We start from the raw sequence: 115,343 nt of genomic DNA on the forward strand, positions 1-115,343 counted from the left end.
GCGAACTGCTGGTGGTCGACCTCGACGTCGATCGTCGTCAGGGTCGCGTTCGGGGCGCCGGCGAGCAGGTACAGGCCGGAGACCCCGAGGCCGGTGCCGATCTCGATGATGCTCGTGGCTCGCGAGGCTGCGGCGATCACCCCGATCTGCGCACCGATCGCGGGCGAGATCGCTTCGACTCCGAGTTCCAGGGAGTGCTCACGAGCACGGGCGATCGCCTCGGTCTCCGAGACGATGTCCTCGGCGAACTTCCAGTTCGACTCTTTCTCTGACACGCACACTCCGTTCGGGAGACAACTCTAGAGGTGCAACGCAGCAGCACGCGTTAGGCTCGCTCGCGTGGACATCCCGCTCGACAAGATCCTGATCATCGGGGTCATCGGCGTCCTCTTGCTCGGGCCGCAGCGCCTGCCGATGTACGCCCAGAAGCTGGCCGAGTTCGTCAAGGCCGTCCGTCGGTTCGCCGACACCGCGAAGGAGCGGATGCGCGACGAGATGGGCCCCGAGTTCGACGACATCGAGTGGCAGAAACTCGACCCGCGCCAGTACGACCCGCGCCGCATCATCCGCGACGCCCTGCTCGACTCCGGCACGAGTGCCGCAGCCGTCCAGACCGCGCAGGTGACGGCCTCCAAGGTTCGCGCGACGGCTCCCGTCGTGCCCCTGGCCGCCGGTGAACCGGCACCCTTCGACGCCGAGGCGACCTGACGCCCGTCACGTCCCCACCTGACGGACTGGAGGCCCGGTGCCAGCTGGCACCGGGCCTCCCGTCCATCAGGGGGTCGCGTCGCGACCCCCGGTCCTTCCCTACTTGAGGGCCGCCAGGAAGCGGTCGGTCCAGGCGAGGGCCGTGGTGCCGGCCACCGAGCTGCAGGTGGGTGACGCGGTGCTCTGCGCCGTCGGGCAGGGGGTGTCGCGGTCGAGCGACCAGGTGTGCACGCCCGCGAGCCCGTGGGACTTGGCGTACGCGGCGACGGTGTCGGCATCCGCGAGGGTGAAGACCTCGTCAGAGGTGTCGTTGACGCCGATCATCGGGGTGACCTCGATCTTCGACGAGGCGATCCCGTAGGTGTGCTGCAGGTTCGTGACCGCCTGGATCGTGGACTGCCCCATCTGACACGTCGACCCGACGATCACGCAGTTGGCCGTGGTCGCGCGTCCGAAGTCCATCGTCATGAGGTTGATCGTGTAGTTCGTGAGCGCCGAGGCCTTGATCGCCTTGACGGTGGCGTCGCCGGTGCTGTTCAGTCCACCGAACGAGCCGTCGGACGCCGCCAGCGTGGCGAGCGTGAACGAGAAGCGCAGGCCGGGGTACTTCGCCTGCGCCAGGGCCGCTGCGCTCACCAGGTTCTGCACGTCCGCGGCCGATTGCCCGCTCTCGATGTCGAAGTCGACGCCGATCATGTGCGGCGAAGCGTAGCGGGCGATGAAGGACTGCAGCGCGGTGCCGGAACACTTGAACGAGCCTGCGGCGCCACCGGTGCTGACGATGTAGTTCACGCCGGCAGCGTCGAGCTTCGCGATGTTGGCGCTGGCGAACGCGTCGGCGGCCACCCCGCCCCAGTTCTCGCTGCCGCAGGTACCGGTGGCGAAGGCGAGCGTGATGGCCTTGAGGCCGGGCTCCCGCGTCGACACGAGGCTGTTGCTCGACCCGACGACCGGGATCCGCGTGCCGGTGACCGCGGTGTTCATGACGTTCGTGTTCCAGTCGAGGTTCACGGTGATGTCCTTGTACGGGCTGAAGACCAGACCGCTCGCGGTGCCGGTGCTGCCGTTGCCGGGCGTGGTGGTCCCACCGCCGCCAGGGGTGGTGGTCCCGCCGCCGGTGCCGCCACCGGTGCAGGTGCCGGACGACGTCCACGGCTGGCCGCTGCCGGTCGCACCGGAGTGGGTCGCCGGTTCGTCGCCCTGGGTCCACCAGTTCGCGGTGTAGTTCGAACCGTTCTCGCTGACGGTGGCTCCGCCGTTGTAGGCGGTGCCGGCGCTCCAGGCGGTCGCGCAGGTCGTCGCGGCGAGGGCTGGCGCCGCTGTGAGCGAGCCCCCTGCGACGATGACGGCGGCGATGGTGGCCACGAGGCCCGATCGCACGCGGGTGTTCTGGTTCACACGGTTCTCCTGTCCTCGGTCGGACGTCGTCGTCCGGCGGGTGGAGCCCTCACGTCACATTCCGCAAGGGCATTGTGTAATGCCCTTGCATAATGCGCCGGGGTAGAACGCCCTGTCCATGAACGAACGCACAGGATGCGCCGAACGGACCAGGTCAGTCGCGGGTGGCGACGATCGTGAAGGTCGTGGGGATCCGGTCGCGGTCGTGTTCCGGCCAGGCCCACGAGCCGGTGTCGGTCTCGACCATGCGGGAGCTGAAGCGCCACGGCAGGGTCCGGCCCTCGTCGAGTCGTCGGAGCCGCAGCCCGGCACCGAGCAGGGCGTTCACGATCTCGGACAGCGGGTGCGGCCACTCGAAGGTGCGGGCGTTCGCCACCGTGCCGTCGCCGGCGTAGGTGCCGGCGTCGTCCCACTGCTGCGCGGTGCCGTCCGGGAAGTACCGGTACCGGGTGACGAGCTCGTCGGCGTCCTCGTCGAGGGCGTACAGCGCCGGGTGTCCGTCGCGGATGAAGAACACCCCGCCGGGGCGCAGCAGGCCGGCGACCTGCGCAGCCCAGCGGTCGAGGTCGGGGAGCCAGCAGATCGTGCCGATGCTCGTGTACACGACGTCGAAGTCGCCGGTGACGGCGGCCCGGGCATCGAGGACGTCGGTCTCGACCCAGGTGACGTCGAGCCCGAGGCGCGATGCGAGTCCGGCGGCCGAGGCGAGGGCGGCGGGGGAGAAGTCGACGCCGGTCAGTCGGGCACCCTCGCGGGCGAGTGACACCGTGTCGGTGCCGATGTGGCACTGCAGGTGACAGACGCCGAGGCCCGCGAGCGAGCCGTTCGGCAACCAGGGCGTCAGGGCCGGCAGGTCCTCGCGGACGACGTCCGAGCGGTGGCCGGGGTCGGCGAGGGCGTCGATCGCGTAGGCGCCCTCGTGGATCGGCACCCGGTCGTCCCAGTTCGCGCGGTTGATGGCGCGTGCGTGGTCCCAGTCGACATCGACGTGATCGGTGCTCATGCCCCGAGCCTAGGACAGCGACAACCCGAGCTTCCGGCCGGCGAGCCCGCGTCCCATCGTGGTGATCCGGTCGGCGATCGCCGTCAGGGCCACGGCGGACGGGTCCTCCGGGGCACCGAGCACCACGGGCACGCCTGCGTCGCCGCCCTCGCGTAGCGGCACGGACAGCGGCACGGTGCCGAGCACCGGGACGGGGGCGTCCTGCCCGCGGGACAGCCGTGCGGCGGTCTCGGCGCCACCACCCTCGCCGAACAGGTGCAGCACCGAGCCGTCGGGCTGCAGGAGCCCCGCCATGTTCTCGACCACGCCGATGACCCGCTGTCCGGTCTGCCGGGCGACGATCCCGCTGCGCTCGGCGACGTCGGCCGCGGCGGCCTGCGGGGTCGTGACCACCAGGACCTCGGCGTGCGGCAGCAGCTGCCCCACCGAGATCGCGACGTCGCCGGTTCCCGGGGGCAGGTCGAGCAGCAGGACGTCGAGGTCGCCGAAGAACACGTCCGTCAGGAACTGGTTCACGGTGCGGTGCAGCATCGGTCCGCGCCACGACACCGCGGTCGAGACGTCGTCGACGAACATGCCGATCGACACGACCTTCACGTCGTGCGCCACCGGCGGCAGGATCATGCTGTCCACGCGGGTCGGGCGGGGTGCGACCCCGTGCTCGTCGGTCAGACCCATCAGGCCGGGGACGCTGAAGCCGTGCACGTCGACGTCGACGACCCCGACCCGCAGACCCCGGCGGGCTAGCGCGACGGCGAGGTTCACGGTGACGGTGGACTTGCCGACGCCACCCTTGCCGCTCGTGACGGCGATGACGCGCGTGAGCGAGTCCGCGGTGAACTGGATGCCCTTGGGACGGCCGGCTCGCAGCCGCTCGGTCAGCGCGGCACGAGTGGCCGGGTCCATCACGGACACGTCGACCTCGACGGCGGCGACCCCCGGGACGGACCCGGCGGCGACGCGGACGTCGCGCTCGATGGTGTCGGCGGCGGGGCACCCCACGATCGTGAGCTGCAGGTCGACGCGCACCGCGCCTCCTGGCTGCACGTCGACACCACGGATCATGTCGAGCTCCGTGACGGGGCGGCGGATCTCGGGGTCGATGACGCGGCCGAGCGCAGCGAGGACCGCCGTGCCGAGCTGTTCGTCGGTGGGGACGGCGTCAGCCACGGGTGGAGCTGTCGTGTTCGTCCGCGTAGCCGGCCTCGTCGGCGTCGCGGCGGTCGAGCTCCTCGAGCAGGGAGCGGAGCTCGGCGCGGATGAAGTCCTTCGACGCCATGTCCCGCATCGCCAGGCGCAGGGCCACGACCTCGCGGGCCAGGTACTCGGTGTCGGCCAGGTTGCGTTCGGCGCGCTGGCGGTCCTGCTCGAACTGCACGCGGTCACGGTCGTCCTGCCGGTTCTGCGCGAGCAGGATCAGCGGGGCGGCGTACGAGGCCTGCAGCGAGAGCACGAGCGTCAGAGCCGTGAAGCCGATCGCCGCCGAGTCGAACTGCCACGGCTTCGGCGCCAGGGTGTTGTAGCCCATCCAGACCACGCAGAACAGCGTGAGACCGATGAGGAACCACGGCGTGCCCATCCCGCGGGCGATGCCCTCGGTCGCACGACCGAAGGTGTCCCCGCGACCACGGCGGCGGCTGGGGAGCACACGCGTGCGCATGCCCTTCGGGGAGTCGAGCCGGACCTCTTGGCGGTCACGGTCGCGACGGTTGTCATCCGTTCGGGCCACGGGTGGTCCTCCTTCCCGTCGTCACGGGTGTCCTGCGCGGGCGTTGGCGTGGAAGCGGTGAGGGTTCCCCCTCGCCCTGACTTCGCCAGTCGTCCGGCAGGACGTGGTCGAGGACATCGTCGATCGTCACCACCCCGACGAGACGGTGGGCGTCGTCGACCACGGGGACGGACAGCAGGTTGTAGGTCGCCATGATGCGGGTGACCTCGGCGGCGCTCGCGTCGACCCGGACCGGTTCGGTCTGCTGGTCGATGAGCGTGCCGAGCCGCTCGTTCGGCGGGTAGCGGAGCATCCGCTGGAAGTGCACGAGTCCGAGGAACCGACCGGTCGGCGGCTCGTACGGCGGCAGGGTGACGCAGACGGCGGCGCCGAGCACCGGAGCGAGCTCGTGGCGGCGGACCAGCGCCAGGCCCTCGGCCACGGTGGCGTCGGCCGAGACGATCACCGGTTCGGTGGTCATCAGACCACCGGCGGTGTCCGGCTCGTACTCCAGGAGCATGCGGACGTCCTGCGCCTCTTCCGGCTCCATGAGCTGCAGGAGGGCTTCACTCCGCTCGTCGGAGAACTGGGCGAGGACGTCGGCCGCGTCGTCCGGCTGCATCTGGTCGAGGACGTCGGCGGCGCGGGCATCCACCAGCCGGGTGAGGATCTCGATGCGCTCCTGGTCGGGCATCTCCTCGAGCACGTCGGCGAGGCGGTCGTCGGGAAGTTCCTCGGCGACCTCGAACCGGCGCTCAGCGGGCAGGTCGAGCAGCGTCGACGCGAGGTCGGCGGGCAGCAGGTCGGAGTAGGCGGCGATGACGTGCTCGGCGGACTGGGCCTCGCCGGGGAGCTCGTCCTCGGTGACCTCGTTCCACGTCGCGAACGTCGTCGGACCCTTGCCGAACGGTGACGGCGTCGTCTTCGGCTTGCGGAGGAAGAGCTGCGCGACCTCCCAGTCGCCCTGCCCGCGGTCCTCGATCGCGACGTCCTCGATGGTGGCGCGGATCCGCTGGTTCTTGATGAGCACCTTGCGGCCGAGCATCTCGGCGATGACGCGGACCTCGCCGCCACGCTGCTCGAAGCGGCGCATGTTCACGAGGCCGGTCGTGATGACCTGCCCGGCACCGATGGAGGTGATGCGGCCGATGCTCACGAAGATGCGGCGCTTGCCGGGCACCTCGACGATGAGCCCGACGACGTGCGGGGGATCGGCCCGGCGGTAGACGACCAGGACGTCCCGAACTCTGCCGACGCGGTCGCCCGCGGGGTCGAAGACGGAGCACCCGGCGAGGCGGGCGACGAAGACCTTCGTGGCGCTCACCCGACCCAGCGTAGTCGCTCGGGTGTGCGCGTTCGCTCGCGCCGCCGACGGCACCGGTCGACGGCTTGCGATCGGCTGCTTCCCTGAGAGTGCACGTGCGATTGCAAGGTGTGCGGTGAATGATGGCTGTGTGAGCAATCAGAGCCCCTTCGCCGGCAGGACCGCCCAGGCGTTCCCGACGCTGCCCAAGGGCGACGTCCTGGGAACGTACGACAGCTACCCCGACGCGCAGCGCGTGGTGGCGAAGCTGGCCGAGGCCGACTTCCCCGTCAACCAGCTCTCGATCGTCGGCAACGACCTGAAGACGGTCGAGCGGGTCACCGGCAAGATGACCTACGGCCGTGCCGCCATCGCCGGCGCGCTGTCCGGCCTGTGGCTCGGCATCTTCTTCGGCATCGTGCTCACGCTCTTCTCGCCGAGCGCCGGCGGCCTGATCCTGGCTGCTGCGATCATCGGTGCCGCGTTCGGCATGCTCTACGGCATCGTCTCGTTCGCGATCACGAAGCGGCAGCGCGACTTCACGAGCGTGCACCAGGTGCTCGCCACGAACTACCAGATCGTCGTCAACCCGCAGCTGACCGGGCAGGCGCAGCGCATCCTCGGTGAGCACGGGGCGACCCCGTCCACCCACTGGAATGACGCTCCCCAGCAGCAGCAGCAGCAGCAGTGGCGTCCGGGCCCCGGTGGGGTCCCGCCGCAGCAGCAGTCGCCGTACGGCGGGCACGCCACACCGCACCAGCAGCCGGGAGGCCCGCACCACCCCGGTACGTCGGCCCCCGGCGCGCAGACGGGTGCGCCTTCGGGCCCACCGCGCTACGGCACGAACGACGGACCCCGGTACGGGGAGACCCCCGAGACGGCTGCCGCCCCCGCGGCCCCGCCGGTGCCGGAGCGTCGACCCGAGGAGCCGCCGCGCTACGGCGAGCGGGTCGCCGGTGCCACGCCGCCGGAGCCCTCGTCCTCGCCGGACGCCCAGCGCGACGGCGACGGGGACAGCGACCGCCGCTAGCCGGGCTCCGGCCGGCGCGATCGGGCTTCGTCCTCGGGTCGTGCGAGATCGGGTCGCGCGAGATCGGGTCGCGCGAGGTCGGGTCGTGCGAGATCGCTCGACACGCCGTTCGCGTTCGCCGAGGTCGCACGAACTGTCGCCGCCGAGCTGCGCGGGCGGCACTTCGTGCGACCTCGGCGGCGTCCGGGTGGTCCGGGCGGTCGCAACACCCCGCGCGCACGGCCTCGAGCGGTCAGAGATCGTCGTTCGGCGCCGGCCCAGACGACGGTTCGTGACCGCTCGACCTCGGGCAGACGGCACGTCGTGACCGAGAGCCGAGCGGGCTCGGGCGCGCGCGAGCCGGGCTTGCGCGCGGCGCGGTCCGGGCAGGCTCGGGCGGGCTAGAGGACCTTCGAGAAGCAGACCGACAGGGGCGCCCCGACGTAGGGCCCGAAGTTCGCGATCCGCCGGAACCCCTCGCGCTGGTAGAACCCGACGGCGCGCTGCTGCTCCGTGCCCGTCTCGAGGACGAGCGCCGGGGACCCGAGGTCGAGCGCCGCTTCTTCCAGCCGGCGCAGCAACGCAGCCGCGGCGCCGGAGCCGCGGGACTCCGGTCGGACGTACATCCGCTTGATCTCGGCGATGCCGTCGTCGACGATGCGCAGGCCCCCGCACCCGAGTGGAGTCCCGGACTCGTCGCGTGCGACGAAGAACACCGCGATCGACTCGGCGGTCGGCTTCTCACCCGGTTCGGTGTCGCCGCCGTGCGCCCGGTCGATCTCCAGGCGCTGGGCGGCGCGGAGTCGCTGGGCGTCGGGGGAGTCGAAGTGCTCGACCTCGATCGAGATGGTGTTCGGGGAGGCCTCGGGCATGGTCACCCGATCAGGCTAGCGGCCCGAGCGGGCGATCCACCCCTCCACTTCCGAGGGGGTCCGGGGGATGCCGACCGACAGGTTCTCGGCGCCGTCCTCGGTCACCAGGATGTCGTCCTCGATGCGGACACCGATGCCGCGGAACTCCTCCGGCACGGTCAGGTCGTCCTGCTGGAAGTACAGCCCGGGCTCGATCGTGAAGACCATGCCGGCCTGCACGGTGCCGTCGAGGTACATCTCACGACGGGCCTTCGCGCAGTCGTGCACGTCGAGTCCCAGGTGGTGGCTCGTGCCGTGCACCATGTAACGACGGTGGAACTGGTTGTCCGGCTCGAGCGACTCGGCGGCCGAGACCGGCAGGAAGCCCCACTCGGCGGTCTTGCGCGCGATGACCTCCATCGCGGTGGCGTGCACCTGGCGGAACGTGATGCCCGGCTTGACGATCGCGAACGCGGCGTCGGCGGCCTCGAGCACGGCTTCGTAGACCATCCGCTGCACGGGGGAGAACGTGCCGCTCACCGGGAGCGTGCGGGTGATGTCGGCGGTGTAGAACGAGTCGACCTCGACCCCGGCGTCGATGAGGATGAGGTCGCCCGGCTGCACGGCGCCGTCGTTGCGGGTCCAGTGCAGGATGCAGGCGTGGTGGCCGGAGGCGGCGATGGTGTCGTAGCCCACGGTGTTGCCGTCGGCGCGCGCCCGGCGGTTGAACGTGCCCTCGACGATGCGCTCACCGCGCGGGTGCGCGAGCACGGCGTCGAAGTCGCCGATGACGTCGTCGAACCCGTGCTTCGTGGCGTCGACGGCCTTGCGGAGCTCACGGACCTCGTACGCGTCCTTGACCAGTCGCAGCTCGGACAGGTCGCGGGCGAGCAGGTCGTCGGTGGCTGGCGACCCCTCGGTCTCGTCCGCGCCACCGATCGCTGCGCCGATGCGGGCGTCGAGCGAACGGGTCAGGTCGTCGTCGGCTTCACGGACGAGCAGCGCCGACGCGTCGAGTGCGTCGGCGACGGCCGTGAACGCCCCGAGGTCGGCCGTGGCCAGCCCGAGGTCGGCGGCGACGGCGTCGAGCGAGGGGCGCGGACCGACCCAGAACTCCCCGATCTCGGGGTTGGCGTAGAACTCTTCCGAGTCGCGGCCCGCGGTGGCGCGGAAGTACAGCGTGGCGTCGTGGCCGGAGCCGTTCGGCGTCATCACGAGCACGGAGCCGACGACGGTGTCGGTGCCCCAACCGGTCAGGTGCGCGAAGGTGGAGTGCGGGCGGAACGGGTAGTCGCAGTCGTTCGAGCGGACCTTGGCCTGCCCGGCCGGCACCACGATCGTGCGGCCCGGGTGCAGCTCGGAGACGCGCGCGCGACGCTCGGCGGCGAACGCGGCCTGCTCGCGGGGCTCGGGCTGCGCTTCCGAGCGCTCGGCCCACTGCGACCCGATGAAGTCCTTGAAGGTCGAGGACCCGGGGGTCGTGGATCGGTTGCTCGTCGCGCGGGGAGTCGTGTCGGCCATGCGTCCATCATCGCACCGCCGGGCGACACCCGGCCTGTGCGGCCGCTCACCTGTGGATAGCATTGGCCACGTGCCAGACCCGTTCATCGACCTGCACGCGCACTCCAGTGTCTCCGACGGCACCGAGCGGCCAGCGGAGCTCGTCCGAGCGGCCGCGGCCGCCGGACTCGACGCCGTCGCGCTGACCGACCACGACACGACCGCGGGGTGGGCGGACGCCACGGCCACGGCGCACGAGCTGCCCCTGACCCTGCTGCCGGGCCTCGAGCTGAGCACCCGCATCGGCTACCGCAGCGTGCACGTGCTCGGCTACCTGGTGGACCCCGAGCACCCCGGACTGGTCGAGGAGACGACCCGGATCCGCGACGGCCGGCTCTCCCGCGCGCACCGCATGGTCGACCGCATCGCCGAGGACCACCCGATCACCTGGGCGGACGTCCTGGCCCAGTCCAGCCCCGGTGCCACGATCGGCCGCCCGCACATCGCCGACGCCCTGGTCGCCCGCGGGCTCGAGTCCGACCGGTCCGCGGCGTTCCGCGGCATCCTGCACCCGGCGTCCGGCTACTACGAACCCCACGAGGCACCGTCGCCCCTGCGCGGCGTCGAACTCATCCGGCAGGCCGGCGGCGTGCCCGTCATCGCGCACCCCGCGGCGTCCTCGCGCGGGATCGTCATCGACGAGCCGATGCTCCGCGACCTGGTCGACGCCGGGCTCGGCGGGCTCGAGGTCGACCACCGCGAGAACCTGGCACACGGCAAGCGCACCCTGCTCGACTGGGCGACGCGCTACGGCCTGTTCGTCACCGGTTCGAGCGACTACCACGGCACCGGCAAGCCGAACCGGCTGGGGGAACACCGCACCGCACGCGTCTCGTTCGACGCGATCGTGTCCGAGGCGACGGGCAGCGCTCCCGTCGTCGGACCCGGCTCGCGCCTGTCCTGACGCGTCGCGCCGTCCCACCGAAGCGACAGAACTCGGTCGGCGCGGCTTGACCCATCCGCGAAAGCGACAGATCCCCGCCGACAGTTGGCGGCGATCTGTCGCCCTCGCGGGGCAGTCGGCGGGCGGGGACGACGAAGGGCCCGTCGCGTCAGCGACGGGCCCTTCGGTCTGGAGGCGCTACTCGCCGTCCGACGTACCCTGCGGTGCCGAGGCGGTCGCCGAGGCATCGCCGGTGCCGGCTCCGCGACGGCGGCGACGGCGACGACGCTTCGCGGCGCCGTCCGTGGTGGTACCACCTTCGACGGCTGAGCCGTCCTCGGTGCCGGCCGCGGCGGTGGGGGCGACCGACTCGGTGGCCGGAGCCTGCGGGGCGGACTGCTCCGAGCCTCCCGACCGGGTGCGGCTGCGCGACCGCGAACGCGACGCGTCACGCGAACCCGAACCCGAACCCGAGGCCGGGCGGTCGCTGCTGCGCTTCTCGACGGGGGCGCCAGCCGAGGCTGCGTGCGACGACGAGCCGGGCAGACGGCCCTTGGTGCCCTTGGGGATGTCGAGTTCCTCGAACAGGTGGGGCGACGACGAGTAGGTCTCGACGGGCTCGGGGATGCCGAACTCGAGGGCCTTGTCGATCAGCGTCCACTTGTGCAGGTCGTCCCAGTCGACGAACGTGACCGCGATACCGGTCTTGCCGGCGCGGCCCGTGCGGCCGGCGCGGTGCAGGTACGTGTCCGGGTCGTCCGGGATCGTGTGGTTGATCACGTGCGTGACGTCGTCCACGTCGATGCCGCGGGCGGCGACGTCGGTGGCGATGAGCACGTCGCGCTTGCCGGCCTTGAACGCCGCCATCGCGCGCTCGCGCTGCTCCTGGTTGAGGTCGCCGTGCACCGCTGCGGCGTTGAACCCGCGGTCCTTCAGTTCCTCGACGAGCTTCGCCGCGGCACGCTTGGTGCGGGTGAAGATCACGGTCTTGCCGCGGCCCTCGGCCTGGAGGATGCGGGCGATGACCTCGTCCTTGTCCAGGGAGTGCGCACGGTAGATGAGGTGCTTGATGTTGGCCTGCATGAGGCCCTCGTCCGGGTCGGTCGCCCGGATGTGCACCGGACGGCTCATGAACCGGCGGGCGAGGGCGACGATCGGCGCGGGCATCGTCGCCGAGAACAGCATCGTGTGCCGCACCTCGGGGACGGCCTGGAAGATGCGCTCGATGTCCGACAGGAACCCGAGGTCGAGCATGCGGTCGGCCTCGTCGAGCACGACCTCCTGCACGTGGGAGAGGTCGAGCAGACGCTGCCGCTGCAGGTCGATGAGCCGCCCGGGCGTGCCGACGACGATCTGGGCACCGGCCTTGAGCTGCTCCACCTGGCCCTCGTAGGCCTTGCCGCCGTAGATCGAGACGACCGTGGTCGGGCGGTTCGAGGCCGCGAGCTCGAGGTCCTCGGTGACCTGGACCGCGAGTTCACGGGTCGGGACGACGACGAGCGCCTTCACGCCGTGCGCCGGATCGGCGCCGAGTCGCTGGATCAGCGGCAGGCCGAAGCCGAGCGTCTTGCCGGTACCCGTCTTGGCCTGGCCGATGATGTCCTGGCCGGTCAGGCCGAGCGGGATGGTCTGTTCCTGGATCGGGAAGGGCTCGATGATGCCCTTGCCGGCCAGTGCATCGACGATGTCCTGGTCGATGTTGAGGTCTGAGAAAGTCAAAGAATCACCTTAGTTCTGGTGGAAGTCCGGGCCAGTCTACCGACGGGCGAGTGGTCCGGGGTGCTCCGGGGTGCTCCGGGGTGCTCAGGGGTGCGTCGAGGCGTCCGGGCGGGCGACCGGCGGGTGCCACGGGACTCGCCCTCTATGCTGGTCGGGTGGTCTCGTGGTGGAACCGGAAGCGCGCGGCGCAGCTCGCTGCCGCTTGGCTCGCGTCGCGGAACCCGCGCGGAGCCGCGCAGGTCAAGCGCCTCGCGCTCGACGACGTCACCCCGGAGCTCGACGTCTACCTCGGGCAGGCCGCGTACCTGCAGCTCTCCGTCTACGAGACGATGGGACGAGCCGGTGCTTCGGCCCCGACGCTCTCCGGCCGTCTGGTCACCGGGGTCCTCGCGACCACGGCGCTCGAGCGGCACCGCACGATCGTGGCCGAGATCGAGCGCAGCGGTGGCGACCCGGCGGCGCTGATGGCCCCGCACCGCGAGGCGATCGACCTGTTCCTCGAACGGACGAGCGGCGCCGACTGGTACGAGTCGATGCTGACCGGCTACGTGACCGCCGGCATCCTGAACGACCTGTTCGGCAACCTGCTCCGCTCGCTGCCGACGGACGTGCGGCAGCGGCTGCGGTCGGTGTTCGACGCGCGCGAGGAAGCGGCGGTCGTCGAGGAGCTGACGGCTCACATCGAGGACGACCCGCAGATCGGTTCGCGTCTGGCGATGTGGGGACGACGTCTGGTGGGCGACACCCTGCTCGTCGCACGGTCGGCGCTGGCGTCGCACGCCCGCGAGGACCAGGAACGGCTCGAGCCGGTCTGGACCGAGCTCATCGCCGCGCACACCCGACGCATGGACGCGCTCGGGCTGACGGCCTGAGCGGTCGAGCGTCAGGCGCCGCGCGTCTGAGTTGCTCGAGCGTCAGGCGCCGCGCGTCTGAGTTGCTCGAGCGTCAGGCGCCGCGGGTCTTGAGCTGCTCGTAGTACTCGGCGTCGCGCTTGTCGCGCTGCGTGCCGAGGAGCCACTCGACGACGAGGACGACCACGCCGGACCCCACGAGGGCCACGACCCAGATCCAGGTGCCGTCGTACCGCCACCCGGCCCAGGTCAGCGCTTCCCAGAGCACTGCTGCGGCGATGCCGCCGACCGCTGGGCCGACGAGCACGCCACGGTTCGACCGCCACGGCAGGATCACGTGCGCGACCGCACCGATGATGACGCCGCCGAGGACGGCGAAGAGCAGTTCCACGTCGTCAGGCGACGAAGCCGATGCGCCGTGCCTCTTCCGCGCCGACCTCGACGTACGCCAGGGCCGAGACGGGGACGATGAAGCGACGGCCCTTGTCGTCCTGGAGCGACAGGTGCGTCGACTTGGCGGTGAGCGCCTCGGACACGGCCTTCTCGACCTCGTCCGCGGTCTGGGCGGTCTCGAAGGCGATCTCGCGGGGGCTGTTGATGATGCCGATCTTGATGTCCACGAGCACAGCGTATCCGAGCGGTCCCGTGCGGCATCGGGCGTTCGCCGCGGGCGCACTCGACGGCGTGACGACCGGTGCCCCGCGCGTCCGCAGCGGTGCTGTCGGCGGTCCTGGGTACCGTACGAGCGTGCCGCAGACCACGCTGATGCCCGCTCCCGACGACACCGGGTTCGCGCGCGCACTGGTCGACGACCCCTCGCAGGCCGCGGTGCTCGCGTTGCCGGACGGCCGTCACGCCGCGGTGATCGGTGCGCCGGGCAGCGGCAAGACGACCACGCTCGCGCGGCTCGTCGCCGACCGGCTGACCCGACCCGACGCGATCACCCCCGACGGCCACGCGACGGTGCTCGCCCTGACCTCGGCGCGGACGGCCGCGACGGCGCTGCGTGACCGGCTCGCTCGGGCGGTCGACCGGGTCGTGCCGGGTGCACTCGCCCGCACCGTGAACTCGCTGGCGTTCCAGATCGTCACCGACGCGGCGTCGGTGCAGGGGCAGGAACCCCCGACGCTGCTGACCGGTGGGGAGCAGGACCGGATCATCGCCGAGCTGCTCGCCGGCCACGAACTCGACGGAGCCGGACCGACCTGGCCCGACCCGATCACCGCCGTCGTCCGGGAGCGAGCGGGGTTCCGCACCGCCCTGCGCGACGTCATGATGCGTGCGGTGGCGGCCGGCGTCGAGCCCGACGACATGCGGGAACTCGGCGACGAGCTCGGACGGCCCGAGTGGCGGGCCGTCGGGGACTTCGTGGACGACTACCGGGCATCGGTCACCGCGTTCCGGCCGACCGGGCTCGACTCCGGCGAACTCGTGGCGTACGCCACCGCCGCGGTGCTGCGGCACGAGCTCCCCGCGAGCATCGCCGCCCTGCGCCTGGTCGTGGTCGACGACACGCAGGAACTGGTGGAGGGTGAGATCGCGCTGCTCGGGGCACTCGCGCGCTCCGGCGTGCAGGTCGTGGCCTTCGGCGACCCGGACATCGCCGCCTCGGCGTTCCGCGGCGCCGAACCGGACGTGCTCGGTCGGCTGGCCGTGCGCCTCGGGGTGGACCGCGTCGACGAGCTGTTCCTCGGCGCGGTCCACCGGCACCCCGCCCCGATCCGCGCCCTGGTCACCGGCGTCACGGGTCGCATCGGCACCGCGGCGGCCGGCCGGCAGCGCAGCGCCTCGGCGGGCGACCAGGATGCGCGGTCCGACGCCGTCGTGCACCTCGAGGCCGCCAGCCGGTCCGCGCTCGTCGTGGCGATCGCCCGTCGACTGCGCGAACACCGCCTGCTCGACGGTGTGCCGTGGCACCGGATGGCCGTGGTCACCCGCAGCGGTGCTGCCATCCCCGAACTCGTCCGGGCACTCTCCGTGGCCGAGGTCCCGGCGACCGCCGGTGCCGCGCCCGTCCGCCCGCGCGACGACTCCGCGGCGCGGGCGCTGCTCGACGCGGCTGCGGTGGCGCTCGACGTCCTGCCGCTCGACGCCGCCCTGGCCACCGCGTTCGCCACCGGGCCCCTCGGGGGCCTCGACACCCTGGCGATGCGTCGGCTCCGGCTCGCCCTGCGGCGCGAGGAACTCGCGGGCGACGGCAGCCGCACCGCCGACGAACTGCTGGTCGATGCCCTGGGCGCACCGGAGCGCCTGGTGACGGTGGACGCCGGGTTCGCGCGCCGGGCGACCCGGCTGGCCCGGAGCCTGGTGCAGGCGCGTGCCGACGCCCAGGCAGGATCGAGCATCGAGGAGATCCTCTGGGGCCTCTGGGAACGCAGCGGTCTTGCAAAGTCGTGGGGCGCCCAGTCCGCCGCCGGTGGGGTCGGCGCCGGGGAAGCCGACCGGCACCTGGACGCCGTCGTCGGCCTGTTCACCGCCGCCAAGCGCTTCGTCGAGCGCACGCCGGACGCCCCCGCGCGGGTCTTCGTCGACGACCTGCTCGGCGCCGACCTGCCAGAGGACTCGATCGGCCCGGACCGGACCGCCGGCCGGGTGCGGGTCCTGACGCCGTCGGCGACGATCGGGCTCGAGTGCGACGTGGTCGTCGTGCTCGGTCTGCAGGACGGCGTCTGGCCCAACACCCGGGTGCGCGGCAGTCTGCTCGACCCGGACGGCCTGGTCCGCGCTGCCGCCGGGGTCGAGCGTTCGCCCATCGACGACCGTGCCGCCGTGGTCGCCGACGAACTCCGGCTGTTCGCCCGGGCCGTCTCGCGCGCCACCACCCAGGTCGTCATCGGCACGGTCGCGAACGACGACGAGTCGCCGTCACCCTTCGTCCGGCTCGTCCCGGTGCCGCCTGACCGTCAGCCGACCGTCCACCCACTGTCCCTGCGTGGGCTCGCCGGCTCGCTGCGCCGCCGGGTGGTGGGCTCCGGCGACCACGAGGCCGCGTCCGCCCTGGCCCGCCTGGCCGAGGCCGAGGTCCCCGGTGCGGCTCCGGACGAGTGGTACGGGCTCGCCGAACCGACCACGGACGACCCCCTGGTCGACCTCGACGCCGAGCCCGCGCCCGAGGTCGAGGGCGGCGAGCCCGTCTCCCCGGCCGTGTCGGTGTCGCCGTCGCGGATCGGCACCTTCGAGGAGTGCCCGGTGCACTGGTTCGCGCAGACCTTCGGCGGCGGTGCCCCGAGCCCGGCGATGGGCATCGGCACGATCGTCCACGAAGCGATGGAGCACGCCACCGAGATCGACGTCGAGTCGCTGTGGGAGCGGGTCGAGGCGCGGTGGGACGAGCTCACGTTCGAGTCGCCCTGGGTCGCCGACCGCGAACGTGCCCGGACCCGGCGGATGATCGAGGGGCTGAGCGACTACCTCCGCACCTTCGCCAGCGCCGGCCGTCGACTGCTCGGCGCCGAGACCTCGTTCGCGCTCGTGACCGGGCCCGCCCGGATCCGGGGGAGCATCGACCGCATCGAGGTCGACCCCGAGGGGCGGGTGAGCGTCGTCGACCTGAAGACCGGCCGTTCGATGCCCAGCGAGAAGAACGACATGCCGGAACACCCGCAGCTCGGGGCCTACCAACTCGCGGTCGAGGACGGCGCGGTCGAGGGCGTGCCGGCGGGGTCTCCGATGACCGACGCCCGGCTGGTCTTCGTCCAGAACCCCCGCGGCGGACAGGCGTACTCCGAGCGGACCCAGCACGCGTTCGACGCCGAGGCGCGCGAGGCCTACCGCGAGCGGTTGCACGGAGTGGCGCGGGCCATGGCCGGACGCACGTTCGTGGCGAACGTGGACGACCACTGCGAGAAGGCCCGGACCGGGGTCGAGTGCCGGATCCACGTGGTGGCGGAGGTGACCTGGTGAGCGACACGGCGGACACGACCGGCACGGCGGACACGACCGGCACGGCGGACACGACCGGCACGGCTGCTGCTGCTGCTGCGGACGGCACGGTTGCCGCTGCACCGCCCGTCATCCGGCACGGCGCCGACGCCATCGCCGACGCTCTCGGCCGCCCCCGTCCCACCGCCCAGCAGCGCGCCGTCATCGAGTCACCGCTCGTGCCGGCGCTGGTCGTCGCCGGTGCCGGCAGCGGGAAGACCGAGACGATGGCCTCGCGCGTCGTCTGGCTGCTGGCCAACGGACTCGTCCGCCCCGACGAGGTCCTCGGCCTGACCTTCACCCGCAAGGCCGCCGGCGAGCTCTCCGTCCGCATCAACGACCGCATCCGTGCGCTCGAGGACGTGGGCTTGATCACCCCCGGGGACGCCTTCGAGGCACCCACGGTCTCGACGTACAACGCCTTCGCCAACGCGGTCTTCCGCGAGAACGCCCTGCTCGTCGGGCGTGACGGCGAGTCCCAGGTGCTGACCGAACCGTCGGCCTGGCAGCTCGCCCGTCGGGTGGTGGTGGCCGCCCGCGACGACCGGCTCGCCGGACTCGACCGCGACGTCGACACCCTGACCGCAGCCGTGGTCGCGCTCGCCGGTGCCACCTCGGAACACCTCGTCGAGCCAGAGGACCTGCGCCGGTTCGCGATCGAGTTCTCGGAGCTGCTCGAACTCCCCGGCAACCGCGGCAAGCCGTACAAGGCGATCACCGACGCGGTCGCCGCGATCGGCGCCCTCGAACCCCTGGCCGACCTGGTCGCCGAGTTCCGACGACAGAAGGTCGACCGCGGGTTCGTGGAGTTCTCCGACCAGATCGCCCTGGCGCTCGCCGCGGCCGAGTCGGCCCCACGCGTCGTCACGGACCTGCGGAGCCGGTACGGCGTGGTGCTCCTCGACGAGTACCAGGACACCTCGGTCGTGCAGACCCGGTTCCTCGCCCGGCTGTTCCGCGGGCACTCGGTGATGGCGGTCGGCGACCCGCACCAGTCGATCTACGGGTTCCGTGGTGCGAGCGCCGCGAACCTCGCCCGGTTCCCGCACGACTTCGGCGGCGACGAACCCGGCGTGGCCGAACCCGTCACCTTCGCGCTGTCGACCAGCTGGCGGAACCCGGTGGACGTGCTCGCGGGGGCGAACGCGATCGTGTCGCCGCTGTCCGAGGCGTCCGAGGTCGACGTCGAACGGCTCTCGCCCCGGCCGGGTGCGGACGCCGGCACCGTGCGGGTGGTGTTCCCCGAGACCCTGCCGGAAGAGGCCGACGAGGTCGCGGCGTGGTTCCAGGACCACCGCAGGCAGAACCCCGCGGGCTCGATGGCGCTGCTGCTGCGGGCTCGGAAGGACCTCGCGGCGTTCACGGCGGCGCTCGGTTCCCGTGGGGTGCCGTACCACGTGCTCGGCACGGGCGGACTGCTCCAGCGTCCGGAGATCGTCGACCTGGTGGCGTGCCTGCGCGTGCTGCACGACCCGGCGGCCGGCAACGACCTGATCCGGCTGCTCGCGGGTGCACGGTGGCGGGTCGGGGCGGCGGACATCGTCGCCCTGCACCAGCTCGCCCGGTGGCTGTTCCAACGTGATCACACCCAGCAACGCCTCGACGACGACCTGACCGCGGCCTTCCGGGCCTCGGTGGCCGCCGGGGAGCACGGGTCGATCGTCGACGCGCTCGACTTCGTCGCGACCGCACCCGACGAGCACGGCGCGCTCGAGGGCATCACCCCCGCGGGTCGCAGCCGGATGCGTGCGCTCGGCGGGCAGCTCGCGATGCTCCGCTCACGCGCGGGGAGCGACCTGGTCGACTTCGTGACGCTCGTCGTGCAGGAGATGCGACTCGACATCGAGGTCGCCGCGCACGAACAGGGCAGCGGCGCGTACCTCGACGCCTTCATCGACGAGCTCGCCGGTTTCGTGTCGACCGACGACCGCGCCGACCTCGGTTCGTTCCTCGGGTGGATCGACGCCGCAGCCCGACGGGACGACATGGGCCCGCGGTCCGAGGAGCCTGAGGCCGGCACCGTGCAGATCCTGACGATCCACGGGTCCAAGGGGCTCGAGTGGGACGCCGTCGCAGTGCCCCGGATGGTCGAGGGCGGCCTGCCGGCGCGTCCGCAGGAGGGCTCGTCCGGCTGGCTCGGGTTCGGCCGGCTGCCGTACGAGTTCCGCGGGGACGCCGCCGAGCTGCCGCGACTCGCATGGCGCGGGCAGGAGACCCAGAAGGACGTCACCACGGCGATCGACGCCTTCAAGGAACAGGTGAAGGCCCGCAACGAGGACGAGGAACGCCGGCTCACCTACGTCGCCCTGACCCGTGCGAAGCACGACCTGCTGGTGTCCGGCTCGTTCTGGGCCGGCGGGGTCCGACCCACCGAGCCGAGCCGTTACCTGCGCGACCTGGTGGACGCCGGCGTCATCGACGGTGCGGCGATCCCGGAGACGACGGTGCACGACGAGAACCCGATGGGGGAGAGCGGCGCGACCCAGACCTGGCCGCACGTGCCGTTCGGGCAGCGTGCGCCGCGGGTCCTGGCTGCCGCCGAGCGGGTGCGGAACGCGAACCCCGGTGCTGCGGGGCGCTTCGCCGCCGACATCGACCTGCTGCTCGCCGAACGGCACGCCACCCGGAACGCGAAGCACGCGGTCGCCGTCCCGCACCGGGTCCCGGCGTCGGGCTTCAAGGACTACCTGACCGAACCCGACTCCGTGGCCGAGCGGCTCCGCCGGCCGATGCCGGAGCGCCCGTACCGGGCCACACGGCTCGGCACGCTCTTCCACCAGTGGGTGGAACAGCGGGCACGGAGCGGCGGCGCGCTCGAGACGCTCGACGTGTGGGACGGCGAGCTCGACCTCGATGCCGACGACCTCGCCGATTCGTCGCCGGACGCCGTGGTCACCGACGACGATGCCCGTCGCCTCGCGGACTTCCAGGCGACGTTCGCCGGCTCACGGTGGGCCGGGCTGACGCCGATCGAGGTCGAGCGCGAGATCCACATCCCGTTCCTCGGCCACAGCGTCGTCTGCAAGCTCGACGCCGTGTACGAGATCGACGGGCGCGCCGAGGTGGTCGACTGGAAGACGGGCAAGGCGCCGTCGGGGGCGGACGACCTGGCCCGCCGCACCCTGCAGCTCGCGTTGTACCGCGTCGCCTACGCCGAGTTCACCGGGCGGCCGCTCGACCAGGTCGACGCGGTGTTCTACTTCGTCGCCGACGACCTCGAGGTCCGTCCGACCGAGCTGCTCGACCGAGCCGGACTCGAGCGCGCGTGGTCCGAGGCCGTCGGCTGACGTCCTGCGGGCGCGCTGCGGCCGTGTCGCGCTCCGCCCGTGTCGCGCTCCGCCCGTGTCGCGCTCCGCCCTGGAGGCCCGGTGCCGGTCCGCCGGACCCGCGCCGGGCCTCCAGGCGGTCGCGTCCACGACTCCTGCCGCACTTCGTGAGCAGAAATGGTCGGGTGCGCCGCAGCGACCCGACCATTCCTGCTCACGAAGCGTCAGCCGTGGCGGCGTTCGGTGGAGGACAACAGCTGCTCCACCTCGCCGATCTCCATCGTCTCGGGTGACACGGACTGCAGTGGTTCCGCACTCGGGGCGTGCACCGCGTCGACCAGGCGGTGCATCATCGCGACGGCGTCGTCGACGACCTCGGTGCTCTTCGCCTGGACGCCGTGCAGCAGCCAGTGCGCCGTCTCGAGTTCGTGGTGCACGCGTGCACGCTGTGCGAGCTGGCGGTCGCGTCCGCCGCCGTTCGCCTCGTAGGCGCTGAGGACGGTGTCGAAGGCATCGCGGCGGCCGGCGAGCACCCAGGCGAGGTCCTTCGCCGGGTCGCCGAGCCGCAGCTCGCCCCAGTCGAGGATCCCGGTCACCGCGTCGCCGTCGACGAGCAGGGCGCCGGTGCCGAGCGAACCGTGCACGACGGTCGGCGTGAACTGCCAGAGCTGCTGGTCGCGGGCGGCACCCTCCCAGCGTTCGACGAGCGCGGCGGGGACGAGCTTGGTCGCCACGGCGCGGTCCATCACCGAGACGGCGGACCGGAGCACCTCGAACGGCGTGAGCGACGGCAGGCCGGCGTCGGAGACGAAGCTCGTCGGCAGCTGGTGGATCGAGGCGAGGGCACGGCCGACGCTGGTGGCGAGGTCGGGGCGCTCGACGAGCGACGCGAGGGTCGGGTGAGCTCCGGCCAGCCGCGTCGTGACGATGGCGCGCGTCGACCCGATCGGCGCCTGGCCGCGGTACTCGGCGACGCCGAACGGCAGGCGTGTGCGGATGCCGGCGCTCAGCGCGCGGATGGCGACGAGGTCGGCCGACTGCCGCGCCTCGGCGCGCTGGTTCCGGGGGCGGCGGATGACGATCTCGGCGCCGTCGGCGTCGCGGAGGAGCGCCGACTCGTAGTCGCCGGCCGCGGCCGAGCCGAGCGTGCGCGTGCCCGTGACGAGGAGACCTGGAACGGCCGTCGTCGCCAACGCGGCTAGAGTGAACTGGGATCCCGCCATGCCCCTCAGGGTAGGCGCGTGACGCGTGCACGGCTGCACGCCACGCTGTTCGGCGGCCCGCACGCCCACCGCACGTCTCCTGCACGTCCGCACCCGATCCGAGGAGCTCTCCCGCCGTGACCGTCGAGTTCGCCGCCCGGCTCCCGCTCTCCCGCAACGAACTCGACCGCGACGCCGAGTTCCGCACGACCGACGACGTCGAGCGCGTCCTGCGCGAGGACGAGCACACCCGGTACCTGCCGGTGCGTGGTGCCGAGATGCTCCGGAACGCCGACGGCACCCTGCGCTTCGTGACCGCGGCGGAGATCCCGGCCGACACCGTGACCCTGTACCTCGGCCGCGCGGTGTCGGACGCCGTCGATGCTCCGGCGGGTACCCGCTTCGTCGCCGCCCTGATCGACAGCGCGACGGCGACCGCCATCGAACCCGACGACGACGCCTGGCAGAGCCTCCGGATGTTCGGCACCGAGCTCTCGCCGCGCGACCAGGGCCTGGCGGTCGAAGCCGTCGCGATGGCCAACTGGCACGCCGTGCACGGCTTCTCGCCGCGCACCGGCTCACCCACCGCCGTCGTCAGTGGCGGATGGGTCCGCCGCGATCCCGAGGGGCACGACCTCTTCCCGCGCACGGACGCGGCGATCATCGTCGGGGTCGTCGACGCCGACGACCGGATCCTGCTCGGTTCCAACGCCGCGTGGGACGCCGACCGGTACTCGCTGCTGGCCGGGTTCGTCGAGCCGGGGGAGTCGCTCGAGGACGCCGTCCGCCGCGAGGTCTGGGAAGAGTCCGGCGTCCGTGTCGAGGAGCCCGAGTACCTCGGCTCGCAGCCGTGGCCGTTCCCGGCGTCGCTGATGGTGGGCTTCCGTGCCCGCGCAGCCGGCGGTGACCCGACGACCGCCCGCCCCGACGGCGTGGAGATCCTGGACGTCCGGTGGTTCTCGCGCGACGAGATCCGCGAGCGGGCCGGCGACACCCTGCTGCTGCCGGGACGCACCTCGATCGCCCGCGCCATCATCGAGGAGTGGTACGGCGGGCCGCTGGACCTGCCGTGAGCGTCACCGGTCCGCGCGGTGCAACGGGTGCCGGGGCAGTCGAGCCCCGGCCGCCGTCGCCCGACGAACTGCTCGCCGCGCTCGACGCCGAGCAGCGGACGGTCGCCCGCACCCTGCTCGGTCCGGTCGCCGTGCTCGCCGGCGCCGGGACGGGCAAGACCCGCGCGATCACGCACCGGATCGCCTACGGCGTCGCCACCGGGACCTACGCGCCGAACCACGTCCTCGCGCTGACCTTCACGACCCGTGCCGCAGGCGAACTGCGGTCGCGCCTGCGCGCGCTCGGGGCCGGGACGGTCCAGGCGCGCACCTTCCACGCCGCGGCGATGGCGCAGCTCAGCTACTTCTGGCCGGACACCGTCGGCGGGCACGCCCCCAAGATCGTCGAGTCCAAGGGGCGGATGATCGCCCACGCCGCGGACACGGTCGGCATGAACGTCGACACCCCGGTGCTCCGCGACCTGGCCGCCGAGGTCGAGTGGCGCAAGGTGCAGATGCTCTCGCTCGACGAGTACGAGGCCGCCGCCGCCGACCGGGTGATGCCGCGCGACACCACGCCGCGCCGGGTCATCGACCTGATGAAGGCGTACGAGCGACTGAAGGACGACCGGCGGCAGTTGGACTTCGAGGACGTCCTGCTGGCGACCCTCGGCATGGTCGAGTCCGAGCCCCGCGTGGCGTCGTACGTGCGGCAGCAGTACCGGTTCTTCGTCGTCGACGAGTACCAGGACGTCTCGCCCGTGCAGCACGACCTGCTGCGGGCCTGGCTGGGCGGCCGTGACGACCTGTGCGTCGTCGGCGACGCCAGTCAGACCATCTACTCGTTCGCCGGCGCCTCGAGCGACTACCTGCTCGGGTTCGGGTCGGAGTTCCCGCGCGGGTCGGTCTTGCGCCTCGAGCGGAACTACCGCTCCACCCGCGAGGTCGTGTCCGCGGCCAACACGCTGATGCGCGGCCAGCCCGGCGCGCTCGACCTGGTGGCCCAGAGCCAGGAACCGGGCCCGGAACCGGTGGTGCTGGCCTGCGTCCACGACGGTGACGAGGCACAGACCATCGCCCGGCGCATCGCCGAGCTCGTCGGGGCCGGAGCGTCCTACGGGGACTGCGCCGTGCTCTTCCGCGTCGGAGCGCAGTCCGCTGCGCTCGAGTCCGCGCTCGGCCGGAACGGCATCCCCTACCGCGTGCAGGGCGGGACCCGGTTCTTCAACCGCCCGGAGGTCAAGCTCGCCGTCCACCACATGCGCGGCGAGGCGATCCGGCAGACCGACGACGAGTTGACCCGACGGGTCCGGCTGGTGCTGCAGGTCAGCGGCTGGACGGAGACGCCGCCGGAGGGCACCGGCGCAGTCCGTGAGCAGTGGGAAGCGCTGCAGGCGATCATGGGCCTGGCCGAGGACGCCCCCGCCGGCACGACGATGCAGCAGTTCACCCAGGACCTGGTGGACCGTGCGGCGACGCACCACGAGCCCGAGGTCGATGCTGTCACGCTCGCGACGCTGCACTCGTCGAAGGGTCTGGAGTGGCCGCACGTGGTCATCGCCGGCGCCGCCGAGGGGCTCCTGCCGATCTCGCACGCGTCGACCGACACCGAGGTGGACGAGGAACGACGCCTGTTCTACGTCGGGCTGACGCGCGCCCGCCGTTCGGTCACGATCACGTGGTCGCAACAGGGCTCCACGCGTGGGGGAGCCCGGGCTCCGAGTCGGTTCCTGGCAGCGCTCGGCACGCGCACCGCGGATGGGGCCGGACCGGCGAACGGCTGACCGACAGGTCGTCGCGCTCGAAGACGAGCTGGTCGGGCTCGGCTCGTTGCGTCCGGAGCGGGAGCCGTTCCAGCAGCATCCGCGTCGTGGCGGCGGCCACCGCCGCCGCCCGCCACGGTGACAGCGGTGCCGGGTGCCGCCCCCACACCTGAGCGGCGATGGCCGGCCAGGCCGGGTCGTCGTCGACGCGTGCGTACTCAGCGCACTGGAGGCACGGCCCGGCCCCCGGCACGACGAACGGACCGAGACGGACGCGTCCGTCGCCGACGACGACCGCCAGGTGCGGCACGCCCCGGCGGGTCCACGCGGCGCGGAGCGCCGGGTCGACGACGTGGTCGGCCACCACCACGGCGAGGCGCGGTTCGGGCTCGGGCAGTACGATCGGGCCCCCGGCGGGCGCGGTGGTGCGGCTGACCGTCACGCCCTCGCCGGACAGGAACGTCGCCACGGTGTCGGCGAGGACACCGGCGCCGTGCACCTCGATGCGTTCGAGCGGCTCGGGCAGGACCTCGACCACCGCGGGCGACGCGGCACCGAGCACACCGGCAGCACGTTCCGGCGAGCACCCCGACGCGGCCGCCAGGCCTGCCAGCACGTCGTGGCCGGTCTCGCGTCGCAGACCGTTGAGGAACCGTTCTTCCCCCGTGGTGGGCACCGCGACGACGGCGCGTGGAGGATCGACCCCGAGCTGGACCGTGGCGGGGTCACGCCAGACGAACTCGAGCGTCGGATCGATGCGGATGCCCATGACCCCACGGTGCCGGAGTACGCGGCACGCGTGGGGTCACCAGGGGGATCTGTGGAGAACTCAGCGGGGCTGATCGCCCGTGTCGTTCCCGGGCTCGTCGCCCGCTCCACCCTCGGGGTCGTCGGCCACGCGGCCGGACTCGTCCTCGTGCGGACGCGCACCGGTCGAGTCGTTCAGCAGGTCCTCGAGGGCCTTGTCGAACGCGTCGTCCTCGTCGGTCTGGGACGGGTTCCGCAGCCGTGCGACGAGGGCGTCGGGTGCGTCGACGTCGTCCGAGGTCGGCACCAGGTCGAAGTGCGACCAGAGGGCGTCACGCTCTTCGGCGCCGAGCTCGTCGGTCACCCGCTGCCACATCGCGGCGGCTTCACGTAGACGACGCGGACGCAGCTCGAGGCCGACGAGTGTCGCGAACGCCGACTCGGCCGGGCCGCCGGCCGCACGGCGACGGCGCACCATCTCGGCGATCGCTCCGGCCTTGGGGAGACGGACGGTGGCCGCGGCGGTGACCGTGTCCACCCAGCCCTCGACCAGGGCGAGCATCGTCTCGAGCCGGGCGAGCGCGGCGTCCTGCTCGGCGGTCCGCGGCGGGATGAGGGCACCCGAGGCGAGTGCGTCGCGCAGCTGCTCCTGGTTGGTCGGGTCGATGTCGGCCGCGAGTTCCTCGACGCGGTCGAAGGGGATGTGGATGCCCCGCGCGTAGTCCGTGATGGACGAGATGATGTGCAGCCGGAGCCACCGTGCCGACCGGAAGAGCCGGGCGTGGGCGAGTTCGCGGACCGCGAGGTAGATGCGGACCTCGTCCTCGGAGACGTCGAGGCCCTCGGCGAACTCGGCGACGTTCTGGGGCAGGAGTGCTGCGACCTGCTCGTCGAGGAGCGGTACGCCGACGTCACCGCCGGAGACGACCTCCTTCGACAGCTGCCCGACGACCTGGCCGAGCTGGATCGCGAACAGCGCCCCGCCGATGCCGCGCATCGCCTTCGAGACGTCGCCGAGCATCGCCTTGAGCTGCTCGGGAGCACGCTGGTCGATCGCCTCGGTCAGGGCATCGGCGATGCTGAAGGCCACCGGCTCGGCGATCTGCGTCCACACCGGGACGGTCGCCTTGGCCCACTGCTCACGCGTGTAGAGGCTCGGGGTCGCGGTCAGCTCGGCGACCGTCGTGACCTCGTCGAGCCACAGCGCGGCGACCTGGAACGCCTGGTCTGCCGCCTGCGAGGTTGCCGGATCGACGGGGTGGCCGCCGTCCCGAGCGATCGCGGTGGCGCGTTCGGCGGTGGCCGAGAAGTCGATGCCGTCACCGCCGGACTGCGCGGCACGCTGGAGCTGGCTCATCAGGTTCGCCACGGAGGCCGGGTCGTTCGGCAGACCGGCGGCACCGGCGAGCTGCGACGGGTCGATCTGCCCCTCGCCCGAGAGCAGCTTGCGCAGCATCTCCTGGAAGTCGTCGTCCGGCCCCGGCTGTGGTTCATCAGGCATGCCGACTACGCTAATCGCTGCTCACGGGGCCGCACCTGGGATGCCCCCGTGGGAACGCCCGAAGCGCTGCGCCCAGGGCGAACAGCCCCGTCGTGAGACGCGGGCGACCACCCTGCCGCCAGGCGCGGGTGCCCACCTCGGAAGGACCCCGCGTGACCCTCTTCGCCCCCGCGCCCCGTCGTCGCTCGCGTGCCCGGACCGTCGGGTGGGCGTTCCTGATCGGTGCGGTCGTGCTGGGACTGCTGGCGAGCCTGCTGCCCAGTCCGTACCTCATCGAGGTCCCCGGGCCGGTCTACAACACCATCGGCACGCAGGAGCAGGGGACGGGCAAGGACGCGAAGGACGTCAAGCTCATCCAGGTGTCCGGCCACGAGACGTACCCGACGGCCGGCGCCCTCGACATGCTCACCGTCGGCATCCAGGGCGACGCCACGAACCGCCCGTCGTGGACCAGCGTGATCCGCGCGATCTTCACCAGGTCGCAGGCGGTGATCCCGGTCGAGGCGATCTACCCGAGCGGCACCACGACCGAGCAGGTGAACGAGCGGGACTCCGCCGACATGCAGGCGTCGCAGCAGTCAGCCGTCGCCGCCGCGCTCATCCAGCAGGGGAACGACCTGCCCACCGAACTCGAGGTCAGCGCCGTACAGGAGGGCTCAGCGGCCGACGGCACGATCGAGAAGGGCGACGTCATCACAGCGTTCGACGGCAAGTCGCTCACGACCAACGCCGACGCGGTGAGCCTGCGCGAAGCCGTCGCGCAGCACGGCACCTCGAGCCCCGCGACCGTCACCGTCGAACGGGACGGCGCGACGAAGGACGTCCGGGTGACGCCCCGCAGTGAGCAGGGCACGGCGCTGCTCGGGGTCGGCGTCACCGAGCGCTACGAGTTCCCCTTCAAGGTGTCGATCCGCCTGCAGGACGTCGGCGGTCCGTCCGCCGGCATGATGTTCGCGCTCGGGATCATCGACGAGATCACGCCGGGCAAGCTCAACGGCGGCAAGCACGTCGCGGGCACCGGCACGATCACGGCAGACGGCGAGGTCGGGCCCATCGGCGGGATCCGGCAGAAGCTCTACGGCGCCGCGGACGCGGGCGCCACGGTGTTCCTCGCCCCCGCGGACAACTGCGACGAGGTCGTCGGGCACGTGCCGGACGGGCTCGACGTCTACAGCGTCTCCACGCTCGACCAGGCCGTCACCGACCTGCAGACGATCGCCGACGGCGGGAGCACCGCGAAGCTCGCCCGCTGCGGGTCCTGACCCGGTCCTGAGTCCCCGTACAGGTTCACGCTCGGTCCGGTCCCATAGGATCAGTGTCACTGACGGCCCGCCGCGAGCCGGGCCCGCCGGTCCGACACGTCTGGAGCACATCAAGTGACGACAACCTCGTCCACCTCGGGGCGGCGTTCGCCGCGGGTCCCCATCGTGGTCACGATCATCGTGCTGGCCGCACTGGTGATCGCCTTCTTCATCTTCGCCAGCCTGTACACCGACTACGCGTGGTTCGCGCAGCTCGGGTTCCAGCAGGTCCTCACCGCCCGGTGGATCGCCGGGACCCTGATGTTCCTGGCGGGCTTCCTCGGCATGGCGGTCCCGGTCTTCGTGAGCATCGCGCTCGCGTTCCGGTTCCGGCCGGTCTACGCGAAGCTCAACTCGCAGCTCGACCGCTACCAGCAGGTCATCGAGCCGCTGCGGCGCGCCGTGATGATCGGCATCCCCGTGGTCCTCGGCATCTTCGCGGGGCTCTCGACCGCGGGTCGCTGGAGCATGGTCCTCGAGTACTTCAACCGCACGCCGTTCGGCAAGACCGACCCGCAGTTCGGACTGGACATCGGGTTCTACGTGTTCGAGCTGCCGTTCTGGCGCTCGATCGTGGCCTACTCGTCGGCCGTCGTCCTCATCGCCGGCCTCGCCGCGCTCGCTGCGAGCTACCTCTACGGCGCGCTCCGCTTCGGTGGTCGCGAGGTCCGGATCTCCCGTGCTGCGCGAATCCAGCTGGCGGTCACAGCGGCGCTCTACATCGCCCTGCAGGCCGTCAGCCTCTGGCTCGACCAGTACGCGGCGCTGACGAAGTCGAACTCGCTCATCACCGGTGCCCAGTACACCGACGTCAACGCGGTCATCCCGGGCCGCGAGATCATGGCGGGCATCGCGGCGATCGTCGCGCTGCTCTTCATCGTCACGGCGGTCATCGGTCGCTGGCGCATCTCGATCGTCGGCACGGGCCTGCTGCTCGTCGCCGCGATCGTCGTCGGCGGCATCTACCCGTGGGTCGTCCAGCGTCTGCAGGTGAAGCCCTCGGAGCGCACCTTCGAGTCCGCCTACATCGAGCGGAACATCAAGGCCACGCGAGACGCCTACGGTGTCGCCGGTGTCGAGGAACAGAACTACGACGCCACGACCGAGACGAGCTCGGGTGCGCTCGCGAAGGACGCGCAGACCACGGCCAACATCCGTCTCATCGACCCGAAGATCGTCTCCGACACGTTCAGCCAGCTGCAGCAGTACCGGCAGTACTACCAGTTCCCGAAGGAGCTTGACGTCGACCGCTACGACGTCAAGGGCGAGACCGAGGACACCGTCATCGCGGTCCGCGACATCGACCTCGCCGGGCTCAGCTCGGCCGCGAACACCCAGTACAACCGGGCGTTCGTCTACACCCACGGCTACGGCGTCACCGCGGCCTACGGCAACCAGCGCGCGAGCGACGGCAAGCCGGTGTTCCTCGAGTCCGGGATCCCGTCGAACGGTGCACTGGGCGACTTCCAGCAGCGCGTGTACTTCGGTGAGACCTCGCCGCCTTACTCGATCGTGGGTGCGCCGAAGGGCACGAAGGACGTGGAGCTCGACTACCCGTCCGGTTCCGACGACGACAACGGCGGCAACGCGACCACCACCTACGCCGGTGACGGCGGTCCGAGCCTCGGCAACTTCTTCAACCGGCTCGTCTACGCCGCGAAGTTCCAGTCGGAGCAGATCCTGCTCTCGAACGCGGTGAACAAGGACTCGCAGATCCTCTACGACCGCGACCCGATCACCCGCGTGCAGAAGGCGGCGCCGTACCTGACCGTCGACAGCGACGCCTACCCGGCGATCGTCGACCACCGCATCCAGTGGGTGGTGGACGGATACACCACGAGCGACGCGTACCCGTACTCGCAGAGCCAGAGCCTGTCGGACAGCATCGCCGGCGCCGAGTCCTCGACGTACCGCACCGACCAGGTGAACTACATCCGGAACTCGGTGAAGGCCACCGTCGACGCCTACACGGGCAAGGTGACGCTGTACACGTGGGACACGAAGGACCCGGTCCTGAAGACGTGGCAGAAGATCTTCCCGACGTCGATGAAGCCGGTGTCGAGCATGAGCGCCGAGCTCCTCGACCACGTGCGGTACCCGACGGACCTGTTCAAGGTGCAGCGCTCGATCCTCGGTACGTACCACGTGACCAACGCCAACTCGTTCTACTCGGGTGACGACGCGTGGAACACCCCGCAGGAACCGACCAGCACGGCGACGTCGGACAGTGACGCCGACACCGCGGCGACGTCGACGAACGCGCTCGGCGCGCAGACGACGACGACCGCCAACAGGGCGAACCTGCAGGACCCGTACTACCTGACGATGAAGGTGCCGGGGCAGGGGACGGCGTACTCGCTGTACACGACCTACATCCCGCAGCAGTCGGCCGGGGCGAACAACCGCAACGTGCTGACCGGCTACCTGGCGGTGAACTCCGACGCGGGTGGTGCCGGCAAGGGCGAGAAGGCGTCGGGCTACGGCAAACTCACGCTGTTGACGATGCCGAAGACCGACAACATCCCGGGCCCCGGGCAGGTGCAGAGCCTCTTCAACGGTGACTCGACCGTGTCGCAGGAGCTGAACATCCTGAAGCGGGGCAACTCGACCGTGAAGCAGGGCAACCTGCTCACGCTGCCGGTCGGCGGTGGGTTCCTCTACGTGCAGCCCGTCTACGTCCAGTCGACCTCGAGTGGTTCGTACCCGTTGCTGCAGAAGGTCCTCGTGGCCTTCGGCGACAAGATCGCGTTCGAGGACACCCTCGACGAAGCGCTGAACTCGCTGTTCGGCGGCGACTCCGGTGCGGCGGCCGGCGACTCCGGCGCAAGCGGCAGCGACAGCGGTTCCGGTTCCGGTTCCGGTTCCGACAGTGGATCCGGTTCCGACACGGGGTCCGGTTCCGACACGGGTTCCTCGGGCTCCGGCTCGACCGGCTCGACCGGCTCGACGGGTTCCGGCTCGACCGACAACGACGCTCTGCAAGAAGCCCTGGCCGACGCCAAGGCAGCCCTGCAGGACCGCCAGGAGGCCTACGCCGACAACGACCTGGTGGCCGCGGCGGAAGCCGATCAGCGCCTCCAGGACGCGATCGAGGCCGCCACGGCAGCCGAGAACGGCAACTGACACACCGTGGCGGGGCACTCGATTTGTGTCCCGCCACGGCCCCGTGTAGGCTTCTAAACGTGCCGCGGGGTGGAGCAGTTCGGTAGCTCGCTGGGCTCATAACCCAGAGGTCGTAGGTTCAAATCCTGCCCCCGCAACCAAGCGTCACACGAAGGCCCCGGTCCAGCAGGACCGGGGCCTTCTTCGTGTCCCCGGCGCGAGTCGCCCGGCGCAGGACGCCCGGCGCAGGACCCCCCGCCGCAGGCCCGCCCGCCGCAGACCCCCGGGTACGCTCACCCCATGGCCACCCTCACGATCGCGGCGGCGCAGTTCGCCCCCGTGGACGACCCCGTCGCCAACCTCGACACCGTGCGCACCGCCGCCGTCGACGCGGCGGCCCGTGGCGCCGATCTCCTCATCACGCCGGAGTACACCTCGTACTTCGCCGCCGACATCGACGATCGGTTCGTGGCGGCCGCGCAGCCCCTGGACGGTCCGTTCGTCTCCGGCCTGCGTGAAATCGCCCGCGAGACGGGCATCGCCCTGATCGTCGGGGTCGCCGAGTCGGCGGACAGGCCGGAGCGCTTCCGGAACACCCTGGTCGCGGTGCTCCCGTCGGGCGACCTGGCGGCGACGTACCGGAAGGTCCACCTCTACGACGCCTTCGGCTCGCGGGAGTCGGACCGCATCGAGTCCGGCGACCCGGAGCAGCTGCCGGTCTTCGAACTCGGCGGAGTCCGCGTCGGGCTCGAGACCTGTTACGACCTGCGCTTCCCCGAGGTCACCCGACGGCTCGCCGCCCCCGAGACCGGAGCGGCCGACGTCGTCGTCCTCCCTGCGGAGTGGGTGCGCGGCCCCGGCAAGGAGCACCACTGGCGCACGCTCCTCACCGCCCGCGCGATCGAGAACACCGTCTGGGTCGTCGGTGTCGGGCAGACGCCGCCCATCGGGATCGGCGGCTCGGTCGTCCTCGACCCGTCGGGCGTGGCGGTCGCCTCGGCTGGCGCTTCGCCGACCACGCTCACCGCCACGATCGACACCACCGTCACCGACGCCGTCCGACGGGTGAACCCGTCGCTGTCGCTGCGGCGCTACGACGTCGCACCGCGCACCCTGCCTGGAGGCCCGGGGCAGCCCTGACGCGTCGGTCGCGTCCCTGACGCGGTCGCGTCTCAGGCGCGGGGGCGCGCTCCGAGGGTCGCCAGGCGTGCGGCGGCGTCCTCCAGCACACTCCGGCGCTTGCAGAACGCGAAGCGCACCAGGGACCGGTAGCCGGAGACCCGGTCCGGGCGGACGAACGCCGAGACCGGCACGCCCGCGACACCGGCCAACGCGGGCAGTTCGAGGCAGAACGCACGGGCGTCGTCGTACCCGAGCGGTGCGGCGTCGGCGAGCACGAAGTACCCGCCGTCGGGTCGCATCACGTCGAAGCCCGCCGCCGTCAGTCCGTCGGCGAGCAGTTCGTGCTTCGCGCGCAGGTCGGCGGCGATGCCGGTGAAGACCGCGTCGGGCAGACGGAGTCCCACGGCGACGGCCGGTTGGAAGGGCGCGCCGTTCACGAAGGTCAGGTACTGCTTCACCGTCGTGATCGCGTCGACGAGTGCCGGGGGAGCGGTGAGCCAGCCGACCTTCCACCCGGTCGTGTTGAAGGTCTTGCCGGCGCTCGAGACCGACACCGTCCGCTCGGCAGCGCCGGGCAGGGTCGCGATGGGCGTGTGCGGGACGTCGAACGTCAGGTGTTCGTAGACCTCGTCCGTGATGATCACCGCGTCGCGCTCGGTGGCCAGGTCGACGATCGTCTGCAGCACCTCGGTGGGCAGGACCCGGCCGGTCGGGTTGTGCGGGGTGTTCACGAGCACGGCGCGGGTGCGGTCGGTGAAGGCCGCGCGGAGCGTGCGCTCGTCGGGCAGGAAGTCGGGCGCGGTGAGCGGGACCGTGACGTGCACCCCGCCGGCCAGCCGGATGAGCGCGCCGTAGGCGTCGTAGAACGGCTCGAAGGTGATCACCTCGTCACCGGGTTCGACCAGCGCGAGGATCGTGGCGGCCAGCCCCTCGGTGGCGCCGGCGGTGACGAGGACCTCGCGGTCGGGGTCCACCTCGAGCCCGTACCACCGCTGCTGGTGCTCGGCGATCGCCGACCGCAGGTCAGGGGTGCCCCGGCCCGGCGGGTACTGGTTCACGCCGTCGCGGATCGCCTGCACCGCGGCCTCGAGCACCTCGGCCGGCCCGTCCTCGTCGGGGAAGCCCTGCCCCAGGTTGACCGCGCCGGTGCTGGCGGCGAGGGCGCTCATCTCGGCGAACACCGTCGGTGCGGGGACCCCGTCCGGTCCCAGCAGCATCGCTCCGTCGGCGGCCCGCAGCCACGGTCCTGCCTGGCGCATGTGGTTCCCTCCCGTGCGGGCGACGACGTGTCGCGCTGAACGGACCCCAACCTAGCTGTCCGTCCCGCGGCGGACCGGGCCACCGTGTACAGCGCACGCATAAGATCGCCAGGGGTGGCTCGCAGCCTCGCCAGAAGGACCGCTCAGGTGCTTGCGACAGACTGCACGAGCTTGAAAGGAGCACGTCCAGCATGACCGACACCACGCCCAGCGGGCAGGGCGACGACCGCCGTCCGGACGATGCGGCTCCGCCTGCCGCCAGTGAGGACGCCGCAGCAGCGGCCACGAGAGGGAACAAGTCGATGCCGAACGACTCCGACCAGCCGGACGAGACCCCTCGCCCGAACCAGAACCAGAACCAGAACCAGAACCAGAACCAGAACGACGAGACGACCCCGGACCACACGGACGTGATCCCGTCGTCGACGGACCACCCGACTGACCGCTACACCGCGCCGTACCCCGCCGTCTCCGGCGACTCCTCGGGGGCGCAGCAGGGCGGCTACGGCCAGCAGACGTCGCCGTACGGCCAGCAGTCGCAGCAGAGCCAGAACCCGTACGGGCAGCAGCCCCCGCAGAGCCAGAACCCGTACGGCCAGCAGCCGCAGTACGGCCAGCAGACGCCGCAGGCCCAGAACCCGTACGGCCAGCAGAGCCAGTACGGCCAGCAGTCCCAGAACCCCTACGGGCAGCAGAGCCAGTACGGCCAGCAGCCCCAGAACCCGTACGGCCAGCAGTCCCAGTACGGCCAGCCGGGCGGCGAACGCCCCCGCTACGGCGAGTACGCCCAGCCGACGTCCTCGACCGCTCCGAGCTCGTCCTCCGAGTACGCGAACGCGTCCGCGCAGGCTCCGCAGTCGGCCACGAGCGGCTTCGGTGACGTCGACGGCGCGAACCAGCGCAACGGTCACTACTTCAGCGACGACGCCTCGGGCGCCGCGGCGACCACGACGACCAAGGACCGCTCGGGCCGCAACCGGCTGCTCCTGCCGGTCATCGCCGCGGTCATCGCCGGTGGTCTGGTCGGCGGCGGTGCCGGTTGGGCCGTCTCCTCGGGCAACGACGGTGGCAGCGTGGTGTCCTCCGGTTCGTCGCAGGGCGGCAACCTGACCGTCAACGACTACGACTCCGCCACCGTGGTCACGGCCGTCGCGGCACAGGCGACCCCGTCCGTCGTCACCATCAACGTGTCCGCGAGCAACGAGGCCGGCACCGGTTCCGGCGTGGTGATGAGCAAGGACGGCTACATCGTCACGAACACCCACGTGGTCACCCTCGACGGCGACAGCTCGAACGGCCGGATCACCGTCACGACCTCGAACGGCAAGATCTACGCGGGCAAGCTGATCGGTACCGACCCGACGGTCGACCTCGCGGTCATCAAGATCGATGCGACGGACCTCAAGCCGATGGAGTTCGCGGACTCGTCCAAGCTCAACGTGGGCGACACCGCGGTCGCGATCGGCGCGCCCCTGGGCCTGTCGAACACCGTCACCGACGGCATCGTCTCGACGCTGAACCGCAGCATCCAGGTCACCTCGAGCGCGCCCAGCGAGGGCGGCGACTCGAACGAGGGCGGCAACGGCGGCTCGGGTCCCTTCGACTTCTGGGGCAACGGGGACAACGGCAGCAGCTCGTCCGCGAACACCACCGTCTCGCTCCCGGTCATCCAGACCGACGCATCGATCAACCCGGGCAACTCCGGCGGTGCGCTGCTCGACTCGAAGGGCCGACTGATCGGCATCAACGTGGCGATCGCCTCGGCCGGCAGCTCGTCGTCGTCGGAGTCGGCCGCCGGCAGCATCGGCGTCGGCTTCTCGATCCCGGCCAACCTGGTCAAGCGGGTCGCGAACGAGATCAAGGACAACGGCTCGGCGACCCACGGTCTCCTCGGCGCAACGGTCGGCGACGCCACCGAGGACGCCAGCGCCACCCAGGTCGGCGCCCTCATCAAGTCGGTGTCCAACGGCGGTGCCGCGGCGAAGGCCGGTCTGCAGAAGGGCGACGTCGTCACGAAGATCGGTTCGGCGTCGGTCTCCGACGCCACCGACCTGACCGCGCAGGTGCGCTTCTTCGCGGGTGGCGCCTCGACGACGATCAGCTTCGTCCGCGACGGCCAGACCCGCCAGGCCGACGTGAAGCTGGGGACGTTCGACAGCAAGGGCTGACGCCACCACACGACGGACAGGAGGCCCGGGGCACGACGTGCGCCGGGCCTCCAGTCCGTCACGGGGCGCGTCCCGCGCCGGCGCAGGTGGGCGGTTCGGCCTCTTGATAGGCTCATGGTCGCTCTGCGGGGCGGCACCGCCCCGGTGCGTCCCGTGCCGCCAGCCAGCACCCCGAGGTACGCATGCAGTCAGACGGACAGCCCCTGCCGGGCGTCTCGTACGTGATGCCCGTGCTCAACGAGGTCACCGAGGTCCGGGCCGCCGTCGGCAGCCTGCTCGACCAGGACTACACGGGCCCGTTCGAGGTCATCCTCGCGCTCGGGCCGTCGATCGACGGCACGAACGAGCTCGTCGCCGAGATGAGCGCTGCCGACCCCCGGATCCGCGCGATCGACAACCCTGTCGGGTCGACGCCCGCCGGGCTGAACGTCGCGATCCGTGCGTCCGTGCACCCCGTCGTCATCCGGGTCGACGCGCACTCGGTCCTGCCCACCGACTACACGCGCATCGCGGTGCGCACGCTCCTCGAGTCCGGTGCAGACAACGTCGGCGGCATCATGCGCGCCGAGGGCCGGACCCCCTTCGAGCGGGCCGTCGCCCTGGCCTACGGCAGCCGTGTCGGGCTGGGTGGCACGCCGCACCACGTCGGCGGCACCGCGGGCCCGGCCGAAACCGCCTACCTCGGTGTGTTCCGACGCGAGCGGCTGTTCGACGTCGGACTCTTCGACGAGGGCATCAAGCGCGGACAGGACTGGGAACTCAACCGGCGGCTGCGCCAGACCGGCGGGACCGTCTGGTTCACGCCGGAACTCGTCGTCACGTACCGCCCGCGGCCGAGCCTGAAGCGCCTGGTGCGGCAGTTCGTCGCCACCGGGCTCTGGCGCGGCGAGCTCGCGCGTCGGTTCCCGGCGAACAACGGCCTGCGCTACTTCGTGCCGCCGGCCATGGTGGCGGCGATGGCGCTGGGCATCGTCGCCGGGCTCGTCGGCGTCGTGGGCGCCGTGCTCGGCACCCCGCTCGCCTGGGCGCTGCTCGGGTTCGTGGTGCCCGTCGTCTACCTGCTCTTCGTCGTCCTCGGGTCGATCGCCGTGGCGCGCCGCTCCGGGCTGCCGACGCTCCTCTGGCTGCTCGTCGTGCTGCCCTGCATCCACGTGGGCTGGGGGCTCGGGTTCATCATCGGGTTCCTGACCCGCACGTCCGAGCTGACCACCCACACGGGACGGTGACCGAATGACCGACCAGCCCACGACCGGCCGCGGATCCGCACGGCCGACCTCGATCGCCGAGCTCCGGGCCGTCGCCCAGCCGGACGAGGTCCGTGCCCGCGCCAACGCCGAGCACTGGACGGCCTCGCTGTACCTGCGCGACGTCTCGCCGTACCTGACCTGGGTGCTCCTGAAGACCCGCGTCAGCGCGAACCAGGTCACCGGCCTGATGATCCTGGTGGGCTGGAGCGTCGCCGCCGCCCTGCTCATCCCCGGCATCTGGGGCGCCGCGCTGGCGCTCGTGCTCGGCCAGCTGCAGATGCTCGTCGACTGCTCCGACGGCGAGGTCGCCCGGTGGCGCGGCACCAAGTCGCCCGCCGGGGTGTTCCTCGACAAGGTGGGGCACTACACGACCGAGGGCCTGATCCCGGTCGCGCTCGGCATCCGGGCAGCCACCTGGCCGATCCACGACGCCGACTGGATGTGGACCACGATCGGCTGCGCACTCGGCCTGGTCATCGTGCTGAACAAGGCCCTCAACGACATGGTGCACGTGGCCCGCGCGAACGCCGGGCTCGACAAGCTCGTCGACCGGCGGGACGCCTCCACCGCGCCGTCGGGTCGGAAGCTCGCATCGCTCCGCCGTCTGGCGAAGTTCCTGCCGTTCCACCGCCTGTACCACTCGGTCGAGCTGAGCATGCTCGCGTTCGTCTTCGCCCTGCTCGCCCTGGTGATCGGCGACCCGCTCGCCAGCCGGATCCTGGTCGGTGCGTTGTTGCCGCTCGCGGTGCTCGCGACGGTCGGGCACTTCCTGGCGATCATCGCCTCGAAGCGGGTCAAGGCGTGACCGAGGACACGACCGTGCCCGGAACGCTGCGCCGCCACGCGGTGGTGCACCGCGGACGACCGCGCGTCGCCGTCGTGAGCCTGTCGCAGGGCACCCGGCCGGACGACCTGCGCCGCGGGCTGGACAGCGTGCTCGCGCAGCAGAAGGTCGAGCTCGACGTCGTCTGCGTCGGCAACGGCTGGGCGCCGACCGGACTGCCGGACGGCGTTCGGGCGCTGGCCCTGCCCGAGAACGTCGGGATCCCGGCCGGGCGCAACGCCGGGGCCGAGGTCGTCGACGGCGACTACGTGTTCTTCCTCGACGACGATGCGTCGGTGCCGTCGCCGACGTTCCTGCGCGACGCGATCGCGGTGTTCGAGCACGATCCGTCGCTCGGCCTCGTGCAGCCGCGGGTCGTCGACCCCACTGGCGCCGCGAACCCCCGCCGGTGGGTCCCGCGGATCCGGAAGGGCGAGCCGGACCACTCGTCGCCGGTCTTCTCGGTCTGGGAAGGCGCCGTCGTGCTGCCGATGGACGTGTACCGGGCCGTCGGCGGCTGGGGTGCCGAGTACTTCTACGCCCACGAGGGCATCGAGCTCGCCTGGCGCGTCTGGGACGCCGGCCGTCGGACCTGGTACGCCGGGGACCTCGTCGCGCACCACCCCGCGATCGACCCGGCGCGGCACACCGAGTACTACCGGTTGAACGCCCGGAACCGGGTGTGGCTCGCTCGGCGCAACCTGCCGGCGGTGCTGCGACCGCTGTACGTGGGGTCGTGGGCCGCGATCCAGATCGCGCGCTGGTGGCGTCACCCCCGCCGACTGGCCACCTGGTTCGGTGGGATCCGTGAAGGATGGACGACCGACTGCGGTCCGGTCCGCCCGATGGGCTGGCTCACAGTCGCACGGATGACCATCGCAGGGCGGCCGCCGGTCGTCTGACCCGCCCGCCCCGTACCGCCCGAGCAGACCCGGAGAAGGACCATGTCGATCATCAGCGACCTGCGGACCGCACTGCGGCTCGTCGAGCGACTCCTGACGTCGCGCCGGAGCCGGCGGCAGCTCGCACAGCGACTGCCGTCCGCGCCGAAGCCGACGCCCGGTTCGGTCGAGATCGCCGTGTACTTCGCCGACGGTCCGGTCAACATGTACCAGGTGCGCCAGTGGTACGCGCCGCTGGCCGAACTCGCGAAGACGCACCCGGTGGCGATCGTCTCGCGGAGTCCGGGCACCATGCTGACCCTGCTCGACGAGTCGCCCGTGCCCGCGGTCTACGCCCGGCAGGTGATCGACCTCGAGCACTTCGTCGACACCCAGGCGCCGAAGGTGGTGCTGTACGTCAACCAGAACGCCCGCAACTTCCAGATGATGCGGTACGGGCGGATGTGGCACGTCTTCGTCAACCACGGCGAGAGCGACAAGATGTACATGACCACGAACCAGTTCAAGGCGTACGACTACGCGCTCATCGCGGGGGACGCAGCACGCGATCGTCTGGCCGAGGCGCTGTGGGACTACGACCTGGACGCCCGGACCATCGCGATCGGACGCCCCCAGGCCGACCACTTCGCCGGAGCGGCCCCGTACCCGGACGACGACCGGACCGTCGTGCTCTACGCCCCGACGTGGGAGGGCGACCGCGGTGCAGCGGCGTACGGGTCGATCGCGTCGCACGGCACGGTCATCGCCGAGCAGGTGCTGGCGTCGCCTCGCCACCGCCTGGTCTACCGCCCGCACCCGCGCAGCGGTGTGCTCGACCCGGCGTACCGCGCGGCGCACGAGCGGATCGTGGCGGCGATCAGTGCGGCCAACGCCGCCGACCCCGCCGCGCACCACCTGTACGACGACGGCGGTGACCTCGGCTGGCAGCTGGCGGACGCCGACGTGGCGATCACGGACATCAGCGCGATGATCTACGACCGGCTGGCGGTCGGCAAGCCGCTCATCGTCACGCGACCGGTCTCGCCCGAGGCCGACGTCGACGAGCGGGGCTACCTGAGCGACGCGAACTGGCTGACCGCGGCCGACGCCCCGTCGGTGCTCGCCCGTGTCGACGCGGCCGCGAGCGACGCCGAGGAGCTCGCGCGCCTGCAGCACTGGGTCGCGCGGTACTTCGGCGACACGACCCCGGGTGCCGCCACGGAGCGGTTCCACGAGGCCGTGGAGTGGCTGCTCGAGCGGTGGCGGACCGTCGCCGCCGAACGCGACGGGCGCTGACGGCCGGTCGTCACCCCGGGTGTTCCGTGGAGCAGGTCGGCGCAGGGTCACGGCTGGAGCCCCGGCCCGACGAGTGACATCCGCCAGAGGTACTCGGACCGGTCGGGCCGGCGCCACCGCACGATGACGACCCCCGTGTCCTCGGGGTCGGCGCCGAACACCGCCAGCGACAACGACCTGCCCGGGTCGAGGCGGCGCACCGCGAGCGGCGGGCAGTAGCCGTTGCCCAGATGGGTGAGGGAGAGCCCGTCGACCGGCTCGGGGCCGGTGTTGACGAGGTCGTACCGACGCGGTGCGTGCGATCGGTCGACGGCGAACGGGACGGCGTACGCGGTTGGTGGGTGGTGCATGGGGGGAACGCTAGGGGAGGGTCCGACGGCGGGACCCCGGGGGCGCACACGAGGGCCGGGGCTGTGGAGGGAGCCAGCGATACCGGTGTTGGTGCAGGGGGAGTACCCCGGCCGGTCAGGAGCCGTAGTCGGCCGCGTACCGGGCCAGCGCGGCCTCGATGGTGCCGTCGAGCTGCAGACGACCCTTGTCGAGGTACAGCCCCCGGTCACAGAAGCGGCGGAGGTCCTTGTCGCTGTGGGACACGAAGAACAGTGTCCGGCCGCCGGCCAGGAGCTGCTCGATCCGCTTGTAGCACTTCTCGCGGAAGGCCTTGTCGCCCACCGCCAGCACCTCGTCGACCAGGATGACCGGTTCGTCGAGCCGCGAGATCACCGCGAACGCGATACGGACCTTCATGCCGCTCGACAGGTGCTTGTAGGGGGTGTCCACGAAGTCGGCGATCTCGGCGAAGTCGATGATCTCGTCGAAGGCGTCGCGGATCTCGGCCCGTGACATGCCGTGCAGACCCGCCGTCAGGTACACGTTGTCGCGCACCGTGAGGTCCCCGACGAAGCCACCGGTGATCTCGATGAGCGGGGCGACGCCGGCACCCACGTCGACGCGGCCCTCGTCGGGCAGCATGACCTGCGCCACGAGCTTCAGCAGGGTCGACTTGCCCTGGCCGTTCCGTCCCACGACGCCGATCGCCTCGCCCGGGCGGACGTCGAACGACACGTTGCGGAGCGCCCAGAACTCATCGGCACGCTTGCGGCGCCCGCGTCCGGCGAACAGGTCCTTGAAGTTCCGGCTCGCGCGACGGTTGCGCTTGAAGCAGATGCCGGCGTCGCGCACCGAGATGACCGGTGCGACGGTCTCGGTGCGACGGGTCTGGTCGGTCGCGGTCATCACAGCTCCTTCAGCACGCGGTGCTCGCTGCGGCGGAACACCGCGAAGCCGATCACCAGGACGATGCCGGTCACGACCACCGAGGCGCCGACCTCGAGCCAGTCGAGCTGGCCGGGGAAGAACGCCGCGCGGTACATGCCGAAGATGCCGGTGAGCGGGTTGATCGCGGCGATGTCGCGCAGGGCGGAGGGCAGCGCGTGCGTGCCGTAGATGATCGGGGACGCGTAGAACAGGAACCGCAGCACGAGCTTGGTGGCGCGCTCGAGGTCACGGAAGAAGACCACGAGCGGTGCGACGATGAGGCCCAGACCGTAGACCAGCGCGCACTGCAGCACGATCGCCAGCGGGAAGAACACGACCTGCCAGTGCAGGTGGGCACCCGTGGCGATCGCGAAGGCAGCCAGGACCGGCAGGCTCAGCAGGAACTCGATGCCCTTCGACGCGATGATCCGTGCCACCCAGATGGTGCGGGGGATGGTGGTCGAGCGGATGAGCTTCGATTCCTTGATGAACGCCCGGGTGGAGTCGGAGACGCCGCCGGTGAACCACATCCACGGCAGCAGCGCGGACAGCAGGAACACGATGTACGGATCCTCACCGACCGAGCCGCGGTGGAAGACCTGCGTGAAGACGAACCAGTAGATCCCCGACATCACGAGCGGGTCGAGGATCGACCACACGTAGCCGAGCGCCGACGTCGAGTAGCGGACCCGGAGGTCGCGGACGGTCAGCAACCACAGGGCCTGACGATAGCGCCGACCGGCGCTCCGGGCCTTCGCAGGTGCGGGAGCCACGGGCGCGGTCGGCGCACTCGCTGTCGTCACGGTTTCCCTCCGGGCGGAACCGCCGAGGGGGTCCTGACGGTGGTTCAGGCGAACAGGTTGTTCGCGCGCTCGAGGTCCTCGGCGAAGTCGATCTCGACCGCGTACAGGTCGGAGATGTCGATCGGCGTCCAGCGTAGCCCGTCCTCGGCGATGGCAGCCTCGATGCCGCCCTCGAAGTACTCCTGGTCGTCGACGCGCCCGAGCTGGCGGATGAGGGCCTGCTTGTCGGCGGCGGAGACGTAGTTGATGCCGACGGCTTCGCCGAGACCCCCGACGACCTGCTTGGAGAGCTTGTGGATGAAGCCCTCGGCGTCGACGGTGTACTTGACCTCTTCGTCGGAGACCTTGTCGGTGTTGACGCTGACGAAGGAACGGCCCTCGTCGATCATGTCGGCCGCACGGACGAGCGCCATCGGGTCGAAGACCACGTCGCCGTTCATCCAGAGGACACCGCTCTTGCCGGTGGCCTTGAGGGCACGCAGCAGGCTCTTCGAGGTGTTGGTGGAGTCGTAGGACTCGTTGTAGACGAAGTTCGCGTCGGGGAACGCCTCGACGATGTGCTCCGACTTGTAGCCGACGACGATCGTCACGCGGGCGCTCGAACCGAACGCGGCGCGGATGTTGTCGAACTGCTGCTGCATGATGGTGCGGCCGTCACTGAGCTCCGTGAGCGGCTTCGGCAGGCTGCGGCCGAGACGGCTGCCCATCCCCGCTGCGAGGATCACGATCTGCGTGGTCATGCTGGTCCCTTCTGGTGTCCGCCCGCGCACCCTGGGGTACGGGCGGGCCTCGTCGAGTCTGCGCTTCCAACGTCCGAGTTGCCCGAGAACCGGTCGCGTCGACGTGGTCGTCGCAGCGAGGAGGCTGCCGGGATCGCCTGCTGGAGCAGGTTTCCAAGTGGTGAACACTCCTTCGTGCCCTGGTGAATGATACGGAAACACCCCCTCGCGGGGTACGGGTCTGCGTGCTTCGTACTCAATTCGTGACCCTGGCCGAGACGGTTCCCGACGGTCGGAGAGCGTTGGTACGGTGGGTCGATGCCAGCGCGAGCAGAGAACGAGGACGTGTACGCCACGGCCGACGCTGCCTGGATGACCGAGGCGGGGGACGCCGACGACGCGGACACCGCCGCGGCTGCTGAGGACGACGCAGCCGACGACGACACGGGGGACACTGATGCGGACGACGCCGCCACTGATGACGCGATGACCGACGGGACGGCCGTCCGCACCGACGCGACGACGGAGAACCACTCGGACGACGCGACGACCGGCACCGACGCGACGCCCGGCACCGACGCGACGACCGAGACCCGCACGGACGACGCGACGACGGACAACCGCACCGACGACGCGACGGCCGCAGCGCCCCGCCCCGCGAAGGCGCGCAACGGCAAGGGACGCACCAAGCGCCCGACGAAGGCCGCCCCGCGGACCGACGCCGCGCCTCCCGTCCCGACCGACGCGGACGACGCGACGGACGTCGCCGACCGGGCGAGCACCGCCGCGCCCGCGGCGAAGAAGCGTGCGCCCCGCACCGCCGCCCCGAAGCAGCCGCAGACGCTCCAGCCCGTGGTGCTCGCAGCGAGCGGCCTGGTCAAGCGGTACGGGCAGACCCTGGCCGTCGACGAGGTCGACCTCGAGATCCGGCAGGGCTCCATCTTCGGCGTGGTCGGCCCGAACGGCGCCGGCAAGACGACGACCCTCTCCATGATCACCGGACTGCTGCGCCCCGACGCCGGCTCGGTGACGGTGCTCGACCACGACGTCTGGGCCGACCCGACGGCGGCGAAGCGCAGTCTCGGTGTGCTGCCGGACCGGCTCCGCCTGTTCGACCGGCTGACCGGCGCGCAGCTCCTCTACTACTCGGCCACGCTCCGTGGGCTCGACGGTGCCACCGCCCGGAAGCGCAGCGCCGACCTCGCCGAGGCCTTCGGGCTGGGCGAGGCGCTCGGCCGCCAGGTCGCCGACTACTCCGTCGGCATGGCGAAGAAGATCGCCCTGGCCGCGACCCTGATCCACTCGCCGCGGGTGCTCGTGCTCGACGAACCGTTCGAGTCGGTCGACCCGGTGAGTGCGGCGACGATCACGGACATCCTGCGCCGGTACACCCGGGGTGGCGGCACGGTCGTGCTGTCCAGCCACTCGATGGAGCTCGTGCAGCGCACCTGTGACTCGGTCGCCATCATCGTCGGCGGCAAGGTCCTGGCGTCCGGCACCATGGCCCAGGTCCGCGGGCGCAAGAGCCTCGAGGACAAGTTCGTCGAACTCGCTGGCGGTCGTGTCGTCGCGGAGAGCATGGAATGGTTGCACAGCTTCTCCGGCTGAGGGCGGACCTGCTCGCGGGCGAGGTCCGCGGCACCGCCCGCCGGTCCGTCGCCGTCGTGCTCGGGAGCCTCGCCGGGCTCCTCGCCGCCGTGTTCGTCGCGTCGCAGACCATCGCCCTCGGTGACGCCGACCCGGACGTCGCACGTGCCGTCATCGTGCCTGTCGGTACCCTGATCACCTTCGGGTTCACGGTCGTGCCGCTCGTCGTCGGCCGGAGTGACCAGCTCCACCCGCGGCGTTTCGCGGTGTTCGGCATCGAGCGCCGTCGCCTGGCGATCGGACTCGTCGTCGCCGGCCTCGTCGGCATCCCGGTGATCGGTGTGGTCGTCGTCGCGGTCGGCCAGGTCGTCGCCTGGGCTCGCGACCCCGGTCTCGGGCTGCTCGCGGTGCTCGGCGGGCTGCTCGGCGTCGCCACGTGCGCGCTCCTCATCCGGGTCTGCTGCACCGTCGGCTCCCGGCTGATCGGGCCGGACCGCTCCCGCGACGCCGGGTGGCTGGTGGCCCTGGTCATCATCGCGCTCTCGATCCCGACGGTGGCGCTGCTGCTGCGCGTCGACTGGCTCGACCCGCAGGGCGCCGAGATGCAGCGCGTCGCGGACGTCGCCGGGTGGACCCCGTGGGGTGCCGCGTGGGCCGTGCCCGCCGAGGTCGCGAGCGGCCACGTCGGTGCCGGTGTCCTGAAGCTCCTCGTCGCGGTCGTCGTCGTCGCGCTCCTCGCCTGGGCGTGGTGGGCACTCGTCGGCCGTGCGCTCGAGACCGTCGACGACCGCGCCCGCACCCGCCGCTACCAGGGCCTGGGCTGGTTCGACCGGTTCGGTTCGGCCCCGGTGTCGGCCGTCGCCGCCCGGGCGCTCACCTACTGGGTCCGCGACCCGCGGTACCGCACGTCGTACCTGATCATCCTGCTCGTGCCGATCGTCGTCATCCCGCTCGGTGTCGCCGGGGTGCCGTGGCAGTGGACCGCGCTCGTGCCCCTGCCGCTGATGGCGCTGATCGCCGGGTTCCTGCCGCACAACGACGTCTCGTACGACAACACCGCCGTGTGGCTGCACGTCGCCTCGGGTGCGCCCGGGTGGAGCGACCGGCTCGGTCGTGTCGTGCCCGTGCTGGTCGTGGGGGCGCCCGCGATCGTCGCCGGGGCCGCGCTGTCCGCCCGGCTGTTCGGAGACTGGGCCGCGTTCCCGCTGCTCATCGGCGTGAGTGCGAGCGCGCTGTTGTCCGGGCTCGGGTTGTCGAGCGTCCTGTCCGTGCTCATGCCCTACCCGACGGTGCGGCCGGGCGACCACCCCTTCCAGCAGCCCCAGGCCGCCGGCGTCACCGCCACGGTCGCGCAGGCGTCCATGGTGATCGGCATCGTGCTCTGCACGGTCCCGGCAGCCTGCCTCGCGGTGCTGGCCGTCGTGCAGGGTCCGGAGCCCTGGTCGGTGCTGACGCTCCTGGTGGGCATCGGGGTCGGTGCCGTCGTGCTCGTGATCGGGGTCTCCGCCGGCGGACGCCTGTTCGACCGTCGCGGCCCCGACCTGCTCGCCGCGGCACAGCGCAACTAGCGGCACAGCGCAACGAGCGGCGCAGCGCACCGAGCGAATCCGCGCGACGATCGCCCAGCGCGGACGAGCGGCGCGCCCGATGGCGGACCGTCGTACCCTGGACCCATGAGCATGACGGAACCAGGCGGCGGCCTCGACGTGATGGACCGGGAGCTCGAGAAGCTCCTCGAAGACGAAGCGATCGAACCCGGTGACCACGAGCGGTTCTCGCACTACGTCAAGAAGGACAAGATCCTGCAGTCGGCCCTGTCCGGCAAGCCGGTCAAGGCCCTGTGCGGCAAGAAGTGGATCCCGGGTCGCGACCCGGAGAAGTTCCCGGTCTGCCCGGACTGCAAGGCCATCTACGAGAAGATGAAGGCCGAGTAGACGCGACCAACAGACGGACGGGAGGCCCGTGGCGACGCCGCCACGGGCCTCCCGTCCGTCATTCAGTCGCTTCGTGAGCAGCAATGGTCGGGTCCGTCACGCAGACCCGGCCATTGCTGCTCACGAAGCGGCGACGGGGCGCGCGAGGTGACGCGCACGCGTGCGCGCGCCCTAGATCACCAGGGTGGGGATGGCGGGGTCGCCGCGCCCGATGCGCGACGCGTCGGCGGGCAGCTCCGCCTTCGCGCGCTTGTGGTGCGCGCGTGCGGCCTCGACGCCCTGCGTGCCGAGGAACGCCGGGTCGACCTCGCCGCCGGTGACCACGGGGACCAGCAGTGGCCGCTCGTCCGGCCCGACCTGCGCACCCGTGAGCACGATCTCGGCGGTGGCGACGCCGTTGCGGAGTCGTCGGCCCGCTTCCTTCCGGCCGCCGATCGACGCCTTGTCGGCCGACTTCTTGGCGACGGGGACCCAGTCGCCGCCGTCCGTGTCCCGGTGCGCGACGAGCTTGAACACCATGCCGGCGGCCGGGTGCCCTGAGCCGGAGACGACCGAGGTGCCGACGCCGTACGAGTCGACCGGGGCGGCTCGGAGCGCGGCGATCGTGTACTCGTCGAGGTCGTTCGTCACCGTGATCTTCGTGCCCGTCGCGCCGAGGCGGTCGAGCTGCGCACGCACGGCGGCGACGACGGACGGCAGGTCACCGCTGTCGATCCGGACGCCGCCGAGCTTGCCGTCGGTGAGCCGGACGGCCGTCTCGACCGCGGCCTCGATGTCGTAGGTGTCGACGAGCAGGGTCGTGCCGCTGCCGAGCGCGTCGAGCTGCGACCGGAACGCCTGCTCCTCGGAGTCGTGCAGCAGCGTGAAGGCGTGCGCGGCGGTGCCCATCGTGGGGATGCCCCAGGTGCGCCCGGCCTCGAGGTTGCTCGTCGCACCGAAGCCGGCGATGTACGCGGCACGAGCGGCGGCAACGGCGTTCCACTCACCGGTGCGGCGGGAGCCCATCTCGGCGAGTGGTCGGCCGTCGGCGGCGGACACCATCCGGGCCGCGGCCGAAGCGATCGCGGAGTCCGCGTTGAAGATGCTCAGGGCGAGGGTCTCGAGCACGACGGCCTCGGCGAAGGTGCCCTCGATCTGCAGGATGGGGGAGTTCGGGAAGTAGACCTCGCCCTCCCGGTAGGCGCGGACGTCACCGCTGAACCGGTAGTCGGCGAGCCACGCGGCGGTGCCGGCGTCGATGACGCCGCGGTCGCGCAGGAACCCGATCTCCTCGTCGCCGAAGCGGAAGTCGCTGAGGGCGGTGAGGAAGCGTCCGAGCCCGGCCGCGACGCCGTAGCGGCGGCCGTCCGGCAGCCGCCGGGCGAACACCTCGAAGACGCATCGGCGGTCGGCGGTGCCGTCCTTCAGGGCGGCGTCCACCATGGTGAGCTCGTACTGGTCGGTGAGGAGCGCGCTGGTCACGTCTCCGACACTAGTGACGTACCGGTGGGGAGGCCCGGATCACCCCGTGCGCCCGGCCTGCGTGGCGCGCGTGGTCGCGTCGGTGCTGGTCGGCCTGCGTCGGTACGCTGGTGCCGTGACGGATGCACCGATCGGAGTCTTCGACAGCGGGGTCGGCGGCCTCACCGTGGCCCGCGCCATCATCGACCAGCTCCCGCGCGAGAGCATCCGGTACGTCGGCGACACCGTGCACTCGCCCTACGGCCCGAAGCCCATCGCCGACGTCCGCCGCTACGCGCTCGAGGTCATGGACGACCTGGTCGAGCAGGGCGTGAAGGCGCTCGTGATCGCGTGCAACACCGCTTCGTCCGCCGTGCTCCGCGACGCCCGCGAACGGTACGAGCAGGCGTACGGCATCCCCGTGGTCGAGGTCATCCAGCCCGCGGCCCGCGCCGCCGTCAAGCAGACCCGCACCGGCCGCATCGGGGTCATCGGCACCGTCGGCACCATCGCGTCGCGCGCCTACGAGGACGCCTTCGCGGTCGCCGCCGACGTCACGCTGACCACCGCCGCGTGCCCCCGGTTCGTCGAGTTCGTCGAGGCCGGGGACACCTCGTCGCCGTCGCTGCGCGAGATCGCGGCCGGCTACCTCGACCCGATCCGTGCCGCCGACGTCGACACCCTCGTGCTCGGCTGCACCCACTACCCGCTCATGTCCGCCGCGATCCAGTTCGTCATGGGTCCGGAGGTCACGCTCGTCTCCAGCGCCGAGGAGACCGCGAACGACGTCTACCGCCGGCTCGTGGAGCACGGGCTCGAGCGCACCGCGACCACCGCCCCGACGTACTCGTTCGAGGCGACGGGCGACGACAAGAACGGCTTCATCCGGCTCGCCCGGCGCTTCCTCGGTCCCGAGGTCTCGAGCGTCGGCCACCTCCAGACGGGGGCCATCACGCTGCCCCGCACCGAAAGGACCCCATGACCGACAACCTCCGCGTCGACGGCCGCACCGCCACCGACCACCGTCCCGTCACCATCGAGCGAGGGTGGAGCACGCAGGCCGAGGGCAGCGCGCTCATCTCCTTCGGCAACACCAAGGTGCTCTGCACCGCGTCCTTCACCAACGGCGTGCCCCGCTGGCTCGCCGGCAAGGGCACCGGCTGGGTCACCGCCGAGTACTCGATGCTGCCGCGGTCGACGAACGAGCGCATGCAGCGCGAGTCCATCAAGGGCAAGGTCGGCGGCCGCACCCACGAGATCTCCCGCCTCATCGGCCGTTCGCTCCGCGCGGTCGTCGACACGAAGGCCCTGGGTGAGAACACCCTCGTCATCGACTGCGACGTGCTGCAGGCCGACGGCGGCACCCGCACGGCGTCGATCACGGGCGCGTACGTGGCGATGGCTGACGCGATCGAGTGGGGCCGCGCCAAGGGCTTCATCGCGAAGAAGGCCACCCCGCTCACCGACAGCGTGCAGGCGATCTCGGTCGGCATCGTCAAGGGGGAGCCGATGCTCGACCTCGCCTACACCGAGGACTCCGCCGCCGACACCGACATGAACATCGTCACGACGGGGTCGGGAAAGTTCATCGAGGTGCAGGGCACCGCCGAGCACGCGCCGTTCGACCGTGACGAGCTGAACGTCCTGCTCGACCTCGGCCTGGCCGGCAACCAGTCGCTCGCGGCGATCCAGCGTTCGGTCCTGGGTCTGGCGTGACGTCCCGCGAGGTGGTGCTGGCCACCCACAACCAGGGCAAGGTCGTCGAGCTGCGCGAGATCCTCGGGTCGGCGCTGGGCGAGGGAGTCGAACTCGTCGGCTACGACGGCCCCGAGCCGGTCGAGGACGGCGACAGCTACGCGGCGAACGCCCTGATCAAGGCGCGTGCCGCCGTCGCACGCACGGGGCTGCCGGCGCTCGCCGACGACTCCGGGATCGCCGTCGACGCCCTCGGGGGCGCACCGGGCATCCACTCGGCCCGCTACGCCGGTACCCGCTCGGACGCCGACAACATCGCGCTGCTGCTCACGAACCTGCAGGGTGTCGTCGAGCGGACCGCCGCGTTCGTGTGCGCAGCGGCCTTCGTGACGCCCGACGGTCAGGAGCACGTCGTCGAGGCGGTCTGGAACGGCGAGGTGCTGACCGAGCCCGTCGGTGACGGCGGCCACGGCTACGACCCGGTGTTCCGGCCGGACGACGCCGACCGCTCGTCGGCGGAGCTCACCCGCGACGAGAAGAACGCCCTGTCGCACCGCAGCAAGGCGTTCCGGGGCATCGCGCCGATCGTGCGGGAGCACTTCGGCGTCTGAGCACCGGCGCGCTCGTCGTCCCGCACAACCGAAGTCGCCCCGAACCACGTGATCGCGTGGTTCGGGGCGACTTCGGTTGTGCGCCGGTGCTGCGGCTAGAGCGTCGGGTCGACCGTCGGGGCCGTGGTGGCCTCGGCCTCGTTCGTGTGCTTCGCCTTGCGGGCGTTGCGCAGGTACGTCAGCGCCATCGGTACGACGGTCACGACGACCGCGGCGAGCAGGATGATGTCGATGTACTCGCGGACGATGTGCGCCACGAACGGGATGTGCCCGATGAAGTACCCGAGGAACGTCACGCCGACGCCCCAGACCACGGCGCCGATCGCGTTGTAGAGCGAGTACTTCTTGTAGTCCATCCGGCCGACGCCCGCGGCGATCGGGGCGAAGGTGCGGACGACCGGCACGAAGCGCGCCAGGATGACGGCCAGCGGGCCGAAGCGGTGGAAGAACGCGTTGGTGCGCTCGACGTTCGCCTTCGAGAAGAGCCCGCTGTCCTTCCGCTCGAAGATCGGTGGCCCGGCCTTCTTGCCGATGTAGTACCCGAGCTCACCGCCGAGGAACGCGGCCGCGCCGATCATCAGCGCCGCGACCCAGATCGGGATGCCCCCGATCTCGCCACCGCGGTCGAAGGCGAACAGGCCGGTGATGACCAGCAGGCTGTCGCCCGGGAAGATGAAGCCGATGAGCAGACCGGTCTCGGCGAACACGATCGCGCAGACCACGAGCACGGCGATGGCCCCGAAGTGGTCGAGGATGTACTGCGGATCGAGCCACGGGATCAGGGCGAGTGCGACGGAGTGCATGGTTCTTCCGGTCGTGGAGCGGGAGTCACGGGGAGGACTCCCGCGGGATGAGGGTACCGCCCGGAAGTGACCGGGCCATCCCTCGCAGGGTTGACCTGCACGAGGCGTGCGGATGACCGCAACGGTGCGCCAGGAGGGACTCGGTGCGGAAGGAGGGACTCGAACCCTCACGCCTGGGGCACAGGAACCTAAATCCTGCGTGTCTACCGATTCCACCACTCCCGCGAGCAGCGGCAGTCTACCGAGCGCGGGGTGCGGGGCGGACGTGCGCCGGGCCTCCAGGCCGTGGGACGCACCGTGCGCGGGACGTGACGTGGTGCGAGGAACCGGACGTGGTGCGGGGTGGGCCGAGTGTCACCGAGTACGGAACCTCGCACGGGACGGCAGCGCGTCAGCGCAGCGGGCGCGGCAGGTACCGGGGCACGTACCGGAGCAGGATGCCCGCGCCGACCAGGCCGAGCACGCCCATCACCCCGCTCGCGACGGCGATGGACGCGACGGCGGTCACGCCGGAGATGAGGAGCGGCGCGGCCGCCGACCCGAAGTCGCCGGTGAACCGCCACGCCCCCAGGAACGGTGCCGGGGCGTCGCGCGGTGCGAGGTCCGCGCCCAGCGTCATGAGGATGCCGGAACCGACCCCGTTCGCCAGGGACATGCCCATCGCGATCGCGACGAACCAGCCGACCCGGGCGTCCAGGTGGCCGCTCCAGGCGAGGAGGAAGTAGCTGATGCTCAGGCCGAGCATGCAGGGCAGGGCGCTCGCGAGCCGTCCCCACCGGTCCATGATCTGCCCGCTCGTGTAGAACAGCGCGAAGTCGACGGCTCCGGCGATGCCGATCACGAGGGCCGCGGTCGAGTCGTCGAGACCGACGCTCACCGCCCAGAGCGGCAGGATCACCTGCCGTCCGGCGCGCATCGCACCGATCAGGCCGGCGCCGCTGCCGAGCCGCAGCAGGACCGCCGCGTTCGCGCGGATGGTGCGGAAGAGGCCCTGCGCCTCCTGCTGGACGAACTGCGCCCCGGTGTCGGCGGGCGGTTCGGTCGCGTGGTCGCTCGCGTCCGTCGCGTGGTCGGTCGACAGCCGGGAGGCCCGTGGCGGCAACCGCAGGCCGCGTGTGCCCGTCGCGGGGTCGCGCAGCACCAGGAGCACGGTCGCCGCCGCCAGGCAGCAGACGACGTGGATCCAGAAGGCGCTGCTGGTGGTGCCGGTCAGGTGGATGACGCCGGCGGCGATGAACGGGCCGACGAAGTAGCCGAAGCGGAAGACGCCGCCGAGGCTCGACAATGCTCGGGCCCGGATCCGCAGGGGGATCGCGGTGGTCATGTAGGCGTGCCGGGCGAGGGCGAACACCGCGGTGGAGACACCGACCAGGAACACCCCGAGCGCCAGGACCCAGGCGTTCGCGGCCGTCGTGGCGACCACGAGCCCGACCACGGACACGAGCGCGGCGCCGATCATGGCGTTCCGCTCGCCGATGCGGGCGACGACGATGCCGGACGGCACGTCGCCGATGAGCTCGCCGACCAGGATGAGCGAGGCGACGAAGCCCGCGAACGCCAGGCTGGCACCGAGCGAGTCGGCCGCGATCGGGATGATCGGGATGATCGCGCCCTCACCGATCGCGAAGAGCGCAGCGGGCAGGAACCCGGACAGCAGGACGGACCGGAAGTCGAATGAGTCGTTCCCCGTCGTGGCCATCGCCCGACCAACGGTACGCCAGCGGTACCGCTTCGTCGGCGGGTTACCCTGGACGCATGCGTGTTCTTGCGGCGATGAGCGGTGGTGTCGACTCGGCGGTGGCCGCAGCCCGGGCGGTCGACGCCGGCCACGACGTGGTGGGTGTGCACCTGGCCCTGAGCCGGATGCCCGGCACCCTGCGCACCGGCAGCCGCGGGTGCTGCACCATCGAGGACTCGATGGACGCCCAGCGCGCCGCGTCGGCCCTCGGGATCCCGTACTACGTGTGGGACTTCTCGGCCCGGTTCAAGGAGGACGTCGTCGACGACTTCGTGGCCGAGTACCAGGCCGGCCGCACCCCGAACCCCTGCATGCGCTGCAACGAGCGGATCAAGTTCGCGGCGCTGCTCGAGAAGGCACTGGCCCTGGGCTTCGACGCCGTCGCGACCGGGCACTACGCGTCGATCGTCACCGGTCCGGACGGCTCCCGCGAGCTGCACCGGTCGGCCGCGTGGGCGAAGGACCAGTCGTACGTGCTCGGCGTCCTGACCGCCGAGCAGCTGCAGCACGCGATGTTCCCGCTCGGCGCGACGCCGTCGAAGGACGAGGTCCGGGCCGAGGCCGCCGAGCGCGGGCTGACGGTCGCCCAGAAGCCGGACTCCTACGACATCTGCTTCATTCCGGACGGCGACACCCGCGGCTGGCTGGCGGACCGCGTCGGCACCGCCCCCGGCGAGGTCGTCGAGCGTGACGGCACGGTCGTCGGCTCGCACGAGGGCGCCACCGGCTACACCGTCGGACAGCGCCGCGGCCTGGCCCTCGGTCGCCCGGCACCGGACGGCAAGCCCCGGTTCGTGCTCGAGATCCGCCCGAAGGACAACACCGTCGTCGTCGGCCCGAAGGAAGCCCTCGCCGTCACCTCGATGTCCGGCTCACGGTTCACCTGGGCGGGCACGGCGCCAGCCGACCCCGCGACGCCGTTCGCCTGCGACGTGCAGATCCGCGCGCACGCCGACCCGGTGCCCGCGACGGCTCGGGTGCAGGACGACGTGCTCGTGATCGACGTCGACGAGCCGCTGCACGGGGTCGCTCCCGGGCAGACGGCTGTGGTCTACGTCGGCACACGGGTGCTCGGCCAGTGCACGATCGACACCACGGTCAGCGCCGTCCCCGTCGACGCCTGACCCCGCCGCTCCCGGGGCACACGCTCGCTGCACGCCGCGTCGGTGGTGCACGGTAGAACTGATGCCATGAGCGAGACCGACGCGACGTTCGAGACCATCGACCCCGACGGGCTCGACGCCGCCCAGGCCGCGCGCGAGGTCGACCGGTTGCGCGCCCGCGTCACCGAGCTGCGCCACGACTACTACGAGGGCAACGCCTCGCCCCTGTCGGACGCCGACTACGACGCCCTGGTGCACCGCCTCGACGCGATCGAACGGCGGTTCCCGGAACTCCTGACGCCTGACAGCCCGACGCAGACCGTGGGTGGGCAGGCGCAGACGACGCAGTTCGCACCGGTCGAGCACGCCGAGCGCATGCTCTCGCTCGACAACGTCTTCAGCCCCGACGAGCTGACCGAGTGGGCCCTCAAGGTGCAGCGGGACGCCGGTGCCGAGCGGGTGCGGTTCCTGACCGAGCTGAAGATCGACGGCCTGGCGATCAACCTGCGGTACGAGCACGGTCGGCTCGTCTCCGCCGCCACCCGCGGTGACGGCGTGGTCGGCGAGGACGTCACCGGCAACGTCCGCACGATGGGCACGATCCCGGACCGCCTGTCCGGCACCGGTCACCCGCCCCTGGTCGAGGTCCGGGGCGAGATCTTCTTCCCGGTCGCCGAGTTCGACGAGCTCAACGCCAACCAGCGCGAGGCGGGGGAGCGCGTGTTCGCCAACCCGCGCAACGCCGCCGCCGGGTCCCTCCGCCAGAAGGAAGAGGGCAAGTCCGAGGCGAAGCGGGCACTGATGGTCGACCGGCTGCGGCGTCTGCGGATGCTCGTGCACGGCATCGGGGCGTGGCCCGTCCGTGAACTCGAGCAGGGCACCGACGTCCGCAGCCAGTCCGAGGTGTACGAGCTGCTGCAGACCTGGGGCCTCCCGACGAGCAGCCACTACCGGGTGTTCGACACCATCGACGAGGTCAACGGCTTCGTCCGGACCACGGGGGAGCGCCGTTCGTCGGTCGAGCACCAGATCGACGGCGTCGTCGTGAAGGCCGACGACCTCGCCCTGCACGAGGAACTCGGGTCGACGTCGCGGGCGCCGCGGTGGGCGATCGCCTACAAGTACCCGCCGGAAGAAGTGCACACGACGCTCACCGACATCGTGGTCAGCGTCGGCCGCACCGGCCGTGCCACCCCGTTCGCGGTGATGGCCCCGGCCGAGGTCGCCGGGTCCGTCGTCCGCCAGGCCACATTGCACAACCAGCAGGTCGTCAAGGCGAAGGGCGTGCTGATCGGCGACACGGTCGTGCTGCGGAAGGCCGGCGACGTCATCCCCGAGGTGCTCGGCCCGGTGGTCGAGCTCCGTGACGGCTCCGAGCGCGAGTTCGTGATGCCGACCAACTGCCCCGAGTGCGGCACTGAGCTCGCCCCCGCGAAGGAAGGCGACATCGACCTGCGCTGCCCGAACGCGAAGAGCTGCCCGGCGCAGGTGCGCGGTCGGGTCGAGCACATCGCTTCGCGCGGGTCGCTCGACATCGAGGGGCTCGGCGAGGTCGCGGCCGCGGCGCTCACGCAGCCCCTTCGCCCGGAGACCCCGCCGCTCGTCACCGAGGCCGGACTGTTCGACCTGACGATGCAGGACATCGTCCCGATCGAGGTCATCGTCCGCGACGCCGAGACCGGCATGGAGAAGGTCGACGACGACGGCACCCCGAAGCGCGTCACGCCGTTCAGTCGGGCGCGCAAGAAGACCGACCCGCCGTTCGACCCCGAGGCACGCGGCGCCGACTACACCGGTGAGCCGAGCCGCTACCCGTCGAAGAACGCGTTCGAGATGCTCGCGAACATCGACGCGGCGAAGACGAAGCCCCTGTGGCGGATCCTGGTCGGCCTGAGCATCCGCCACGTCGGACCCGTCGCCGCCCGGGCCCTGGCGAACCACTTCGGGTCCCTCGACGCGATCCGGTCGGCATCGCGCGAGGACCTCGCCGCCGTCGACGGGGTCGGCGGGATCATCGCCGACGCCCTGCTCGCCTGGTTCGATGTCGACTGGCACCGCGAGATCATCGACCGCTGGACCACGGCCGGCGTGCAGTTCACCACCCCGGGCCACCCCGGCCCGGGCAGCGCCGACGTCGAGGGCGGCGTGCTGAGCGGCGTCACCGTCGTCGCGACCGGGTCACTCGAGGGCTACACGCGCGAAGGTGCGCTGGAGGCGATCATCACCGCCGGTGGCAAGGCTGCCTCGAGCGTGAGCAAGAAGACCGACTTCGTGGCGGCCGGTCCGGGTGCCGGTTCGAAGCTCACGAAGGCCGAGCAGCTGGGCGTCCGGATCATCGACGCCGAGCAGTTCCACCTGCTCGTGACCGAGGGGCCCGCGGCGCTCGCCGAACCGGAAGCGCCCACGACCGAGGACTGAGGACCGACCGGGGCACACAGCACGCCCGGTCGCATCCGCTGAGCGCGGCGCGCCGTCGAACGCGCCCAGTTCGGGGGACAAGTTGCATCGCGCATGGATGATCCGCGGACATCTCCATAGACTCGACCGAGCATCACCCGTCGTCTGCAGGGGGACGTCGGGACGGCCTTCCCGGGGGAGACCCGAATGCTGCTCATCGCTGCGGCTCTGCTCACCGCCTCGGTGCACTCGCTCGGAGTGATCGAGGCCCCAGGCATGCCCCCGGCGCACCAGGTCACGGTCGCCAGCACCGCCACGACCCGCATCGTCCCGGTCGACGACGTGCTCTCGTCGGCGTCGGCGTCGGCTCCCGTGGCGGCACCGCTGGCTGCAGCGGCGTCGTCCACGACAGCGGTGCGGGTCGACGACCTCGCCGCCGCGCACGGACGCGCCTTCGTCGAGGACCTCGGTGCGCTCGGTGCCGCAGACCTGCGGAGCGCGGCCACCGACCGCGGCGTCGTGGCGACGGTGCAGGACGACCCGCCGCCCGCGCAGACCGTCGCGCAGTGGTGGTCGCACCTGCCCGCCGACGAGCAGGACCGCCTCCTCGTGCACGCGCCCGCCCTGGTCGGGAACCTCGAGGGCGTGCCGTACGCGGTCCGTGACCAGGCCAACCGCGCGACGCTGACGTCCGGCCTCGCCGACGCCGACCTCGGAGCAGCCCGGGCCGCGATGCTCGGGCAGGTCCGGGACTCCCTGGTGCAGCAACCCGGCGACCCGCGGCGCTTCCTGGTGGCGCTCGACACCCGGGGGTCGGGCCGTGCCGCGATCAGCATCGGCGACCTCGACACCGCGGCCGACGTCACCGTCGTGGTGCCGGGCATGTTCTTCACGGTCACCGGGCAGATGACCGACTTCACGAACACCGCCAACGACCTGTCCCGTGAGCAGGCCACCCTGGCGCCGCTCGCCGCCGCGGGCAACGGGTCGGGAGCCGCCGTCGTCGCGTGGATGGGGTACCGCACGCCGGACCTGTCCAACATCCTGTCGCTCGGGCTCGCACGGACCGGGGCCGAGCGGCTCGAACGGACCGTCGCAGGGCTTCGCGTGATCCGGGCGGGCGACCAACCGCGCGTGAACATCGTCGCGCACTCGTACGGGTCGACCACGGCGATGACGGCCCTGGCGTCGGGGCGGATGACCGCCGACACCCTGACCGTGCTCGGGTCGCCGGGCAGCGACGTCCGGACGGCGGACGACCTCGCCGTCGCCACCGGGCAGGTCTTCGTCGGCGGTGCGCACAGCGACCCCATCGCGGGCTCCGGGTACTTCGGCACCGACCCGGGCGGGGCGTCGTTCGGGTCGACCGTGCTCGACCTGGCCGGGGGCGCCGATGCGCTGTCGGCCGGTGACGTGTTCCGCCGCCCCGTGGGCCACAACGACTACCTCAAGCCGGGCACGGCATCGCTGCACGACGTCGCCCTGATCGGCATCGGCCGCGGCGACCTGGTGCGCGAGCAGGTCCGACGCGGCAAGTCGGGTGGTGACGGCATCGTCGGCGCCTCGCCGGACATGTACCTCGTGCGCCCGCAGGACCTGCAGCCCCGTGACTGACCGGCCGTGACCGACGGACGGTGGGCGGCCGGCCCTGACCGACCCGGCGGACCCACCGGTCGTGGCGACGCGGTGGACGTGACCCGATCGTGACCGGCGTCCGACGTGGCGGAGTCGTTGCGGGCCTCCCGGCCGGATCGGTGCGCCCGCGCGGATCGCGACGCGTCCTCGGAACCGCCTGGGTGGCAACCTGAGCGCGACCGCAGCCTGCACTCGTTCCAGGGCAGAACCAGTACAGCCCTGCTGCCTACGGTGCCGTCATGCGTGTGGTGCGATGGCCTGGTGCTCTCCTGATGTTCGTGGTGATGTCCGTGCTCGCCGGCATGCTCGTCGCCGTCGCGGTGACCCCGGCGGTCGCCGTCGCGGGTGAGGGGACGTCCGGGGCAGTCTCGTTCTTCGAGGACCTGCCGACCTACCTCGACGTGCAGACCCCGCAGCAGGTGTCGTCCGTGTACGCGGAGCAGGGCGGGAAGCAGGTCAAGATCGCCTCGTTCTACGCCGAGAACCGCACGAACGTGACGGCCGACCAGATGGCGGACTCGCTCAAGCAGGCGGCGATCGACACCGAGGACCCGCGCTACTACGACGAGGGCGGCATCGACGTGCTCGGAACGCTCCGCGGGGTCGCCGCGACCGTCGTCGGCGGGGACGTGCAGGGCGGCTCGAGCATCACGCAGCAGTACGTCAAGAACGTCCTGGTGCAGCAGTGCGAGGAGCTCACGGGCAAGGACCAGGCCGCCACCGAGAAGAAGGTCGAAGCCTGCTACGAGGACGCGGCCGGCGTCACGCCGCAGCGCAAGCTGCAGGAGATGCGGTACGCGATCGCGGTGAACAAGAAGTACTCGAAGGACGAGATCCTGACCGGGTACCTCAACATCGTCGGGCTCGGCGGGCGGGTCTACGGGGCCGAGGCCGGGGCCGAGTACTACTTCGGCGTGCACGCGAAGGACCTGTCGCTCATGCAGTCGGCCACGCTCGTCGCGATCCTCAACAACCCGTCGAACCTGCGCATCGACGTGCCGAGCGACAAGGACAACGGCAAGGCCAACGGGTACGAGCTGACGAAGGAGCGCCGCGACTACGTGCTCCGCCGGATGCAGGCGCACGGGTCGATCACGAAGGCACAGATGACGAAGGCGATCGCGACGCCGGTCACGCCGAAGATCACCGAGACCGCCAACGGGTGCTCGACCGCCGCGACGCACTACGACGCCGGGTACTTCTGCGACTACGTCCGCGACCAGGTGCTGCAGGACCCCGCGTTCGGCAAGACCGCGGCGGCACGCATCGCCACACTCGACACCAAGGGCCTGCAGATCCACACCTCGCTCGACCTCGACCTGCAGGGCCAGGCACAGTCCGCCCTGTCCACCTACGTGCCGGCCACGATGGCCGGCGTCGACGTCGGCGGCTCGAACGTCACCGTGGAGCCCGGCACCGGCCGGATCATGTCGATGGTCCAGAACACCACGTACACGCAGGGGGACAACGCCGCCGCCGGGGCCACGGCGGTGAACTACAGCGCCGACTCCGGGTACGGCAACTCGGGCGGGTTCCAGACCGGCTCGACCTACAAGGTGTTCACCCTGGCTGAGTGGCTCGCCAGCGGGCACACCCTGTCCGACTCGGTCACCACCTCGGAGCACCAGTTCGCGAACGCCGAGTTCACCAACAGCTGCCAGAACGTCGCGGGTGGCACCTGGAACGTCGCCAACGCCGAGAGCGTGCCGTCGTCGATGTCGGTCGAGGCGGCGACGGTCGAGTCGATCAACACGGCGTACGCCCAGATGGGCAAGCAGCTCGACCTGTGCAAGATCGCCCAGCTCGCGCAGTCGATGGGCATCCACCGCGCCGACGGCGGTGACCTGACGCAGACGCCGTCGTCGATCCTCGGCGTGAACGAGCTGTCGCCGATCGACCTGGCCGAGGCCTACGCGGGCTTCGCCAACGGCGGCATCGTGTGCACGCCCACCGCGATCGACTCGGTGACCGAGGCGGACGGCACGAAGATCACCCCGACGCCGTCGTCCTGCACGCAGGGCGTCTCGGCGGACGTCGCGGGCACGGTCGACTACGCGCTGCAGGGCGTGCTGTCCGGGTCGGGGACGGCCGCGAGCGCGAACCCTGGGGACAGCGTGGCGAAGTTCGCGAAGACCGGCACCACCGACGGCGACGTGCAGAACTGGCTGGTCGCGTCGTCGACGAAGTACACGAACGCCACCTGGGTCGGCAACGTGCAGGGGAGCGTGAGCCTGGCGAACTGGCCGTTCCTGCAGGGCACCACCGGGTACAGCGCGAAGTTCGGGGTCGGGAAGTCGATGATGGCGTACCTGGACCAGACCGTCGGCGGGGGAGCGCTGCCGGCGCCGAGCCAGGCGATGATCGGGCAGGCGAGCAAGTCGTCGTCATCGTCGTCTTCGTCTTCGTCTTCGTCGTCGTCGTCGGGGACTTCGTCCGGGCAGGGGACTGCGCAGGACGACCAGACGACGCCGACGGCTGCTCCGGCTGCACCTGCCGCTCCGGCTGCACCCGCTGCCCCGGCTGCGCCGGCGCCCGCCGCCACGGTGGCCCCGGCGGCACCGGCGGCGGGGGACCAGAACGGGAAGTGACCGTCTGACCCCCTGGAGGCCCGGTGCCGGTCCGGCGGACCGGCACCGGGCCTCCAAAGGGGTTGTCCACAGCCGCGCCTGCGCGCTCGACGCAGCCAATAGACTGTGGGGCATTCCACGAACCGATCGACGGAGCACCATGCCTGACATCACGAGCGAGCAGGTCGCACACCTGGCGAACCTCGCACGTATCGCACTCACGCCCGACGAGATCGAGAAGCTGACCGGGGAGCTGTCGCACATCGTCGAGAGCGTCGCCAAGGTCGCCGAGGTCGCGACCGACGACGTCCCCGCGACGAGCCACCCCGTGCCGCTCGGCAACGTCACCCGACCCGACGTGGTCGGCACGACGCTGACGCAGGAGCAGGCGCTCTCCGGGGCGCCCGACTCCGACGGCGAACGGTTCCGCGTGACCGCCATCCTCGGCGAAGAACAGTAGGGCGAAGAACAGTGACTGACGACATCACGAAGCTGAGCGCCGCGGCGCTCGCCGACGCCCTCGTGGCGCGCGACGTCTCGAGCGTCGAGGCCACCCAGGCCCACCTCGACCGGATCGCCGCCGTCGACGGCGACGTGCACGCGTTCCTGCACGTCAACCAGAACGCCCTGGCAGTGGCGAAGTCGATCGACTCCCGCCGTGCCGCGGGCGACGACCTCGGGCCGCTCGCCGGTGTGCCGATCGCCGTCAAGGACGTCCTGTGCACGCAGGACATGCCCACGACCGCCGGGTCCAGGATCCTCGAGGGCTGGGTGCCGCCGTACGATGCCACCCCCGTCGCGAAGCTCCGCGCCGCCGGCCTCGTGCCGCTCGGCAAGACCAACATGGACGAGTTCGCGATGGGCTCGACCACCGAGTTCTCGGCGTACGGTCCGACCCGCAACCCGTGGGACCTCGACCGGATCCCCGGCGGCTCCGGCGGTGGCTCGGCCGCTGCGGTCGCCGCGCACGAAGCACCCTTCGCCCTCGGTTCGGACACGGGTGGCTCCATCCGTCAGCCGGGTGCGGTGACGGGCACGGTCGGTGTGAAGCCGACCTACGGCGGGGTGAGCCGCTACGGCGCCATCGCCCTGGCGTCCAGCCTCGACCAGATCGGCCCGGTGTCCCGCACCGTCCTCGACGCCGCGCTCCTGCACGACGTCATCGGCGGGCACGACCCGAAGGACTCCACGTCCATCCCGGACGCCTGGCCCTCGATGGCCGCCGCCGCACGCGAAGGGCTGCAGGCGGACACCCTCCGCGGCCTGCGCGTCGGCGTGGTGAAGGAACTCGCCGGGGGCGACGGGTTCCAGGCCGGGGTCACCCAGCGCTTCCAGGAGACGGTCGCGCTGCTCGAGTCGGCCGGCGCGGTCGTCGTCGAGATCGACGCCCCGTCGTTCGCGTACGCGATCAGCGCGTACTACCTGATCCTCCCGGCCGAGGCGTCGTCGAACCTCGCCAAGTTCGACTCGGTGCGCTTCGGCCTCCGGGTCACGCCCGAGAACGGTGCCACCGTCGAGGACGTCATGGCCGCCACGCGTGAAGCCGGCTTCGGGCCCGAGGTCAAGCGGCGCATCATCCTCGGCACCTACGCCCTGAGCGCCGGCTACTACGACGCCTACTACGGCTCGGCGCAGAAGGTCCGCACGCTCGTGCAGCGGGACTTCCAGGCCGCCTTCGAGCAGGTCGACCTGCTCGTCAGCCCGTCGGCCCCGACGACCGCGTTCCCGATCGGTGAGCGCATCGACGACCCGCTGGCGATGTACCTCAACGACCTCACCACGATCCCGGCGAACCTCGCCGGCGTTCCCGGCATGAGCATCCCGAACGGCCTCGCGCCCGAGGACGGCCTGCCCGTCGGTGTGCAGCTGATGGCGCCCCAGCGTGAGGACGCCCGGCTGTACCGCTACGGTGCCGCCCTCGAGCGTCTGCTCGAACAGCAGTGGGGCGCGCCGCTCATCGCGTCCGTCCCGGACCTCGACCAGAGTCAGCAGTCCGCTGCGCAGGAAGGTGTGATCTGATGGCGCAGAAGGACGCGCTGATGGACTTCGACGAGGCGCTCGAGCGCTACGAGCCGGTGCTCGGCTTCGAGGTCCACGTCGAACTCGCGACGAAGACCAAGATGTTCTCGGACGCCCCGAACTTCTTCGGCGGCGAACCCAACACGAACGTCACCCCGGTCGACCTCGGGCTGCCCGGGTCGCTGCCGGTCGTGAACGCACAGGCCGTGCGGTACTCGATCCAGCTCGGGCTCGCGCTCGGCTGCTCGATCGCCGAGTCCTCGCGGTTCGCCCGGAAGAACTACTTCTACCCGGACAACCCGAAGAACTACCAGGTCTCGCAGTACGACGAGCCCATCGCCTACGAGGGCGAGGTCGAGGTCGAGCTCGCCGACGGGACGATCTACAACATCCCGATCGAGCGCGCCCACATGGAAGAGGACGCCGGCAAGCTGACGCACGTCGGTGGTGCCACCGGCCGGATCCAGGGCGCCGAGTACTCGCTCGTCGACTACAACCGCGCCGGTGTGCCCCTGGTCGAGATCGTCACGAAGCCGATCTTCGGCGCTGAGCACCGTGCCCCCGAGCTCGGAGCCGCCTACGTGCAGGTCATCCGCGACCTCGTCCGGGCGCTCGGTGTCTCCGAAGCCCGCATGGAGCGCGGCAACCTGCGGTGCGACGCGAACATCTCGCTGCGCCCTCGCGGGCAGGAGAAGCTCGGCACCCGCACCGAGACCAAGAACGTCAACTCGTTCCGCGCCGTCGAGCGTGCGATCCGCTACGAGATCCAGCGTCAGGCCGCGATCCTCGCCGCCGGTGGCACGATCACGCAGGAGACCCGCCACTGGCACGAGGACACCGGTCGTACGTCGGCCGGTCGACCGAAGTCGGACGCCGACGACTACCGGTACTTCCCGGAGCCCGACCTGCTGCCCGTCGTGCCGGACCCCGCCGTCATCGCGGAGCTCCGTGCCTCGCTGCCCGAGGCCCCCGTCGCACGCCGCCGTCGCCTGAAGGGTGACTGGGGCTTCGCCGACCTGGAGTTCCAGGACGTCGTGAACGGCGGGCTGCTCGACGAGGTCGAGGGCACCGTCGCCGCCGGCGCCGCACCCCAGGCTGCCCGCAAGTGGTGGACCGGCGAGATCAGCCGCGTCGCCAACGCGCAGGACGCCGCCCCCGGTGACCTGGTGTCGCCGAAGCACGTCGCCGAGGTCATCGCGCTCGTCGAGTCCGGCGACCTGACCGACCGCCTGGCACGCCAGGTGCTCGAGGGTGTCATCGCGGGCGAGGGCTCGCCGGCGCAGGTCGTCGAGGCCCGTGGGCTCAAGGTCGTCTCGGACGACTCCGCCCTGACGGCCGCGGTCGACGAAGCACTCGCGGCGCAGCCCGACGTGCTGGCGAAGATCCAGGACGGCAAGGTCCAGGCAGCCGGCGCGATCATCGGTGCGGTCATGAAAGCCATGAAGGGCCAGGCCGACGCCGCCCGCGTGCGGGAACTCGTGCTGGAGCGCGCACAGCAGTCGTAGGCAGTCCCACCACGGAGGGCACGGCACCGGTCGGTGCCGTGCCCTCCGTGGGTCCCGGTCGCCGTGGGCATCCTGGGGACACGTCAGCGATCGGGTGACAGGATGAGTCGTGTCCGCAACGATCCGCGCCATCGGAACCGCCGTCCCCGAGACGACCCTCGACCAGCCCCGGGTGCGTGACCTGTTCTCCGCCCAACCCGACCTCGGGCGGCTCGGCAAACGGCTCGTCCCCGCCGCGTTCGACGGGTCTGCGGTCGACCAGCGGCACACCGTCCTCGAGGAACTCGACTCCGCGCGTGCCGGTGGTGCGTTCCGTGACGACGACGGCACCCTGCGCTCGCCGTCCACCGGTTCGCGCAACGACCGGTACCGCGAACTCGCACCGCCGCTGTTCGTCGCCGCCGCCCGCGACGCCGTGGAACGTGCCGGCATCGCGCCGGAGGCCGTCACACACCTGGTGACCGTGTCGTGCACCGGGTTCACGCAGCCCGGGCCCGACATCGACGTCGTCGAGCAGCTCGGGCTCCCGGGTGGCGTCTTCCGGCACCACATCGGCTTCATGGGCTGCTGCGCCGCGTTCCCCGCGCTCCGGATCGCCGCGGCGTTCGTCGACCAGGACCCGGACGCCGTCGTGCTCGTGGTCTGCGGCGAACTCTGCACCCTGCACGTCCGCGCCTCGAACGACCCCGACCAGATCGTCGCGAACAGCGTCTTCGGCGACGGTGCGGCCGCCGCGGTCGTCGCCCGGGACGGAGCCGGTCTGCGCTTCGACGACTTCACGACGGCCGTGGTGCCCGAGGGGGCGTCCGAGATGGCGTGGAACATCGGGGACGAGGGCTTCGAGATGGTCCTGTCCACCGCCGTGCCGAAGCTCGTCGGCCTGCACGTCCCGAGCGCCGTGCAACCGCTGCTCGACGGTGGGCCGGCCTCGGACGTGCCGGTGTGGGCGGTGCATCCGGGCGGCCGGGCCATCCTCGACCGCACCCAGGAGTCGCTCGGCCTGCCCGACAGCGCCATGGAGTCGAGCCGGCGGGTGCTGCGGGAACACGGCAACATGTCGAGCGCCACGGTGCTCTTCGTGCTGCGGGACGCCGTCGACGCCGGCCTCGAGGACGGCAGCGCCGTCGTCGCGCTCGCCTTCGGCCCCGGACTCACCGTCGAGAGCGCACGGCTCACCACGGTGCGGACCGAGGCGTCGCCCGCGGCAGAACCCGCGAAGTCGCCCGCGGCAGAACCCGTGAAGTCGCCCGCGGCAGAACCCACTGTCGCACCCGCCCGCGTGCCCGTCGCGACCACGGGCGCGGCGTGAGCCGTCAGGGCGGCGGCACCACGGGCCTCCCGGCCGTCGACCTGCGCACCCGCGCGCTCGACCTGACCGAACTGATGGACGACCCGGACTGCGACCCGCGCGCCCTCGCACGCACGTTCCGGCGCTTCGCCGTCGTGAACGCGCTCGTGGGCGGTTGGCGCGCGGCCTGGCGGTCCCACGTCGTGCCGGCCCTGCCCGCCAGCGGCCGCGGTCGGGTGCTCGACCTCGGCTGCGGGGGTGGCGACCTGGCCCGCTCGCTGGTGCGGTGGGCGGCGGGCGACGGCTTCGACCTCGAGGTCGTCGGGGTCGACCCGGACGAACGAGCCATCGCCGCGGCACGGCGGTCGTCCCCGACCGGTGTGACGTTCCGGCAGCAGTCGAGCGGTGACCTGGTCGCGGCGGGTGAACGGTTCGACGTCGTCGTGTCGAACCACGTCCTGCACCACCTGGGCGACGAGGAGCGGCGGGGGTTCCTGGCCGACTCCGAGCTGCTCGCGAGCGGGCGCAGCCTGCACTCCGACATCCGGCGGTCGCCGGCGGCCTACCGGGCGTACGCGCTGGCGTCACCGCTCGTGGCGGCGGGGACGTTCATCCGGGTCGACGGCCTGCGGTCGATCCGACGGAGCTTCACGGTGCCCGAACTCCGCGACGTGCTGCCCGGCGGGTGGCGAGCCGAGGCGGCTGCGCCGCACCGGGTGCTGGCGATCCGCGACGCGTGAGCGGGCGGGCCGCCGGTTGTCGACTCGACCAGACGACGGACGGGAGGCCCGTGGCGACGCCGCCACGGGCCTCCCGTCCGTCTGCCGGTGCGTCCACGACGCGCGCCGCTACGGGCGCAGCAGCACCTTGATGGCCCGGCGCTCGTCCATCGCGCGGTAGGCCTCGGCGGCCTCGTCGAGCGGCAGCTCGAGGTCGAAGACGCGACCGGGGTCGATCGCGCCGGACAGCACGTCGGGGAGCAGCTCGGGGATGTACTTCCGGGCCGGGGCCATGCCGCCCGCGATGGCGATGTTCGTGTCGAACAGGTAGCGCGTGCCGATGGTCGGCACCCCGTGCGGGACCCCGACGAAACCGACGTTGCCGCCGGGGCGGACCGAGTGCAGCGCCTGGTCCATGCTCTCCTCGGTGCCGACGGCCTCCACGGCGCAGTCGGCCAGGTCGCCGCCGAGCAGCGCGCGGACCGCCGCGACTCCCTCGTCGCCGCGCTCCGCCACGATGTCGGTGGCACCGAACTCGCGAGCGAGCGCCTGACGGTCGGCGTGCCGGCTCATCGCGATGATGCGGTCCGCACCGAGCCGCTTCGAGGCGAGCACCGCGGACAGGCCGACCGCGCCGTCGCCGACCACGACGACGGTCTTGCCGGGGCCGACCGCTGCCGACACGGCGGCGTGGTGGCCGGTCGAGAAGACGTCGGACAGGGTGAGCAGCGACGGCACCAGGGCCGGGTCGACCGGACCAGGGACCGCGACGAGCGTGGCATCGGCGTCCGGGATCCGCACGTACTCGGCCTGTGCGCCGCCGACGGGGTCGCCGTACGCGTCCGTGCTGCCGAACCCGGACAGGTGGTCGCAGCCGGTGGTCATGCCGTTGCGGCAGGCCTGGCAGGTGCCGTCGTTCATGGTGAAGGGGGAGATGACGAAGTCGCCCTCGTGCAGGCCGGTGACGTCGTCACCGACGGCGACGACCTCGCCGACGAGCTCGTGGCCGATCGGCCGCGGCTGCTTCGTCTCGGTGACGCCACGGTAGGGCCAGAGGTCCGAGCCGCAGACGCAGGCCGCGAGGACCTTGACGACGACGTCCCTGCCGGACAGGAGCCCGGGTCGATCGCACTCCTCGACGCGGATGTCGTTCGGGGCGTGGATGATCGCTGCGCGCACGGGCGGGCCTTCCGTCGAGATGATGGGGAACCGGCGCGGTCGACGTCGTCCGGGCCGTCGTCGACAGTACCCTCGTGCGGGTGGACGACGACCGGTACGGCGGCGATGTGCTCTCGGGGGACTGGCGCTCGCGCGGGGTGAAGAAGGTGCGGCAGGTGCCGCTCGAACGGGACATGGTGCTCGAGGACCCGGACTCCGGGTGGGCCGGTGCCGTGGTGGGACTCGAGGCCGGCAACATCGCGCTCGAGGACTGGAAGGGCCGCACGCGTTCCTTCCCCTTCACCGGGCAGTTCCTGCTCGAGGGTGAGCTGGTGACGCTGGGGCGGCCGTCGGCGCCGGTCGGGCGGTCGGCCGCGGCTGCTGCCGGGGCTGGCGCTGCTGGTTCCGCTGGCGGTGCGGGTTCCGCTGGTTCCGTCGGTTCCGTCCATGCGGACTGGAGGCCCGGGGGCGCGCCCGCCGTGCGGCAGGCGTCCGACGGTGGTCGCCTCCGCACCGCGTCCGGATCGTTCGCTGTGGAGTCGCAGCGTGCTCGGGTGGCGCTCCCCAGCCGCATCATGGTCGAGGGCAAGCACGACGCGGAACTCGTCGAGAAGGTCTGGGGTGCCGACCTGCGCGTCGAGGGCGTCGTGGTCGAAGAGCTCTCCGGCGTCGACAACCTGGCCGCGGTGCTCGACGAGTTCCAGCCGACACGGGAGCGCCGGGTCGGGGTCCTGGTCGACCACCTGGTGCCCGGGTCGAAGGAGTCCCGCTTCGCCGACGCCGTGATGCGCGGCAAGTGGGGCGCGCACGTGCTCGTCGTCGGGCACCCGTTCGTCGACGTCTGGCAGTCGGTGAAGCCTGCTCGGGTCGGGCTGCGGGCGTGGCCGACGATCCCGCGCTCGATCGAGTGGAAGGCGGGCATCTGCCAGGCGCTCGGCTGGCCGCACGCCGAGCAGGCCGACATCGCCAGGGCATGGCAGCGGATCCTCGGGCAGGTGCGCACCTTCGCGGACCTCGAGCCGGAGCTGCTCGGCCGTGTCGAGGAGCTGATCGACTTCGTGACGGAACCACAGGCCTGAGAACCGGTGGATTGCCCGACCGGCGCGGTGTGCCGGGGGTGATCCGCGCCTCCAGGCCTACTGTTGAGGGATGGACGGCATCGACGGTCGCGTGCGGGGCGCGGTCGACCTGTGGCTGCGCTGGCTGCCGCGCTGGCAGATCGGTACCGCCCGCCCGCGCACGCGCATCTGCCGGAAGTGCACCGGGTCCCCGATCGCCGCGGCCGCGGGGTTCGGACCCGACGTGCCGCACGCCGTCCAGCACGCGCTGATCGGGCGGATCTCGACCATCGTCGAGGACGCCGTCGACGACTACACGGCGAAGAACCTGCCGCTGCTGCAGCGCGAACTGGAGCGGGCGGCGGCCCGGAAGCGGCACGCGGGGTACCAGCCGGCCGAGGGGTTGTCGCCGGAGTTCCAGGGCCTCGACGTGGACCCCGAGCCGTCGCCGGGGTCGCCGTTCCTGTTCACCCTCGGCGAGCTGGCCGGCACCGGTGCGGGGGAGCAGACGCCGCGCGAGCCGCTGTCCGACGAGGCGAAGGCCGCGCTCCGGCACGAGATCGCGCTGTCCGACGAGTGTGCGCGGTCGACCGGTACCGCGGTGTGCCTGGCGCTCATCGACCACCGGCCGCGGATCGCCGAGGCGGTCGAACGCCTGGTGGAGCCGCAGATCGAGGCGCTGGTGTCGGACATGTTCCGCGGGTTCGACGGGCCCGAGGACGGGCCGCGCAGCGGGTTGTTCTAGGCGCGGGCGCGGGCGCGGGTGCGCGTGTGCGGTTGTGGCTGCGGTTGTGGCTGCGGCCGTGGGTCGAAGCCGCACGGTGCTGTCTGTGTCGGCCCGTGCGAGGTTGACCGCTCGGTGCACGCTTGTAGCGCCGCACCGAGCCACCACGGTGGCACCGCTCGACGGACCTCGCACCGTGCGTGCTTCTCGAGCCTCGCACGGCATCACGAATCGTGCGCGGTTTGAGCGACCTCGCACCGTGCGCCAGGCCCGGAGCCTGCACGGGTTGAGTCGACGCGCACCGTGCGAGGTCGGCGGGTCGGCGGGTCAGGGGATCGGCGTCAGCGGGGGAGCAGGGTGCGGCCGGGGATCACGGTGCCGCGCAGTGAGCGGTGCTCGACCGGGCGCGTGGGGTCGTCGATGCGGCCGATGACGAGGTCGATGGCCTCGCGGCCGATGCGCTCGATCGGTTGCTCGAGTGTCGTGAAGCCGATCCAGTCGCTCGCCAGTGGGTAGACGCCGTCGAACCCGGTGACGGAGAGGTCACGCGGGACCTCGACACCGCGGCGGGCGAGCGCCTCGCACACGTCGAGCATGAGCCGGTCGGTCGGGCACATCACCGCGGTCACGCCCGACTCCTGCACGGCGTCCACCAGGTCGGCGGCGAGGTCGTCGGGTGGCCGCACGAAGCTCGCGTCGATGTCGATCACCCGGACACCACGTGCTCGGAGCCGCTCGAGCATCGCCGACGACCGCGCGTGCTGCGTGATCGCGTTGTCGAGCGGGACCGTGAACACCGCGGCCGTGGTGTGGCCGGCATCGGCGACGGCGTCCGCGATGGAGGCCCCACCGTCGACCTCGTCGCAGTAGACGCTCGAGAGCGCCGGGTGCAGCTCGGGCCGACCCGCGACGACGGTGGCGATGCGGGGCGCGAACTCGGCGATGTCGGCGGACGGCATCAGGCCGCTGCACACGACGAGCCCGTCGACGCGCATGGACACGAGTGCGGCGAGGGCGGACTTCTCGTCCTCGACCCGACCGACGCCCGTCGTGGTGACGACGCGGTAGCCGAGCTCCGATGCGCGGCGCTCCATCACGGCGTGCAGTGCGGTGTAGACCATCGACGATGCATCCCGGACGAGCATCCCGATCGTGTTCGTCCGCCCGCTGACCAGCCCGCGAGCCATCGCGTTCGCGACGTACCCGAGCTCGGCTGCCGCGCGTTCGACGCGCTCGCGGGTCTCGTCCGAGAACCGTCCGGTCCCGGAGAGCACCCGGCTCACCGCCGACTTCGAGACCCCCGCACGTGCGGCGACGTCGAGGATCGTCGGTTGGGAACCGCGGCTGCCGTTCACGCGTCGGACGCTGCGGCGTCCCGTCGCGACCGCGACGCGGTGAACCGGAGCACACCGCGGGCGATCGCGCGCCAGCCGAGCAGGAACACCCCGAGCACGATGGTCGCGACGATGACGAACGAGATCGGCAGCGGGTTGCCGTCGACGTCCCCCTGCCCGGTGGCGACGCGGATGGCCAGACCGACGAAGACCGTGAGGACCCAGACCACGACACCGGTCGGCCAGAAGCGCAGCGGTCGAGCCCAGGCACCGCTCGTCACGTACCCGATCGCCCAACCGGCCAGGAACGGGTAGGCGGTGGTCCAGAGCGCCAGCGCCGTGTTGGCCTCACCGTGCGACGAGCGCCCGATGAGCGCGAAGACGACGATGAGGACGACGTCGATGACGGCTGCGAGCCAACCCCAGGTGCGTGCGTTCACCCGCTCATTCTCGCAGGCCCCGGGCTGCTCGCTCATTCCTCCACAAGGTGCTCGGCGCGGCTGGTCCTCCACAGCACGCCCATGCGGTGCTGCTCCGAAGGCGGAGGATCCGGAGCATCACGAGTATGTCGATGAACCTCAAGCTCGCACCGGTCCCCGAAGTCCTCACGTTCCGAACCTCCGCCCAGCGCCCCGACGAGTCCGATGTCATCAGACGTCGGGCCGCTGCGGGCGAGCTCACACGGGTAGCACGCGGACTGTACGCGGAGTCTGCGGGATGGGCCGCGCTCCGCCCAAGTGAGCAGCACCACGTCCGGCTGCGCTCGTTCGCCGACCGGATCCGCCCCGGAGACCTGATCTCACACGTCTCCGCCGCCGTCGTCTTCGGTGTGCCCCTGCTCACCCCACCACCGACACGGATCCACGTGACCTCACGCGGTGCCGACCGGCGCACCACGAACGCGACCTTCGTGGTGCACGCCGACCTCGACGCCGAACGGAACGAGCGTCCGGTCGCCACGCCCGACGGGTTGCTGGTGTGCGGACTCGATCGGCTGGCGACCGACCTCGCACTCACACTGCCGTTCACCGACGCAGTCGTGTCCCTCGATGCGCTCCTCCGTCGCGAGGTCGAGCGCGAAGACGTCCGGTCGGCGATCGAGCGGCGCGGGCAGAAGGGACGACGTCGCGCGCTCCGGGCGATCGGGTTCGCCGATGCCGCATCGGACTCACCGGGGGAGTCGTACGCACGAGCGCGGTTCGACCAGTTCGGGACACCACCGCCGGTCCTCCAGCACCGCTTCCGAGCGCTCGGCGAGCCGGACATCGTCGTGGACTTCTGGTTCCCGGATGCCGGGGTCGTGGTCGAGTTCGACGGAGCCGTGAAGTACCGGAGCAGTGCGTACCTGCGGGGACGGACGCCGGAGGAAGCGCTGTTCGACGAGAAGATCCGAGAAGACCGACTCCGCGCGTTCCCCGAGGTACGAACCGTGGTGCGGCTCACCTGGTCGGACCTGCGCAACGAGTGGGTCTTCCGCGCGAAGCTCCGCCAGGCCGGAGTCCGCATGTCGCGCTGAGGGGTGTCAGCCACGCACCGTGCGAGTTTGTTCGGCCTCTTGCCGGTGCGCACGGTGCGCGGTTCGTCGCCCACCGTCGACCTGGCTGCTCGGTGCGGGGTCGTCGGCAGCGAACGGGGCCGCGCACCGTGCATCCTTCGCCGGTCGGGGGCGAGCAGCCCGCTCCGTGCAGGGTTGTAGCCGGGCACGAAGCGGTCAACCTCGCACGGGGCGGCGGAACTCGCACCGTGCGCCGTCACCGCATCGGACGCGCAGCACCGCGCCCGCCGCCCGCACCGCACCCGGAGTTCACCCGGCGGCGACGCCGGCGGCACCCGGAGTTCACCCGGCGGCGACGCCGGAGGCACCCGGAGTTCACCCGGCGGCGACGCCGGCGGCACCCGGAGTTCACCCGGCAGCGCCACACTCGACCCCGGCGCGGGAACGTTCCCACACGGCCCGCCCGCACGAACCCCGCACACCCGCACGCCCCACCCCCGCACACCCCACGCACCACGGAACAGGGAGAACCCACGTGAAGACCCGAGTCCTCGCCGGCCTCGCCATCGCGGCAGCCGCGACCGTCGCACTCTCCGGCTGCGTCCAGAGCGCCAACGCCTCGAACGCCTCCGACACCGACGGCACCACCGACCTCACCGTGTTCATCAGCGGCGACACCAACGTCCAGGACCTCTGGGACAAGTCGCTCATCCCCGCCTTCGAGAAGGCGAACCCGAAGATCCACGTCAGCACGAGCATCGACCTGCACGGCGAGCACGACGCCCAGACCCAGGCGAACCTCGCCACCGCGGTCAAGGCCGGCAAGTCCGTCGCGTACGACCTCGTCGACGCCGGCTTCGTCACCACCGCCGGCAAGGCCGGGCTGATGGCACCGGTCAGCGACAGCACGATCCCGAACCTGAAGGACGTCCCGGACGCCACGAAGCAGCAGGGCGGCGACAGCGCCATCCCGTACCGCGCCTCGAGCGTGCTGCTGGCGTACGACGCGAAGAAGGTCACGGACCCGCCGAAGACCCTCGACGACCTGCTCGCCTGGATCAAGGCCAACCCGGGCGAGTTCGCCTACAACTCCCCGTCGTCCGGCGGTTCGGGTGGCTCGTTCGTGGCCACGGTGCTCGCGAAGTACCTGACGCCCGCCGAGCAGGAGACGATGCAGACGAAGTACGACAAGTCCCTCGAGTCGAAGTGGGACAAGGGCTTCGCGGCCCTGAAGGACCTCGGTCCGTCGACGTACCAGAAGGGCGTCTACCCGAACGGCAACGACCAGGTCGTGCAGTTGCTCGGCAGCGGCCAGATCGCGATGGCCCCGGTCTGGAGCGACCAGTTCATCACCTCGCAGAAGACCGGCATCATCCCGAAGACCGTCAAGGCCGTGCAGATCGACGACCCGTCGTTCACCGGCAGCGCGAGCTTCCTCGGCATCCCCAAGACCGAGCCGAAGGCCAAGAAGGCGGCAGCCGAGAAGCTCGCCGACTTCGTGCTCAGCGCGAAGGGGCAGCAGCTCGTGGCGAGCGCCGTCTCCGGCTACCCGGTGATCCCGCTCGACAGCCTGCCGAAGTCGGTCGCCGAGCAGTTCGCCGACGCGAACCCCTCGCAGCTCCGCCTCGGGTTCCAGAGCGACTTCGCCGCCGACATGAACGCGGCGTGGGACGCGAAGGTCCCGCAGTGACCCAGACCGCCCAGGACGGCCCGGCAACCGGCCGGGAGGCCCGTGGCGACTCCGAGCTCGCAGGCTCGCTCGGCGCGTCCCGCGCGTCGCTGGCGCGCCGCCGCTCAGCGGGACGCGCGGGCCTCCCGCCCGTCCCGCCCCGCGCCCAGGGCCCGGCGCACCCTTCCGGCGGGCGCACGACGCAGGAGCGGCTGGCCCGCCGCCGGCGGTGGCAGGGCCTCGCCCTCGTCGCCGCCCCGGTGCTGGTCGTCGTCCTGTTCGTCGGCGTCCCGGTGGTGAACGCCGCGCTGTTCAGCCTCGGGTTCACCGGCGGCCTGAACCAGGCGCTCGCCGACATCGGTGGCGACACCGTGCGCGGCTTCTCGTTCGCGGTCTACGCGACCCTGCTCGGCAACGCCACGTTCCTGCGCGACCTGGTCGCGACGCTCGGGGTCACCGCGCTGTCGACCGGCCTGACTGTGGGGCTCGCCGTCGTCGTCGCGGTGATCCTGCGGCTCCGCGGAGGCTTCCTCGGCAAGACCCTCAGTGTCCTCGCCGTGGTGCCGATCTTCGTGCCGGTGGTCATCGCGAGCTGGTCGATCCTGACCTTCACCGACGCGCAGGGGTTCCTCCGGAGCCTCGGTGCGCAGTTCGGCCTCGACGTCCCGGTGTGGGGCTACACCCTCGTCGCCGTGGTGTTCGGCAGCGTCTGGACCAGCCTGCCGTTCGCGGTGCTGATGATCGCCGGGGCGCTGCAGGGCACCCCGGACGCCCTGGTCGAGGCCGCGAAGGACGCCGGGGCGAGCACCTGGCGCGTCGTCTGGCAGGTGCTCCTGCCGATGGCCGCGACCCCGCTCGTCATCGCGACGACGTTCACCGTGATCGGGGTGCTCGGTTCGTTCACCGTGCCGTACTTCACCGGTCCGAACGCGCCGACGATGCTCGGCGTCGACATCTCGAAGTACTTCCAGGCCTACAACCGTCCGCAGCAGTCGACGGCGATGGCGTTCATCGTGTTCGCGTTCGCCGCGGCCGCGAGCGTCTTCTACCTCCGCTCGACGGTCCGCTCGAACGCGGGCGAGCTCGACGAGAAGCGTCAGGAGCAGCAGTGATCAAGCGTCTGACCGGCAACGCCCTCGTCTGGGCGACGGCGATCGTGCTGGCCGTGTTCATCCTCGGGCCGCTCGTCTGGCTGGCGGCCCGGGCCTTCGCCACGACGTGGACCTACCCGAACCTGCTGCCCGACGGCTGGACCCTGCAGTGGTGGGGCACCGTGTTCGAGGACCGCAGCCTGGCCGTCGCGGTGCAGAACTCGCTCGTCCTCGCCCCGCTCACGGTCCTCATCGCCGCGGTGGTCTGCCTGCCCGCCGCGTGGGCGATCAGCCGCATCGAGTTCCCGGGGCGGCGCCTCGTGCTCGTCGGGCTGTTCGCGACGAACGCGTTCCCGAAGATGGGCCTCTTCGTCACGATGTCGGCGATGTTCACCGCGCTGAACCTCATGAACACGGTCACCGGCATCCTGATCGTGCACGTCCTGGGCTGCGTCGTGTTCATGACCTGGCTGCCCGCCGCAGCGTTCTCGGCCGTGCCGCGGTCCCTCGAGGAAGCCGCCCGCGACGCCGGGGCCAGCCGCTGGCGCACCTTCTGGAAGGTGACGTTCCCGATCGCCTGGCCCGGGATCCTCGTCGCGATGGTGATGTCGTTCCTGGCGTCCTTCGACGAGGCGCAGGGCACGTACCTGGTCGGCGCCCCGACGTACATGACGATGCCGACGGCGATGTACTCGCTCGTCCTGAACTCCCCGCGCCAGGTCTCGGCGGTGTTCGCGATCGCGCTGAGCATCCCGTCCGTGGTCCTGCTGCTGCTCGCCCGGAAGCACATCATGGGCGGCCGACTGGCGGACGGCTTCCAGATCCGATGACCCGGCCGCGACCGACCGGGCCGACACCCGGACAGACGCCCGGACCGACACCGATGACCCACACCAGCACGAAAGGCGACCAGATGACGGACAAGGCGCTCGTCGCGGAACGCGCACCGGGCCTCCAGGCCGACGGCAGCACGGCGGACCGGACCCGCTCCGGCGGCCTCACCATCCGCGGACTGCGCAAGACGCTCGGTGGGCGCGACGTCGTCGCCGGCATCGACCTCGACGTCGCGAAGGGCGAGCTCGTCTCGCTCCTCGGGCCGTCCGGCTGCGGCAAGACCACGACGCTCCGCATGGTGGCAGGGTTCCTGCCCGCCGACGGCGGCGTCGTGACCATGGGGGACCGCGATGTCACGTCGCTCGGCCCGGAGCGCCGGCCGAGCGCCATGGTGTTCCAGAACTACGCGCTCTGGCCGCACATGACGGTGACGCAGAACGTCGCGTTCCCGCTGCGGACCCGACGGGTGCCGAAGCAGCGCGTCGCCGAGCGGGTGCGCGACGCGCTCGAGCTCGTCGGCCTGGGCCACCACGCCGGCTCGAAGCCGACCGCGATCTCGGGCGGTGAGCAGCAGCGCGTCGCCCTGGCCCGCGCCATCGTGCAGGAGCCGGACGTCCTGCTCCTCGACGAGCCGCTGTCGAACCTGGACGCGAAGCTCCGCGTGAGCGTCCGCGACGAGATCCGGCGCATCCAGCAGCGACTCGGCATCACGACCGTGATCGTGACGCACGACCAGGACGAAGCGCTCAGCATCTCGGACCGGATCGCCGTGATGCACGACGGCCGCATCGAGCAGATCGCGACCCCGACCGAGCTCTACGCCCGCCCAGCCACGAGCTTCGTGGCGTCGTTCATCGGGTCGACGAGCGTCGTCACCGGACGGTTCCTCGCCGGCACCTCGGTCAGCCCGACGGCGGCCGACACGGTGCTGGTCCGCCCCGAGCAGGTCGCGCTCACCGACGACTCGCCGATCCGTGCGACGGTCGCGCGGGTGCTCATGCGGGGGCACTTCGCCGAGGTCGTGCTCAGCACCGACGGCGCGGAGCTCCGCGCCTACGTCACCGGGCCACCGCCGGCGGTCGGCACCGAGACCGGGGTGCGTCTGGGTGAAGTGCTCGTCCACCGCGACGGCGTGCTGCTCGAGGTCGCCCGATGAGCGCCGCCGTGTCGGCGGTCTCCGCTGCGGCTGCGGTCGACCGTGTGGTCGCCACCAGCCCGGACGGGAGGCCCGGCGTGCGCCCGCCACGCCTCGTCGCCCACCGCGGTGCGCCGCGCGTCCGGCGTGAGAACACCCTGCCCGCCATCGCGGTCGCCGAGGCGCTCGGCGCCGAGGTGATCGAGGTCGACGTCCGCCGCACCGCCGACGGCGTCGCCGTCCTGCTGCACGACGAGACCCTCGGCCGGATGTGGGGCGACGCACGCCGGGTGTCCGACGTCGACTGGTGCGACGTCGCCCGGCTCGGCAACGGCCTCGACCGGATCCCGCGGCTCGACGGCGCGCTCGAACGCCTCGACGGCTGCCGGTCGACCCTGCTCGTCGACCTGACCGACGCCGAGGACGCCCTGGTCGCGGCCCGCACCGTCGCGGGCTTCACCGGCTCCACCGCGGTGGCCTGGTGCGGGGCGCCGGCGGCGATGGCGGCCGTCCGCTCCGTGCTGCCCGACGCCGACGTCTGGCTGGCGTGGGAGTCGCTCGACCCGCCCGTGTCGGCGGACCTCGAGGCGCTCGAGCCGTCGACGCTCAACCTCGACGTCGCGTTCCTCACCCCGCGCACGGTCGAGGTCGCGCACGCCCTGGGCCTGCGCGTCGCCGTCTGGACCATCGACGACGTCGAGCCCGCCATCTGGGCAGCCCGGCTCGGTGTCGACTCGATCACCACGAACGACGTCGGGTCCATCGGAGCAGCCCTGTCGGCGGCCGAGCGCGACGGCTGGCCCGAGCGCGACCGCGAGCCCACCGAGACCGAGGTCGCCTCGCGCGCCCAGGCCCTGGCCCACCGCATCGCCCACGAGGTCATCGCCTACACGCGCGAGCACCCGGTCAGCGAGGTCCACACCAAGGCGAACCCCGCCGACCTGGTCACCGACGTCGACCGCCTGGTGGAGCAGCACGTCCGCTCCCGCGTGCGGATGGTGTTCCCGACGCACGGGTTCACTGGCGAGGAGTACGGCGAGGCCCCCGGCGACCGGCACCGCTGGTTCCTCGACCCCGTCGACGGCACCACCAACCTGGCCAACGGCGTGCCGTGGACCTCGATGTCGCTCTGCCTGACCCGCGGCGGCCGTCCGCTCGTCGGCGTCGTCGCGGACCCCTGGCGCGGCGAGGTGCTCGAGGCCCGACGTGGCCGCGGCGCCACCCTGCGCGACCGCCAGCTCCGACTCGACGACGCACCCCGGCCGCTCGCCGGCGCCGTCGTCGGCACCGAGCTCGACGGACACCGCCCGTGGCCGGGGTTCGGGGCGTTCCTCGACGCCCTGGCTGACCGGTCGTGCACGCTCCGGGTGCAGGGATCGGGCACGTTGACGATCGCCCAGGTCGCGGCCGGGCGGGGGATCGGCGGCTGCGTCTCGGCGTTCAACCCGGTCGACCACGGTGCCGCGGTGCTGCTCGTGCACGAGGCCGGGGGCGTCGTGCTGACGCGGTCCGGCCCCGTCGAGGGCTTCCCGCCCGTGGGGGAGCCGTTCCTCGTGGCGCACCCGGGGGCCGCGGACGAGCTGCACGCGGTGTGGACGGCGGCGCTCGCCGCAGGGTGAGCCACGCGGCGCACACCGGAGGCACGGTGCTGGGTCTGCGATCCGGTGCGGGGTTGGCTGCTGGGTGCGGCGCTGCAAGCGTGCACGGGGCTGGGAACCGCGCACGGGGTGCGTAGGTGCGCACGGTGCGGACGGGAGGTGCGGTGCCAGCCCGGCACGCGCCTCCCGGCCGGTGGGTGGTGGGCACGGTGCGGGGTTGGCGATGCGGTGCGGGGTTGGCTGCTGGGTGCGGCGCTGCAAGCGTGCACGGGGCTGGGAACCGTGCACGGGGTGTGCAGGTGCGCACGGTGCGGACGGGAGGCGCGGTGCCAGGCCGACACGCGCCTCCCGGCCGGTGGGTGGTGGGCACGGTGCGGGGTTGGCGATGCGGTGCGGGGTTGGCTGCTGGGTGCGGCGCTGCAAGCGCGCACGGGGCTGGGAACGGTGCACGGGGTGTGCAGGTGGGCACGGTGCGGTGTCTGCGATTCGGTGCGGGGTCGGCGATCCGGTGCGGGGTTGGCTGCCGGGTGCGGCGCTGCAAGCGCGCACGGGGCTGGGAACGGCGCACGGGGTGCGGAGGTGCGCACGGTGCGGACTGGAGGCGCGGTGCCAGCCCGGCACGCGCCTCCCGGCCGGTGGATGGTGCGCACGGTGCGGGGTCGGCGATCCGGTGCGGGGTTGGCTGCCGGGTGCGGCGCTGCAAGCGCGCACGGGGCTGGGAACCGCGCACGGGGTGCGCAGGTGCGCACGGTGCGGACCGGGGGCGCGGTGCCAGCCCGGCACGCGCCTCCCGGCCGACTCTGAGCGGGCGCTCAGTCATCCGACGCCGGGGGTTCGTAGTGTTGCAGTCCACGACGGGTCCGACCGGACCCGCCGTGCACCCGAAGGAGCATCGACCATGGGATTCCTCGACCGCCTGCTCGGACGTCCGGAGCGAGACCGATCCGCCGACGCACAGCAGAACCAGTGGGGGCAGCCGCCGCAGCAGCAGGGCTACCGGTACGGCCAGCAGTCGTACCAGCAGCCCGCACCGCCCGCGCCGCAAGGCGGAGGCGACCAGTACGGCGTCCCGCAGTGGGGCGGTGCACCGACGCAGCAGCAGGGCGCGACGACCGACGACGAGCGTGCGGTCGAGCGCTACCGCTACCTGCTCCGCACGGCACCGCCGGAGCGCATCGAAGAGGTCCACGCCGAGGCCTTCGCCAAGCTGACCGACGAGCAGCGCCGCATGGTCTACGACGAGTTCACCCGGACCGCGCCTCCCGGTGAGGCACCCCGTGGTGACGACCCGCGCTCGCTCGCCCAGTCGGCGACCCGCTCCGAGATCCGCCAGCCGGGCTTCATGGAGCGCTCGCTCGGCGGCGTCGGCGGTGGCGGCGGACGTTTCGGCGGTCAGCGCGGCGGTCCGTCGTTCGGCAGCATGATCGGCGCCTCGATCCTCGGGACGGTGGCCGGCTACGTCATCGGTTCGGCGATCATGAGCGCGTTCCTGCCGGACCCCGGTTCGTTCGATGGCGGTACCGACGCTGCGGGTGACGGTGGTTCGGAGGACACTGGTGCTGAATCCGGCGATGCCGGGGCGTCCGACGGCGGCGCATCCGACGGCGGCGGCTTCGACAATGCGGGCTGGGGCGACAGCGGATCCGACTTCGGCGGTGGCTTCAGCGACTTCGGTGGTGGTGACTTCGACGTCTGAGTGACGTCCGTCGCTCCACCGGACCCCCGGGTACCCACCGTGTCCGACGAAGGAGCGACATGGCCATCATCGAAGCCTCCGGGCTGACCAAGACCTACAAGTCGAAGTCCGGGCCGGTGCACGCGCTGGCCGGACTCGACCTGTCCGTGCCGCAGGGCACCGTGAAGGCGCTGCTCGGGCCGAACGGCGCGGGCAAGACCACGGTGGTGAAGGTGCTGACCACCCTCATCACGCCCGACTCCGGCACCGCGACGATCGACGGCATCGACGTGATCGCCGACCCGCAGGCCACCCGCCGGTCCATCGGTGTGTCCGGGCAGTACGCGGCGGTCGACGAGAACCTGACCGGGTTCGAGAACCTCGAGATGATCGGGCGGCTCTACCACCTCGGCCGCCGGACAGCGCGCGATCGTGCCCGGGAGCTCATCGACGTCTTCGACCTGTCCGAGGCGGGGGACCGCCCGGTGAAGGGCTTCTCCGGCGGCATGCGGCGCCGCATCGACCTCGCCGGGGCGCTGGTGATGAACCCGCGCGTGCTGTTCCTCGACGAACCGACGACGGGCCTCGACCCCCGGAGCCGTCTGGCGCTCTGGGGCATCATCGAGGACCTCGTGGCCGAGGGCGCGACGGTGCTCCTCACCACCCAGTACCTGGAAGAAGCCGATCGGCTGGCCGACGACATCGCGGTCATCGACGACGGGGCCGTCATCGCCGAGGGCACCGCGGACCAGCTCAAGGCGCAGGTCGGCGGGCACCGCGTGGTCGTGACCCTGGTCGACGAGGCCGACGGCGACGCGGCGACCACGGTGCTGCGCCGCTACGGGGTCGGCGAGGTCGAGACCTCGGGCGACGGCCGCACCCGTGCCATCGCGGTGGAGGCCGGTCCGGCCGCCCTGCAGCGCGTGCTCGCCGACCTCGGCGAGGCCGGCATCGAACTCCACGACGCCGGCATGCGACGCCCGACCCTCGACGACGTCTTCCTCCGCCTGACCGGACACGCCGCGACGGACGACGACGCCGACGAACCCGCGGCCACCAAGCAGAAGGAGACGGCACGATGACCACCACGTCCCTCGCGCCGGGCCGCCAGCTGCCCGTCGTCGTCACCTCGCCGCTCGCCGTCTGGGTCGAGGACGGCTGGACCGTCACCAAGCGGAACCTCATCAAGCTCAAGCGGTCGCCGGACATGCTCGTGTTCGCCGTGCTGCAGCCGATCATGTTCGTGCTGCTGTTCAGCCAGGTCTACGGCGGCGCCATCCAGGTGCAGGGGACCGACTACACGCAGTTCCTGATGGCGGGGATCTTCGCGCAGACCGTGGTGTTCGGTGCGACGTTCTCCGGGTCGGCGATGGCGCAGGACCTGAAGGAGGGGCTGATCGACCGGTTCCGGACGCTGCCGATGTCGGCGTCCGCGGTCCTTGTCGGGCGCACCAACTCCGACCTCGTCCTCAACTCGATCTCGATGGCGATCATGATGCTCACCGGGCTCGCGGTCGGGTGGCGGGTGAACTCGTCGCCGCTCGAGTTCCTGGCCGGCATCGCCCTGCTGCTGCTGTTCAGCTACGCGTTCAGCTGGGTCATGGCGCTGCTCGGCATGAGCGTCAAGACGCCGGAGGTCATCAACAACGCCTCGTTCATGATCCTGTTCCCGCTGACGTTCATCTCGAACGCGTTCGTGCCGAGCGACACCCTGCCGCTGGTGCTGCGCGTGTTCGCGGAGTGGAACCCGGTGTCGTCGCTCGTGCAGGCCGCGCGAGAGCTCTTCGGCAACGTCGGGTCCGCCCCGGTGCCGGACATCTGGACGATGCAGCACCCCGTGCTGACCGTCCTGATCGGGATCGCCGTGATGCTCGTGGTCTTCGTCCCGTGGGCGGTCAACAAGTACACCCGCATCAGCGCGAAGTGACGCCGGCGTGGGCGCTCAGAGCAGCTTGCGCTGCAGCGCCCACGCCGTCAGCTCGTGCCGGTTCGACAGCTGGAGCTTTCGCAGGACCTTCGACACGTGTGTCTCGACGGTCTTCACCGAGATGAACAGCTCCGTCGCGACCTCCTTGTAGGCGTACCCGCGCGCGATGAGCCGCATGACCTCCTGCTCGCGCGCGGACAGGCGGTCCAGCTCGGCGTCGTGCTGCGCCGTCTCGCCGCTGACCGCTCCGAACGCGTCGAGCACGAAACCGGCCAGGCGCGGCGAGAACACTGCGTCCCCGTCCGCCACGCGGGCCACGGCCTCGGCGACCTCGGCACTCGACGAGCTCTTCGTGATGTACCCGCGGGCGCCGGCGCGGATGACCCGCACCACGTCGTCGGCGGCGTCCGACACGCTCAGCGCGAGGAATCGGGTGTCCGGGTTCTCCGGTGCGGACCGCGTGATGACCTCGGCGCCACCGCCGCCGGCGCCGCCCGGCAGGTGCACGTCGAGCAGGACGACCCGCGGGCGGGTGGCCGCGACGAGCGTCACGGCTTCGTCGACGGTCGCCGCCTCACCCACGACCTGGAGGCCCGGTGGCAGTCCGGCGCGCACGCCGGCTCGGAAGATGGAGTGGTCGTCGACGATCGCGACGGTCAACGGGGCGGGCTCGGTCATGCGTGCTCCTCGTCGTGGGCCGCGGGTGCGAGCGGCAGGGTCAGCCGGACCTCGGTGCCGGTGTGCCCCGGCCCCGGCGCGATGGTCGCGTGGCCGCCGAGGCGCTGCATCCGGCCGACGATCGACTCGCGGACGCCGTACCGGCCCGCGGGCACCGCGTCGACGTCGAACCCCGGCCCGCGGTCGCGGATGCTGAGCTCGACCCGGTCGCCGGCGGTCTCGGCGTACACGCTCACGGTCCCACCGGCGTGGCGGGCGGCGTTGAGCATCGCCTCGCGGGCGGCGGCGACGAGCCCGTCCGGCAGGTCGCTGCGGGCGGGCCCGACCGCGATGACCTCGATGCGGGCGGGGTACTCGGCCTCGATGTCCACGGCGGCGTCCCGCAGCTGCGCGCCGAGGTCGCGCGCCGGTTCCGCCTGTTCGGTGAAGAGCCAGGACCGCAGCTCGCGCTCCTGCGCCCGCGCCAACCGCGCCGCGTCCGAACCCGGCTCGGCCTTCTGCTGGATGAGGGCGAGGGTCTGCAGCACCGAGTCGTGCAGGTGTGCCGCGAACTCGGCGCGCTCGAGGTCGCGGACGCGGGCGGCGCGTTCCTCGGCGAGGTCGCGGACGAGCCGGACCACCCACGGGGCGACCACGACGGCGACCCCGACCAGGACGGCCACCGCGGCGGTGAGCACGGTCCAGACGTTCGGGCGGCTGCTCGTCGTGAAGAACAGCAGGATGCCGAGGACGACGAGCACCAGGGCCCCGAGCGCCCGGACGACGAGGGCGGAGGACCCGGCCGTGCGGACGTTGCGGAGCGCGTCGAACTGCCGCCAGGCGAGCGCGGCGCCGGTGACGACCACGACGCCGGGGACGATGAACTCGAGGGGGACGGCCACCCCCATCCGCGCTGCGACCACCGCGCCGGCGGCGGCGAGCAGGGCCACGCCGAGCAGGATCTCGACGATCGGGGCACGGCGGGCGGACGCGGTGGTCTCGTCCTGGTCGACGACGGCGGCAGCGGTCAGCACGGACTTGAGCGGTGCGCGTCCGGCGGTTGCCCCGGCGGCGGCGCTCGGCACGGTCGCCCAGAGCCAGGCGTAGAGCAGCAGCCCGGCGCCACCGCAGACCACCAGGACCGCGGTGGCGAGCCGGACGGCCCCGACCGGCAGCCCGGTGTGCGCCGCGAACCCGCTGCAGACCCCGCCGACGACCCTGGGGGTCGGGCGCGTCATCGTCGCGGTGGCCATGGGGCAATCCTGGCACCCGGACGGTGGTCGCAGCAGGGTTCGGGGCCGGGATCAGGGACCGGTCAGGGGGAACCCCGATGGTGTCGGCGCAGCACTGCCGGGATGCTGGTGGCCATGACCGATCACCAGCACGACTCCGCTCCCGGCACCGCCGCCGGCAGCGCCGACTCGACGACCCGGTTCTTCGACTGGGTCCGCGGCCTCGGCATCGCGCGCACCGACGACCGCTGGCTCGCCGGCGTGTGCGGTGCCGTCGCCCGCCGCACCGGGCTCGACCCCCTCGTGGTCCGCGGCGTGACGATCGTCGTCGCGCTGCTGGGCGGGCCGGTCTTCCTCGCCTACGCCGCCGGTTGGGCACTGCTGCCCGACACCGCCGGACGCATCCACGTCGAGCGGATGATCCGGGGGGTCCTCGACCCGGCGCTCATCGCGATCGGTGCTTTCGTGGCGCTCACCTTCGTGCCCGCCGCCCGCGGCCTCTGGTGGCAGGGGGTCCCGGACGCCTGGGGGATGCCCGGCTGGCTCGAGGCGACCCTGGCCACCGCGTGGAGCATCGTGCTCGTCGGCGGCATCGTCTGGCTCATCGTGGTCCTGGCGCGACGCGGGGTGGGCGATGAGCGGACCGCGAGCACCGGCACCGGCACCGGCACCGGCACTGACCCGACCGCTGCCCCGCGGGGCGACTTCTGGACCAGCCCCGAGGAGCCGCGCCCGGCCCGGAACGCGTGGACCGCGGACGCGACCGGCGCGACGGACGCGGGACGGGCCTCCTGGCAGTGGGGTGCACCCGCGAGCCCCGAGGACCGGCGACGGCAGCACGAGGAGCGGATGCGCGCGGAACGGGAGCGGATCGCCGAACGGCGGGCCGAGCGGGTGGAGCGGCGACCCGGGGCGGCGTACGTCGCCGTGTCCCTCGGACTCGCACTCGTCGCCGGAGCCGGGGTCGCGTTCTGGGCGCAGCAGGCCGGGTGGTCCGTCCCGGTCCTCGGGATCGCTGCCGCGCTCGCGGTGCTGGCGATCGCGACGATCGTCGCCGGGATCCGCGGCCGCGACGACGACGTGCTCGGACTGTTCTCGACGGTCGCCGCGGTGGCCCTGGTGGTCACCGGGGTCCTGCCCGCCGGCACCCAGGTCTCGCTGATCGGCGGCACCACGTGGCAGGTGGAACGTGCCGCCCCGGGCACCGAACGGAACTTCGCGATGCTGGCCGGCGGTCCGACGCTGGACCTCCGCGAGCTCGAACCGTCGGCGGTCGGGGGCGACGTGAACCTCTGGCTGGGCGCCGGCGGAGCCGAGGTGCTGCTGCCGACCGACCTGCCGGTGCGGGTCGAGGTGAGCGGTGTCGGCTACGGGGTCGACACCGGCGGAGGCGACGACGACGGCACCGGTGGGGTGCTCCGGACCACCACGCTCGAGAACCGTGCGGCACGCACGGCCGATGCGGACGAGACGACGACGGTGCACCTGTGGATCCTCGGCGGCGGCGTCGACGTGCCACGGGCGATCACGGTCGGCGAGTGAGGAACGGGACGATGACGAACGACGGAACGACCAACGACGAGACGACTCCGCCGATGGCTCCACCGGCCACTCTCGACGGGCCCGTCCGGCGGCCCGCACGCCGTGGCGCACGGTTCGGCACGATCCTGTGGGGTGTCCTGATGCTCGTGTTCGCCGGGGCGATGGCCGTGAGTGCGCTGCCGATGTTCTCAGTGGACACCACGACCCTGCTGCTCGCCGCCTGCATCGCCGCCGGTGTGCTGCTGGTCGTGGCCGGGATCGTGGCGACACTGTCCCGCACACGGCGGTAGTGGGAGCGCCCCGTCCACAGGACCGTCCGGGTGTGCACGGGGGTCACCCGGACGGCTTAGCATCATCCACGTGACCGCGACAGACGCCGAGCGGGCCGCCCAGCGCGACGCCACCGAGCAGCCCCTCGACCGCAGCACCCGCCTGCGCCGGTGGATGCTGCACGGGGCCGACCAGGGAGCCTCCCACCAGGGCCCGCACCAGGTCGAGGTCGAGAAGACCCACCCGTGGTGGCGGGTCATGTGCCTGACCGGCGTCGACTACTTCTCCACCCTCGGGTACCAGCCCGCCATCGCTGCGCTCGCCGCGGGTCTGCTGTCGCCGATCGCGACGATCGTCCTCGTGCTCGTCACGCTGTTCGGGGCGCTGCCGGTCTACCGCCGGATCGCCCACGACAGCTTCCGGGGCGCCGGGTCGATCATGATGCTCGAGAAGCTCCTGCCGTGGTGGGCGGGCAAGCTGCTCGTGCTGGTGCTGCTCGGGTTCGCCGTGACGGACTTCATGATCACGATGACCCTGTCGGCGGCCGACGCCACGGCGCACATCGCCGAGAACCCGTACACGCCGCACTGGTTCACCGAGATCCCGGTGCCGCTCACCCTGGCGCTGCTGCTCCTGCTCGGCATCGTGTTCCTGCGCGGGTTCAAGGAGGCCATCGGCATCGCGGTCGGCCTCGTCGCGGTGTTCCTCGCCCTGAACGCCGTCGTCATCATCGTCGCCCTCTGGCACGTGTTCGAGAACCCGATGGTGGCGAGTGACTGGTGGTCCGGGCTGACGGCGCAGCACAGCAACCCGCTCGTGATGGTCGGCATCGCCCTGATCGTGTTCCCGAAGCTCGCGCTCGGGCTCTCCGGGTTCGAGACCGGTGTCGCGGTGATGCCACAGGTCCGCGGCGACGCCACCGACGACACCAGCGACCGACCCGAGGGCCGGATCCGTGGCACCAAGCGCCTGCTGACCGTCGCGGCGCTCATCATGAGCTCGTTCCTCATCACGTCGTCGATCGTGACGACGTTCCTCATCCCGCAGCGTGAGTTCCAGCCGGGCGGCGGTGCGAACGGGCGCGCCCTGGCCTACCTCGCGCACGAGTACATGGGCGGCGTGTTCGGGTCGATCTACGACTTCTCGACCGTCGCCATCCTGTGGTTCGCCGGCGCGAGCGCGATGGCGGGGCTCCTCAACCTGGTGCCGCGATTCCTGCCCCGTTACGGCATGGCACCGCAGTGGGCGCGTGCGGTGCGTCCGCTCGTGATCATCTTCACGCTCATCGCGTTCGTCATCACGATCATCTTCCAGGCCGACGTCGACGCGCAGGGCGGCGCCTACGCCACCGGCGTGCTCGTGCTCATCACGAGCGCCGCGGTCGCGGTGACGCTGTCCGCGCGCCGCAAGCAGCAGCGCAAGCGCACCATCGCGTTCGGCGTGATCTCGGTGGTGTTCGTCTACACCACCGTCGCGAACGTGATCGAGCGGCCCGACGGCGTGCGGATCGCGGCGATCTTCATCATCGCGATCGTCGTGGTCTCGCTCATCTCGCGCGTGCGGCGTTCGTTCGAGCTCCGGGCGTCGTCGATCGAGCTCGACGCGACCGCCCGCCAGTTCGTCGAGGCCGACGCCGACCAGTTCAGCTCGGTCTGCATCATCGCCAACGAACCCGGTGCCGGCACGGCCGAGGCGTACAGGGCGAAGGGGCGCGAGGAACGCCGCGACTCCGGCATCCCGGCCCGCGTGCCGACGATGTTCCTCGAGGTCCTGCCCGCCGACTCCTCCGACTTCGAAGAGGACCTGGTGGTCGAAGGCCACGTCATCCACGGGTTCCGCGTGCTCAAGGTCCGTTCCGGCAACGTCCCGAACACCATCGCGTCGACGCTCCTCGCCATCCGCGACCTCGCCGGGGTGGTGCCGAGCATCTACTTCGAGTGGAACGAGGGCAGCCCCATCCGCAACGCCCTGCGCTTCGTGTTCACCGGTGCCGGCGACGTCGCCCCCGTCACGCGCGAGGTCCTGCGCGAAGCGGAACCCGAAGTGAACCGACGGCCGAGCGTCCACGTCTCGTGAGCCACGGACCGGGCGCGGGGCGTGCCTCCAGGCCCGTCGGCGGCCTGGCGGCGATCGCGGTCGCCGCGGCGGTCTGGGGCACCACCGGGACCGCGACGCACTTCGCGCCCGGTGTGCCGGCGTTCGTGTTCGGTGCGGTGACCTTCGGGCTCGGCGGACTCGTGCTCGCCGCGACCGCTGGTCGGGGCACGCTGCGTGCCGTCACGCAGCGCCGGACCCGCGGCTGGGCACTGCTCGGGGCCGCATCGCTCGTGGTCTACGCGGTCGCGTTCTACGCGGCCCTCGCCGACGCCGGGGTCGCGCTCGGCACGACCCTGGCCATCGGCTCGTCGCCCGTCTTCGCCGGCCTGGTCGAGTGGGTCGCCGACCGGAGGCGCGTCACCCGGCGGTGGGTCGTCGCCACCCTGGTGAGCGTGGTCGGCATGGTCGTCGTCACCCTCGCGCGCTCCGAGCACGACGGTGGCGGGCGGTCACTCGCGGTCGGCGTCGGCAGCGCCCTGGTCGCCGGTCTGACGTACGCGCTGTACTCGTGGGCGGTGGCGCGGGGGATGCACGCCGCGACGAGCCGGATGCCGATCGCCGTCGGTCGCGCGGAGTCCGACAGCATGCCGGTCGGTGGGGACGTCGGGGTCGCAGCCGCACGGGCTGCCCGCGGGCCGAACGAACGCGGGCTCGTCGGCGCGGTGTTCGGGGTGGCCGCGGTGCCGCTCGTCGTGCTCGCCGTGGTGGCGGGCGGGCCGTTCCTGACCGACGCCGGCAACTGGCCGGTGTTCCTGTACCTGGCGCTGGTGCCGACGGTGATCGGGCACTCGCTGTACGCGCTCGGGCTCCGGACGGTGACGGCGTCGGTCGCGACGCTGCTGTCCCTGCTCGAGCCCGTCGTGGCCGCGGTGCTCGCGGTGCTCGTGGTGGGGGAGCGCCTGGGGCTCGGCGGATGGGCCGGCATCGTGCTGGTGGTCGCCGGGCTGTCCGTGCTGGCGCTGCCTGCGCGGCGCGCCGGCTGACCAGCAGCGGCGCGCCGGCTGACCAGCAGCGGCGCCCGCGCGTCAGCGGGAGCGGCGCCGCCCCGGGAGTGCCCGTCAGCCGTCCAGGATCTGGTCCCGCACCTTCCGCCGCAGCACCTTGCCGATCATCGAGCGCGGCAGGTCCTCGACCACGACGACCCGGCGCGGCACCTTGTACGCCGCCAGGTGCTCGCGCGACCAGGCCCGGAGCGCGGCCGCGTCGAACGTCGAGGGGTCCTTCGGCACGACAGCGGCGACGACCTGCTCGTTGCCGCCCTGCGTGATGCCGACGACCGCGACCTCCTTGACGCTGGGGTGCTTGAGCAGGGTGTCCTCGACCTCGGACGGCGACACGTTGAAGCCGCCGGTGATGATGAGTTCCTTGAGGCGGTCGACGATCCGGACGTACCCGTCGGCGTCGATGGCCACGATGTCACCGGTGCGGAACCAGCCGTCGGGCGTGAAGACCTCGTCGGTGGCCTCGGCCTTGCCCCAGTAGCCGCGGAACACCTGCGGGCCACGGACCTGCAGTTCGCCGGGCTCGTCGATGCCGAGCACCTTCGTGTCGTCGTCGGGGTCGACCACGCGCGCCTCGGTGGAGGACAGCGGCAGGCCGATCGACCCGAGTCGACGCTCGGGGGAGACCGGGTTGGCCATCAGGACCGGGGAGCACTCGGACAGGCCGTAGCCCTCGACCAGGTAGCCGTCGGTCCGGGCCTCCCACGGTTCGACGATGTCCTGCGACAGCGGCATGGCGCCGGAGATGCCGATCTCGATGCCCTTGAGCGACACCTTCGCCGAGTCGGCCGCGTGCTGCAGCCGGGCGTAGATCGGCGGCACGGCCGGCAGGAACGTCGGTGGGTGGCGCTTGATCGCCGTCAGGACGAGGGCGGGGTCGAACGCGGGGAAGAGCACGAGCCGCGAGGCCATGCTCATCGCGAAGGTCAGGCAGAGCGTCAGGCCGTAGGCGTGGAACATCGGCAGCACCGCGTACACGACGTTGTCGCCGCGGCGGATCTGCGGCACCCACGCCCGGGCCTGCGCGGCGTTCGCCAGCAGGTTCCGGTGGCTCAGCACCGCGCCCTTCGGCGTCCCGGTGGTGCCTGACGTGTACTGGATCAGCGCGACGTCGTCGGTTCCCGGCCGCGGGTGCCGCTTCGACAGCTTGCGCGTGTCGGCGAGGTCGTCCCACTTGACCGTGCCGCGCACCTTCGCCGTCAGCTTCGCCCGGGACTCCCGGGCCTTCGCGACCGGCAGCGACAGCGCGAGCCGGGTGCTCCGGGGCATGGCCCGGGTGATGTCGACCGAGACGATCGCGTCGAGGTGCACGTCGGCCGGGAAGTCCTGCAGCGTCGCGACGGACTTGTCCCACGCGATGGCGACCTTGGCGCCGTGGTCCTCGAACTGGTGGCGGAGTTCCCGCGGCGTGTACAGCGGGTTGTGCTCGACCACGATCGCGCCGAGCCGCAGCACCGCGTAGAACGCCACGATGTGCTGCGGGCAGTTCGGCAGGACGATGGCGACGCGGTCACCCGCGCCCACGCCGAGCTTCCGCAGGCCGTTCGCCGCGCGGAGGATCTGCTCCTCGAGGTCGGCGTAGCTCGTGGTGCGCTTGAAGAACTCGAGGGCGACCTGCCTGGGGAACTTCCGGGCCGACTGCTCGACCAGGTCGTACAGGGAACCACTCTGTTCCTCGATGTCGTGCGGGACCCCCGGGGCGTACGAGGCAAGCCAGGGACGAGGCGTGTCGATGCTCACCCGACCCAACCTAGTGGGCCGCCCCCGTGCACGCTGGGAGGGCCACTTTGCGCGATGCCACCCCCGCGCCCAGGTGACGGACGGAACATGACGACATGTCCACTGTCTCCGACGTCTTCCGGTCCCGCCTCAACCAGACGTTCACGGGTGGTTCGACCGGCACGGAAGCCTGGATGGACGACCTGGAACACGGCACCGACGCGGGCTTCTTCGGTCCGGGCTCGGCCACGTGGGCGGTGCACGGTGGGAGCCACGGCATCGTCGCCGGCGTGCGGGCACTGCTCGTCCAGGCGCTGCACCCCGGCGCGCTCGCCGGCGTCGCCGACCACTCCCGGTACCGCGAGGACCCGTTCGGCCGTCTGGCCGGCACCAGCCGGTGGATCGCGACGGTCACGTACGGCGACCGGCAGACCGCCCGCAGCGGCAGCGACTGGGTGCTCCGGCTCCACGAGCGGGTCCGCGGGCAGTACGTCGACGCGCACGGCACCACCCGCCCCTACGCGGCGAACGACCCAGACCTGGCGCGCTGGGTGCACCTCGCCTTCACCGACGCGTTCCTCCGCGCCGCCCAGCGGTGGGGAGGCCCGATCCCCGGCGGCGCCGACGCCTACGTGCGGGAGTGGGCCGAGGCCGGGCGCCTCATGCGCATCGTCGACCCGCCCGAGTCCGAGGCGGAGCTCCGTGCCCAGATGAACGGGTACCTCGACCGCGGCGAACTCCTGGTCGACTCGCGCACCCGCGACGTCGTCCGGTTCATCAAGGACCCGCCGCTCTCCCGCCTGCTGCGACCCGGCTACCGCGCCGTGTTCCAGGGAGCGGTGTCCACGCTCGACCCGCGGCACCGCTCGCTCCTCGGCCTCCGTGCGCCGATCGTCGGCCCGGTGGAGCTGCCGGTGGTCCGCACCACGAAGCTCGTGCTCGACGGGATCGGTGCGGTGCTCGACGACCAGACCGGTTCCGAACGAGCCGCGCGGCGGCGCATCGCGCGCCTGCAGCGCGCTGACGGCAGCGCGGTCGCCTGACCACGGCGGTCACCGTGACCACCTGACGGACGGGAGGCACGGTGCCAGCTGGCACCGTGCCTCCCGTCCGCTCGTGGGGGCGTCAGAAACCCGACGGCACCCGGGGCGTGTACGCGGACTCGAGTCGCGTGACCTCGTCGTCGGTGAGCGTCAGCGACGCTGCGGCCACCGCGTCGTCGATGTGGTGCTCCTTCGTCGCGCCGACGATGGGCGCGGAGACCGCGGGCTTGCCGGCGACCCAGGCCAGGGCGACCTGCGCCATCGGGACGCCGCGCTCGGTGGCGACGGCCTCGACCGCGTCGACGATCGCGCGGTTGGCGTCCTCGTCCTGCTTGTAGAGGGTCTTGCCGAACTCGTCGGTCTGCGCGCGTGAGCCCGAACCGGAGGCGTCCCAGGGGCGGGTGACGCGGCCGCGGGCGAGGGGGCTCCACGGGATCACGCCGACGCCGGTGTGCTCGCAGAAGGGGAGCATCTCGCGCTCCTCCTCGCGTTCGAGCAGGTTGTACTGGTCCTGCATGCTCACGAACTTCGTCCAGCCGTGGCGCTCCGCGGTGTGCTGCATCTCGGCGAACTGCCACGCCCACATGCTGCTCGCGCCGATGTAGCGGGCCTTGCCGGCCTTGACGACGTCGTGGAGGGCCTCCATGGTCTCCTCGATCGGCGTCACCGGGTCGAAGCGGTGGATCTGGTACAGGTCGACGTAGTCCGTGCCCAGGCGGGTCAGGGACGCGTCGATCTCGTGCATGATCGCCGCGCGGGACAGCCCGGCGCCGTTCCGGCCGGGCCGCATCCGGTTGAAGACCTTCGTGAAGACCTGGACGTCCTCGCGCGGAGCCAGCTCGGCGAGGAGCGTGCCGGTGATCTCCTCGCTGCTGCCGTCCGAGTAGACGTTCGCGGTGTCGAAGGTCGTGATGCCGGCCTCGAACGCGCGACGGACGAACGGGCGGGCGTCGTCGATGCCGACGCTCCAGGCGTGCGAGCCGCGGTCCGGGTCGCCGTACGACATCATGCCGAGGACGACGTTGCTGATCTCGAGCCCCGAGTTGCCGAGGCGCTTCGTGTCGGTGGTCATGCTGTTCGTCTCCGTGGTGGTGCCGCTCGTGTCGGTGGTCATGCTGTCACTCTGGCATCACGGCCTGTGACCGCGAGCAGGCGGACCTGGAGCGGGGAGTCCTCGGTGACGTCGACCGGGGGTGCGTACAGGCCGGTGGCGGCGAGGTCCTCGATCTGCGGCTCGAAGTACTCCCACACGGCGCGGACGAGCTCGTCGGGCAGGGACTCCTCGGTGCCGGTCGCCCGGGCGAGGTCCCACGTGTGGATCGTGATGTCGCTCGTCTGCTCGGTGAGGTACTGCGCGGCGGGGACGACGTCGGTGCTGAGGTGCACGGGGGTGTCCTGCGGGGCGTTCCGCCAGGCGTCGCTGGCCGCCGTGGCGAACCGGTGCCACTCGGCCACCAGGTCGTCGCCGATCGGCTCGAGGTCGGCCTGGGCCTGGGCGTAGTCGCACCCGGTCAGGAGCTTCGGGATCCAGCGCTGCTCGTCGACGACGTGGGCGACGAGGTCGCGGGTGGTCCACTCGGAGTCGGGGGTGGGGGCGTCCCAGTCGGTGACGGCGGCGACGCGGCGGCCGAACTCGGCTGCCGCGAGGGCCTGCATCGCGATCCAGTCGGTGGCCATGGTGGTGCTCCTGTTCGTCGTGCGGGCGTGCTCGTGGTTGGTGCTTCTCGTGCAACTCGGGGTCCGGCGCGCGGATTCCCCTCGGTGCCGTCGCACGTGCCAACGTTACGCGGGGGCGGGGGCGGGGGCGGGCGCTCGGGTGCTCGGGTGCTCGGGCGCTCGTGCGCTCGTCCGCTCGTGCCCGCTGCCTCCCTGTCCCGGGCGTGCTCGCGCCTCGTTGCGCGAGCGGGCGAAATGTCCGGCCTGCCACGGGGATCTTCACGGTCTTTCGCCCGCTCGTGGGCGTGGGCGTGCGCACGGGCGCCGGCGTGGGCGTGATTGCGGGGATCAGCGTCGACTTCGGCGCCCGGCATCGTCGAGCGGGCGGAATGCCTGACGTGACAGGACGAAGGGCCAGGGTGTTTCGCCCGCTCGTGGTCGGGGGAGCGGTGCCGACAACGAAGAACGCCCCGACTCCGTGCGGAGTCGGGGCGTTCTTCTCGGGTTCGGGGAGTGCCGCTCGGTGCCCTCAGTCGGGCGTTGAGTCAGAGGTGGCTCAGGCCGCCTGGAGGACGAACTGGACGTCGAGGTTGATCGTGACGTCGTTGCCGAGCGTGAAGCCACCGGCCTCGAGCGCCGCGTTCCAGTTCACACCGAACTCGGTGCGGTCGATCTTCGTGGTCGCCTCGGCACCGAACTTGACCTGGCCGTAGCCGTCCGTGGTGAAGCCACCGAGCTCGGCCTTGAGGACGACCGGCTTGGTGACGCCGCGCAGGGTCAGGTCGCCCGCAATGTGCAGGTCGTCGCCCTTCGCCTCGATGCTCGTCGAGCGGAAGGTCAGCTGCGGGTGCTCCTCGGTGAGGAAGAAGTCGCTCGTCTTGAGGTGCTGGTCGCGCTGCTCCTGGCCGGTGTTGATCGACGCGACGTCGATGTTGGCCTCGACGGTCGACTCGAGCGGGTTCTCGGCGGTAACGACGGTGGCGTCGAACGTCTCGAACTTGCCCTTGACCTTGCTGATGGCGAGGTGGCGGACCGAGAAGGTGACCTCGGAGTGGGTCGGGTCGATCTTCCAGATGCCGGTCTTGTAGCCGGGAACGGTGTCAGCGGTGAGCGTCATGGTGGTCCTTCTTCCGAACGAGAGTCTGCGGTGCGACGCGTTCCATGCGCCTGCATCGAGTTGATACTACGACAGTGTGCACCGTTTTGGTTGAAGCGTCAACCATTGTTCACCCAAGTGTCGCAAACCGCGTGTCGTGGGCACCTCTGGCGCCGACCTCGAGCAGCTGACGGATGCGGTGCACGAAACGGTCGACACCATGCGCGACGTCGTCTGCTGTTGCTCTGACGAGCCACCAGTCGACGTCCTTGAGGTGCTCCCCGCGCGTCAGGTCCTTCCGGAAGGTGGCTGGATCAGTGCGGTGCAGATCGCTCTCGTACTCGATCGCAACCCTGGCATCGGGGTAGGCGAGGTCCACACATGCAATCCACTGCCCGTCGACGACGACATCGTGGTTGAGCGCCGGTTCCGGGAGTCCGCAGCGGACGAGTGCCAGCCGCGTCCGGGTCTCTCCGGGAGACCGAGATCCCCTCCGGATCTCATCGAGCGCGAGGCGGAGCTTCACGATGCCGCGAATGCCGCGTCGTCGTCGGACGGCCTGGGCGAGTTCGTCGAGCGTCGCCCAGCCGAGCCACCCCACGAGCGCGTCGCCCGCGACGATGAGTTCGTCGAGCGTCAGCATCGAGCCCAGTGCGACGAACGTGTCGGCCGGAGTGGTCAGCGGCACTCCTCGTGCGATCGTCGCGCGGACCGATCCGTACCGAGCTCGGTGGCCGACCGTGCCGCGAACCCGGAGCGCTTGGTCGGTACCGATCGTCGTGACGTGCAACCGCTGATCGCGTTCGAGACGGCGGGGGAGCGGGACGCCGATGATCGCTGCCGCAGTGACGTGACTGAAGACCTGATCGGGGCGGAGTCGAGGAGTGAGCGCCCTTGCTCGTTCATCCACGGACTCCGGTGGGAACGCTGATCGGACGCCGTGGAACGGGCGGACGAGATCTCGAGCGTCGAGTCGGCCACGCGAAACGCCTCGGTGCAGCGCATCCCGTACCCGGAACGAAGCGTCGCGGAGTGCCATCGGGAGTCGGCGTCTTGCGGTCATCTCCACAGCGTGACGGCGAGCCGACCCCGAGGACGGGATTCGGGCCTCCTCTGTGGACGGCTTGCCCGCTCTCGCCCATGTGGAGGGACGGTTGCCCCCGTGAGCGGGCGAAACACCGCGCCCGCCGCCGACCGCACCGCGGTGTTTCGCCCGTTCGCGGGGTGGAGGCGACGGCAGGGAGCACGGAAGCCGCAGCCCGGGGTCATCCGGGCGAGCGGGCGAAATGTGTGGGTGGGCTGGCAAGAGCACCGTGGCATTTCGCCCGCTCGCGTATCCCGGTCCCGACCACCGACCACCGACCACCGACCACCGACCACCGACCCCGACCCGACCCCGACCTGACCCTGACCTGACCTCGGACCCACCCACCCAAGCGCACGCCCCCACGCCACCCACCCCGACAGGCACTCGCGGGACCCCTCACGTGCGCGCTCACTCCAGTAGCGTCGGGACCATGGAATTCAGGTACCTGGGCAACTCCGGACTCAAGATCTCCGAGATCACCTACGGCAACTGGCTGACGCACGGCTCGCAGGTCGAGAACGACGTCGCCACCCAGTGCGTGCGGGCAGCGCTCGACGCCGGCATCACCACGTTCGACACCGCGGACACGTACGCCAACACTGCCGCCGAGACCGTCCTCGGCGAGGCGCTCAAGGGCGAGCGGCGCCAGTCGCTCGAGGTCTTCACGAAGGTCTACTGGCCGACCGGCCCGAAGGGACACAACGACGTCGGCCTCAGCCGCAAGCACATCATGGAGTCGATCGACGGCTCGCTCGAGCGACTGCAGACCGACTACGTCGACCTCTACCAGGCACACCGCTACGACTACGAGACCCCCCTCGAAGAGACGATGCAGGCCTTCGCCGACGTCGTCCGCCAGGGCAAGGCGCTCTACATCGGCGTCAGCGAGTGGTCCGCCGAGCAGATCCGCGCCGGTGCCGCACTCGCCAAGGAGCTCGGCTTCCAGCTCATCTCGAACCAGCCGCAGTACTCGATGCTGTGGCGGGTCATCGAGGGCGAGGTCGTCCCCGCCTCGAAGCAGCTCGGCCTGTCGCAGATCGTCTGGTCGCCCATCGCGCAGGGCGTCCTGACCGGCAAGTACAAGCCGGGTCAGCCCCTGCCCGAGGGTTCGCGTGCCACGGACGAGAAGGGCGGCGCGGACATGATCAAGCGGTTCATGCGCGACGAGGTCCTCGAAGCCGTGCAGCGCCTGCAGCCCGTCGCCGACCAGGCCGGCCTCACGCTCGCACAGCTCGCGATCGCGTGGACCCTGCAGAACGAGAACGTCGCGAGCGCCATCGTCGGCGCCTCGCGTCCGCAGCAGGTCACCGACAACGTGAAGGCCGCCGGCGTCAAGCTCGACGCGGACGCCCTCGCGGCGATCGACGAGGCACTCGGCGACATCCCGGAACGGGACGCGTCGAAGAACGTGTCCCCGTCGTCGCGCCCCGCGTAGACGCAACCGACCGACGGACGGGAGGCCCGGTGCCAGCTGGCACCGGGCCTCCCGTCCGTCTCGGTGCGTGTCCACCCCGCCCACGTCCAGGCGAGGACCGGTCACGCTGACCGTGTTCGCAGCGCGCTCCGCGGAGGAGCGCAGCCACGGCCCGGTACATTCGGGTGGAGCACGAGGAGCACCATGAGCGAGACCCTGGTCATCATCCCGACCTACGACGAAGCCGAGAACGTCCGGCCGATCGTCGAGCGCACGTTGGCCGCGACCGACGACTCCGTGCACGTGCTCGTCGTCGACGACAACTCACCCGACGGTACCGGTGACATCGCGGACGCCATCGCCCGCGAGACCGACCGGGTGCACGTCATGCACCGCACCGTCAAGGACGGCCTGGGCGGCGCGTACCTGTCCGGCTTCGCGTGGGGCCTGGAACACGGCTACGCCAAGCTCGTCGAGATGGACGCCGACGGCTCCCACCACCCCGAGTACCTGCCGTGGATGCTCGAGCTCGCCGACTCGAACGACCTGGTGCTCGGCTCCCGGTGGATCAAGGGCGGCAAGGTCGAGAACTGGCCCTGGTACCGGCTCCTGCTCTCCCGCGGGGGCAACCTGTACACCCGCCTCGCCCTGGGCATCGCGGTGCGCGATGCGACCGGCGGGTTCCGGGTCTTCACGTCGCGCGCGTTCGAGCGGATCGACCTCGCCGGGGTCGCGTCGAAGGGGTACTGCTTCCAGGTGGACCTGTGCTGGCGTGCCCTCGAGGCTGGGCTGCGGGTCGTGGAGACCCCGATCACGTTCACCGAGCGGGAGTTCGGCGTCTCGAAGATGAGCGGCAACATCGTGCGCGAGAGCCTGGCGCTCGTGACGAAGTGGGGCATCGACCGCCGGATCCGCGAGACCCGCTCCCTGGTGAAGGACCACCGCAAGCTGCCGTCCGTGCGGAAGAACGCGCACGCGGTGGCCGACCACGCGGGCTGACGCCGGGGACACGCGAGCGCCTGAACACACGAACGGCGACGGACCCAGTGGGTTCGTCGCCGTTCGTGTGTGCTGCCAGCGGGTGGCTCGCGCAGCCCGCGGTCGGCTAGCGCAGCACGACCACGCCGCGGCCGCGGAACCGGACGACGCCAGCATCGACCTCTGTCGCGCCGAAGCCGTAGAGCTCTTCGCCCACGGCGTCGGGCACCGGGACCTCGGCTGCGTCGTCGGCGAAGTTCACCACGACGTGCACCGGCGCCACGTCGGGGCCGAGCAGCCCGCGCGTGAGCACGAGCCAGCGGCGGTCCTCGCTGAAGCGGACGGCGTTCGCCTCGTAGCGGTGGTCGACGAACGCCTGGTCGGTGCGCCGCAGGGCGATGAGCACCCGGTAGGCACGCAGGATCGCCGCGCCCCGCTCCGAGCTGACGTCGGCCCAGTCGAGCTTGGAGTTGGTGAACGTCGTCGGGTCCTGCGGGTCCGGCACCGCTGACTCGTCCCACCCGTGCTCGGCGAACTCCGCGATGCGCCCTTCTGCGGTGGCCTTGCCGAGCTCGGGCTCCGGGTGCGAGGTGAAGAACTGCCACGGCGTCGAGGCCGCGAACTCCTCACCCATGAACAGCATCGGCGTGAACGGCCCGAGCAGGGTCAGGGCCGCGGCGATCACGAGCCCCTCGTCGTCGAGCGTCGCGGCGAGCCGGTCGCCGGCGGCGCGGTTGCCGATCTGGTCGTGGTTCTGGTTCGCGACGACCAGGGCCGTCACGGGGGAGGTGCCACGGTCGATCGGCCGGCCGTGCCGCTTGCCGCGGAACGACGACCACGTGCCGTCGTGGAAGAAGCCGTCCTCGAACACCTTCGCCAGCGCCGACAGCGGAGCGAAGTCGGCGTAGTAGCCGTTCGTCTCGCCGGTGAGCGCCACGTGCACGGCGTGGTGGAAGTCGTCCGACCACTGCCCGGCGAGGCCGTACCCGGCGGCCTCGCGCGGCCGGAACATCACCGGGTCGTTGAGGTCGGACTCCGCGATGAGCGACAGCGGACGCCCGATGAACGACGAGTAGGCGTCGGTCTCGTCGGCCATCGACGCCAGCACGTGCGGGCGGGTGGTGTCGCGGATCGCGTGCACGGCGTCGAGCCGGAGCCCGTCGACGTGGTGGTCGCGGAACCACATGCGCACGTTGTCGAGCACGTACCGACGGACCTCGGGGTGCTCGACGTTCACCGAGTCACCCCAGGTGTTGCCGAGCCCGGCCAGCAGGTACGGGCCGTACAGCGGCAGGTAGTTGCCGCTCGGTCCGAGGTGGTTGTAGACGACGTCCTGGATGACCCCGAGCCCCAGCGCGTGCGCCGTGTCGACGAACCGGTCGTAGGCGTCCGGGCCGCCGTACGGGGCGTGCACGGAGAACCAGCCGACACCGTCGTAGCCCCAGTTCCACTCGCCGTTCACGGCGTTGACGGGGAGCAGCTCGACGAACTCGACCCCGAGCTCGACCAGGTGGTCCAGCTTCTGGGCGGCGGCGTCGAGCGTGCCCTCGGGCGTGTAGGTGCCGATGTGCATCTCGTAGATCACGGCACCGCGGGCCGGGCGTCCGGTCCACGACTCGTCGGTCCACGCGAACCGTGCGGGGTCGACGACCTCGGACGGGCCGTGCACGCCCTCGGGCTGGTAGCGGCTGCGCGGGTCCGGTCGGACCGCGTCGTCGTCGCCGATGCGGAACCCGTAGCGTGCGCCGACGACCGGCATCACGGCGTCGGCGGACCACCAGTCGTCGTCGCCCTTGGTGAGCGGGTACTCGACGTCGTCGACGACGAGCCGGACCCGGTCCGGCTCGGGCGCCCAGACGGCGTAACGGTCGGGTGCGGTCATGCGTGACCCTCCAGGATGTCGATCTCGGCCTGCGCGTCGGTCTCGGTGGCGTCCGTCGTGCGGTCGGCGGCGGGCCGGGAGGCACCGCTCGCGTCGGACACGGCGGTCACCGCGTCGGCGTGGCCGGCTGCACCGACCGCGTCGGCGGGCACGAGCAGCGCGACCGGGTAGGTGGTGAGCAGGTCGGCCAGCGCGATCCCGCGGTCGGCGGGGACGTGTCGGCCGGTGAGCAGGTCGATGCGCTCGACGGGGACGGCGTGCACCAGCGTGTCGCCCCAGCCGCCGACCCGGTCGAGGCCGATCGGCAGACGCGTCGCGATCGTCACGGCACCGCCGCGGTCGAACGCGATGACGTGGTCGGCCGCGCTGCCGGTGGCCTCGAGCTCCAGGTACCGGGTGAACAGCTCCGGGTGGTCCCGACGGATGCGCAGTGCACGGGTCGTGACCAGGAGCTTCGCGGCACCGTCGATGCCGATGGCCGGCAGGTCCTCGGGGCCGTCGTCGTCCGGGCCGTCGAGTTCGGCGAGCACGTGGCGCCGCTCGGCGTAGTCGACCGGACGACGGTTGTCGGGGTCGACGAGCGAGCGGTCCCAGAACTCGGTGCCCTGGTAGACGTCGGGGACGCCCGGGGCGGTGAGCTGGACGAGTTTCTGGGCGAGACCGTTCGACCACCCGGCGGCGTCGATCTGCTCGTCGAGGGCGTCGAGTACGGCGACCACGTCCGGGTTGTCGAACGCGGCGTCGACGATCGCGTGCATCTGCTGCTCGAACGCCTCGTCGGGCTCGGTCCAGGTTGTGCTGTCACCGGCTTCGCGGGAGGCCTTCTCGGCGTAGGCGTGCAGACGCTCCCGGCTGGCGGGCCGGGCGCCGACGATCGCCTGCCAGAGCAGGTCGGCGAACACACGGTCCTGCAACGGCACGAGCGACTGCAGACGCTCGAGCGTGGCGGCCCACTCCTCGCCGAGCTCGGCCAGCACGGCGATGCGGGCGCGGGTGTCCTCGCTGCGCTTGGTGTCGTGGGTGGTGAGCGTCGTCATGGTGTGCGGCCAGCTGCCGAGCCGTTCGCGCTGTGCCTGGTGGAAGTCCGCCACCGAGACCGCGAAGACGCTCGGGTCGCCGCCCACCTCGCTCAGGGACGACAGGCGCGAGGTGCGGTAGAACGCCGTGTCCTCGACGCCCTTCGCCATCACCATGCCGCTGGTCTGCTGCAGTCGGACCGCCGCCGCGTTCGTCGGGTCGACGAGTGCCGGTGCGATCCGGTCGATGACGTCGTCGAGGTCCGGTCGGGCCTCGGCGGCACGCTCGAGCGCGGTGATGAGGTGGTGGGCGCCCTCGGGCAGGTACGTGCGGTACACGTCGAACGAGGCCACGATCTCGGCGACCGCGTCGACGAGCCGCTCGTGCGTGATCGTTTCCGTCACGGCGCTCGGCGCGAGCAGGCGTGCGAGCCGCTCGACCTCGCTGCCGAGGATGCCGTCCGCGATGCCCCGTCGGGTGTCGTGCGTGAGCTGCTGCCAGTCGGTCGGTTCGGCGCCCGACGCCGCGGTCAGCGCCTGTTCACCCGCGGGGTCGATGAACACGCGGTCGAGCACCCCGAGGGCGTCGTACCCGGTGGTGCCGTCGACCGGCCACGAGCTCGGCAGCTGTTCGCCGGGCTCGAGGATCTTCTCGACGAGGGTGTAGGCCCCGCCGGTCAGCTCCGCCAGGTCCTGCAGGTAGCCCGCCGGGTCGTACAGCCCGTCCGGGTGGTCGATGCGCAGTCCGTCGACGAGTCCGTCGCGGAACCAGCCACCGATGACCCCGTGCGAGGCCGCGAAGACCTCGGGCTCCTCGACGCGGATCGCCGCGAGGGTGTTCACCGCGAAGAACCGGCGGTAGTTCAGGTCGTGGTCGGCACGCTTCCAGTGCACGAACGCGTAGTGCTGGCGGTCGTGCACGGTCTCGACGGTGTCGCCGTCGTGCACCGTTCCGGGTGCGGTGGGGTAGGCGGTCTCGCCGACGCGGAGCACCGGACGCTCGGCGTCGGACGTGTCCAGCGTGATCGCGTCGAGCAGCCGGTCGTCGAGCACGGGGACCCGGAGCCTGCCGTCGCCGGCTTCCCAGTCCACGTCGAAGGCCCAGGCCACGGGCGAGCCCTGCCCGAGTTCGAGCAGGGACCACCACCACGGGTTCGACTCGGGGGTCGCGACGCCGACGTGGTTCGGCACCACGTCGACGATGACCCCGAGGCCGACGGCGTGCGCGGCCTCGGCCAACGCCCGCATCGCCTGGTCGCCTCCGCGGTCGGTGTCGACCCGCGTGTGGTCGACCACGTCGTAGCCGTGGTTCGACCCGGACTCGGCCTGCAGCACCGGCGACAGGTACAGCCAGTCGGCGCCGAGGTCGTGCACGTAGTCCACCAGGTCGCGTGCGGCGTCGAGGTCGAAGTCGGCCGAGACCTGCAGCCGGTACGTCGACGCGGGGACGCGGTTCGCGGCGCCGGGCGTTCCGGCGGTCATCGGGCGGTTCCGCTCGGTGCGGTGGAACCGGCCGGGTTCACCGGGGTGACGGCGTCCTGCGGGGCGTCCGGTTCGGGGGCGCCGTCCTGCTCGGCGTCGACCGGGGTGCTCGTGACCTCGTGGTCGGGCTCCGCACGCAGCACGATCATCGACCGGGCGGGGACGTCGAGCGGGGTGCCCGCGTCGAGCACCTCGTCGCGGGCGCCGGGGTCGGCGGTGTCGATCCGGACGGTCCAGCCGGGGGAGTACTCCTCGGGCGGGAGCGTGAACGTCACGACGTCGTCGTGGGCGTTGAAGTACGTGATGAAGCCGACATCGGTGACGCGCTCACCACGGGCGTCGCGTCCGCGGATGCCCTCGCCGTTCAGGTACATGCCGACGCTCTTGCCGAAGCCGGAGTCCCAGTCCTCGGGGTCCATGGCGTCACCCGAGGGGGTCAGCCAGACCACGTCGGGCAGCGGCTCGCCTTCGCCACGACGAACCGGACGGCCGTTGAAGTACCGGGTCCGGCGGAACGTGGGGTGGTCGTGCCGCAGCTTCACCACGTCGGCGGTGAACTGGATGAGGTCTTCGTCCGCGCTGTCCCAGTCGATCCAGCTGAGCTCGGAGTCCTGCGCGTAGACGTTGTTGTTGCCGGACTGCGACCGGCCGAGCTCGTCGCCGTGCGCGATCATCGGCACACCCTGGCTCAGGAGCAGGGTCGCCAGGAAGTTCCGGCGACGCTGCAGCCGCAGGGCGTTCACGGACTCGTCGTCGGTCGGGCCCTCGGCGCCGGAGTTCCACGACCGGTTGTGGCTCTCGCCGTCGTTGTTGTCCTCGCCGTTGGCCTCGTTGTGCTTCTCGTTGTAGGCCACCAGGTCGTACAGCGTGAAGCCGTCGTGCGCGGTGATGAAGTTGATGCTCGCCTTGGGCGTGCGGCCGTCGTGCTCGTACAGGTCGGCCGAGCCGGAGATCCGGGAGGCGAACTCGCCGAGCGTCGACGATTCGCCGCGCCAGAAGTCACGGACGGTGTCGCGGTACTTGCCGTTCCACTCGGACCACTGGGGCGGGAAGTTGCCGACCTGGTAGCCACCGGGGCCGACGTCCCACGGCTCGGCGATGAGCTTGACCTGCGACACGATCGGGTCCTGCTGCACCAGTTCGAAGAAGGCCGACAGCCGGTCGACCTCGTAGAACTCGCGGGCCAGCGCCGAGGCGAGGTCGAAGCGGAACCCGTCGACGTGCATCTCGGTCACCCAGTAGCGGAGCGAGTCGAGGATGAGCTGCAGCGAGTGCGGGTGCCCGACGTTGAGCGAGTTCCCCGTGCCCGTGTAGTCCATGTAGAACTTCTTGTCGTCGTCGACCAGGCGGTAGTAGGCCGCGTTGTCGATGCCGCGGAACGACAGCGTCGGGCCGAGGTGGTTGCCCTCGGCGGTGTGGTTGTAGACGACGTCGAGGACGACCTCGATGCCGGCGCGGTGCAGCTCGCGCACCATCGTCTTGAACTCCTGGACCTGCTGGCCCTGGTCGCCCGACGACGAGTACGCCGAGTGCGGCGCGAAGAAACCGATGGTGTTGTAGCCCCAGTAGTTCGACAGCCCCTTGTCCTGCAGGGTCGAGTCGTTCACGAACTGGTGCACCGGCATGAGCTCGAGCGTGGTGATGCCGAGGCGCTGCAGGTGCTCGATGACCGCGGGGTGGGCGACGCCGGCGTAGGTGCCGCGCTGCTCTTCCGGCACGTCCGGGTGGGTCTCCGTGAGCCCCTTGACGTGCGCTTCGTAGATGACGGTCTCGCCGTACGGCGTGCGCGGCGGGCGATCACCCTGCCAGTCGAAGAAGGGGTTGATCACGACGCCCTTCATCATGTGCGACGCGGAGTCCTCGTCGTTGGTCGAGTCCGGGTCGCCGAACGTGTACGAGAAGAGCGACTGGTCCCAGTCGATCTCGCCGCTCGTCGCCTTGGCGTACGGGTCGAGCAGGAGCTTCGACGGGTTGCAGCGCGCGCCGGAGTCCGGGTCGTACGAGCCGTGCACGCGGAAGCCGTACTCCTGCCCGGGGCCGATGTTGGGGAGGTACGCGTGCCAGACGTAGGCGTCCACCTCGAGCAGGCGGACGCATTCTTCGTTGCCGTCGGAATCGAACAGACAGAGTTCGACGCGCTCGGCGACCTCGGAGAACAGCGCGAAGTTCGTGCCGCTCCCGTCGTAGGTCGCCCCGAGCGGGTACGGGTTTCCGGGCCAGGTGTGCAAACGGTCCTCCAGGTGTGGGTGCGGCCAACATATCGGTGGCGCTCGTCCGCGTCCGCAGACAAGCCCCAGCTGTGGATGCGTGATGCGCCCCGCGGCCTGTGGAGGAACGGACGAGTAGCGTCGCGCGCATGGCCAACATCGTCTCGAAGATCGCAGACCAGGTCCGCCCGCTCGGGGTCTCCACGAACTACGGAGAACCCGTCGAGGTCGGCGACCAGACCCTCATCCCCGTGTCCGTCAGCTGGTTCGGCTTCGGTGGCGGTGGGGACGACGAGAACGGTGGCGGCGGTGGCGGCGGCCTGTCGGCCCCCGTCGGCGCCTACGTCCGCCGTCCGGGCAAGGACCTCGTGTTCGAGCCGAACCCGATCTCGCTGATCGTCGTGGGCATCCCCTTCGTGTGGGTGGCCGGGCGTGTCCTCCGCAAGCTGGTGCGCGCGCTCAAGAAGTGACCACCTGACGGACGGGAGGCCCGTGGCGACGCCGCCACGGGCCTCCCGTCCGTCACGCGGTCGCGACCGCGTCTAGACTGCTGGCACACACACGGGAGTCCGGGACCGCCGGGCTGAGAGGGAGCGATCGGCGCTCCGACCGTCGAACCTGATCCGGATCATGCCGGCGCAGGGAGGAGTCAGCAGCATGCCTTCAGGCACGTCCACAACCGTCACCACCGCCCCACGGCGATCGCTGCGTTGGCGGGTCGTCGACATCGTCGTCGCGAGTGTCCTCGCGGTGGCCCTCGGAGTCGTCTTCCGGCTCTGGGAGTTCGGCTACGAACCCATCAGCGCCGTCATGGACCTCGTGCTTCCCGGCACGAAGGCCCTGTTCGGCGGGGTCTGGCTGCTCGCCGGCCCGATCGTCGCGATCGTCGTCCGCAAGCCCGGCGCCGTGCTCTACGGCGAGATGGTCGCCGCCTCGGTCGAGGCGTTGTTCGGCACCCAGTGGGGATGGCTCACGCTCGAGGCCGGACTCGTCCAGGGTCTCGGCGCCGAGATCGTCCTCGCGCTGTTCCTGTACCGCGTCTACCGCCTGCCGGTCGTCGTGCTCGCCGGTGCCGCGGCCGGACTCGCGCTCGGCATCAACGACACCGTCCTCTGGTACCCGGGGCTCGACGTCGCCTTCAAGGTCGTGTACGTGATCTGTGCGGTCATCTCCGGTGCGGTGATCGCGGGGGCGGGCTCGTGGCTCATCGTCCGGGCACTCGCCCGCACCGGGGTGCTGTCGTCCTTCGCGGCCGGCCGCGAGCACAGCCGTCGCGAACCCCGCGCCCTGGTGTGACCGTGCCCGCTCCGTCGGCGACGTCCCCTTCCACCGGCGGCGACGCCGGCGCAGGTGCCGGCGTCCGCGGGGCGCGCATCGTGTTCCGCGGCTGGGGCTGGCGGTACCCGGAGCGCGACGCCTGGGCCGTCCGTGACGTCGACCTGACCGTCTCGCCGGGGGAGCGGGTCGCCGTCGTCGGGCCGTCCGGTGCCGGCAAGTCGACCCTCCTGCGAGCCGTCGCCGGCGTGCTCCCCGACGAGCCCGACGCCTCGGACGACACCGCTGCTTCGGTGCAGGGGACACTCCTGGTCGACGAGGCCGACCCCCGCGCGGTCCGCGGGCGTGTCGGTCTCGTCATGCAGGACCCCGAGGCACACACGGTGATGTCCCGCGTCGGCGACGACGTGGCCTTCGGCTGCGAGAACGCAGGCGTCCCCCGCGACGAGACCTGGGACCGGGTGCGGACGGCGCTCGACGTCGTCGGCCTCGACCTGCCGCTCGACCGCTCCACCGCGCAGCTGTCCGGTGGGCAGCGGCAGCGGTTGGCGCTCGCGGGCGTGCTCGCGATGCGGCCGGGTGCGCTCGTGCTCGACGAACCCTGCGCCAACCTCGACCCGGACGGCGTGGCGCAGGTGCACGACGCCGTCCGGGCACTGCTCGACGAGACCGGGGCGACGTTGCTCGTGGTGGAGCACCGGATCGGCACCTGGCTGGACCTGGTCGATCGGCTCGTGCTGCTCGAACCGGGCGGCGGCGTGGTCGCGGACGGTCCGCCGGCCCGGGTGCTGGCGGACTACGGCGAGGTGCTCACGGCGGCCGGGGTCTGGGTGCCCGGTGCCGAGCCGGCGCGTGGTTCTGCCCGGCGGCGGCGCGCGCGCGGACGAGCGGGCGAAATGCCCGGGGCGTCCGGCGGAGCGACCGCGGCATTCCGCCCGCTCGGCGAGGGGGAGCCCGGCGAGGAGGCGCGTGAAAGAACGTCGGCCGGACGAGCGGGCGAAATGCCCGGGGCGTCCGGTGGGGTGACCGCGGCATTCCGCCCGCTCGGCGAGGGGGAACCTGGCGAGGGGGTCGGCGCGGGGGAGCGTGACCAGGGGGCAGCGGTACTGCTCGACGCCCGGGGGCTCGGCACGGCACGGGGGAAGCAACCGGTCGGGAACGGCATCGACCTCGGGCTCCGGGCCGGGCAGGTCCTCGCCGTCACCGGACCGAACGGCGTCGGCAAGTCGACGCTCGGGCTGACCCTCGCGGGCTTGCTCCCACCGGCAGCCGGTGAGCTCCACGCCACGGACGCCCTCGCCGACGGCATCGGCGCAGCGCCCCACGCCTGGACGAGCCGTCAACTCGCCGCCCGGATCGGCACGGTGTTCCAGGACCCCGAGCACCAGTTCGTCGCCCGCTCCGTCCGCGAGGAGATCGAGGCCGGACCCCGAGCACTCGGTGCGCCGGACGCCGCCGAACGAGCCACCGCGCTGCTCGATGAGTTCGGGCTCGCACACCTGGCCGACGCCAACCCCTTCACGCTGTCCGGGGGCGAACAACGACGACTCGCGATCGCCTCGGTCATCGCGGCCCGGCCGCCGGTCGTCGTGCTCGACGAGCCGACCTCCGGGCAGGACCGTGCCACGTGGCAGGCCGTCGTCGGGCGGCTCGGGGCCCTCGCCGACGCCGGCACCGCGGTGGTGGCGGTCACCCACGACCGCGACCTCGTCCGGGCACTCGACGCCGACGAGGTCGTGCTCGGGCCGGACGGCGCCCGGTCCGTCGGGAGCGACCAGGGGCCGTCGAACGCGACCATCCCGGAGACCGGGCCGACAGTCGGAAGCCGCCCCGGGCCTCCAGACCGGACCGACACGGCCGACCGCACGACCGACCGCACGGACGCGTCGGACGCGGCGGACCGACCCGCCCGGACGAACCCCGTGCGACGACCGCTGCCGGCCCGCGCGACCGGCATCCCCGGTGTCCAGCCGGTCGCGTCGCTGATCGGTGTGCTCGCCCTCGGCGTCTGCCTGGTGCTCAGCCTCGACGTCGTCTCCGCCGCCGTCGCCCTGGCGCTCGAACTCGCACTCCTGCCGCTCCTGCGCCTGCCGGTCCGGACCCTGCTGCTCCGACTCGCACCGGTGCTCCTCGCGGTGCCGCTGACGGCGGTGAGCATCGCGCTGTACGGCAGACCCTCGGGTCGGGAGTGGTTCGACCTCGGGTTCGCGCACGTCACCGACGGGTCACTGACGCTCGCGTTGGCGACGGCGCTCCGGGTCCTCGCGGTGGGGGTGCCAGCCATCGCGCTCTTCGTGCGGGTCGACCCGACCGACCTGGCCGACGGGCTCGCGCAGGTGCTCCGGCTGCCCGCGCGCTTCGTGCTCGGCGCGCTCGCCGCTGTCCGGATGATGACCTTGCTCGTCGACGACTGGCGACAGCTCGCGATGGCGCGACGTGCCCGAGGGCTGGCCGACTCCGGACGGCTGCGACGCGGGGCGACGATGGCGTTCGCGCTGCTCGTGCTCGCGTTGCGCCGGGCGACGACGTTGGCGGTGGCGATGGAGTCGCGGGGGTTCGGTGCTCCTGGACGGCGGACCTGGGCGCGGGTCGCACGGTTCGCCGGGCCGGAGTGGGCGATGGTGGCGGTGCTGGTCGGCATCGGTGTGGTGTCGATCGCGGTCGCGGTGAGCGTGGGGACGTGGCGTGCCTGACACGGAGCGCGCAGCCGGCACGACGGGCACCGACCGGCCGACGGAGACGTCGGCCGGCGACGGCGCGACGGCCGCGACGGGCGCGACGGGCACGACGGGCGCGATAGGCGCGACGGCCACGTCGGGCCCGACGGCCACGACGGGCCCGACGGGCACGACCGCCGGTGACCTCGCCCCCGGTCTGGCCGCTGCTGCTGCCGGAGTCGCCGGTGCCACGGGCCGGCGCGCCGTCGTGCTCATCGACGGCCGGTCCGGCACGGGCAAGACCACCCTCGGAGCACAGGTCGCGGAGCAGCTCGGCGCGCAGCTCGTGCACCTGGACGACGTGTACCCGGGGTGGGACGGCCTGCGTGCGGCTGCCGATGCCGTGGTGACCGACGTCCTCGGAGCGCCGAGCGGGTACCGACGCTGGGACTGGGCGGCCGATGCGCCCGCGGGCTGGGCGTCGGTGGACCCCGACCTGGCGATCGTGGTCGAGGGGTGCGGGGCGTTGTCGCAGGCGTCGGCACCGCTGGCGTCGTTGCGGGTGTGGCTCGAGGCCGACGACGCCGTGCGGTGGGACCGGGCGATCGGCCGCGACGGCGAGGTCTTCGCGCGCGAGTGGGACCGCTGGGCCGCGCAGGAGCAGGCCTTCATCGCCGCCGAGGACCCGGCCGCCCTGGCCGACGTGGTCCTGCGGACGTAGCGCGCCGCGGGCCCGCGGCGCCCCGCACCGCCCCGCGGCGGCACGTGGCGGCACGCGGCGGCACGTGGCGGCACGTGGCGGCACCGAGGATTCGCGCTGAGCGACACCGCACGGCCTCCGGAAGGCGAGAACTGTCGCCCAGCGCGAAACCTCAGCCCGCCGTGCCCGCGCCCGCACCGCCCGCCCCGCCCGCGCCGCCCGCGCCCGCGCCCGCCCCCGCGCCCGCCCGCGCCTCCCGCCGCGCCACCGCCCGCGGATCCACCGCGAACACCGCCGCCACGATCGTCAGCACCGCGTACACCCCGAGGTACCCGCACAGGATCCACGGCGAGCCACCCCCGAGCTGCACGAACACCGCGGCCAGCAGCGGCGTCAGCCCCACCGAGAAGATCGACCCGATCTGGTACCCGAGCGACATCCCCGAGTACCGCCGCCCGGTCGGGAACTGCTCCGCGAACCACGCCGCCTGCGGCCCGTAGATGCTGTCGTGGAACACGCACATCCCGATCAGCGCCACGAGCGGCAGCAGCACGAGCGGCCCGGCGTCGAGGAACGCGAAGAACGGCCAGATGAGCACCGCGATGCCCACCGCCGACCAGATCGTCAGCACCCGCCGCCCGACCCGGTCCGACAGCCACCCCCAGAACGGCGTCGACACGAGCGACACCGCCGAGATCACGAGCACGGCCTGCAGCCCCGCGTCCGAGCCCGATGGCCCCCGCACGTTGCCGAGGTAGGTCAGCGAGTACGTCGTCAGGATCGAGTACAGCGCCGGCTGCACGAGGCGCAGGCCCGCCGTCACCAGGATCGACCGCGGGTGCTGCCGGATCGCCTGCCACACCGGGAACCGTTCGACCCCACCGGAGGCGCGCAGCTCCTGGAACACCGGGGCGTCCTGCACACCGAGCCGGATGACGAGCCCGACCGCCACGATCACCGCCGAGAACAGGAACGGCAGCCGCCAGCCCCAGGCCAGGAACGCCTCGGTGCCGAGCAGGGACCGCACGAGCGTGAAGACCCCGGTCGCCAGGAGCATCCCACCGGCCGACCCCATCTGCGTGAACGCCCCGAACAGCCCCCGGTGCCGTTCCGGCGCGTGTTCGACGGACAGCAGCGCCGAGCCGCCCCACTCCGCACCGGCCGCGACGCCCTGCAGCAGCCGCAGGAACACGAGCGCCACGACGGCGCCGACCCCGATGGTCGCGGCGGACGGGATGACCCCGATCAACGTGGACGCGATGCCCATCAGCACCAGCGACGCGACGAGCAGCTTCTTCCGCCCGATCCGGTCGCCCAGGTGGCCGGCGATCACACCGCCGAGCGGCCGCGCCACGAACCCGACGCCGTAGGTCGCGAACGACGCGATGACCCCGACGGCCGGCGTCACGGACGGGAAGAACGTCGGAGCGAACACCAGCGCCGAGGCCGTCGCGTAGAGGTAGAAGTCGTAGTACTCGACGGTCGTCCCGACGAACGACGCGAGGGCGACCCGACGACGGGTCGCGCTGGTCGACGGTGCGGCGGGACGGCCTGGAGGCGCGGTGACGGTGGTCTGGCTCGGCATGCCTCAGGAGCATGGTCGCGTCCAGGGCCGCGGGGAACACCGCGCGTAACGGGAGGTCACGTCGCTGTCGTCGGGCGGTGCCCGCCGACCACGATGGGACACATGAGCGATGCACCGAACCGCCCGCTGCGCTTCGCGGCCTTCGTCATGAACACGACCTCGCACATCCAGCACGGCCTGTGGCGGCACCCCGACGCCCGGCAGGCGGACTTCGACGACGTGACGCTGTGGACCGACCTGGCGAGGACCCTCGAGCGCGGCAAGTTCGACGCCATGTTCTTCGCCGACGTCGTCGGGACCTACGGCCCCGGTCGCGGCGACTACTCGACCAACCTGCGCGAGGGACTGCAGATCCCCTCGAACGACCCCTCCGTGCTGCTCTCCGCGCTCGCGGTGTCGACCGAGCACCTCGGGCTCGCGTTCACCTCGAGTGTCATCCAGGCGCACCCGTTCGACTTCGCGCGCAAGGTCTCCACGCTCGACCACATCACCCGGGGCCGCATCGGCTGGAACGTCGTCACGAGCGCCCTCGACAGCGCCGCCCGGAACTTCGGCGCCGACCGGCTCGAGGAGCACGACGAGCGCTACGTCTGGGCCGAGGAGTACCTCGAGGTCTGCGCGAAGCTCTGGGAGGGCTCGTGGGAGGACGGCGCCGTGCTGAAGGACCCGGTCCGTGGCTACGCCGACCCCGACAGGGTGCACCGCATCGACCACCACGGCAAGCGCTACGACGTGCAGGGCCCGCACCTGTCGGCACCGTCGCCGCAGCGGACCCCGGTGCTGTTCCAGGCCGGGTCGTCGCCGGCCGGCCGTGCCTTCGCCGCGCGGAACGCCGAGGCCCAGTTCATCCTGACCTCGAACCGGGACGCCACCGAACAGCTCATCCGCGAGACCCGCGACCTGGCCGAGGCAGCCGGCCGGCAGCGGGACGACATCGCCTTCTTCCTCGGCCTGACCTTCGTCACCGGCTCCACCGAGGCCGAAGCAAGGGCCAAGGAAGCGGAGATCGACGAGTACCTGGCCGCCGACGGGTTCCTGGTGCACTCGAACCTCGGCTTCGACCCGGACACCGGCGAGCCCCTCGACCCGGACACCCCGCTCTCCGAGGTCCGCACCCGCGCCGGACAGTCGCACCTGCAGTGGCTCCGCGAGGCCGCCGGGGACCGCGAACCGACCATCGCCGACCTCGCCCGGCTGTCCGCCAAGCTCCGCGCCCGGGTCGTCGGCACGCCGGAGCAGATCGCCGACGAGCTCGCCGACTGGCAGCGGGTGGGCGTCGACGGCGTCAACGTCATCAACTGGACGCTGCCCGGCTCGTACGAGGAGTTCGTCGACCACATCGCGCCGACCCTGCAGGAGCGCGGACTGATGCAGTCCGAGTACCGCGAGGGCACCCTGCGCGAGAAGCTCTTCGGCCACGCACAGCTGCCGGACTCGCACCCCGCCCGGCAGTGGCGCGGGGCGTTCTCGGGCGGTGCCGGCGCGACCGCGACCCACCCGGACGACGCGACCCGTGCGGTGGAGGTGCCCGCATGACGGCCGCGATGATGACCGACGGAGCCGTGACGGGCCTCCCGGCCGACCGTCTGGCGACCCTGCGCGAACGCTTCGCGCCCGTGTTCGCGACCATCCGTGACGGCGCGGTCGAGCGTGAGCTCGCGTCCGGGAAGCCCGGCGACCGGCCGCTGCCGCACGCCGAGGTCCGGGCGCTCGCCGACGCGGGGTTCGGGCGGTTGCGGGTGCCGGAGGACCGCGGGGGCTTCGGCGTGACGCTGGTCGAACTCGCGCACCTGGTGGCGGACCTGGCGGCGGCGGACTCGAACATCGCGCACCTGTGGCGGGGACACTTCGGGTACACCGAACTGGTGCTGCTGCGGCCATCGTCCGCCGGCCGGGACGAGTGGCTCCAGCGCATCGTCGACGGAGCGATCGTCGGCAACGCGACCTCCGAGCGGACCGGGACGACCCTGGCCGACATCTCGACGACGGTGACGCCGGCTGGTGGTTCCCTCCGCCTCGACGGGCGGAAGTACTACTCGACCGGCACGCTCTACGCGGACTGGATCTACCTGGCGGCGGACCGCGACGGGGAGCGCGTGACGTTCGCCGTCGACGCCTCCGCGCCGGGCGTGACGAGCATCGACGACTGGGACGGGTTCGGGCAGCGGTTGACCGCGTCCGGCACGACCGTGTTCGACGGGGTGTCGGTCGACCCGTCGGTGGTGTCGGCGTACCGGGACGCTCCGCTGTCGCACATCCAGGCCTTCTACCAGCTGTACCTGCTGGCGGTCCTCGCCGGGATCGGGCAGGCCGTGTCCGACGATGCCGTGACCTTCGTGCGACCACGGACCCGCACGTACATCCACGCCAACGCGGCCGTGCCGGGGGAGGACCCGCAGGTGCTCTCGGTGCTCGGGCGGCTGTCGGCCGGGGCGTTCACCGCCCGGTCACTCGTCGTCGCCGCCGCCGGGCTGCTCGACGGGGTCGTCGCGACGAACGAGCCCGGGGTCGGTGTCGACCGCGTGCTGCTCGACGCGGCCGAGCACGCCGTGTATCAGGCGCAGGTCGAGATCGGGCCGCGGGTGGTGCGGTCGGCGTCCGAGCTCTTCGAGGTCGGCGGGGCGTCCGCTGCCGACCGGACGCGTGCGCTGGACCGGCACTGGCGGAACGCCCGGGTGGTGGCGTCGCACAACCCGGCGGTCTACAAGGAGCGGATGGTGGGGGAGTACGCGCTGCACGGGCGGGGGCCGGTGGGGGCGTGGGAGCAGTACCACGAGGTGGGGCCGACGCGGTTCTGAGGGGCGTGGGCGGGTGCGCGGGCGCGTCGCTGGCCGCTACGCCCAGCCGAGCTCGTGCAGCCGCTCGTCGTCGATGCCGTAGAAGTGGCCGATCTCGTGCACGAGGGTGGTGTGCACCTCGTCCTTGAGCTCCTCGACGGTGTCGCACTCGGCCAGGTGCTGCTTGCGGAACACCACGATGCGGTCGGGCAGCTCGCCGAAGCCGTACTGCCCTCGCTCGGTGGCCGCGATGCCGTCGTACACGCCGAAGAGCTCTTCGCCGTTCTCCGGTTCGTCCTCGACGACGAACACCACGTTGTCGAGCCCGTCGACCATCTCGTCGGGGAGCAGGTCGAGTTCGTCGGTCACGAGTTGCTCGAACGCGTCGGCGGACATCTCCATCACGGGTGGATCGTCCCACACCGCGCTGACCACTCGCGGCTCACCACTCGCGGCGAAGCCGCTCGGCGCCGGAGGCGCCCTGACAAACACTGAGGGAGAGCCCCGGTTGCGTCACACGCAACAGGACTCTCCCTCGACTGGGGTGAATAACGGGTCTCGAACCCGCGACCTCCTAGACCACAACCAGGCGCTCTACCAACTGAGCTATATCCACCATGTTCGAACCGACGGACCGGCGCGACCACTCAATAGTAGTACATGCGGGACGGGGTGCGGACCACCCGTGTCGCTACTCGGCCGCGGGCTGCGCCAGCCGCGACTCCCACTTCGCCACGACGTCGGCCTGCACGGCCCGCACGTCGTCGGTGCTCGGGCCGGGCTCGGCGACGAAGCCGGCGCGGCGGTAGTACTCGAGCTCGCGGATCGACTCGAGGATGTCCGCGAGGGCCCGGTGCCCACCGTGCTTCTCCGGCGCGTTGAAGTACACGCGGGGGAACCAGCGGCGGCAGAGCTCCTTGATGCTCGACACGTCGACGCTGCGGTAGTGCAGGTGCCCGTCGACCCGCGGCATGTACTTCGACAGGAACGCACGGTCGGTGCCGATGGTGTTGCCGGCGAGGGGGGCGGAGCCCTCGGCGGGGACGTGCTGGAGGATGTACTCGAGCACCTGGTACTCGGCGTCCGCCAGGCTCACGCCGTTCGGGATCTCGTCGATGAGCCCCGAGGTGACGTGCATGTTCGTCACGAACTCGTTCATGTTGTCGAGCGCCGACTGGTCCGGCTTGATGACGATGTCGAAGCCGGGGTGCACTGGCTCGAGGTCGAAGTCGGTGATGACCACGGCCACCTCGACGAGTTCGTCGACCTCGAGGTCGAGGCCGGTCATCTCGCAGTCGATCCAGACGAGGCGGTCATTCGCGGTTGCCATGTCCTCGATCCTATTCCCGCCCCGCGTGCCTCCCGTACGTGCCGCTGCATCGTCCCACCCGTGCCCGACCGTGTCCGCCCGTTCCGCGAGCGGGCGAAATGCCGCGGTCGCCCTGCGGAGGCACCCGGACGTTCCGCCCGCTCGTCCGGGACGCGAGCCGCATGCGGTGCAGGCGACCGCCAGGAGGCCCGTGGCGACCCCGGCAGGCCGCCCCGCGCCTCCAGGCGGTCGCCCTTCACCCCGCCTGCCGCGCCGATCCCGCCCGCTCCCGCCTCCTCACCACGAGCGGGCGAAATGCCGCGGTCGCCCTGCGGACGGACCGCGGTATTCCGCCCGCTCGCCGACGGCGCCTTGCGGTCGTGGCTCCGCCCGCCCGCGTCCAGCCGAGCGGGCGAAATGCCGCGGTTGCCCTGCGGGCGCACCCGGATGTTTCGCCCGCTCGTCCGCGACGCGAGCCGCATGCAGTGCAGGCGACCGCCTGGAGGCCCGTGGTGACCCCGGCAGGCCGCCCCGCGCCTCCAGGCGGTCGCTCTCTACCCCGCCTGCCGCACGGTTCTGGCCAGCCCCGCGCGAGCGGGCGAAATGCCGGGGTCCCTCTGCGGTCGAGGCCGGGCATTTCGCCCGCTCGCGGGTGGAGCGTGCAACAGGGGGCGAGCGAGCCCCCGCGCGGACGCACGAACGGGCGAAATGCCGGGGTGCCCACGGGGGACACTCCGGCATTTCGCCCGTTCGTGGAGAAGTGGGGAAGGGGGAAGGCCCCCCGCACCCCGGCGGCTAGGCCATTTCGCCGGCGGTGATGGCCTCGGCCTCGATGCGCTCCGGCTCGGGACCGTCGTCGACGCGGCGCAGGACCCTGGTGGTGCAGAGGATCACGACGAAGGCGACCGCGACGGATGCACCCGCGAAGACGTAGGCGGCCGAGGGGGAGTACGCGTCGGCGAGCAGGGTCGCGACGGGCGGGGCGATGGCGCCGCCGATGAAGCGGACGGCGGAGTAGGCGCTCGAAGCGACGGAGCGGGGGAGGTCGGTGGCCTCCATGACGCACTCGGTGAGCACGGTGTTCAGGACGCCGAGCACGAGGCCACCGATGACGACGCAGATGATCAGCCCGACCTGGGAGCGCACGACGAGGGCCGCGGCGAACAGGTCGAGCGCGAGCAGGGGCAGCGCGACCTTCAGCACGGTGGTGCGACGCATGCGGGCGGTGAGCATCGGGGCGACCCACACCGAGGTGATCGCGAGACCGACACCCCAGCCGAAGAACGTGAACCCGATGCCGAGCGCGCCGAAGCCGAGCGGGAACGGCGTGTACGCCAGCAGGACGAAGAAGCCGATGTTGTAGAACAGCGCGGTCGCGGCGAGGGCGGCGAGTGCCGGACGGGTCAGGGCGCGGAAGGGTGCGGAGAGCTTCGTCGGCGTGGGCTTCTCGAGGCTGCCGGTCTTCAGCAGGGCGACGATGGCGATGAACGCGACGGCCA

Annotated in this window: 94 protein-coding genes, 3 tRNA genes and 1 riboswitch (2 of these 98 running past the window's edge); of the genes, 56 read left to right on the plus strand and 41 right to left on the minus strand. The window is 71.8% G+C overall.

Going from position 1 to position 115,343, the window contains the following annotated elements; genetic code table 11:
- Nucleotides 1–275: the beginning of an O-methyltransferase gene (locus DEJ19_RS04975; protein ID WP_017887052.1), read on the minus strand. Its footprint begins 358 nt before the window's first position; only the first 275 of its 633 coding nucleotides appear in the window; the start codon lies at nt 273–275; its stop codon lies beyond the left edge, outside the window.
- A gap of 64 nt (nt 276–339) precedes the next feature.
- Between DEJ19_RS04975 and DEJ19_RS04980 the strand changes: the two genes are divergently transcribed.
- Nucleotides 340–708 (plus strand): twin-arginine translocase TatA/TatE family subunit, encoded by a 369-nt coding sequence (locus DEJ19_RS04980; RefSeq protein ID WP_027464570.1) that lies wholly within the window; start codon nt 340–342, stop codon nt 706–708.
- A gap of 99 nt (nt 709–807) precedes the next feature.
- Here DEJ19_RS04980 and DEJ19_RS04985 read toward each other — a convergent pair whose 3' ends face one another.
- From DEJ19_RS04985 to DEJ19_RS05005, 5 genes are all read right to left on the minus strand, one after another.
- Nucleotides 808–2,106 carry a carbohydrate-binding protein gene (locus tag DEJ19_RS04985; RefSeq protein WP_071405465.1) on the minus strand — a complete coding sequence of 433 codons (1,299 nt, stop codon included), beginning with the start codon at nt 2,104–2,106 and terminating at the stop codon, nt 808–810.
- Between the two features lie 154 nt (nt 2,107–2,260).
- Nucleotides 2,261–3,109, minus strand: coding sequence for a class I SAM-dependent methyltransferase (locus DEJ19_RS04990; protein ID WP_111233328.1), 849 nt, complete (start codon nt 3,107–3,109; stop codon nt 2,261–2,263).
- A 9-nt stretch (nt 3,110–3,118) separates the two neighbouring features.
- Entirely contained in the window at nt 3,119–4,279 is a 1,161-nt protein-coding gene (locus DEJ19_RS04995) for a P-loop NTPase (RefSeq protein WP_111233327.1), read from the minus strand.
- Nucleotides 4,272–4,769 carry a DUF1003 domain-containing protein gene (locus DEJ19_RS05000; protein ID WP_042539423.1) on the minus strand — a complete coding sequence of 166 codons (498 nt, stop codon included), beginning with the start codon at nt 4,767–4,769 and terminating at the stop codon, nt 4,272–4,274. Before DEJ19_RS05000 ends, DEJ19_RS04995 begins: the two co-directional genes overlap by 8 nt.
- A 52-nt stretch (nt 4,770–4,821) precedes the next feature.
- Nucleotides 4,822–6,141 (minus strand): magnesium transporter MgtE N-terminal domain-containing protein, encoded by a 1,320-nt coding sequence (locus tag DEJ19_RS05005; RefSeq protein WP_027464574.1) that lies wholly within the window; start codon nt 6,139–6,141, stop codon nt 4,822–4,824.
- Between the two features lie 130 nt (nt 6,142–6,271).
- On the opposite strand from DEJ19_RS05005, the gene DEJ19_RS05010 reads away from it, so the two are divergent.
- Nucleotides 6,272–7,150 carry a YflT domain-containing protein gene (locus tag DEJ19_RS05010; RefSeq protein WP_111233326.1) on the plus strand — a complete coding sequence of 293 codons (879 nt, stop codon included), beginning with the start codon at nt 6,272–6,274 and terminating at the stop codon, nt 7,148–7,150.
- Nucleotides 7,151–7,530: 380 nt separating this feature from the next.
- Here the strand turns inward: DEJ19_RS05010 and DEJ19_RS05015 are convergent, their stop codons facing one another.
- Both DEJ19_RS05015 and DEJ19_RS05020 read right to left on the minus strand, forming a co-directional pair.
- On the minus strand, nt 7,531–8,001 hold the full coding sequence (locus tag DEJ19_RS05015) for a GNAT family N-acetyltransferase (RefSeq protein ID WP_071405472.1): 471 nt from the start codon (nt 7,999–8,001) through the stop codon (nt 7,531–7,533).
- Nucleotides 8,002–8,016: 15 nt separating this feature from the next.
- Nucleotides 8,017–9,501, minus strand: a complete 1,485-nt coding sequence (locus tag DEJ19_RS05020) for an aminopeptidase P family protein (RefSeq protein WP_111094756.1) — start codon at nt 9,499–9,501, stop codon at nt 8,017–8,019.
- Nucleotides 9,502–9,571: 70 nt separating this feature from the next.
- Between DEJ19_RS05020 and DEJ19_RS05025 the strand changes: the two genes are divergently transcribed.
- Nucleotides 9,572–10,444: a PHP domain-containing protein gene (locus tag DEJ19_RS05025; RefSeq protein ID WP_110864454.1), complete on the plus strand. Its 873-nt coding sequence runs from the start codon at nt 9,572–9,574 to the stop codon at nt 10,442–10,444.
- A 177-nt stretch (nt 10,445–10,621) separates the two neighbouring features.
- Here the strand turns inward: DEJ19_RS05025 and DEJ19_RS05030 are convergent, their stop codons facing one another.
- The gene (locus DEJ19_RS05030) at nt 10,622–12,142 is read right to left on the minus strand and encodes a DEAD/DEAH box helicase (RefSeq protein ID WP_111233325.1); all 1,521 of its coding nucleotides are present in this window, start codon (nt 12,140–12,142) and stop codon (nt 10,622–10,624) included.
- Between the two features lie 155 nt (nt 12,143–12,297).
- Between DEJ19_RS05030 and DEJ19_RS05035 the strand changes: the two genes are divergently transcribed.
- Entirely contained in the window at nt 12,298–13,014 is a 717-nt protein-coding gene (locus DEJ19_RS05035; protein WP_258377406.1) for a ferritin-like fold-containing protein, read from the plus strand.
- Nucleotides 13,015–13,087: 73 nt separating this feature from the next.
- Here the strand turns inward: DEJ19_RS05035 and DEJ19_RS05040 are convergent, their stop codons facing one another.
- Nucleotides 13,088–13,384 carry a hypothetical protein gene (locus DEJ19_RS05040; protein WP_027464580.1) on the minus strand — a complete coding sequence of 99 codons (297 nt, stop codon included), beginning with the start codon at nt 13,382–13,384 and terminating at the stop codon, nt 13,088–13,090.
- A gap of 4 nt (nt 13,385–13,388) precedes the next feature.
- Nucleotides 13,389–13,613, minus strand: coding sequence for a DUF3107 domain-containing protein (locus tag DEJ19_RS05045; RefSeq protein WP_031259670.1), 225 nt, complete (start codon nt 13,611–13,613; stop codon nt 13,389–13,391).
- A gap of 127 nt (nt 13,614–13,740) precedes the next feature.
- On the opposite strand from DEJ19_RS05045, the gene DEJ19_RS05050 reads away from it, so the two are divergent.
- Complete coding sequence (locus DEJ19_RS05050) at nt 13,741–16,896, plus strand: UrvD/REP family ATP-dependent DNA helicase (protein ID WP_181441538.1); 3,156 nt, start codon at nt 13,741–13,743, stop codon at nt 16,894–16,896.
- The gene (locus tag DEJ19_RS05055) at nt 16,893–20,201 is read left to right on the plus strand and encodes an ATP-dependent helicase (RefSeq protein WP_258377405.1); all 3,309 of its coding nucleotides are present in this window, start codon (nt 16,893–16,895) and stop codon (nt 20,199–20,201) included. Before DEJ19_RS05050 ends, DEJ19_RS05055 begins: the two co-directional genes overlap by 4 nt.
- 203 nt (nt 20,202–20,404) lie before the next feature.
- On the opposite strand, the gene DEJ19_RS05060 is transcribed toward DEJ19_RS05055, so the two are convergent.
- Nucleotides 20,405–21,403 (minus strand): phosphotransferase, encoded by a 999-nt coding sequence (locus tag DEJ19_RS05060; RefSeq protein WP_111233323.1) that lies wholly within the window; start codon nt 21,401–21,403, stop codon nt 20,405–20,407.
- A 116-nt stretch (nt 21,404–21,519) separates the two neighbouring features.
- Here DEJ19_RS05060 and nudC point away from each other — a divergent pair, with 116 nt between their 5' ends.
- Both nudC and DEJ19_RS05070 read left to right on the plus strand, forming a co-directional pair.
- Entirely contained in the window at nt 21,520–22,455 is a 936-nt protein-coding gene (gene nudC, locus DEJ19_RS05065; RefSeq protein ID WP_111233322.1) for an NAD(+) diphosphatase, read from the plus strand.
- Entirely contained in the window at nt 22,452–24,218 is a 1,767-nt protein-coding gene (locus DEJ19_RS05070; protein ID WP_181433046.1) for an ATP-dependent helicase, read from the plus strand. Before nudC ends, DEJ19_RS05070 begins: the two co-directional genes overlap by 4 nt.
- Here DEJ19_RS05070 and DEJ19_RS05075 read toward each other — a convergent pair.
- Together DEJ19_RS05075 and DEJ19_RS05080 are read right to left on the minus strand one after the other, a co-directional pair.
- Nucleotides 24,109–24,966 carry a TOMM precursor leader peptide-binding protein gene (locus tag DEJ19_RS05075; RefSeq protein ID WP_111094760.1) on the minus strand — a complete coding sequence of 286 codons (858 nt, stop codon included), beginning with the start codon at nt 24,964–24,966 and terminating at the stop codon, nt 24,109–24,111. The genes DEJ19_RS05070 and DEJ19_RS05075 overlap by 110 nt on opposite strands.
- 60 nt (nt 24,967–25,026) lie before the next feature.
- Entirely contained in the window at nt 25,027–26,445 is a 1,419-nt protein-coding gene (locus DEJ19_RS05080; protein WP_110864460.1) for a zinc-dependent metalloprotease, read from the minus strand.
- A gap of 152 nt (nt 26,446–26,597) precedes the next feature.
- Here DEJ19_RS05080 and DEJ19_RS05085 point away from each other — a divergent pair, with 152 nt between their 5' ends.
- From DEJ19_RS05085 to DEJ19_RS05100, 4 genes are all read left to right on the plus strand, one after another.
- Nucleotides 26,598–27,707 carry a YlbL family protein gene (locus DEJ19_RS05085; protein WP_111233321.1) on the plus strand — a complete coding sequence of 370 codons (1,110 nt, stop codon included), beginning with the start codon at nt 26,598–26,600 and terminating at the stop codon, nt 27,705–27,707.
- A 165-nt stretch (nt 27,708–27,872) separates the two neighbouring features.
- A complete protein-coding gene (locus DEJ19_RS05090; RefSeq protein WP_181441537.1) occupies nt 27,873–30,869 on the plus strand; it encodes a UPF0182 family membrane protein in 2,997 nt (998 codons plus the stop codon).
- Between the two features lie 63 nt (nt 30,870–30,932).
- A tRNA-Met gene (locus DEJ19_RS05095) sits at nt 30,933–31,009 on the plus strand.
- A 139-nt stretch (nt 31,010–31,148) separates the two neighbouring features.
- A complete protein-coding gene (locus DEJ19_RS05100) occupies nt 31,149–31,988 on the plus strand; it encodes a carbon-nitrogen hydrolase family protein (RefSeq protein WP_111233320.1) in 840 nt (279 codons plus the stop codon).
- Between the two features lie 32 nt (nt 31,989–32,020).
- On the opposite strand, the gene DEJ19_RS05105 is transcribed toward DEJ19_RS05100, so the two are convergent.
- Entirely contained in the window at nt 32,021–33,229 is a 1,209-nt protein-coding gene (locus DEJ19_RS05105; RefSeq protein WP_111094762.1) for an aminotransferase class I/II-fold pyridoxal phosphate-dependent enzyme, read from the minus strand.
- A gap of 191 nt (nt 33,230–33,420) precedes the next feature.
- Between DEJ19_RS05105 and DEJ19_RS05110 the strand changes: the two genes are divergently transcribed.
- The 5 genes from DEJ19_RS05110 to DEJ19_RS05130 all read left to right on the plus strand — a co-directional run bounded on the left by DEJ19_RS05110 (nt 33,421) and on the right by DEJ19_RS05130 (nt 39,644).
- Complete coding sequence (locus DEJ19_RS05110) at nt 33,421–35,397, plus strand: S1C family serine protease (RefSeq protein WP_258377404.1); 1,977 nt, start codon at nt 33,421–33,423, stop codon at nt 35,395–35,397.
- 182 nt (nt 35,398–35,579) lie between these two features.
- Nucleotides 35,580–36,623, plus strand: a complete 1,044-nt coding sequence (locus tag DEJ19_RS05115; RefSeq protein WP_111233319.1) for a glycosyltransferase family 2 protein — start codon at nt 35,580–35,582, stop codon at nt 36,621–36,623.
- 4 nt (nt 36,624–36,627) lie between these two features.
- Nucleotides 36,628–37,449 (plus strand): CDP-alcohol phosphatidyltransferase family protein, encoded by an 822-nt coding sequence (locus tag DEJ19_RS05120; RefSeq protein WP_110864465.1) that lies wholly within the window; start codon nt 36,628–36,630, stop codon nt 37,447–37,449.
- Nucleotides 37,450–37,493: 44 nt separating this feature from the next.
- Nucleotides 37,494–38,369: a glycosyltransferase family 2 protein gene (locus DEJ19_RS05125; protein WP_111233363.1), complete on the plus strand. Its 876-nt coding sequence runs from the start codon at nt 37,494–37,496 to the stop codon at nt 38,367–38,369.
- Between the two features lie 42 nt (nt 38,370–38,411).
- Nucleotides 38,412–39,644 carry a CDP-glycerol glycerophosphotransferase family protein gene (locus DEJ19_RS05130; RefSeq protein ID WP_111233318.1) on the plus strand — a complete coding sequence of 411 codons (1,233 nt, stop codon included), beginning with the start codon at nt 38,412–38,414 and terminating at the stop codon, nt 39,642–39,644.
- A 47-nt stretch (nt 39,645–39,691) separates the two neighbouring features.
- Here the strand turns inward: DEJ19_RS05130 and DEJ19_RS05135 are convergent, their stop codons facing one another.
- The 4 genes from DEJ19_RS05135 to DEJ19_RS05150 form a co-directional block, all read right to left on the minus strand.
- Complete coding sequence (locus DEJ19_RS05135) at nt 39,692–39,994, minus strand: hypothetical protein (protein WP_071405447.1); 303 nt, start codon at nt 39,992–39,994, stop codon at nt 39,692–39,694.
- A 115-nt stretch (nt 39,995–40,109) separates the two neighbouring features.
- Nucleotides 40,110–40,880, minus strand: a complete 771-nt coding sequence (locus tag DEJ19_RS05140) for an ABC transporter ATP-binding protein (RefSeq protein WP_071405446.1) — start codon at nt 40,878–40,880, stop codon at nt 40,110–40,112.
- Nucleotides 40,880–41,704 (minus strand): ABC transporter permease, encoded by an 825-nt coding sequence (locus DEJ19_RS05145; protein ID WP_084741093.1) that lies wholly within the window; start codon nt 41,702–41,704, stop codon nt 40,880–40,882. Before DEJ19_RS05145 ends, DEJ19_RS05140 begins: the two co-directional genes overlap by 1 nt.
- A 44-nt stretch (nt 41,705–41,748) precedes the next feature.
- Nucleotides 41,749–42,444 (minus strand): phosphocholine cytidylyltransferase family protein, encoded by a 696-nt coding sequence (locus DEJ19_RS05150; RefSeq protein WP_110862735.1) that lies wholly within the window; start codon nt 42,442–42,444, stop codon nt 41,749–41,751.
- Nucleotides 42,445–42,741: 297 nt separating this feature from the next.
- Here DEJ19_RS05150 and DEJ19_RS05155 point away from each other — a divergent pair, with 297 nt between their 5' ends.
- The 3 genes from DEJ19_RS05155 (at nt 42,742) to DEJ19_RS05165 (ending at nt 45,944) form a co-directional block, all read left to right on the plus strand.
- Nucleotides 42,742–44,031, plus strand: a complete 1,290-nt coding sequence (locus DEJ19_RS05155) for an ABC transporter ATP-binding protein (RefSeq protein WP_258377494.1) — start codon at nt 42,742–42,744, stop codon at nt 44,029–44,031.
- The gene (locus DEJ19_RS05160) at nt 44,007–45,578 is read left to right on the plus strand and encodes an ABC transporter permease (protein WP_111234227.1); all 1,572 of its coding nucleotides are present in this window, start codon (nt 44,007–44,009) and stop codon (nt 45,576–45,578) included. The genes DEJ19_RS05155 and DEJ19_RS05160 overlap by 25 nt, the downstream gene beginning before the upstream one ends.
- 105 nt (nt 45,579–45,683) lie before the next feature.
- Nucleotides 45,684–45,944, plus strand: coding sequence for a DUF3039 domain-containing protein (locus tag DEJ19_RS05165; RefSeq protein WP_099051947.1), 261 nt, complete (start codon nt 45,684–45,686; stop codon nt 45,942–45,944).
- Between the two features lie 171 nt (nt 45,945–46,115).
- Here DEJ19_RS05165 and DEJ19_RS05170 read toward each other — a convergent pair whose 3' ends face one another.
- A complete protein-coding gene (locus tag DEJ19_RS05170; protein ID WP_111234228.1) occupies nt 46,116–47,405 on the minus strand; it encodes a nicotinate phosphoribosyltransferase in 1,290 nt (429 codons plus the stop codon).
- Between the two features lie 115 nt (nt 47,406–47,520).
- Here DEJ19_RS05170 and murI point away from each other — a divergent pair, with 115 nt between their 5' ends.
- The 3 genes from murI to rdgB are packed head-to-tail and all read left to right on the plus strand — an operon-like array spanning nt 47,521 to nt 49,690.
- Entirely contained in the window at nt 47,521–48,366 is an 846-nt protein-coding gene (murI, locus tag DEJ19_RS05175) for a glutamate racemase (RefSeq protein WP_027464600.1), read from the plus strand.
- Nucleotides 48,363–49,100 carry a ribonuclease PH gene (rph, locus tag DEJ19_RS05180; protein WP_027464601.1) on the plus strand — a complete coding sequence of 246 codons (738 nt, stop codon included), beginning with the start codon at nt 48,363–48,365 and terminating at the stop codon, nt 49,098–49,100. Before murI ends, rph begins: the two co-directional genes overlap by 4 nt.
- Nucleotides 49,097–49,690, plus strand: coding sequence for an RdgB/HAM1 family non-canonical purine NTP pyrophosphatase (gene rdgB, locus DEJ19_RS05185; RefSeq protein ID WP_111234229.1), 594 nt, complete (start codon nt 49,097–49,099; stop codon nt 49,688–49,690). Before rph ends, rdgB begins: the two co-directional genes overlap by 4 nt.
- A 95-nt stretch (nt 49,691–49,785) precedes the next feature.
- On the opposite strand, the gene DEJ19_RS05190 is transcribed toward rdgB, so the two are convergent.
- The 3 genes from DEJ19_RS05190 to DEJ19_RS05200 form a co-directional block, all read right to left on the minus strand.
- A complete protein-coding gene (locus DEJ19_RS05190) occupies nt 49,786–50,493 on the minus strand; it encodes a DedA family protein (protein ID WP_027464603.1) in 708 nt (235 codons plus the stop codon).
- A gap of 144 nt (nt 50,494–50,637) precedes the next feature.
- A tRNA-Leu gene (locus tag DEJ19_RS05195) sits at nt 50,638–50,718 on the minus strand.
- Between the two features lie 166 nt (nt 50,719–50,884).
- A complete protein-coding gene (locus tag DEJ19_RS05200; protein WP_111234230.1) occupies nt 50,885–52,192 on the minus strand; it encodes an MFS transporter in 1,308 nt (435 codons plus the stop codon).
- Between the two features lie 56 nt (nt 52,193–52,248).
- Here DEJ19_RS05200 and mnmA point away from each other — a divergent pair, with 56 nt between their 5' ends.
- The 9 genes from mnmA (at nt 52,249) to DEJ19_RS05245 (ending at nt 65,485) form a co-directional block, all read left to right on the plus strand.
- Entirely contained in the window at nt 52,249–53,355 is a 1,107-nt protein-coding gene (mnmA, locus tag DEJ19_RS05205; protein ID WP_031259645.1) for a tRNA 2-thiouridine(34) synthase MnmA, read from the plus strand.
- A gap of 66 nt (nt 53,356–53,421) precedes the next feature.
- Complete coding sequence (ligA, locus tag DEJ19_RS05210) at nt 53,422–55,752, plus strand: NAD-dependent DNA ligase LigA (RefSeq protein WP_111234231.1); 2,331 nt, start codon at nt 53,422–53,424, stop codon at nt 55,750–55,752.
- Nucleotides 55,753–55,938: 186 nt separating this feature from the next.
- Nucleotides 55,939–57,345, plus strand: coding sequence for an alpha/beta hydrolase (locus DEJ19_RS05215; protein WP_111234232.1), 1,407 nt, complete (start codon nt 55,939–55,941; stop codon nt 57,343–57,345).
- A 260-nt stretch (nt 57,346–57,605) separates the two neighbouring features.
- On the plus strand, nt 57,606–59,954 hold the full coding sequence (locus DEJ19_RS05220; RefSeq protein ID WP_258377495.1) for a transglycosylase domain-containing protein: 2,349 nt from the start codon (nt 57,606–57,608) through the stop codon (nt 59,952–59,954).
- A 139-nt stretch (nt 59,955–60,093) separates the two neighbouring features.
- Complete coding sequence (gene gatC, locus DEJ19_RS05225) at nt 60,094–60,393, plus strand: Asp-tRNA(Asn)/Glu-tRNA(Gln) amidotransferase subunit GatC (protein ID WP_017887005.1); 300 nt, start codon at nt 60,094–60,096, stop codon at nt 60,391–60,393.
- A gap of 11 nt (nt 60,394–60,404) precedes the next feature.
- Nucleotides 60,405–61,952 carry an Asp-tRNA(Asn)/Glu-tRNA(Gln) amidotransferase subunit GatA gene (gene gatA, locus DEJ19_RS05230; RefSeq protein ID WP_027464607.1) on the plus strand — a complete coding sequence of 516 codons (1,548 nt, stop codon included), beginning with the start codon at nt 60,405–60,407 and terminating at the stop codon, nt 61,950–61,952.
- Entirely contained in the window at nt 61,952–63,457 is a 1,506-nt protein-coding gene (gene gatB, locus DEJ19_RS05235) for an Asp-tRNA(Asn)/Glu-tRNA(Gln) amidotransferase subunit GatB (RefSeq protein WP_035807593.1), read from the plus strand. Before gatA ends, gatB begins: the two co-directional genes overlap by 1 nt.
- Nucleotides 63,458–63,566: 109 nt before the next feature.
- Nucleotides 63,567–64,766 (plus strand): type III polyketide synthase, encoded by a 1,200-nt coding sequence (locus tag DEJ19_RS05240; protein WP_111234233.1) that lies wholly within the window; start codon nt 63,567–63,569, stop codon nt 64,764–64,766.
- Nucleotides 64,763–65,485, plus strand: coding sequence for a methyltransferase domain-containing protein (locus DEJ19_RS05245; RefSeq protein ID WP_111234234.1), 723 nt, complete (start codon nt 64,763–64,765; stop codon nt 65,483–65,485). Before DEJ19_RS05240 ends, DEJ19_RS05245 begins: the two co-directional genes overlap by 4 nt.
- Nucleotides 65,486–65,593: 108 nt before the next feature.
- Here DEJ19_RS05245 and DEJ19_RS05250 read toward each other — a convergent pair whose 3' ends face one another.
- Nucleotides 65,594–66,643: a zinc-dependent alcohol dehydrogenase family protein gene (locus DEJ19_RS05250; protein ID WP_111234235.1), complete on the minus strand. Its 1,050-nt coding sequence runs from the start codon at nt 66,641–66,643 to the stop codon at nt 65,594–65,596.
- A gap of 80 nt (nt 66,644–66,723) precedes the next feature.
- On the opposite strand from DEJ19_RS05250, the gene DEJ19_RS05255 reads away from it, so the two are divergent.
- Both DEJ19_RS05255 and DEJ19_RS05260 read left to right on the plus strand, forming a co-directional pair.
- Nucleotides 66,724–67,701: a DUF3097 domain-containing protein gene (locus DEJ19_RS05255; RefSeq protein WP_111234237.1), complete on the plus strand. Its 978-nt coding sequence runs from the start codon at nt 66,724–66,726 to the stop codon at nt 67,699–67,701.
- Between the two features lie 70 nt (nt 67,702–67,771).
- Nucleotides 67,772–68,425, plus strand: coding sequence for a hypothetical protein (locus DEJ19_RS05260; protein WP_017886998.1), 654 nt, complete (start codon nt 67,772–67,774; stop codon nt 68,423–68,425).
- A 320-nt stretch (nt 68,426–68,745) separates the two neighbouring features.
- On the opposite strand, the gene DEJ19_RS05265 is transcribed toward DEJ19_RS05260, so the two are convergent.
- Nucleotides 68,746–69,759, minus strand: coding sequence for a LacI family DNA-binding transcriptional regulator (locus tag DEJ19_RS05265; protein WP_071405476.1), 1,014 nt, complete (start codon nt 69,757–69,759; stop codon nt 68,746–68,748).
- Nucleotides 69,756–70,178, minus strand: a complete 423-nt coding sequence (locus tag DEJ19_RS05270) for a DUF3054 domain-containing protein (RefSeq protein WP_258367055.1) — start codon at nt 70,176–70,178, stop codon at nt 69,756–69,758. The genes DEJ19_RS05265 and DEJ19_RS05270 overlap by 4 nt, the downstream gene beginning before the upstream one ends.
- A gap of 131 nt (nt 70,179–70,309) precedes the next feature.
- Here DEJ19_RS05270 and DEJ19_RS05275 point away from each other — a divergent pair, with 131 nt between their 5' ends.
- The 9 genes from DEJ19_RS05275 to DEJ19_RS05315 all read left to right on the plus strand — a co-directional run bounded on the left by DEJ19_RS05275 (nt 70,310) and on the right by DEJ19_RS05315 (nt 81,162).
- The gene (locus tag DEJ19_RS05275; protein WP_181441641.1) at nt 70,310–71,254 is read left to right on the plus strand and encodes a hypothetical protein; all 945 of its coding nucleotides are present in this window, start codon (nt 70,310–70,312) and stop codon (nt 71,252–71,254) included.
- A 514-nt stretch (nt 71,255–71,768) separates the two neighbouring features.
- Nucleotides 71,769–72,923: an extracellular solute-binding protein gene (locus tag DEJ19_RS05280; RefSeq protein WP_111234272.1), complete on the plus strand. Its 1,155-nt coding sequence runs from the start codon at nt 71,769–71,771 to the stop codon at nt 72,921–72,923.
- Entirely contained in the window at nt 72,920–74,014 is a 1,095-nt protein-coding gene (locus DEJ19_RS05285) for an ABC transporter permease (protein WP_111234271.1), read from the plus strand. The genes DEJ19_RS05280 and DEJ19_RS05285 overlap by 4 nt, the downstream gene beginning before the upstream one ends.
- Nucleotides 74,011–74,823, plus strand: a complete 813-nt coding sequence (locus DEJ19_RS05290; protein ID WP_017886992.1) for an ABC transporter permease — start codon at nt 74,011–74,013, stop codon at nt 74,821–74,823. Before DEJ19_RS05285 ends, DEJ19_RS05290 begins: the two co-directional genes overlap by 4 nt.
- A gap of 53 nt (nt 74,824–74,876) precedes the next feature.
- Nucleotides 74,877–75,983: an ABC transporter ATP-binding protein gene (locus DEJ19_RS05295; protein WP_111234270.1), complete on the plus strand. Its 1,107-nt coding sequence runs from the start codon at nt 74,877–74,879 to the stop codon at nt 75,981–75,983.
- A complete protein-coding gene (locus DEJ19_RS05300) occupies nt 75,980–77,581 on the plus strand; it encodes an inositol monophosphatase family protein (protein WP_111234269.1) in 1,602 nt (533 codons plus the stop codon). Before DEJ19_RS05295 ends, DEJ19_RS05300 begins: the two co-directional genes overlap by 4 nt.
- Before the next feature lie 877 nt (nt 77,582–78,458).
- Entirely contained in the window at nt 78,459–79,256 is a 798-nt protein-coding gene (locus tag DEJ19_RS05305; RefSeq protein WP_258377497.1) for a hypothetical protein, read from the plus strand.
- Nucleotides 79,257–79,315: 59 nt separating this feature from the next.
- Entirely contained in the window at nt 79,316–80,317 is a 1,002-nt protein-coding gene (locus tag DEJ19_RS05310) for an ATP-binding cassette domain-containing protein (protein ID WP_110864485.1), read from the plus strand.
- Nucleotides 80,314–81,162 (plus strand): ABC transporter permease, encoded by an 849-nt coding sequence (locus DEJ19_RS05315; protein WP_051596514.1) that lies wholly within the window; start codon nt 80,314–80,316, stop codon nt 81,160–81,162. Before DEJ19_RS05310 ends, DEJ19_RS05315 begins: the two co-directional genes overlap by 4 nt.
- 15 nt (nt 81,163–81,177) lie before the next feature.
- On the opposite strand, the gene DEJ19_RS05320 is transcribed toward DEJ19_RS05315, so the two are convergent.
- Together DEJ19_RS05320 and DEJ19_RS05325 are read right to left on the minus strand one after the other, a co-directional pair.
- A complete protein-coding gene (locus tag DEJ19_RS05320) occupies nt 81,178–81,840 on the minus strand; it encodes a LuxR C-terminal-related transcriptional regulator (protein ID WP_110862716.1) in 663 nt (220 codons plus the stop codon).
- Entirely contained in the window at nt 81,837–83,072 is a 1,236-nt protein-coding gene (locus DEJ19_RS05325) for an ATP-binding protein (protein ID WP_111234268.1), read from the minus strand. The genes DEJ19_RS05320 and DEJ19_RS05325 overlap by 4 nt, the downstream gene beginning before the upstream one ends.
- 114 nt (nt 83,073–83,186) lie before the next feature.
- On the opposite strand from DEJ19_RS05325, the gene DEJ19_RS05330 reads away from it, so the two are divergent.
- The 4 genes from DEJ19_RS05330 (at nt 83,187) to DEJ19_RS05345 (ending at nt 87,943) form a co-directional block, all read left to right on the plus strand.
- Complete coding sequence (locus DEJ19_RS05330) at nt 83,187–84,593, plus strand: PspC domain-containing protein (RefSeq protein ID WP_181441648.1); 1,407 nt, start codon at nt 83,187–83,189, stop codon at nt 84,591–84,593.
- An 11-nt stretch (nt 84,594–84,604) separates the two neighbouring features.
- Nucleotides 84,605–84,883, plus strand: coding sequence for a hypothetical protein (locus DEJ19_RS05335; protein ID WP_111234266.1), 279 nt, complete (start codon nt 84,605–84,607; stop codon nt 84,881–84,883).
- A gap of 154 nt (nt 84,884–85,037) precedes the next feature.
- A complete protein-coding gene (locus DEJ19_RS05340) occupies nt 85,038–86,939 on the plus strand; it encodes an APC family permease (RefSeq protein WP_217500037.1) in 1,902 nt (633 codons plus the stop codon).
- A complete protein-coding gene (locus DEJ19_RS05345; RefSeq protein WP_111234265.1) occupies nt 86,936–87,943 on the plus strand; it encodes an EamA family transporter in 1,008 nt (335 codons plus the stop codon). The genes DEJ19_RS05340 and DEJ19_RS05345 overlap by 4 nt, the downstream gene beginning before the upstream one ends.
- Before the next feature lie 75 nt (nt 87,944–88,018).
- Here the strand turns inward: DEJ19_RS05345 and DEJ19_RS05350 are convergent, their stop codons facing one another.
- A complete protein-coding gene (locus DEJ19_RS05350) occupies nt 88,019–89,701 on the minus strand; it encodes a long-chain-fatty-acid--CoA ligase (protein ID WP_111234264.1) in 1,683 nt (560 codons plus the stop codon).
- Between the two features lie 95 nt (nt 89,702–89,796).
- On the opposite strand from DEJ19_RS05350, the gene DEJ19_RS05355 reads away from it, so the two are divergent.
- The gene (locus DEJ19_RS05355) at nt 89,797–90,723 is read left to right on the plus strand and encodes an oxygenase MpaB family protein (RefSeq protein ID WP_110864492.1); all 927 of its coding nucleotides are present in this window, start codon (nt 89,797–89,799) and stop codon (nt 90,721–90,723) included.
- An 82-nt stretch (nt 90,724–90,805) separates the two neighbouring features.
- On the opposite strand, the gene DEJ19_RS05360 is transcribed toward DEJ19_RS05355, so the two are convergent.
- The 4 genes from DEJ19_RS05360 to DEJ19_RS05375 form a co-directional block, all read right to left on the minus strand.
- Nucleotides 90,806–91,837, minus strand: coding sequence for an aldo/keto reductase (locus DEJ19_RS05360; protein ID WP_111234263.1), 1,032 nt, complete (start codon nt 91,835–91,837; stop codon nt 90,806–90,808).
- Nucleotides 91,834–92,400, minus strand: a complete 567-nt coding sequence (locus DEJ19_RS05365; RefSeq protein ID WP_111234262.1) for a TIGR03086 family metal-binding protein — start codon at nt 92,398–92,400, stop codon at nt 91,834–91,836. Before DEJ19_RS05365 ends, DEJ19_RS05360 begins: the two co-directional genes overlap by 4 nt.
- 535 nt (nt 92,401–92,935) lie before the next feature.
- On the minus strand, nt 92,936–93,496 hold the full coding sequence (locus tag DEJ19_RS05370) for a YceI family protein (RefSeq protein WP_111234261.1): 561 nt from the start codon (nt 93,494–93,496) through the stop codon (nt 92,936–92,938).
- Between the two features lie 109 nt (nt 93,497–93,605).
- Nucleotides 93,606–94,163, minus strand: coding sequence for a putative endonuclease domain-containing protein (locus tag DEJ19_RS05375; RefSeq protein ID WP_146250733.1), 558 nt, complete (start codon nt 94,161–94,163; stop codon nt 93,606–93,608).
- Nucleotides 94,164–94,992: 829 nt separating this feature from the next.
- Here DEJ19_RS05375 and DEJ19_RS05380 point away from each other — a divergent pair.
- Nucleotides 94,993–95,997, plus strand: a complete 1,005-nt coding sequence (locus tag DEJ19_RS05380) for an aldo/keto reductase family protein (protein ID WP_071405490.1) — start codon at nt 94,993–94,995, stop codon at nt 95,995–95,997.
- Nucleotides 95,998–96,180: 183 nt separating this feature from the next.
- On the plus strand, nt 96,181–96,975 hold the full coding sequence (locus tag DEJ19_RS05385) for a polyprenol monophosphomannose synthase (protein ID WP_071405494.1): 795 nt from the start codon (nt 96,181–96,183) through the stop codon (nt 96,973–96,975).
- A 106-nt stretch (nt 96,976–97,081) separates the two neighbouring features.
- On the opposite strand, the gene treZ is transcribed toward DEJ19_RS05385, so the two are convergent.
- The 3 genes from treZ to glgX are packed head-to-tail and all read right to left on the minus strand — an operon-like array spanning nt 97,082 to nt 103,562.
- The gene (gene treZ / locus DEJ19_RS05390; RefSeq protein ID WP_111234317.1) at nt 97,082–98,836 is read right to left on the minus strand and encodes a malto-oligosyltrehalose trehalohydrolase; all 1,755 of its coding nucleotides are present in this window, start codon (nt 98,834–98,836) and stop codon (nt 97,082–97,084) included.
- The gene (treY, locus tag DEJ19_RS05395; RefSeq protein WP_111101518.1) at nt 98,833–101,334 is read right to left on the minus strand and encodes a malto-oligosyltrehalose synthase; all 2,502 of its coding nucleotides are present in this window, start codon (nt 101,332–101,334) and stop codon (nt 98,833–98,835) included. The genes treZ and treY overlap by 4 nt, the downstream gene beginning before the upstream one ends.
- The gene (glgX, locus tag DEJ19_RS05400; protein ID WP_111234316.1) at nt 101,331–103,562 is read right to left on the minus strand and encodes a glycogen debranching protein GlgX; all 2,232 of its coding nucleotides are present in this window, start codon (nt 103,560–103,562) and stop codon (nt 101,331–101,333) included. Before glgX ends, treY begins: the two co-directional genes overlap by 4 nt.
- A 128-nt stretch (nt 103,563–103,690) precedes the next feature.
- Here glgX and DEJ19_RS05405 point away from each other — a divergent pair, with 128 nt between their 5' ends.
- From DEJ19_RS05405 to DEJ19_RS05425, 4 genes are all read left to right on the plus strand, one after another.
- Nucleotides 103,691–104,011: a hypothetical protein gene (locus DEJ19_RS05405; protein ID WP_027464636.1), complete on the plus strand. Its 321-nt coding sequence runs from the start codon at nt 103,691–103,693 to the stop codon at nt 104,009–104,011.
- 81 nt (nt 104,012–104,092) lie between these two features.
- Nucleotides 104,093–104,204, plus strand: a riboswitch (TPP riboswitch).
- Entirely contained in the window at nt 104,199–104,837 is a 639-nt protein-coding gene (locus tag DEJ19_RS05410) for an ECF transporter S component (protein ID WP_111234319.1), read from the plus strand. (Overlaps the previous riboswitch by 6 nt.)
- Before the next feature lie 2 nt (nt 104,838–104,839).
- Nucleotides 104,840–107,509, plus strand: a complete 2,670-nt coding sequence (locus tag DEJ19_RS05420; RefSeq protein WP_220035352.1) for an ATP-binding cassette domain-containing protein — start codon at nt 104,840–104,842, stop codon at nt 107,507–107,509.
- Nucleotides 107,502–108,194: a nucleoside/nucleotide kinase family protein gene (locus DEJ19_RS05425; RefSeq protein WP_258377499.1), complete on the plus strand. Its 693-nt coding sequence runs from the start codon at nt 107,502–107,504 to the stop codon at nt 108,192–108,194. The genes DEJ19_RS05420 and DEJ19_RS05425 overlap by 8 nt, the downstream gene beginning before the upstream one ends.
- A 151-nt stretch (nt 108,195–108,345) precedes the next feature.
- Here DEJ19_RS05425 and DEJ19_RS05430 read toward each other — a convergent pair whose 3' ends face one another.
- Nucleotides 108,346–109,758, minus strand: a complete 1,413-nt coding sequence (locus DEJ19_RS05430) for an MFS transporter (protein WP_284176588.1) — start codon at nt 109,756–109,758, stop codon at nt 108,346–108,348.
- A gap of 102 nt (nt 109,759–109,860) precedes the next feature.
- Between DEJ19_RS05430 and DEJ19_RS05435 the strand changes: the two genes are divergently transcribed.
- Both DEJ19_RS05435 and DEJ19_RS05440 read left to right on the plus strand, forming a co-directional pair.
- Nucleotides 109,861–111,294 (plus strand): LLM class flavin-dependent oxidoreductase, encoded by a 1,434-nt coding sequence (locus DEJ19_RS05435; RefSeq protein ID WP_111234356.1) that lies wholly within the window; start codon nt 109,861–109,863, stop codon nt 111,292–111,294.
- Entirely contained in the window at nt 111,291–112,556 is a 1,266-nt protein-coding gene (locus tag DEJ19_RS05440; RefSeq protein ID WP_284176589.1) for an acyl-CoA dehydrogenase family protein, read from the plus strand. The genes DEJ19_RS05435 and DEJ19_RS05440 overlap by 4 nt, the downstream gene beginning before the upstream one ends.
- A gap of 36 nt (nt 112,557–112,592) precedes the next feature.
- Here DEJ19_RS05440 and DEJ19_RS05445 read toward each other — a convergent pair whose 3' ends face one another.
- The 4 genes from DEJ19_RS05445 to DEJ19_RS05460 form a co-directional block, all read right to left on the minus strand.
- Nucleotides 112,593–112,937, minus strand: a complete 345-nt coding sequence (locus DEJ19_RS05445; protein ID WP_035807616.1) for a metallopeptidase family protein — start codon at nt 112,935–112,937, stop codon at nt 112,593–112,595.
- Nucleotides 112,938–113,075: 138 nt separating this feature from the next.
- Nucleotides 113,076–113,151, minus strand: a tRNA-His gene (locus DEJ19_RS05450).
- Between the two features lie 75 nt (nt 113,152–113,226).
- Entirely contained in the window at nt 113,227–113,865 is a 639-nt protein-coding gene (gene orn, locus DEJ19_RS05455) for an oligoribonuclease (RefSeq protein ID WP_071405505.1), read from the minus strand.
- 774 nt (nt 113,866–114,639) lie between these two features.
- Nucleotides 114,640–115,343 carry the 3' portion of an MFS transporter gene (locus DEJ19_RS05460; RefSeq protein ID WP_111234162.1) on the minus strand. The gene runs 538 nt beyond the window's last position, so 704 of the gene's 1,242 nt are visible here — the last part of the coding sequence; its start codon lies beyond the right edge, outside the window; the stop codon is at nt 114,640–114,642.

Source organism: Curtobacterium sp. MCSS17_016, assembly GCF_003234255.2.
Lineage (GTDB): Bacteria > Actinomycetota > Actinomycetes > Actinomycetales > Microbacteriaceae > Curtobacterium > Curtobacterium flaccumfaciens.

Coding starts and splice junctions, on each gene's coding strand:
- DEJ19_RS04990 (WP_111233328.1), bottom strand. CDS start 3,109: ATGAGCACCGATCACGTCGATGTCGACTGGGACCACGCACGCGCCATC.
- DEJ19_RS05000 (WP_042539423.1), bottom strand. CDS start 4,769: ATGCGCACGCGTGTGCTCCCCAGCCGCCGCCGTGGTCGCGGGGACACC.
- DEJ19_RS05015 (WP_071405472.1), bottom strand. CDS start 8,001: ATGCCCGAGGCCTCCCCGAACACCATCTCGATCGAGGTCGAGCACTTC.
- DEJ19_RS05020 (WP_111094756.1), bottom strand. CDS start 9,501: ATGGCCGACACGACTCCCCGCGCGACGAGCAACCGATCCACGACCCCC.
- DEJ19_RS05060 (WP_111233323.1), bottom strand. CDS start 21,403: ATGGCGGGATCCCAGTTCACTCTAGCCGCGTTGGCGACGACGGCCGTT.
- DEJ19_RS05075 (WP_111094760.1), bottom strand. CDS start 24,966: ATGGGCATCCGCATCGATCCGACGCTCGAGTTCGTCTGGCGTGACCCC.
- DEJ19_RS05080 (WP_110864460.1), bottom strand. CDS start 26,445: ATGCCTGATGAACCACAGCCGGGGCCGGACGACGACTTCCAGGAGATG.
- DEJ19_RS05100 (WP_111233320.1), top strand. CDS start 31,149: ATGGCCACCCTCACGATCGCGGCGGCGCAGTTCGCCCCCGTGGACGAC.
- DEJ19_RS05105 (WP_111094762.1), bottom strand. CDS start 33,229: ATGCGCCAGGCAGGACCGTGGCTGCGGGCCGCCGACGGAGCGATGCTG.
- DEJ19_RS05110 (WP_258377404.1), top strand. CDS start 33,421: ATGACCGACACCACGCCCAGCGGGCAGGGCGACGACCGCCGTCCGGAC.
- DEJ19_RS05115 (WP_111233319.1), top strand. CDS start 35,580: ATGCAGTCAGACGGACAGCCCCTGCCGGGCGTCTCGTACGTGATGCCC.
- DEJ19_RS05120 (WP_110864465.1), top strand. CDS start 36,628: ATGACCGACCAGCCCACGACCGGCCGCGGATCCGCACGGCCGACCTCG.
- DEJ19_RS05130 (WP_111233318.1), top strand. CDS start 38,412: ATGTCGATCATCAGCGACCTGCGGACCGCACTGCGGCTCGTCGAGCGA.
- DEJ19_RS05135 (WP_071405447.1), bottom strand. CDS start 39,994: ATGCACCACCCACCAACCGCGTACGCCGTCCCGTTCGCCGTCGACCGA.
- DEJ19_RS05140 (WP_071405446.1), bottom strand. CDS start 40,880: ATGACCGCGACCGACCAGACCCGTCGCACCGAGACCGTCGCACCGGTC.
- DEJ19_RS05150 (WP_110862735.1), bottom strand. CDS start 42,444: ATGACCACGCAGATCGTGATCCTCGCAGCGGGGATGGGCAGCCGTCTC.
- DEJ19_RS05155 (WP_258377494.1), top strand. CDS start 42,742: ATGCCAGCGCGAGCAGAGAACGAGGACGTGTACGCCACGGCCGACGCT.
- DEJ19_RS05160 (WP_111234227.1), top strand. CDS start 44,007: ATGGTTGCACAGCTTCTCCGGCTGAGGGCGGACCTGCTCGCGGGCGAG.
- DEJ19_RS05165 (WP_099051947.1), top strand. CDS start 45,684: ATGAGCATGACGGAACCAGGCGGCGGCCTCGACGTGATGGACCGGGAG.
- rph (WP_027464601.1), top strand. CDS start 48,363: ATGACCGACAACCTCCGCGTCGACGGCCGCACCGCCACCGACCACCGT.
- DEJ19_RS05190 (WP_027464603.1), bottom strand. CDS start 50,493: ATGCACTCCGTCGCACTCGCCCTGATCCCGTGGCTCGATCCGCAGTAC.
- DEJ19_RS05200 (WP_111234230.1), bottom strand. CDS start 52,192: ATGGCCACGACGGGGAACGACTCATTCGACTTCCGGTCCGTCCTGCTG.
- mnmA (WP_031259645.1), top strand. CDS start 52,249: ATGCGTGTTCTTGCGGCGATGAGCGGTGGTGTCGACTCGGCGGTGGCC.
- ligA (WP_111234231.1), top strand. CDS start 53,422: ATGAGCGAGACCGACGCGACGTTCGAGACCATCGACCCCGACGGGCTC.
- DEJ19_RS05215 (WP_111234232.1), top strand. CDS start 55,939: ATGCTGCTCATCGCTGCGGCTCTGCTCACCGCCTCGGTGCACTCGCTC.
- DEJ19_RS05220 (WP_258377495.1), top strand. CDS start 57,606: ATGCGTGTGGTGCGATGGCCTGGTGCTCTCCTGATGTTCGTGGTGATG.
- gatC (WP_017887005.1), top strand. CDS start 60,094: ATGCCTGACATCACGAGCGAGCAGGTCGCACACCTGGCGAACCTCGCA.
- gatB (WP_035807593.1), top strand. CDS start 61,952: ATGGCGCAGAAGGACGCGCTGATGGACTTCGACGAGGCGCTCGAGCGC.
- DEJ19_RS05260 (WP_017886998.1), top strand. CDS start 67,772: ATGGACGGCATCGACGGTCGCGTGCGGGGCGCGGTCGACCTGTGGCTG.
- DEJ19_RS05275 (WP_181441641.1), top strand. CDS start 70,310: ATGAACCTCAAGCTCGCACCGGTCCCCGAAGTCCTCACGTTCCGAACC.
- DEJ19_RS05295 (WP_111234270.1), top strand. CDS start 74,877: ATGACCCACACCAGCACGAAAGGCGACCAGATGACGGACAAGGCGCTC.
- DEJ19_RS05300 (WP_111234269.1), top strand. CDS start 75,980: ATGAGCGCCGCCGTGTCGGCGGTCTCCGCTGCGGCTGCGGTCGACCGT.
- DEJ19_RS05305 (WP_258377497.1), top strand. CDS start 78,459: ATGGGATTCCTCGACCGCCTGCTCGGACGTCCGGAGCGAGACCGATCC.
- DEJ19_RS05310 (WP_110864485.1), top strand. CDS start 79,316: ATGGCCATCATCGAAGCCTCCGGGCTGACCAAGACCTACAAGTCGAAG.
- DEJ19_RS05315 (WP_051596514.1), top strand. CDS start 80,314: ATGACCACCACGTCCCTCGCGCCGGGCCGCCAGCTGCCCGTCGTCGTC.
- DEJ19_RS05320 (WP_110862716.1), bottom strand. CDS start 81,840: ATGACCGAGCCCGCCCCGTTGACCGTCGCGATCGTCGACGACCACTCC.
- DEJ19_RS05325 (WP_111234268.1), bottom strand. CDS start 83,072: ATGGCCACCGCGACGATGACGCGCCCGACCCCCAGGGTCGTCGGCGGG.
- DEJ19_RS05330 (WP_181441648.1), top strand. CDS start 83,187: ATGACCGATCACCAGCACGACTCCGCTCCCGGCACCGCCGCCGGCAGC.
- DEJ19_RS05335 (WP_111234266.1), top strand. CDS start 84,605: ATGACGAACGACGGAACGACCAACGACGAGACGACTCCGCCGATGGCT.
- DEJ19_RS05340 (WP_217500037.1), top strand. CDS start 85,038: ATGCTGCACGGGGCCGACCAGGGAGCCTCCCACCAGGGCCCGCACCAG.
- DEJ19_RS05355 (WP_110864492.1), top strand. CDS start 89,797: ATGTCCACTGTCTCCGACGTCTTCCGGTCCCGCCTCAACCAGACGTTC.
- DEJ19_RS05360 (WP_111234263.1), bottom strand. CDS start 91,837: ATGACCACCGACACGAGCGGCACCACCACGGAGACGAACAGCATGACC.
- DEJ19_RS05365 (WP_111234262.1), bottom strand. CDS start 92,400: ATGGCCACCGACTGGATCGCGATGCAGGCCCTCGCGGCAGCCGAGTTC.
- DEJ19_RS05370 (WP_111234261.1), bottom strand. CDS start 93,496: ATGACGCTCACCGCTGACACCGTTCCCGGCTACAAGACCGGCATCTGG.
- DEJ19_RS05380 (WP_071405490.1), top strand. CDS start 94,993: ATGGAATTCAGGTACCTGGGCAACTCCGGACTCAAGATCTCCGAGATC.
- DEJ19_RS05385 (WP_071405494.1), top strand. CDS start 96,181: ATGAGCGAGACCCTGGTCATCATCCCGACCTACGACGAAGCCGAGAAC.
- treZ (WP_111234317.1), bottom strand. CDS start 98,836: ATGACCGCACCCGACCGTTACGCCGTCTGGGCGCCCGAGCCGGACCGG.
- treY (WP_111101518.1), bottom strand. CDS start 101,334: ATGACCGCCGGAACGCCCGGCGCCGCGAACCGCGTCCCCGCGTCGACG.
- DEJ19_RS05405 (WP_027464636.1), top strand. CDS start 103,691: ATGGCCAACATCGTCTCGAAGATCGCAGACCAGGTCCGCCCGCTCGGG.
- DEJ19_RS05410 (WP_111234319.1), top strand. CDS start 104,199: ATGCCTTCAGGCACGTCCACAACCGTCACCACCGCCCCACGGCGATCG.
- DEJ19_RS05430 (WP_284176588.1), bottom strand. CDS start 109,758: ATGCCGAGCCAGACCACCGTCACCGCGCCTCCAGGCCGTCCCGCCGCA.
- DEJ19_RS05435 (WP_111234356.1), top strand. CDS start 109,861: ATGAGCGATGCACCGAACCGCCCGCTGCGCTTCGCGGCCTTCGTCATG.
- DEJ19_RS05440 (WP_284176589.1), top strand. CDS start 111,291: ATGACGGCCGCGATGATGACCGACGGAGCCGTGACGGGCCTCCCGGCC.
- DEJ19_RS05445 (WP_035807616.1), bottom strand. CDS start 112,937: ATGGAGATGTCCGCCGACGCGTTCGAGCAACTCGTGACCGACGAACTC.
- orn (WP_071405505.1), bottom strand. CDS start 113,865: ATGGCAACCGCGAATGACCGCCTCGTCTGGATCGACTGCGAGATGACC.